This is a genomic window from Streptomyces sp. WG5, assembly GCF_049974565.1.
Classification (GTDB): domain Bacteria; phylum Actinomycetota; class Actinomycetes; order Streptomycetales; family Streptomycetaceae; genus Streptomyces.
Genome location: NZ_JBNGGC010000016.1, coordinates 1 through 112,907, shown reverse-complemented (window position 1 = coordinate 112,907; position 112,907 = coordinate 1). Strand labels below are relative to the sequence as shown.

99 protein-coding genes and 1 pseudogene (1 of these 100 running past the window's edge) are annotated in these 112,907 nt (G+C 72.7%); 69 read left to right on the top strand and 31 right to left on the bottom strand.

Annotated features, from left to right (window positions below; all coding sequences use genetic code 11):
* Together ACP4IX_RS18930 and ACP4IX_RS18925 are read right to left on the bottom strand one after the other, a co-directional pair.
* Positions 1-904 carry the 5' portion of an MBL fold metallo-hydrolase gene (locus tag ACP4IX_RS18930; protein WP_426556183.1) on the bottom strand. 461 nt of this gene lie to the left of the window's left edge, so the window shows 904 of its 1,365 coding nt (coding positions 1-904); it begins with the start codon at positions 902-904; its stop codon lies off the left edge, out of view.
* 413 nt (positions 905-1,317) lie between these two features.
* Positions 1,318-2,403 (bottom strand): alanine racemase, encoded by a 1,086-nt coding sequence (locus ACP4IX_RS18925; protein ID WP_426556182.1) that lies wholly within the window; start codon positions 2,401-2,403, stop codon positions 1,318-1,320.
* A 1,114-nt stretch (positions 2,404-3,517) separates the two neighbouring features.
* On the opposite strand from ACP4IX_RS18925, the gene ACP4IX_RS18920 reads away from it, so the two are divergent.
* Positions 3,518-4,234, top strand: a complete 717-nt coding sequence (locus ACP4IX_RS18920; protein WP_426556181.1) for a ricin-type beta-trefoil lectin domain protein — start codon at positions 3,518-3,520, stop codon at positions 4,232-4,234.
* Between the two features lie 342 nt (positions 4,235-4,576).
* A complete protein-coding gene (locus ACP4IX_RS18915) occupies positions 4,577-5,170 on the top strand; it encodes a TetR family transcriptional regulator (RefSeq protein ID WP_426556180.1) in 594 nt (197 codons plus the stop codon).
* 90 nt (positions 5,171-5,260) lie between these two features.
* On the opposite strand, the gene ACP4IX_RS18910 is transcribed toward ACP4IX_RS18915, so the two are convergent.
* Positions 5,261-6,283 (bottom strand): SMP-30/gluconolactonase/LRE family protein, encoded by a 1,023-nt coding sequence (locus ACP4IX_RS18910; protein ID WP_426556179.1) that lies wholly within the window; start codon positions 6,281-6,283, stop codon positions 5,261-5,263.
* A gap of 172 nt (positions 6,284-6,455) precedes the next feature.
* On the opposite strand from ACP4IX_RS18910, the gene ACP4IX_RS18905 reads away from it, so the two are divergent.
* Complete coding sequence (locus ACP4IX_RS18905) at positions 6,456-8,264, top strand: flavin-containing monooxygenase (protein WP_426556178.1); 1,809 nt, start codon at positions 6,456-6,458, stop codon at positions 8,262-8,264.
* Positions 8,265-8,414: 150 nt separating this feature from the next.
* Here ACP4IX_RS18905 and ACP4IX_RS18900 read toward each other — a convergent pair whose 3' ends face one another.
* Complete coding sequence (locus tag ACP4IX_RS18900; protein WP_426521752.1) at positions 8,415-8,855, bottom strand: MarR family winged helix-turn-helix transcriptional regulator; 441 nt, start codon at positions 8,853-8,855, stop codon at positions 8,415-8,417.
* A gap of 198 nt (positions 8,856-9,053) precedes the next feature.
* Between ACP4IX_RS18900 and ACP4IX_RS18895 the strand changes: the two genes are divergently transcribed.
* Together ACP4IX_RS18895 and ACP4IX_RS18890 are read left to right on the top strand one after the other, a co-directional pair.
* Positions 9,054-10,517 (top strand): MFS transporter, encoded by a 1,464-nt coding sequence (locus tag ACP4IX_RS18895; protein WP_426556177.1) that lies wholly within the window; start codon positions 9,054-9,056, stop codon positions 10,515-10,517.
* A gap of 283 nt (positions 10,518-10,800) precedes the next feature.
* Complete coding sequence (locus tag ACP4IX_RS18890; protein ID WP_426556176.1) at positions 10,801-11,694, top strand: IclR family transcriptional regulator; 894 nt, start codon at positions 10,801-10,803, stop codon at positions 11,692-11,694.
* 141 nt (positions 11,695-11,835) lie between these two features.
* On the opposite strand, the gene ACP4IX_RS18885 is transcribed toward ACP4IX_RS18890, so the two are convergent.
* The gene (locus ACP4IX_RS18885) at positions 11,836-12,432 is read right to left on the bottom strand and encodes a flavin reductase family protein (protein ID WP_426556175.1); all 597 of its coding nucleotides are present in this window, start codon (positions 12,430-12,432) and stop codon (positions 11,836-11,838) included.
* 237 nt (positions 12,433-12,669) lie between these two features.
* Here ACP4IX_RS18885 and ACP4IX_RS18880 point away from each other — a divergent pair, with 237 nt between their 5' ends.
* From ACP4IX_RS18880 to ACP4IX_RS18845, 8 genes are read left to right on the top strand one after another with little or no spacing between them, the layout of a single operon-like run.
* Positions 12,670-13,617 carry an alpha/beta fold hydrolase gene (locus tag ACP4IX_RS18880; RefSeq protein ID WP_426556174.1) on the top strand — a complete coding sequence of 316 codons (948 nt, stop codon included), beginning with the start codon at positions 12,670-12,672 and terminating at the stop codon, positions 13,615-13,617.
* Positions 13,614-15,323 carry an FAD-binding protein gene (locus ACP4IX_RS18875; protein WP_426556173.1) on the top strand — a complete coding sequence of 570 codons (1,710 nt, stop codon included), beginning with the start codon at positions 13,614-13,616 and terminating at the stop codon, positions 15,321-15,323. Before ACP4IX_RS18880 ends, ACP4IX_RS18875 begins: the two co-directional genes overlap by 4 nt.
* The gene (locus ACP4IX_RS18870) at positions 15,320-16,360 is read left to right on the top strand and encodes a 2Fe-2S iron-sulfur cluster-binding protein (protein WP_426556172.1); all 1,041 of its coding nucleotides are present in this window, start codon (positions 15,320-15,322) and stop codon (positions 16,358-16,360) included. Before ACP4IX_RS18875 ends, ACP4IX_RS18870 begins: the two co-directional genes overlap by 4 nt.
* A gap of 33 nt (positions 16,361-16,393) precedes the next feature.
* Positions 16,394-17,317 (top strand): acetaldehyde dehydrogenase (acetylating), encoded by a 924-nt coding sequence (locus ACP4IX_RS18865; protein ID WP_426556171.1) that lies wholly within the window; start codon positions 16,394-16,396, stop codon positions 17,315-17,317.
* Between the two features lie 28 nt (positions 17,318-17,345).
* Positions 17,346-18,398 (top strand): 4-hydroxy-2-oxovalerate aldolase, encoded by a 1,053-nt coding sequence (gene dmpG, locus ACP4IX_RS18860; RefSeq protein ID WP_426556170.1) that lies wholly within the window; start codon positions 17,346-17,348, stop codon positions 18,396-18,398.
* A gap of 8 nt (positions 18,399-18,406) precedes the next feature.
* On the top strand, positions 18,407-19,591 hold the full coding sequence (locus tag ACP4IX_RS18855) for an acyl-CoA dehydrogenase family protein (protein WP_426556169.1): 1,185 nt from the start codon (positions 18,407-18,409) through the stop codon (positions 19,589-19,591).
* 18 nt (positions 19,592-19,609) lie between these two features.
* Entirely contained in the window at positions 19,610-20,542 is a 933-nt protein-coding gene (locus tag ACP4IX_RS18850; RefSeq protein WP_426521667.1) for a VOC family protein, read from the top strand.
* A gap of 14 nt (positions 20,543-20,556) precedes the next feature.
* Positions 20,557-22,017 (top strand): FAD-dependent oxidoreductase, encoded by a 1,461-nt coding sequence (locus tag ACP4IX_RS18845; RefSeq protein WP_426556168.1) that lies wholly within the window; start codon positions 20,557-20,559, stop codon positions 22,015-22,017.
* A gap of 136 nt (positions 22,018-22,153) precedes the next feature.
* On the opposite strand, the gene ACP4IX_RS18840 is transcribed toward ACP4IX_RS18845, so the two are convergent.
* Together ACP4IX_RS18840 and ACP4IX_RS18835 are read right to left on the bottom strand one after the other, a co-directional pair.
* Positions 22,154-22,471: a ferredoxin gene (locus tag ACP4IX_RS18840; protein ID WP_426521665.1), complete on the bottom strand. Its 318-nt coding sequence runs from the start codon at positions 22,469-22,471 to the stop codon at positions 22,154-22,156.
* Positions 22,471-23,631 (bottom strand): Rieske 2Fe-2S domain-containing protein, encoded by a 1,161-nt coding sequence (locus ACP4IX_RS18835; protein WP_426556167.1) that lies wholly within the window; start codon positions 23,629-23,631, stop codon positions 22,471-22,473. The genes ACP4IX_RS18840 and ACP4IX_RS18835 overlap by 1 nt, the downstream gene beginning before the upstream one ends.
* Before the next feature lie 214 nt (positions 23,632-23,845).
* Here ACP4IX_RS18835 and ACP4IX_RS18830 point away from each other — a divergent pair, with 214 nt between their 5' ends.
* From ACP4IX_RS18830 to ACP4IX_RS18760, 15 genes are all read left to right on the top strand, one after another.
* A complete protein-coding gene (locus ACP4IX_RS18830; RefSeq protein WP_426556166.1) occupies positions 23,846-24,592 on the top strand; it encodes an SDR family NAD(P)-dependent oxidoreductase in 747 nt (248 codons plus the stop codon).
* 240 nt (positions 24,593-24,832) lie between these two features.
* Positions 24,833-25,993 (top strand): steroid 3-ketoacyl-CoA thiolase, encoded by a 1,161-nt coding sequence (locus ACP4IX_RS18825; RefSeq protein WP_426556165.1) that lies wholly within the window; start codon positions 24,833-24,835, stop codon positions 25,991-25,993.
* A gap of 9 nt (positions 25,994-26,002) precedes the next feature.
* A complete protein-coding gene (locus ACP4IX_RS18820) occupies positions 26,003-28,201 on the top strand; it encodes an acyl-CoA dehydrogenase (RefSeq protein ID WP_426556164.1) in 2,199 nt (732 codons plus the stop codon).
* 2 nt (positions 28,202-28,203) lie between these two features.
* Positions 28,204-29,121 (top strand): MaoC/PaaZ C-terminal domain-containing protein, encoded by a 918-nt coding sequence (locus tag ACP4IX_RS18815; RefSeq protein WP_426556163.1) that lies wholly within the window; start codon positions 28,204-28,206, stop codon positions 29,119-29,121.
* Positions 29,118-29,816, top strand: coding sequence for a PaaI family thioesterase (locus tag ACP4IX_RS18810; RefSeq protein ID WP_426556162.1), 699 nt, complete (start codon positions 29,118-29,120; stop codon positions 29,814-29,816). The genes ACP4IX_RS18815 and ACP4IX_RS18810 overlap by 4 nt, the downstream gene beginning before the upstream one ends.
* 10 nt (positions 29,817-29,826) lie before the next feature.
* Positions 29,827-30,600 (top strand): SDR family NAD(P)-dependent oxidoreductase, encoded by a 774-nt coding sequence (locus ACP4IX_RS18805; protein ID WP_426556161.1) that lies wholly within the window; start codon positions 29,827-29,829, stop codon positions 30,598-30,600.
* 272 nt (positions 30,601-30,872) lie between these two features.
* Positions 30,873-32,534: an AMP-binding protein gene (locus tag ACP4IX_RS18800; protein WP_426521657.1), complete on the top strand. Its 1,662-nt coding sequence runs from the start codon at positions 30,873-30,875 to the stop codon at positions 32,532-32,534.
* 58 nt (positions 32,535-32,592) lie between these two features.
* Positions 32,593-33,759 carry an acyl-CoA dehydrogenase family protein gene (locus ACP4IX_RS18795; protein WP_426521656.1) on the top strand — a complete coding sequence of 389 codons (1,167 nt, stop codon included), beginning with the start codon at positions 32,593-32,595 and terminating at the stop codon, positions 33,757-33,759.
* Complete coding sequence (locus tag ACP4IX_RS18790; protein ID WP_426556160.1) at positions 33,756-34,901, top strand: FAS1-like dehydratase domain-containing protein; 1,146 nt, start codon at positions 33,756-33,758, stop codon at positions 34,899-34,901. The genes ACP4IX_RS18795 and ACP4IX_RS18790 overlap by 4 nt, the downstream gene beginning before the upstream one ends.
* On the top strand, positions 34,901-36,055 hold the full coding sequence (locus tag ACP4IX_RS18785) for an acyl-CoA dehydrogenase family protein (RefSeq protein WP_426521654.1): 1,155 nt from the start codon (positions 34,901-34,903) through the stop codon (positions 36,053-36,055). The genes ACP4IX_RS18790 and ACP4IX_RS18785 overlap by 1 nt, the downstream gene beginning before the upstream one ends.
* Positions 36,052-36,504: a MaoC/PaaZ C-terminal domain-containing protein gene (locus ACP4IX_RS18780; RefSeq protein WP_426521653.1), complete on the top strand. Its 453-nt coding sequence runs from the start codon at positions 36,052-36,054 to the stop codon at positions 36,502-36,504. Before ACP4IX_RS18785 ends, ACP4IX_RS18780 begins: the two co-directional genes overlap by 4 nt.
* A complete protein-coding gene (locus tag ACP4IX_RS18775; RefSeq protein WP_426521652.1) occupies positions 36,501-37,682 on the top strand; it encodes a lipid-transfer protein in 1,182 nt (393 codons plus the stop codon). Before ACP4IX_RS18780 ends, ACP4IX_RS18775 begins: the two co-directional genes overlap by 4 nt.
* Positions 37,679-38,539, top strand: coding sequence for a MaoC/PaaZ C-terminal domain-containing protein (locus ACP4IX_RS18770; RefSeq protein WP_426556159.1), 861 nt, complete (start codon positions 37,679-37,681; stop codon positions 38,537-38,539). The genes ACP4IX_RS18775 and ACP4IX_RS18770 overlap by 4 nt, the downstream gene beginning before the upstream one ends.
* Entirely contained in the window at positions 38,532-39,320 is a 789-nt protein-coding gene (locus ACP4IX_RS18765) for a 2-keto-4-pentenoate hydratase (protein ID WP_426521650.1), read from the top strand. The genes ACP4IX_RS18770 and ACP4IX_RS18765 overlap by 8 nt, the downstream gene beginning before the upstream one ends.
* 158 nt (positions 39,321-39,478) lie before the next feature.
* On the top strand, positions 39,479-40,411 hold the full coding sequence (locus tag ACP4IX_RS18760; protein WP_426521649.1) for a 3-oxoacyl-ACP reductase: 933 nt from the start codon (positions 39,479-39,481) through the stop codon (positions 40,409-40,411).
* Positions 40,412-40,463: 52 nt separating this feature from the next.
* On the opposite strand, the gene ACP4IX_RS18755 is transcribed toward ACP4IX_RS18760, so the two are convergent.
* On the bottom strand, positions 40,464-41,075 hold the full coding sequence (locus ACP4IX_RS18755) for a TetR family transcriptional regulator (protein ID WP_426521648.1): 612 nt from the start codon (positions 41,073-41,075) through the stop codon (positions 40,464-40,466).
* Between the two features lie 175 nt (positions 41,076-41,250).
* On the opposite strand from ACP4IX_RS18755, the gene ACP4IX_RS18750 reads away from it, so the two are divergent.
* From ACP4IX_RS18750 to ACP4IX_RS18730, 5 genes and pseudogenes are all read left to right on the top strand, one after another.
* Positions 41,251-42,858: an FAD-dependent oxidoreductase gene (locus ACP4IX_RS18750; protein ID WP_426521647.1), complete on the top strand. Its 1,608-nt coding sequence runs from the start codon at positions 41,251-41,253 to the stop codon at positions 42,856-42,858.
* A gap of 12 nt (positions 42,859-42,870) precedes the next feature.
* Positions 42,871-43,683, top strand: coding sequence for an SDR family NAD(P)-dependent oxidoreductase (locus ACP4IX_RS18745; RefSeq protein ID WP_426521646.1), 813 nt, complete (start codon positions 42,871-42,873; stop codon positions 43,681-43,683).
* Positions 43,684-43,767: 84 nt separating this feature from the next.
* Positions 43,768-45,417 (top strand): AMP-binding protein, encoded by a 1,650-nt coding sequence (locus tag ACP4IX_RS18740; RefSeq protein ID WP_426556158.1) that lies wholly within the window; start codon positions 43,768-43,770, stop codon positions 45,415-45,417.
* Between the two features lie 88 nt (positions 45,418-45,505).
* On the top strand, positions 45,506-46,672 hold the full coding sequence (hsaA, locus tag ACP4IX_RS18735; RefSeq protein ID WP_426521644.1) for a 3-hydroxy-9,10-secoandrosta-1,3,5(10)-triene-9,17-dione monooxygenase oxygenase subunit: 1,167 nt from the start codon (positions 45,506-45,508) through the stop codon (positions 46,670-46,672).
* Between the two features lie 31 nt (positions 46,673-46,703).
* Positions 46,704-46,964: pseudogene (locus ACP4IX_RS18730) on the top strand (SDR family oxidoreductase); the annotation flags it as partial.
* A 125-nt stretch (positions 46,965-47,089) separates the two neighbouring features.
* Here ACP4IX_RS18730 and ACP4IX_RS18725 read toward each other — a convergent pair.
* From ACP4IX_RS18725 to ACP4IX_RS18705, 5 genes are read right to left on the bottom strand one after another with little or no spacing between them, the layout of a single operon-like run.
* Complete coding sequence (locus ACP4IX_RS18725; RefSeq protein ID WP_426556157.1) at positions 47,090-47,878, bottom strand: SDR family oxidoreductase; 789 nt, start codon at positions 47,876-47,878, stop codon at positions 47,090-47,092.
* A 30-nt stretch (positions 47,879-47,908) separates the two neighbouring features.
* Entirely contained in the window at positions 47,909-48,982 is a 1,074-nt protein-coding gene (locus ACP4IX_RS18720) for an acyl-CoA dehydrogenase family protein (protein WP_426521642.1), read from the bottom strand.
* A 40-nt stretch (positions 48,983-49,022) separates the two neighbouring features.
* Positions 49,023-50,036 (bottom strand): acyl-CoA dehydrogenase family protein, encoded by a 1,014-nt coding sequence (locus tag ACP4IX_RS18715; RefSeq protein ID WP_426521641.1) that lies wholly within the window; start codon positions 50,034-50,036, stop codon positions 49,023-49,025.
* Positions 50,036-51,211, bottom strand: a complete 1,176-nt coding sequence (locus ACP4IX_RS18710) for an acyl-CoA dehydrogenase family protein (protein WP_426556156.1) — start codon at positions 51,209-51,211, stop codon at positions 50,036-50,038. The genes ACP4IX_RS18715 and ACP4IX_RS18710 overlap by 1 nt, the downstream gene beginning before the upstream one ends.
* Positions 51,211-52,086 (bottom strand): enoyl-CoA hydratase, encoded by an 876-nt coding sequence (locus tag ACP4IX_RS18705; RefSeq protein WP_426556155.1) that lies wholly within the window; start codon positions 52,084-52,086, stop codon positions 51,211-51,213. The genes ACP4IX_RS18710 and ACP4IX_RS18705 overlap by 1 nt, the downstream gene beginning before the upstream one ends.
* A 45-nt stretch (positions 52,087-52,131) precedes the next feature.
* Here ACP4IX_RS18705 and ACP4IX_RS18700 point away from each other — a divergent pair, with 45 nt between their 5' ends.
* The 6 genes from ACP4IX_RS18700 (at position 52,132) to ACP4IX_RS18675 (ending at position 57,707) form a co-directional block, all read left to right on the top strand.
* Positions 52,132-53,298: an acyl-CoA dehydrogenase family protein gene (locus ACP4IX_RS18700; protein WP_426556154.1), complete on the top strand. Its 1,167-nt coding sequence runs from the start codon at positions 52,132-52,134 to the stop codon at positions 53,296-53,298.
* Positions 53,295-54,083 (top strand): SDR family oxidoreductase, encoded by a 789-nt coding sequence (locus ACP4IX_RS18695; RefSeq protein ID WP_426556153.1) that lies wholly within the window; start codon positions 53,295-53,297, stop codon positions 54,081-54,083. Before ACP4IX_RS18700 ends, ACP4IX_RS18695 begins: the two co-directional genes overlap by 4 nt.
* 4 nt (positions 54,084-54,087) lie before the next feature.
* Complete coding sequence (locus tag ACP4IX_RS18690) at positions 54,088-54,705, top strand: TetR/AcrR family transcriptional regulator (protein WP_426521636.1); 618 nt, start codon at positions 54,088-54,090, stop codon at positions 54,703-54,705.
* A 76-nt stretch (positions 54,706-54,781) separates the two neighbouring features.
* Entirely contained in the window at positions 54,782-55,939 is a 1,158-nt protein-coding gene (locus tag ACP4IX_RS18685; protein WP_426521635.1) for an acetyl-CoA C-acetyltransferase, read from the top strand.
* A gap of 88 nt (positions 55,940-56,027) precedes the next feature.
* The gene (locus ACP4IX_RS18680) at positions 56,028-56,696 is read left to right on the top strand and encodes a HEAT repeat domain-containing protein (protein WP_426556152.1); all 669 of its coding nucleotides are present in this window, start codon (positions 56,028-56,030) and stop codon (positions 56,694-56,696) included.
* 6 nt (positions 56,697-56,702) lie between these two features.
* Positions 56,703-57,707 (top strand): HEAT repeat domain-containing protein, encoded by a 1,005-nt coding sequence (locus ACP4IX_RS18675; protein ID WP_426556151.1) that lies wholly within the window; start codon positions 56,703-56,705, stop codon positions 57,705-57,707.
* 70 nt (positions 57,708-57,777) lie between these two features.
* Here ACP4IX_RS18675 and ACP4IX_RS18670 read toward each other — a convergent pair whose 3' ends face one another.
* The 4 genes from ACP4IX_RS18670 to ACP4IX_RS18655 are packed head-to-tail and all read right to left on the bottom strand — an operon-like array spanning position 57,778 to position 61,293.
* Positions 57,778-58,857 (bottom strand): NAD(P)H-dependent flavin oxidoreductase, encoded by a 1,080-nt coding sequence (locus tag ACP4IX_RS18670; RefSeq protein WP_426521632.1) that lies wholly within the window; start codon positions 58,855-58,857, stop codon positions 57,778-57,780.
* Positions 58,854-59,630, bottom strand: coding sequence for a CoA-transferase subunit beta (locus ACP4IX_RS18665; RefSeq protein ID WP_426521631.1), 777 nt, complete (start codon positions 59,628-59,630; stop codon positions 58,854-58,856). The genes ACP4IX_RS18670 and ACP4IX_RS18665 overlap by 4 nt, the downstream gene beginning before the upstream one ends.
* Positions 59,627-60,475 carry a CoA transferase subunit A gene (locus tag ACP4IX_RS18660; RefSeq protein ID WP_426556203.1) on the bottom strand — a complete coding sequence of 283 codons (849 nt, stop codon included), beginning with the start codon at positions 60,473-60,475 and terminating at the stop codon, positions 59,627-59,629. The genes ACP4IX_RS18665 and ACP4IX_RS18660 overlap by 4 nt, the downstream gene beginning before the upstream one ends.
* A 14-nt stretch (positions 60,476-60,489) precedes the next feature.
* Positions 60,490-61,293, bottom strand: a complete 804-nt coding sequence (locus tag ACP4IX_RS18655; RefSeq protein WP_426556150.1) for an enoyl-CoA hydratase family protein — start codon at positions 61,291-61,293, stop codon at positions 60,490-60,492.
* Positions 61,294-61,420: 127 nt separating this feature from the next.
* On the opposite strand from ACP4IX_RS18655, the gene ACP4IX_RS18650 reads away from it, so the two are divergent.
* On the top strand, positions 61,421-62,341 hold the full coding sequence (locus tag ACP4IX_RS18650; RefSeq protein WP_426556149.1) for an SDR family oxidoreductase: 921 nt from the start codon (positions 61,421-61,423) through the stop codon (positions 62,339-62,341).
* A 52-nt stretch (positions 62,342-62,393) separates the two neighbouring features.
* Here ACP4IX_RS18650 and ACP4IX_RS18645 read toward each other — a convergent pair whose 3' ends face one another.
* The gene (locus tag ACP4IX_RS18645; protein WP_426556148.1) at positions 62,394-62,909 is read right to left on the bottom strand and encodes a nuclear transport factor 2 family protein; all 516 of its coding nucleotides are present in this window, start codon (positions 62,907-62,909) and stop codon (positions 62,394-62,396) included.
* Positions 62,906-63,781, bottom strand: coding sequence for a TIGR03619 family F420-dependent LLM class oxidoreductase (locus tag ACP4IX_RS18640; protein ID WP_426556147.1), 876 nt, complete (start codon positions 63,779-63,781; stop codon positions 62,906-62,908). The genes ACP4IX_RS18645 and ACP4IX_RS18640 overlap by 4 nt, the downstream gene beginning before the upstream one ends.
* A gap of 209 nt (positions 63,782-63,990) precedes the next feature.
* Here ACP4IX_RS18640 and ACP4IX_RS18635 point away from each other — a divergent pair, with 209 nt between their 5' ends.
* Positions 63,991-64,632 carry a TetR family transcriptional regulator gene (locus ACP4IX_RS18635; RefSeq protein WP_426556146.1) on the top strand — a complete coding sequence of 214 codons (642 nt, stop codon included), beginning with the start codon at positions 63,991-63,993 and terminating at the stop codon, positions 64,630-64,632.
* Positions 64,633-64,670: 38 nt separating this feature from the next.
* Positions 64,671-65,447: an SDR family oxidoreductase gene (locus ACP4IX_RS18630; protein ID WP_426556145.1), complete on the top strand. Its 777-nt coding sequence runs from the start codon at positions 64,671-64,673 to the stop codon at positions 65,445-65,447.
* 130 nt (positions 65,448-65,577) lie between these two features.
* Here the strand turns inward: ACP4IX_RS18630 and ACP4IX_RS18625 are convergent, their stop codons facing one another.
* Positions 65,578-67,221 carry a class I adenylate-forming enzyme family protein gene (locus ACP4IX_RS18625; protein ID WP_426556144.1) on the bottom strand — a complete coding sequence of 548 codons (1,644 nt, stop codon included), beginning with the start codon at positions 67,219-67,221 and terminating at the stop codon, positions 65,578-65,580.
* A 336-nt stretch (positions 67,222-67,557) separates the two neighbouring features.
* Here ACP4IX_RS18625 and ACP4IX_RS18620 point away from each other — a divergent pair, with 336 nt between their 5' ends.
* Genes ACP4IX_RS18620 through ACP4IX_RS18595 form a run of 6 tightly spaced genes read left to right on the top strand, consistent with a single transcriptional unit; the run spans position 67,558 to position 74,547 of the window.
* Positions 67,558-69,177: an ABC transporter substrate-binding protein gene (locus tag ACP4IX_RS18620; protein ID WP_426556143.1), complete on the top strand. Its 1,620-nt coding sequence runs from the start codon at positions 67,558-67,560 to the stop codon at positions 69,175-69,177.
* A gap of 47 nt (positions 69,178-69,224) precedes the next feature.
* A complete protein-coding gene (locus ACP4IX_RS18615; protein WP_426556142.1) occupies positions 69,225-70,193 on the top strand; it encodes an ABC transporter permease in 969 nt (322 codons plus the stop codon).
* Positions 70,186-71,220 carry an ABC transporter permease gene (locus tag ACP4IX_RS18610; protein ID WP_426556141.1) on the top strand — a complete coding sequence of 345 codons (1,035 nt, stop codon included), beginning with the start codon at positions 70,186-70,188 and terminating at the stop codon, positions 71,218-71,220. Before ACP4IX_RS18615 ends, ACP4IX_RS18610 begins: the two co-directional genes overlap by 8 nt.
* Positions 71,217-72,278: an ABC transporter ATP-binding protein gene (locus tag ACP4IX_RS18605; RefSeq protein WP_426556140.1), complete on the top strand. Its 1,062-nt coding sequence runs from the start codon at positions 71,217-71,219 to the stop codon at positions 72,276-72,278. Before ACP4IX_RS18610 ends, ACP4IX_RS18605 begins: the two co-directional genes overlap by 4 nt.
* Positions 72,275-73,279, top strand: a complete 1,005-nt coding sequence (locus tag ACP4IX_RS18600) for an oligopeptide/dipeptide ABC transporter ATP-binding protein (RefSeq protein WP_426521619.1) — start codon at positions 72,275-72,277, stop codon at positions 73,277-73,279. The genes ACP4IX_RS18605 and ACP4IX_RS18600 overlap by 4 nt, the downstream gene beginning before the upstream one ends.
* The gene (locus ACP4IX_RS18595) at positions 73,276-74,547 is read left to right on the top strand and encodes an NADH:flavin oxidoreductase (protein WP_426556139.1); all 1,272 of its coding nucleotides are present in this window, start codon (positions 73,276-73,278) and stop codon (positions 74,545-74,547) included. The genes ACP4IX_RS18600 and ACP4IX_RS18595 overlap by 4 nt, the downstream gene beginning before the upstream one ends.
* Before the next feature lie 1,205 nt (positions 74,548-75,752).
* Here the strand turns inward: ACP4IX_RS18595 and ACP4IX_RS18590 are convergent.
* A complete protein-coding gene (locus ACP4IX_RS18590) occupies positions 75,753-76,235 on the bottom strand; it encodes a hypothetical protein (RefSeq protein WP_426556138.1) in 483 nt (160 codons plus the stop codon).
* Between the two features lie 497 nt (positions 76,236-76,732).
* Positions 76,733-77,278, bottom strand: coding sequence for an NUDIX hydrolase (locus tag ACP4IX_RS18585; protein ID WP_426556137.1), 546 nt, complete (start codon positions 77,276-77,278; stop codon positions 76,733-76,735).
* A gap of 51 nt (positions 77,279-77,329) precedes the next feature.
* On the opposite strand from ACP4IX_RS18585, the gene ACP4IX_RS18580 reads away from it, so the two are divergent.
* The 3 genes from ACP4IX_RS18580 (at position 77,330) to ACP4IX_RS18570 (ending at position 81,255) form a co-directional block, all read left to right on the top strand.
* Positions 77,330-77,824 (top strand): amidase family protein, encoded by a 495-nt coding sequence (locus ACP4IX_RS18580; protein WP_426556136.1) that lies wholly within the window; start codon positions 77,330-77,332, stop codon positions 77,822-77,824.
* Between the two features lie 141 nt (positions 77,825-77,965).
* A complete protein-coding gene (locus ACP4IX_RS18575) occupies positions 77,966-79,807 on the top strand; it encodes a glycoside hydrolase family 35 protein (RefSeq protein WP_426556135.1) in 1,842 nt (613 codons plus the stop codon).
* 416 nt (positions 79,808-80,223) lie between these two features.
* Positions 80,224-81,255 (top strand): LacI family DNA-binding transcriptional regulator, encoded by a 1,032-nt coding sequence (locus tag ACP4IX_RS18570; protein WP_426521747.1) that lies wholly within the window; start codon positions 80,224-80,226, stop codon positions 81,253-81,255.
* On the opposite strand, the gene ACP4IX_RS18565 is transcribed toward ACP4IX_RS18570, so the two are convergent.
* Positions 81,249-81,686, bottom strand: coding sequence for a DoxX family protein (locus ACP4IX_RS18565; protein WP_426521615.1), 438 nt, complete (start codon positions 81,684-81,686; stop codon positions 81,249-81,251). The two genes, ACP4IX_RS18570 and ACP4IX_RS18565, sit on opposite strands and share 7 nt — an antisense overlap.
* Positions 81,687-81,962: 276 nt before the next feature.
* On the opposite strand from ACP4IX_RS18565, the gene ACP4IX_RS18560 reads away from it, so the two are divergent.
* Positions 81,963-82,697: a lytic polysaccharide monooxygenase gene (locus tag ACP4IX_RS18560; protein WP_426556134.1), complete on the top strand. Its 735-nt coding sequence runs from the start codon at positions 81,963-81,965 to the stop codon at positions 82,695-82,697.
* 69 nt (positions 82,698-82,766) lie between these two features.
* On the opposite strand, the gene ACP4IX_RS18555 is transcribed toward ACP4IX_RS18560, so the two are convergent.
* The gene (locus ACP4IX_RS18555; protein ID WP_426556133.1) at positions 82,767-84,389 is read right to left on the bottom strand and encodes an amidase family protein; all 1,623 of its coding nucleotides are present in this window, start codon (positions 84,387-84,389) and stop codon (positions 82,767-82,769) included.
* Between the two features lie 391 nt (positions 84,390-84,780).
* Here ACP4IX_RS18555 and ACP4IX_RS18550 point away from each other — a divergent pair, with 391 nt between their 5' ends.
* The 7 genes from ACP4IX_RS18550 to ACP4IX_RS18520 all read left to right on the top strand — a co-directional run bounded on the left by ACP4IX_RS18550 (position 84,781) and on the right by ACP4IX_RS18520 (position 93,661).
* A complete protein-coding gene (locus ACP4IX_RS18550; protein ID WP_426521612.1) occupies positions 84,781-85,212 on the top strand; it encodes an NfeD family protein in 432 nt (143 codons plus the stop codon).
* A 2-nt stretch (positions 85,213-85,214) separates the two neighbouring features.
* Positions 85,215-86,261 carry an SPFH domain-containing protein gene (locus ACP4IX_RS18545; protein WP_426521611.1) on the top strand — a complete coding sequence of 349 codons (1,047 nt, stop codon included), beginning with the start codon at positions 85,215-85,217 and terminating at the stop codon, positions 86,259-86,261.
* A gap of 77 nt (positions 86,262-86,338) precedes the next feature.
* Positions 86,339-87,355, top strand: coding sequence for a TerC family protein (locus ACP4IX_RS18540; protein ID WP_426556132.1), 1,017 nt, complete (start codon positions 86,339-86,341; stop codon positions 87,353-87,355).
* Positions 87,356-87,453: 98 nt separating this feature from the next.
* Positions 87,454-87,663, top strand: a complete 210-nt coding sequence (locus tag ACP4IX_RS18535; RefSeq protein ID WP_426521609.1) for a hypothetical protein — start codon at positions 87,454-87,456, stop codon at positions 87,661-87,663.
* A 778-nt stretch (positions 87,664-88,441) separates the two neighbouring features.
* Positions 88,442-91,240 carry a hypothetical protein gene (locus ACP4IX_RS18530; protein WP_426556131.1) on the top strand — a complete coding sequence of 933 codons (2,799 nt, stop codon included), beginning with the start codon at positions 88,442-88,444 and terminating at the stop codon, positions 91,238-91,240.
* A 265-nt stretch (positions 91,241-91,505) separates the two neighbouring features.
* Positions 91,506-93,206, top strand: coding sequence for a cytochrome c oxidase subunit I (ctaD, locus tag ACP4IX_RS18525; RefSeq protein WP_426521607.1), 1,701 nt, complete (start codon positions 91,506-91,508; stop codon positions 93,204-93,206).
* Positions 93,203-93,661: a cytochrome c oxidase subunit 4 gene (locus tag ACP4IX_RS18520; RefSeq protein WP_426521606.1), complete on the top strand. Its 459-nt coding sequence runs from the start codon at positions 93,203-93,205 to the stop codon at positions 93,659-93,661. The genes ctaD and ACP4IX_RS18520 overlap by 4 nt, the downstream gene beginning before the upstream one ends.
* On the opposite strand, the gene ACP4IX_RS18515 is transcribed toward ACP4IX_RS18520, so the two are convergent.
* A complete protein-coding gene (locus ACP4IX_RS18515) occupies positions 93,589-95,202 on the bottom strand; it encodes a cytochrome b (RefSeq protein WP_426556130.1) in 1,614 nt (537 codons plus the stop codon). The two genes, ACP4IX_RS18520 and ACP4IX_RS18515, sit on opposite strands and share 73 nt — an antisense overlap.
* Positions 95,203-95,320: 118 nt before the next feature.
* On the opposite strand from ACP4IX_RS18515, the gene ACP4IX_RS18510 reads away from it, so the two are divergent.
* A complete protein-coding gene (locus ACP4IX_RS18510; protein ID WP_426521604.1) occupies positions 95,321-96,778 on the top strand; it encodes a hypothetical protein in 1,458 nt (485 codons plus the stop codon).
* Between the two features lie 4 nt (positions 96,779-96,782).
* Here ACP4IX_RS18510 and ACP4IX_RS18505 read toward each other — a convergent pair whose 3' ends face one another.
* The gene (locus ACP4IX_RS18505) at positions 96,783-97,814 is read right to left on the bottom strand and encodes a hypothetical protein (protein WP_426521603.1); all 1,032 of its coding nucleotides are present in this window, start codon (positions 97,812-97,814) and stop codon (positions 96,783-96,785) included.
* An 813-nt stretch (positions 97,815-98,627) separates the two neighbouring features.
* On the opposite strand from ACP4IX_RS18505, the gene ACP4IX_RS18500 reads away from it, so the two are divergent.
* A complete protein-coding gene (locus ACP4IX_RS18500; protein ID WP_426521602.1) occupies positions 98,628-99,473 on the top strand; it encodes a peptidoglycan-binding protein in 846 nt (281 codons plus the stop codon).
* Positions 99,474-99,498: 25 nt separating this feature from the next.
* On the opposite strand, the gene ACP4IX_RS18495 is transcribed toward ACP4IX_RS18500, so the two are convergent.
* The 4 genes from ACP4IX_RS18495 to ACP4IX_RS18480 all read right to left on the bottom strand — a co-directional run bounded on the left by ACP4IX_RS18495 (position 99,499) and on the right by ACP4IX_RS18480 (position 102,133).
* The gene (locus ACP4IX_RS18495) at positions 99,499-100,719 is read right to left on the bottom strand and encodes a DUF2235 domain-containing protein (protein WP_426556129.1); all 1,221 of its coding nucleotides are present in this window, start codon (positions 100,717-100,719) and stop codon (positions 99,499-99,501) included.
* 215 nt (positions 100,720-100,934) lie between these two features.
* On the bottom strand, positions 100,935-101,285 hold the full coding sequence (locus ACP4IX_RS18490; RefSeq protein WP_386589628.1) for a hypothetical protein: 351 nt from the start codon (positions 101,283-101,285) through the stop codon (positions 100,935-100,937).
* Between the two features lie 52 nt (positions 101,286-101,337).
* Positions 101,338-101,691: a DUF6479 family protein gene (locus ACP4IX_RS18485; RefSeq protein ID WP_426556128.1), complete on the bottom strand. Its 354-nt coding sequence runs from the start codon at positions 101,689-101,691 to the stop codon at positions 101,338-101,340.
* A gap of 37 nt (positions 101,692-101,728) precedes the next feature.
* The gene (locus tag ACP4IX_RS18480) at positions 101,729-102,133 is read right to left on the bottom strand and encodes a ChaB family protein (protein WP_426521599.1); all 405 of its coding nucleotides are present in this window, start codon (positions 102,131-102,133) and stop codon (positions 101,729-101,731) included.
* 153 nt (positions 102,134-102,286) lie between these two features.
* Here ACP4IX_RS18480 and ACP4IX_RS18475 point away from each other — a divergent pair, with 153 nt between their 5' ends.
* The 4 genes from ACP4IX_RS18475 (at position 102,287) to ACP4IX_RS18460 (ending at position 107,366) form a co-directional block, all read left to right on the top strand.
* Positions 102,287-102,664 (top strand): four-helix bundle copper-binding protein, encoded by a 378-nt coding sequence (locus ACP4IX_RS18475; RefSeq protein WP_426556127.1) that lies wholly within the window; start codon positions 102,287-102,289, stop codon positions 102,662-102,664.
* A gap of 463 nt (positions 102,665-103,127) precedes the next feature.
* Complete coding sequence (locus tag ACP4IX_RS18470) at positions 103,128-105,350, top strand: tetratricopeptide repeat protein (RefSeq protein ID WP_426521597.1); 2,223 nt, start codon at positions 103,128-103,130, stop codon at positions 105,348-105,350.
* A 165-nt stretch (positions 105,351-105,515) separates the two neighbouring features.
* Positions 105,516-107,093 carry a phytoene desaturase family protein gene (locus tag ACP4IX_RS18465; protein WP_426556126.1) on the top strand — a complete coding sequence of 526 codons (1,578 nt, stop codon included), beginning with the start codon at positions 105,516-105,518 and terminating at the stop codon, positions 107,091-107,093.
* A gap of 81 nt (positions 107,094-107,174) precedes the next feature.
* Positions 107,175-107,366 carry a DUF2795 domain-containing protein gene (locus ACP4IX_RS18460; RefSeq protein ID WP_426521595.1) on the top strand — a complete coding sequence of 64 codons (192 nt, stop codon included), beginning with the start codon at positions 107,175-107,177 and terminating at the stop codon, positions 107,364-107,366.
* A gap of 27 nt (positions 107,367-107,393) precedes the next feature.
* Here ACP4IX_RS18460 and ACP4IX_RS18455 read toward each other — a convergent pair whose 3' ends face one another.
* Entirely contained in the window at positions 107,394-109,169 is a 1,776-nt protein-coding gene (locus ACP4IX_RS18455) for a serine hydrolase (protein ID WP_426556125.1), read from the bottom strand.
* A 232-nt stretch (positions 109,170-109,401) separates the two neighbouring features.
* Between ACP4IX_RS18455 and ACP4IX_RS18450 the strand changes: the two genes are divergently transcribed.
* The 4 genes from ACP4IX_RS18450 to ACP4IX_RS18435 all read left to right on the top strand — a co-directional run bounded on the left by ACP4IX_RS18450 (position 109,402) and on the right by ACP4IX_RS18435 (position 112,648).
* Positions 109,402-110,907: an acyl-CoA synthetase gene (locus ACP4IX_RS18450; protein ID WP_426521593.1), complete on the top strand. Its 1,506-nt coding sequence runs from the start codon at positions 109,402-109,404 to the stop codon at positions 110,905-110,907.
* Positions 110,908-110,955: 48 nt separating this feature from the next.
* Positions 110,956-111,300 (top strand): alpha/beta fold hydrolase, encoded by a 345-nt coding sequence (locus tag ACP4IX_RS18445; RefSeq protein WP_426556124.1) that lies wholly within the window; start codon positions 110,956-110,958, stop codon positions 111,298-111,300.
* A 38-nt stretch (positions 111,301-111,338) separates the two neighbouring features.
* Positions 111,339-111,581 (top strand): DUF397 domain-containing protein, encoded by a 243-nt coding sequence (locus ACP4IX_RS18440; RefSeq protein WP_426521591.1) that lies wholly within the window; start codon positions 111,339-111,341, stop codon positions 111,579-111,581.
* Positions 111,582-111,742: 161 nt separating this feature from the next.
* Positions 111,743-112,648, top strand: a complete 906-nt coding sequence (locus tag ACP4IX_RS18435) for a universal stress protein (RefSeq protein ID WP_426521590.1) — start codon at positions 111,743-111,745, stop codon at positions 112,646-112,648.
* The last annotated feature ends 259 nt before the right edge of the window (positions 112,649-112,907 follow it).

Here is a 112,907-nt window from a genome sequence, read left to right as displayed (position 1 = left end):
GGATCAGCCAGGCCAGGTAGGTGGCGAGGTTGCCCTCGCCCTCGAAGTTGAACGCCCCGGCCACGTGTCCCTCGGCGAAGGCCGTACGGCTGCGCAGGTCCACCACCCACTCACCCGCGGCCAGCCGGGAGGCGATCTCCTCGGCGTCCGCACGCCCCGGCGGGGTGAGGTCGACCGGCGCGGGGCCCGCGGCGTTGGCCGGGCCCATGTGCGCGTAGTAGGCGGGCACGTCCTCCAGCCCGGCGAGCATCTGGGCGACGAAGGTGTCCACGTCCAGGTTCAGCGCGTCGTTGGTCTCGCGCTCCTTGCCGATCGTGCTCGCGCCGCCCCCGGCCCGGGAGGAGGAGCAGAAGCTGCCGAACCCGTGAGTGGGCAGCACCGGCACCTCGTCGTCCAGCGTGTCGGCCAGCCGGTGGGCGGAGGCGTGCTGGGCACGCGCCAGCCGCTCGGTCAGCCGCGGCTCCACCAGGTCCGGGCGGCCCACGGTGCCGATCAGCAGCGACCCGCCGGTGAACGCCGCCACGCCGCGCCCGTCCTCCTCCAGGACGTAGGAGGTGTGGTGGGGGGTGTGCCCGGGGGTGGTGAGCGCGCGCAGCACCAGGCCCTCGTCCACCGTCACCGTGTCGCCGTCGGCCACCGGGGTGCGGGCGAAGGACACGTGTGCCCCGGCCGGCACCAGGTACCGGGCGCCGGTGACGCGGGCCAGCTCCAGGCCGCCGGTGACGTAGTCGTTGTGCACATGGGTCTCGGCCACGGAAGCGATCCGCACACCGCGGCGGGCCGCCGCGGCGATGACCTGGTCGATGTCGCGCGGCGGGTCGACGACCACCGCGGCGTCGGGCCCGCCGGCCAGGTAGCTGCGGTTGCCCAGGCCCTCGAACTCCAGGGTGTCAACGAAGAACACGACTCACGACTCCATCTCCGAGCGATGTACCCAGGGGGGTATCTGACACCCACCCTAACAGCTATACCCAGGGGGGTATTCCGGAGGGTGAAAGGTGCCCTGTTCGAGGCGTCTCCTGACGCCTTGCGGATGCCCGGCGGGGCATGGAGGGGGGCAGATCGCCTTCGAGCGGCTGCTGACCCGCCTGCCCGATCTGTGCCTGCCCCGTACCGGAGTCGGAAGCCCCGTTCCGCACCGCTCGGGTCCGAACGGCTCATGCCGCCGGGGTCCGGGCGGGTCATCCGATGTTCCTGCGTGCGGCCTCGACGCGGCCCTCGCGCGGTGTCGAGGCCGCCCCGTGCGGTGTCGTGGAGGGGCGCGCCGGCGCGGCACCCGGGGCGGGAATCCCGCGCCGGCGTGACAGACGGCGCGGATCATCCCCGCTTCGGGGCGGAACCGGTGGCCAGGAGCGCGCCCGCTGGGACCTGCGGCTCCTCCACGACACGGTCGGGACGTGTAATGGTGTAGCGCAGCTGCACCGCGACCTCCTGGCCGATCTGGGGCGGCGCACCGTCCCCGGGCACCAGCAGGACGGATTCCTGCAGGTGGGGAGGGGTCGCGAACCTGCACCGCCTGCCGTCCCAGAGGAAGGGCGACAGGTGGCGGTTGAGGCAGGCGTGACCGATGCCCGCGACATGGCGGGCACGGTCCCGCAGACCGCTCAGCCTCCTGGGTGCCCTCAGCCCCACCCCGTGCGAGGTGCCGCCCGCCACGACCACGAGATGCGGGCCGGAGACCGGCTGCCGTCGTCCGGCACCGGAACGCCTCCCCCGCTCCGGGCGTACGAGGTCGATTATCCGGCTGTGGTACCGGGTGGCCTCCGGGGCTCCGAGCCACAGCTTCGTTCCCGTGCGCAGCCGGAAACGGGTCCGCGGGAACTCGTCGTGCAGCCTGGCCGTCTCCTCGGCCGACAGGTGGCTCACGAAGACCTGATGGAGCGGCATCCTCTCCGCGCGCAGTCGCCGTACCCAGCAGGCGACCTCTTCGGCCCCGCCGGCGCCGCCCACCCGGTTCAGCGGGAGGTGGATGGAGAAACCCTCGAACTCCCACCCGCTCATCACCGGGCGCAGGGCGGGCAGGTCGGCCTCCGTGATGCCGTGCCGCCTCATGGAGGACATGAGCTCCACCACGACCCGGCGTCCCGCCAGGCCGTCGCAGTGCCCGGGGGAGGAGACGACGCGAATGGTCCGGTCGGACAGTGCCGGGGACGCCTCCCCGTTGCGGTACGGGGTCAGCACCAGGAGGTCTCCGGGAAAGGAGTCCTGCACGAGGGCCGCTTCCTGGACGGTGCCGACGGCGGCGAGTCCTGTGCCGAGCCGAGTCGCCTCCCGTATCAGCCGGTGGTGGCCGAACCCGTAGCCGTTTCCCTTGCAGACCGGTACGAGCCCGGGGAACCGGTCGAGGACGCTGCGGTGGTGTTCCTGCCAGCGCGCGGTGTCGATGGTGAGGGTGAGGGTCATGGTGTGTCTCCTCGAAGAAGCCGCTCGCCGGGGCCGTTTCCGCCGGCGAGCGGCCAGGACGCCGGCCCCGCTCCCGCTCGCGGCGGTGGGCCGTGCAGGGGTCGTCTGACGGAGGTGCAGGAGGTCGGGTGGCTCCGTAGTGGTCCTTTCGCGGCATGGCCTCGTCCAGAGGGGCCCGTGAGACGAGCTCGCCCGTCCGCGAGGCGTGGATCACCTCGTCGTCCCCGCAGCAGAGGCCGACATGGTAGACGCGCGTGCCGTGGTGCCGGAAAACCGGATCGCCCGGCCAGTACGCGTAGCGCACCAGGGCGGAGCGGTGGAACCCCGGGGTGCCGGCGGCGCGGTGCCCACGGCGCCGTGCGGCCACCGCCCGGGGCCACCGCCCGGGGCCACCGCCCGGATGCAGTGCGGCATGAGGAGATGCCCGAGGTCGTGACGCGGAAGCGACCGGGGGCAACCGGGCCCGCGCGCAGCCCCGCGACCGGGTTCGTGCTCCGCCTCCGCGGATTCTGTTGGAGGACCGGCCGGCGGGCATCGGCCGATCGCGCCATGTCGCTGGTCTGCCTGCGTCGAACGGGGAACGGCGTGAACAGCGGTTGCGGGCCGGGCCCAAGGGGTGCAAGACCGCACCGTCGCTGCCTCCGTCGGACATGGGCCGGATTTAGTCGGCAGTGAGTCGAAGTGGACAGAATATGGTCAGAAAATGACCTGTTGCCTGCTCGTGTGACACACGAGAATGAAGGTCGGCCCGGAACGGGCCCGCGGTCCCCCACGGTGACAGCACAGCTCGCCCTCTCCCGGAATGTGACTTCCAGTCACCTTCCCCCTGTACAAGGAGCACGACAGAATGCCGGAACTGCCCAAACGGGACATAGGCCAAGGCCGACGCGTGGGCTCACCGCCGGACAGGCATTCCGGTATCAACGATGCGGCGAAGCTGGCAGCAGCCCGTGCCGCTCTCGCCCGTGCGGCCACGGCCCACCGGGCCGACACCGGGGGCGACAAGGAAGCCGCACCACCACAGCCGCCCCTCCGTGCCACCGGCCCTGACGAAGCCCCCACTGCCCCGGCGGCACCGGATGACAGTCCCCGGACCGGCCCGCGCCGCCCACCAGTGAAGTGGATCGTCATCGCCGCCGTCGTGGCCGTCGCGGTGACAGCCGCCGGAGTGGCTGTCATGCGCGGCGGGTCCCAGGAGGAGGCCGATCGGCAGTCCCACGCCGCGGGCGGGCCGCGCCAGTCCGACGCGACCGCACTTCAAAGCCCCGGCACGGAGCGGTCGCCGGACGCGTCAGCGAGCGCGGACGCGTCGTCCCGACCCGCTTCCAGCGGTTCCGCCACGCCCTCCGGCCAGGCCTCCGGCCAGGAGACCCAACCGGGCACGGACAAGGCGGCGGGGACCGACGCGAAGCCCACCGCGAGCAGGGCGCCGGACAAGGGCAAAACCGACGGAGGAGGCGACTCGGCCCCCGCCCCCGGGAAGGCGCTCGCGGTCGAAGCCTCCGGCGGCTGCCTCACAGGCGCCGGCCCGGGTTCCGAACTGGCGGTTGCGGCCTGCACCGGCGCGGCCTCCCAGTCGTGGAACATCGGATCCGGCACGGCACTCCAGCAAGGTGGCCTCTGCGCGACCGTCACCGGCACCGCGGACCGCACACCGGTGGTCCTCGCACCGTGCGACCGGTCGGCAGCGCAACGGTTCGGCCTGTCCGGACAATCGCTGCTGTCCGCGTCGAGCGGTAAGTGCCTGGACCTCTTCGGCGGAGCGTCCGGCACCCAGGTGGTGCTCTGGGAGTGCAACGGCCGTGACAACCAGCGGTGGAGCAGTACCTGACCCCGGATCACCTGGGCCGGCAGCCTGCCCGCCGGCCCGGGTGAGCGGGATGCCGGGGCCGGTGCGGCCGGCCTCGGCGACGGTGGCCAGGGCCTCGTTCCCGGACCCCGCGACCGCGAGTACCCGCGGATCCCCTCTTGAGCCCACGAGCCGTGGTCGCACCGAGAGGCGCGGTTGCGGATCCGTCGCTCCGGCGGAGAAGCCGGCCAGCCACCGCGGGAACGCCGAGGCGGCACTCCGAGGACTGACACTGACCCCGTGCGCGGTCCGGGCGCCGGACCGCGCCTGCTTCACCGGTATCCACCTGGTTCCGTCCGAGTACCTGCCCGATATTCTCCCGGAATGACGCAGCAACGCACGTCCGACGAGCGGCGGCCCGCCAGCGGTGGCCAGAAGGCCGCCGCCCGCAACCGGGCCGCCCTCATCGCCGCTGCCCGGGAGATCTACGCGGAGCACGGGCTGGACGCTCCGCTGTCCGCGATCGCGCGCCGGGCAGGCGTCGGTCAGGGCGTGCTCTACCGGCACTTCCCGGACCGGTCCGCCCTGGCCATGGCGGTGCTGGAGGAGAACGTCCGGCAGATCGAGCGGGCGGCCGCGTCGGACGGTGCGGACCTCGCCCAGGTGCTCGGTGTGGTGACCTGGCACCAGACGGAGTCGACCGCGTTCGTCGGAGTCCTGCACGCCGACGGCGCGGCCAGTCACTCCGGCACCCCCGCCTACGCGGTGGAGCTGTCCCAGCGGGTCGAACGCGCTCTGCGCCGGCTCCTGCCCGCCGGCCATCCGCTCGCCTCGCGGCAGGACGACCTGATGATCGCCGTCGGCATGGTCTCCGGAGCCGTCACCGGCCCCACCCGCGAGCACCGGGAACGCCGGGCACGGGCGGCGTGGCGATTGCTCGGTGTCGAGGTGGGGCCGGTGCGCCCCTACGAGGAGTGAGGCGCGTCCCCACGGGGAGCGAATCCCGGCGCGTCCCCACGGGGAGCGAATCCCGGCGCGTCCCTGCGGGTGCGAGCGCGGGCGGCGGCATCAGCCGCCGTTGGACTGCCGGACTCCATCCGCCAGCGCGTCGAAGGTGTACACGTAGCCTCCGTCCGGCCCGCTGACGGTCATGTAGGCCTTCCTCCCGCCGGGGACGATGGCGACGTTGGTCGCCGATTCGAGTCCTTCGGCGGCGCGCGCGGGCACCTCGACGGTCGCCAGGCGGTCGCCGTTCTTGCTGTAGACCGCCATCGCGGGCCGGCCGTGCAGCCCCTGGTAGAGATTGCCGTCCGCGTCCACCGCGATCGAGTCGGTCTGGGCGACCCCGCCGTCGACCCGGACGGCGGTGTGGCGCGACGCCACTGCGCCCTCGCCGTCGAGGAGCAGGTAGGAGATGCGGTTCTGCGTCAGTTCGCTGAACCACAGCCCGCGGTAGTCCGCGTCGAAGGAGATGCCGTTCGGGGAGGCCAGGCCGTCGGCGAGGACGGTGGCCTTCTTCCCCGAGCGGTCGATCCGCACCACGCGGCCCTTCGCCTCCCCCTCGGACAGGCCGCGGGAGTCGCTGACGTACAGGTTGCCCTCCCGGTCGAAGGCGAGGTCGTCGGGGTTCATCCGCGCGCCGTCGACCTCGCCGGAGAAGAACGTCCGCGGATCGCCGCCGTCGGGGGCCAGGCTCACGATGTCGCCGTGGGAGAAGTCGGTCAGGTAGATCCGTCCGTCGTACGGGCTGAACTGGGCCGAGGTGTAGGCGCCGCGGTCGTCGGTGTGCACCTGCTCGGAGGTCTTTTTCCGGACGTCGACGCGCAGCACCTTCGGCTCGCCGGCCGGCGCGGTGACGTCGACGACGAGCAGCCTGCCGTCCTCGTCGAAGACCGGACCCTCCAGCAGGGTCATCCCGGTCTGCTGGTGCACCTGCGTCAGCCGCATGACCTGCTGCGCGCGGATGGTCCGGTCCGCACGGGCGCCACCCGGGTCCGTCGTGGACCCGCTCGTCTGCGTACCGCAGCCCGCGAGGGCCAGCAGGCCGATCGCGGTGAGCACGGTGAGAGGCCGGATCGGGAGTCGTCGCATGCGAATCACTCTTCCTGTCCGAAAGTATGCGGAAGCAACCACGAGGCAACCGGACAGTAGTGTCCGGTTGTTGTTACGGTAGTGCATGGCTGCTCAAGTCCTGCGACTCCGTGCCGCGTTCATGGACGAGGTGCTTCCCCGGCAGCGAACCGGAAGGAACGAGGTCCCCCACATGGAACATTCACAGGCGCTCTCCGACGAGGCACTCGCCGAACTGCGGGAGCGTTACCGGATCGAACGGGAGCGCCGTGTGCGACCCGACGGCGTACGGCAGTACCTCGGCGCCGACGCCGAGTTCGGTTACTACGCCGCCGACCCGTACGCAGGAGAGGCCACCGAGCGCGAACCGGTGCGGGACCGGGTGGACGTCGTGGTCGTCGGCGGCGGATTCGGCGGCATCCTGGCGGGGGCGCGGCTGCGTCAGCGGGGTGTCGAGCGGGTCCGCGTCATGGAGAAGGGCGGTGACTTCGGCGGGACCTGGTACTGGAACCGGTACCCGGGGATCCACTGCGACATCGAGTCGCACGTGTACCTGCCGCTGCTCGACGAGACCGGGTACGTACCGGAGTGGAAGTACGCCCCGGGCGAGGAGATCCGCCGGCACGCGGTGCGGATCGCCGAGAAGTTCGACCTCTACGCCGACGCGCTGTTCTCCACGGCGGTCACCTCACTGACCTGGGACGAGACCACCGAGACGTGGATCGTCGCGACGGACCGGGGCGACAGGTTCCGGGCCACCTACGTCGTCACGGCCACCGGCACCCTCTCCGAGCTGAAGCTGCCCGGCATCCCCGGCATCGAGACGTACCGGGGCCACACCTTCCACACGTCACGCTGGGACTACGGCTACACCGGCGGTACCCCGGACGGCGGCCTGACCGGCCTCGCGGACAAGCGCGTGGGCGTGGTGGGCACCGGCGCCACCGGCGTCCAGGTCGTCCCGAAGCTCGCCGAGGACGCCGGGCACCTCTACGTCTTCCAGCGCACCCCCTCCACGGTGGACGTGCGCGACAACCGCCGCACCACCGCTCGGGACGTGGGCGCCGGCCGCCCGGGCTGGGCGGGCGCACGCCGTGACAACTTCCTGGGCCTCGTCTCGGGCGAACCGGTCGACGAGGACCTGGTGGGGGACGGCTGGACCTCGTCGGCGGGCCTGCTGGAGAAGCTCCTGCCGAGCTTCCGCCGCCAGGGCGACCGGGAGGCGTTCGAAGCGGCCTACGAGGCCATGGACGCCGCCAAGATGAACGAGATCCGCCACCGCGTCGACCAGGTCGTCACCGACCCGGACACGGCGGAGAAGCTCAAGCCCTGGTACCGGTACGCCTGCAAGCGCCCGACCTTCTCCGACCTGTACCTCCAGGCGTTCAACCGGGACAACGTCACCCTCGTCGACACCGCCGACACCCACGGCATCGAGCGGATGACCGAGCGCGGCGTCGTGGTCGGCGACACCGAGTACGCACTCGACTGCCTGATCTTCGCCACCGGGTTCTCGGTCGGCGTCTCCGGCGTCCACTCGGGCAGGCTGCCCGTCCGCGGCAGGGACGGCGTCCACCTCCAGGACGCGTGGCGGCAGCGGGGCCCGCGCACGCTGCACGGTTTCACCAGCAACGGTTTCCCGAACCTCATCCAGCTGGGCGGGGCACAGAGCGCCAGCAGCGTCAACTACACCCATGTCCTGGACGAACACGCCGTCCACGCCGCGGCGCTCGTCGCCGGTGCGGAAGCCGAGGGCGCGGTCATCGAACCGTCCCGCGAGGCCGAGGACGCCTGGACCGCCGTATGCGCCCAGGACGCCCCCGACCACGAGTGGTTCCACGCGGAGTGCACCCCCGGCTACTACAACGCCGAAGGGCGCGGCCGGCCCAACGGCCCGACCTCCTACCCGCACGGCGCTGCCGACTTCCACGAGCTGCTGAAGCGCTGGCGGGACGAGTCCCTGGGCGAGGCCCTCCGCGCCAGGACCGCCGCTCGCGACTGAGGGGGCGGCCCGGAAGGCCGACGGGTGTCGCTCGCCTTCCGGGGCATGCGACTCCCGCTCCCCGCGCCGGGGCCGGCCTCCGGGCGGGGCATCGACGCCTTCGGTGATGCCTGCGCGCGCCGCGAAGCGGCGCGGCGCTCGGGAGGCGGCTCAGCCGCTCCGTTCCGCTCCGTGCGCGCGTGGCCAGGGCATTCCGTGGAGGCGCTCGATGTCGGAGTTGAAACGGCGGAGGTAGTCGGCGAAGGCCGCGATGTCCTCCTCCGGCCAGTCGGCCATGATGCGGTCGAGGCTGGCGACAATGCCGGTGCGTTCCTCGTCGAGGCGCCGTTCACCTTCCTCGGTGATGCGGAACTTGCGGGCCATGCCGCCCTCGGGGTCGGGGATGCGCTCGACGAGACCGGCGCGCATGGCTGCCGCGGTCTGCCGGTTGAGGGTGGACGCGTCCAGCCCGAAGGCGTCACCCAGCTGTCCGATCGACATCGGGCCCTGTGTGCGGATGCGGCTGAGCAGGATGTAGGCGCTACGGTCCAGGACGCTGCCGGAGCGACGCCCCTTGCCCTTGTGCAGATGCATGTACCGGCCCAGCAGCATCTGCTCGAACTCGACCTGATCCGTGGCCCTGTCCGCCGTGTTCACGTGCCCTCTTCTCTGCGGTGCGACTCCTTCGAGCTCACTCGGTCCATCATATGCAGCCCGCATGGCATGTGCTAGATACACAAGGTATGTATGATGCATGAGGCGCCTGTTCGAGGCGCCGGTTCTCATTGACTCTCGTAGAGGAGCACCACCATGGACGGCCCCCAGCCGACCACTCGCCCAGGCGCTGTCGTCGCCACGCTCGCGCTGGCGGGCACCGTGGCCGCGATCATGCAGACCCTGGTCACCCCGCTCATCGCGGAGCTGCCGCAGATCCTGGACACCACGCCCTCGAACGCGGCCTGGGTGGTCACGGTCACGCTGCTCGTGGCAGGCGTCTGCGTCCCTGTCTCGGGACGCCTCGGCGACCTGCTGGGCAAGCGGCGGATGCTGCTCGTCTGCGCCGTCCCGCTGGTGATCGGCTCGGTGGTCTGCGCGCTTGCCTCGTCCGTCGTGCCGATGATCGTGGGCCGCGGTCTGCAGGGCATGGGCATGGGCATGGTCCCCCTGGGTATCGCGCTGCTGCGCGATGTCGTTCCGCAGGAGAAGCTGAGCGGCTCCATCGCCCTGGTCAGCGCCTCCATGGGCATCGGCGGCGCGATCGGCCTGCCGCTGGCGGCGGCCGTGGCGCAGTACGCGGACTGGCGTGTGCTGTTCTGGGGGGCGGCCGTGCTCGCCCTGCTGATCGGCACTCTGATCTTCGTCTTCGTTCCGGACGTGCCGGCCGGTGCGAAGGGGCAGCGCTTCGACGCCCCCGGCGCCGTCGGCCTCGCCGTCGGCCTGGTCTCGCTGCTGCTGGCGATCTCCAAGGGCGGCGACTGGGGCTGGACGTCCGGCGCCACCCTGGGCCTGCTCGCCCTGGCCGTCGTCGCCCTCGCCGTCTGGGGCTTCTACGAGCTGCGCACCCGCGACCCCCTGGTCGACCTGCGCACCACGGCCCGCCCCCGCGTCCTGTTCACCAACGCCTCGTCCGTTCTGATCGGCGTCGGCATGTACGCGTTCATGCTGATCGCGCCGCAGCTCCTCCAGTTCCCCGAGGCCACCGGCTACGGTCTCGGTCAGTCGATGCTGGCCGCCGGCCTGTACCTCGCGCCCGGCGGTGTGATGATGATGATCGTCTCCCCGCTCGGCGGAAAGCTGATCAATGCCCGGGGGCCCAAGTTCGCCCTCATCTGCGGCGCGCTGGTCATCGCCGTGGGGTACGGCATCGCACTGCCGCTCATGGGGACCGCCTGGGGCCTGATGATCGTCGGCATCGTCATCAACAGCGGCGTCGGCCTCGCCTACGGCGCGATGCCCGCCCTGATCATGAGCGCTGTCCCGGTCTCCGAGACGGCCGCGGCCAACGGCTTCAACACTCTGATGCGCTCACTCGGCACGACCATCGGGTCGGCGGTGATCGGCGTCGTCCTGGCGCAGATGACCGTCACCATGGGCGGTCACACCCTCGCCTCCGAGGACGGTTTCCGTACCGGGCTGCTGATCGGCTGCGGTGTGGCCGTGGTGGCGGCCGCCGTCGCGCTGCTGATCCCCGCCGTGCGTACCGGTACCGGTGACTCGGCGGCCGACAAGGCCCCGGCCGAGGCGCCGGGCGAGCAGGCGCCGATCCGCGCCTGAGCCGTCGGCGCCCGGCCGGCGGACCGCGTGGCTCCAAGGACGCGCCGGCCAGGAGCGGCACCCCCCGACCGGCCCCCGCGAGCACACCCGCGTGCCGGGCCGGGCGCACCGGGCGCCGCTCTGCGCCGCGGGTCGCTCGGCCGGGTGCTTCCGGGCGGGCGGCGATGCGCGCGGCGCGGCGGTCCGCTCGGAAAGAGCCGGCGCGCATGTCTTCTCCAGGTTCCGGAGCGCTGTTACATTCCGGAAAACGAGAATTCATTTCAGTCTGTGACTGGAGGCTCCCATGACGGTTGTCGATGGCCTTCCCACCGCCCACGCGCCGGCCCGTCGAGAGTTGCCGCCATCGATGGTCGAGCGGGTGACGCTCATCATGGACCTGTTCGAAGGCCGCACGGCCCGGCTGTCCCTGGAGGAGGTGGCCCGGTGCACCCGGCTGCCCAGGTCGACGGCGCACCGGATACTCGACCAGCTGGTGCGGCTGCGCTGGCTCGAACACACCGGTCTGGGCTACGGACTCGGGCGCCGCGCGCTCGGGTTCGGCGGGGGAGACGGGGCCCACAGCAGGATCCGCGAGGCCGCTGCCGCCCGGCTGCATCATCTGCAGATCAGGACCGGCCTCGTCGTTCACCTGGCGGTCCTGGACGGCGCGGAGGTCTACTACCTCGACAAGGTCGGAGGCCGGTTCGCCGCGACGGTCCCGTCACGCGTCGGTGGCCGGGCGCCGGCGCATTCGACGGCGCTCGGGAAGGCCATGCTGGCCTGGCTCGAGCCGGAGGACGTCGAGGCGAGGGCGGGCGAGTCCATCGGCCGCCTGACCCAGCACACCATCTGCGACATCGGCACCCTGCACCAGGAGCTCCATCGCATCAGGCGCCGGCACGGCCTCGCCTTCGAGCGCGGCGAGTGTTTCCCCGGCATCGCGTGCGTCGCCACGGCGGTCCGCGGCTCCGAGGGACCGGTTGCCGCGATCTCCCTGGCGGGTGACGCGTGGGCCCCGCTGGAGAAGGCCGCCCCTCTGGTGGTGGACGCGGCACGGCAGGTTTCCCGGGAGTTGTTCCCCTGTCCGGAGACACCGGTCAGGGGGGAGCACCGTGCCGCGGCCGTGCCGGAGGAGACGTGGTCTCCGCAGGCCATGGACCGCCTGCTCGCCACCGGACAGTACGGCGACTGGCAGTAGACCGCACCTCGCGGGGCGGCCCGCGGCGGGCGCGGCGGACGGCGCCGCAGGATCATCCCGCGGGCCCTGGCCGGGGCTCGCCGCGTCCGGTCGCCGGGGCATCCTGCGGACCCCGGCCGGAGCCGGCCGCCGGGACCCCGGTCACCCCCAGCGACCGCCCCAGTGGTCGCCCCATCCCCACACGTCGGGAGCCGTGACGGCGGTCGCCGGGCTGCCGACGCCGAAGCCGCCGCGGAAGAAGAGCATCGGTTCCCGGTCGGCCACGGGCTCCAGGGCGAGCACCCGGCCCACCACCACATCGTGGTCGCCCGCTGCGTGCACGTCGTGGACGTCGGCGTGCACCCGGGTCAGGACGCCGGGCAGGGACGGAGTTCCCCAACGGGACAGCTCCCAGCGCAGGCCCTCGTACTTGAGGCCCTTGCTCGACCCGAACCGGGCGCACATGTCCGTCTGTTCCGCGGCCAGGATGTTCACGGTGAACCGCCCCGACTCCCTGATTTTCGGCCATGCGCGCCCCCGGTGATCGGCGCAGAACAGGACCAGGGCCGGTTCGAGGGAGACGGACGCGAAGGACTGGCAGGCGAAACCGACCGGAGCGCCGTCCCAGCCGGTCCCCGTCACCACGGTCACCCCGGACGCGAAGGTCCCCATGGCGTGCCGCATCCGCTGGGGTGTCGGCACGGTCCCCTCGTCGGTCTCGGGCGGGGACAGGGACTGGGACCGGGACTCTGCGGTCATCGGTTTCACCTCGAGGGGGACGGTGCGGTGAGGTGCCCGGGAGCGGGCAGGAGGCCGAAGCTAGGTCAACGGCAGGCCGGGCCGGGTGCCCGTTCCCGATGAGTGGAACCGCCCTCGGACTCGCTCCCGCGGACCGCGCCGGCACTCCCGTCGCCGCACGCGTCCCGCTGACCGAGACGCCCACCGCCCGGCCCCGCGGGCCGTGACTACCGTCCAGGAACCGATCACACGGCACCCGTGGCCGCCCGCAACCGGGACCACCCGGAGGAGCCGGCCACCAGGACCACCGACCACCGAGGTCAACCGAGGGCAGGGATGATGACGGAGCTGAGTCACGACTCCACACTGCGCGAACTCGCGACCGACCAGGGCGTGTTGCGCTATCACGAGGCCGGCGACGGCCCGCCCCTGCTGCTGTTGCACGGTTCGGGGCCCGGAGTCACCGGCTGGCGCAACTACCGGGGGAACCTGGCCGCGTTCGCCGAGCACTTCCGCTGTCTGGTCCTGGAGTTCCCGGGGTTCGGGGTCAGCGATCCCGTCGACGGGCACCCCATGGCGACGGCGGCCTCGTCCGTGACCCGGTTCCTGGACGGGCTCGGACTCCAGCAGGTCGACGTCATAGGCAATTCGATGGGGGGCATCGTCGGCACCCGGTTCGCGCTCGACCACCCCGACCGGGTGCGCCGTCTCGTGACGATCGGCGGCATCGGCCGGAACCTGTTCAGCCCCGGGCCCGGCGAAGGCATCAACCTGCTCACCGAGTTCACCGACCGGCCCTCCCGGGAGGGTCTGGTGCGCTGGCTCGACTCCATGGTGTACGACCGGTCGCTGGTGACCGACGAGCTCGTCGAGGAGCGGTGGGCGCAGGCCACCGACCCGGAGACGCTCGCCGGCGCCCGCCTGATGTACGGCAGTGAGGCGTTCGCCGCCCGGGCCGCCACCGCGGCCGCCTCCACCGAGGCCCCGTACTGGGCGATGCTGCACCGGCTGAGGGCGAAGACGCTCCTCACCTGGGGCCGCGACGACCGGGTCAGCCCGGTCGACATGGCGATCCTGCCGATGCGCACCATCCCGGACGCGGAACTCCACGTCTTCCCCGACTGCGGGCACTGGGTGATGATCGAGCAGAAGGCCGCCTGGGAGAGCGCGGTCCTCGCCTTCCTCACCCGCAAGGACGCGGCGTGAGCGCCGGCGCCCGGCGAGCCGGGGCCGGGGAGGCCTGGGACGAGGAGTTCGACTTCGTCGTGGTCGGCAGCGGCGGCGGTGGCATGGCCGCCGCGCTGACCGCGGCCGACAGCGGCCTGGCCGCCGTCGTGGTCGAGAAGGGGAAGATGTACGGCGGCACGACCGGCATCTCCGGCGGCGGCATCTGGATCCCCAACAACCCCACCCTGCGCGCCAGGGGCCACGACGACAGCCGGGAATCCGTCCGCCGCTACCTGGACCGGCTCACCGAGGGCAGGGTCCCGGACGCCCGGCTCGACGCGTACGTCGACCAGGGACCGGCCGCCATGGAACTGCTCGGGCAAAGCCGCTGGATGCGCTTCTTCTGGGTCAGGGGATACGCCGACTACCACCCCGAGTACGAGGGCGGGCGCCCGCTCGGCCGGTCCGTGGAGGCGCTGCCCTTCGACACCCGCAAGCTCGGCGCGGACGAGAAGTACCAGCGGCCCAACAGTCTCAAGGGCCCGCTCGGCCTGTGGATCACCGCCAAGGACTACCGGGACCTCGCCATGGTCAAGCGGACCTGGCGCGGACGCTGGGCGTCGGTCGTCGCGGCCTGGCGGGTCTCGTCCAACGTGGTCCGCCGCCGCCACATGGCCACCGGCGGCCGGGCCCTGGTGGCCCGCATGCGCATGGCGCTGAAGGACGCGGGCGTACCGGTGTGGCTGCGCAGCCCGATGACCGGGCTCGTCGTCGACGACGGCGGAAAGGTCACCGGCGTCGTCGTCACCCGGGACGGCCGCACCGTACGCGTCGGCGCCCGGCACGGTGTGCTCCTCGCCACCGGCGGCTTCGACCACAACCGGGAGATGCGCGAGAAGTACCTGCCCGAGGGCGGCCGGGACAACCACAGCGCCGGAGCCGTCGAGAACGTCGGCGACGGCATCACGGCCGGACAGGCGCTCGGCGCCGCCCTCGACTTCATGGACGACGCCTGGTGGATGCCGTCCGTGCACCACCCCTCCGGGGCGACGATCCCCCTGGTCTCCGAGCGGTGCATCCCGCCGTCGGTGATCGTCTCCGCGGACGGCAGGCGCTTCACCAACGAGTCGTCCCCGTACGTCAACTTCGTCCACGACCAGCTCGCCGGCGGGCACGTCCCCGCCTGGTTCGTGATGGACGCCAAGGCCCGCGCCCGCTACCCCTTCGCCCAGGTCCTGCCCGGCCTGCCGTTCCCCAGGGCGTTCTACGACAACGGCACCGTGCACCGGGCGGACAGCATCGAGGAACTCGCGGGCAGGATCGGCGTTCCGCGCGACGCGCTGGCCGACACCGTGGCCCGCTTCAACGGCTTCGCCCGCGCCGGCAGGGACACCGACTTCGGGCGCGGCGACAGCGCCTACGACCGCTACTACGGCGACCCCACCCTGAAGAACCCCAACCTCGACGAGATCGACAAGGCCCCCTACTACGCCGTCCGCATCGAGGTCGGTGACCTCGGAACCAAGGGCGGCCTCGTCTGCGACGAGCACAGCCGCGTCCTGCGCGAGGACGGTTCGGCCATCGGCGGGCTGTACGCCACGGGCAACACCTCGGCGTCCGTCATGGCGAACGAGTACGCGGGACCGGGCGCCACCATCGGCCCGTCCATCGTGTTCGGCTACATCGCCGCCCGGCACGCGGCCGCCGCCCGCACCGAGTCCGTCGTCGCCGGCGACGCGCCATGATCCCCGGCCCGCTGACCGTACGCGTGGTCAAGGTGATCCGCGAGACGGCCGACGCGCACTCGCTGGTCCTGGAGCCCGCAGAGGAGGACCGGGAGCGGTTCACCTACCTGCCGGGCCAGTTCCTCACCGTCCGGGTGCCCACGGAGCGCCCCGGCGGCGCCGCCCGCTGCTACTCGCTGTGCAGCTCCCCGGTGCGCGACGAGCTGCTGAAGGTCACCGTCAAGCGCACCGCCGGAGGCTACGCCTCCCACTGGATCTGCGACCACGTCACCGAGGGCGACACCCTCCAGGTGCTGCGGCCCGCCGGCACCTTCACCCCCGACTCGCTCGACGGCGACTTCCTGCTGCTCGCCGCCGGGAGCGGCATCACCCCCGTGATGTCGATCCTCACCTCCGCCCTGCACGCCGGGAACGGCGCGGTCACCCTCGTCTACGCCAACCGCGACGAGCGGTCCGTGATCTTCCGCGACGAACTGACCGCGCTGGCACGGGAGTACGGGGAGCGGCTCACCGTGCTGCACTGGCTGGAGTCCGTCCAGGGCCGGCCCACCGCATCCGGTCTGCGCGCGCTCGCCGGGCCGTACGCCGGCCGACCCGCCTTCGTCTGCGGGCCCGGCCCCTTCATGGACCTGGCCACGGGCGCCCTCACCGACCTGGGCGTGCCCCCGCACCGCGTCACGGTCGAGCGGTTCACCTCGCTGACCGGCGACCCGTTCGCCCGGCCGGAGGACAGCGCGTGCGAACCGGACACCGCCGGTCCCGTCAGCACGGCCGAGGTGGAGCTGGACGGCGTCCGCCGCACCGTCGACTGGCCGCGGGGCGAACCCCTCCTCGACGTGCTGCTCCAGGCCGGGCTCGACGCGCCCTACTCCTGCCGGGAGGGCGCCTGCAGCGCCTGTGCCTGTGTCCTCGTGGAGGGCGAGGTGGTCATGGAGCGCAACGAGGTCCTCGACGCCCAGGACCTCGCCGACGGACTCGTCCTCGCCTGCCAGGCGCGCCCGGTCAGCGACCGGCTGAAGGTCACCTACGACGGCTGACCGCCCCGTCCCCCCGCCCCTTACTCGATTCGGATGAGGTTCGAAACAGTGACCAAGGCGACCGCCGCGATCGTCGGCTCCGGCAACATCGGCACCGACCTGATGTACAAGCTCCTGCGCTCCGGGGCCATCGAACCGCGCTGGATGATCGGCATCGACGCGCAGAGTCCCGGCCTCGAGCGCGCCGCCGACAACGGTCTGCACACCAGCGCCGACGGCGTGGACGCCCTGCTGGCCGGGCCCGAGCGGCCGGACCTGGTCTTCGAGGCCACCTCCGCCCACGTGCACCGGGCCAACGCGCCCAAGTACGCGGAACTCGGCATCCAGGCCATCGACCTGACCCCGGCCGCCCTCGGCCCCGCCGTCGTGCCCGCCGTCAACCTCGGCGACCACCTCGACGCGCCGAACGTCTCCCTCATCACCTGCGGCGGACAGGCCACCATCCCGATCGTGCACGCCGTCTCCAAGGTCACCGACGTCTCCTACGCGGAGATCGTCGCCAGTGTCGCCTCACCGTCCGCCGGGCCGGGCACCCGCGCCAACATCGACGAGTTCACCCTCACCACCGGCCGGGGCATCGAGACCATCGGGGGCGCCGCCAAGGGCAAGGCCATCATCATCCTCAACCCGGCCGAGCCGCCGATGCTCATGCGGGACACCGTCTTCTGCGCCATCCCCGCGGACGCCGACCGCGCCGCCGTCACCGCGTCGGTCCACGACACCGTCGCCCGCGTCGCCTCGTACGTGCCCGGCTACCGGCTGCGCACCGAGCCGCAGTTCGACGAGCCGACCGCGGTCAGCGGTGGACTCGCGCGCGTGGCGGTGTTCATCGAGGTGGAGGGCGCGGGCGACTTCCTGCCGCCGTACTCCGGAAACCTCGACATCATGACCGCCGCCGCCACCCGGGTCGGCGAGGGCTTCGCCCAGCGGATCACCGCCCGCCGCGCCGGCGCCTGAGACCCGCTCACCGAGGAGTACACGAGCCATGCCCTACAGCACCGACCTGGACATCCGCGTCACCGACTCGTCCCTCAGGGACGGATCGCACGCCAAGCAGCACCAGTTCACCGTCGACCACGTCACCTCGATCGTGGCCGCCCTCGACGACGCGGGCGTGCCGGTCATCGAGGTCACGCACGGGGACGGCCTCGGCGGGTCCTCCTTCAACTACGGCTTCAGCCACACCCCCGAGCAGGAACTCATCAAGGCGGCCGTGAAGACCGCCCGGCGGGCGAGGATCGCCTTCCTGATGCTGCCCGGCCTCGGCCTCCAGGACGACATCCGCGAGGCCGCCGACCACGGCGCCTCGATCTGCCGCATCGCCACCCACTGCACCGAGGCCGACATCGCCGTCCAGCACTTCGGCCTCGCCCGCGAACTGGGCCTGGAGACCGTCGGGTTCCTGATGATGTCGCACAGCCGGCCGCCCGAGGAACTGGCCCGGCAGGCCCGGATCATGGCCGACGCCGGCTGCCAGTGCGTCTACGTCGTCGACTCCGCCGGCGCCCTCGTCATGGAGGAGGCCGGCGACCGCGTCGCCGCCCTGGTCGCGGAACTCGGCGACGACGCCCAGGTGGGCTTCCACGGCCACGAGAACCTGGGTCTCGGCGTCGCCAACTCGGTGCTCGCCGTGCGCGCCGGCGCCACGCAGATCGACGGATCGACCCGTCGGTTCGGCGCGGGCGCCGGCAACACCCCCGTGGAGGCGTTCGCCGCGGTCGCCGAACGCCTGGGCATCCGCACCGGCATCGACGTACTGAAGATCATCGACGCGGCGGAGGACGTGGTGCGGCCCGTCATGGACGGCGAGTGCCTGCTCGACCGCATGTCGCTGACCATGGGTTACGCCGGTGTCTACTCCAGTTTCCTGAAGCACGCCGCCCGCCAGGCCGGCACGTACCGGGTGTCCGGCGCCGAGATCCTGCTGGAGGCGGGCCGTCGCAAGCTCGTCGGCGGCCAGGAGGACCAGCTCATCGAGATCGCGGTCGCCCTGGCCGAGAAGGGCCACACCACCGCACAGACCTCCCCGGGAAAGTGAGAAGGGCCATGTCCAATCCCGTACTCGCGGCCGTCGAGGCGCGCGCCGACGAGATCAGCGCGCTCGGCCCCGCCAACGAAGCGCTCGGCAGGCTCGACGACCAGGCCGTCAAGATCATGCGGGACGTCGGCGCCATCCGCATGCTCCAGCCGAAGACCCACGGCGGTCTCGAACTGCACCCGCGCGAGTTCGCCGAGACGGTGATGCGGATCGCCGCCTGCGACGGCGCCACCGGCTGGGTCGCGGGCGTCGTCGGCGTCCACCCGTGGGAGATGGCGATGGCCGACCCACGCGTGCAGGAGGAGGTCTGGGGCGAGGACCCCGACACCTGGATCGCCTCCCCGTACGCGCCGATGGGCCTGCTGCGCCCCGTCGACGGCGGCTACGTCTTCAACGGCCGCTGGCAGTTCTCCTCCGGCACCGACCACTGCGCGTGGATCTTCCTCGGCGGCTTCCTCACCGACCCCGACGGCGACCGGCTGAGCCCCCCTCAGTCGGTGCACGTCATCCTGCCGCGCGCCGACTACACGATCGTCGAGGACTCCTGGGACGTCGTCGGTCTGCGCGGCACCGGCAGCAAGGACGTCGTCGTCGAGGACGCCTTCGTGCCCGCCCACCGGGTCATCGAGTACGCGAAGGTCGTGGACGGCTCCCTGGCCGCCGAGTCCGGGCTGACCAACCCCGCCTACCGGCTGCCGTTCTCCGCCGCCTTCCCGCTCGGCATCACCTCCGCCGTGATCGGCATGTGCGAGGGCGCCCTCGCACACCACCTCGCCTACCAGCGCGACCGCGTACAGATCACCGGCCAGGCCGTACGGGACGACCCGTACGTCCTCTACGCCGTCGGTGACGCGGCGGCCGAGATCGCGGCCTCCCGCTCCGCGCTGCTGGACAACGTCTGCCAGATGTACGACATGGTCGCCGCCGGTCGGGAGATCACCTTCGAGCGGCGGGCGGTCGGCCGGCGCACCCAGGCCGCCGCCGCCTGGCGGGCGGTCCGCGCGGTCGACGAGATCGTCGCCCGCTCCGGCGGCAACGCGATGCGCCTGGACAACCCGATCCAGCGCTTCTGGCGCGACGTGCACACGGGCCTCGCGCACGCCATCCACGTGCCGGGCTCCGTCTTCCACGCCTCGGCCCTGACGGAGATCGGCGTCGAGCCGCCGCAGGGACCGATGCGTTCGATGATCTGAGACGAGGGAGAACGGCACATGACACAGATCCGAGGGCTCGGATACCTCCGGGTCCAGACCCGTGACGTCGACCGCTGGCGTGAACTCACCGTGGACGCCCTCGGCTTCGCCGAGGGGTCGGGGCCGGACCCCGACGGCCTCTACCTGCGGATGGACGAGCGCCGCGCCCGGCTCGTCGTCCTGCCCGGGGACGGCGACCGGGTGCTGTCCGTCGGCTGGGAGGTGCGCGACCAGTTCGCGCTGGCCGCGGTCGGCCGCGCCGTCGAGGCGTCCGGTACGGCCGTGAGGATGCTCGGCCAGGAGGAGGCCGACGACCGGGGCGTGGAGCAGGCCATCGCCTTCGAGGACCCGGCCGGCGTGCCCGTCGAGGTGTTCTTCGCCCCGGTCCTCGACCACAGCCCCGTACTCACCGGCCTCGGGCAGCGGTTCGTCACCGGCGGCCAGGGCATGGGGCACGTCGTGCTGCCCACCACCGCCATGGACGACACGGTCGCCTTCTACACCGAGGTGCTCGGCTTCCTGCCGCGCGGCGGCATCCGGCTCGGCGGCCGGGCGCCCGACGCCCCGCCCCGCCGGGTGCGCTTCATGGGCGTCAACGAACGCCACCACAGCCTCGCCGTCTGCCCCGCCCCGCACAGCGGGGAGCCCGGACTGGTCCACCTGATGGTCGAGGTGGACACCCTGGACGCGGTCGGCCGCGCCCTCGACAACGTGGGCAGGCGGGGCTTCTCCCTCTCCTCCACGCTGGGCCGGCACACCAACGACAGGATGGTGTCCTTCTACGTGCGCGCCCCCGGCGGCTGGGACATCGAGTACGGCTGCGAGGGCATGCGCGTCGACGAGCGGCACTACACCGCCGAGGAGATCACCGCCGACAGCTACTGGGGCCACGACTGGTCCGGTTCCGAGCCGCTGGCCGCCTTCGCCCCGCCGCCGGGGTCGGCCACGTGAGCGGATCCCGGCCGGTGGCACCCGTCCGCGCCCGGGACGTCACCCGCTACGCGGCCGAGACCGACGTGCTGGTCGTCGGCTTCGGCTGCGCGGGCGCCGCCGCCGCGTTCGAGGCCGCGTCGGCCGGCGCCGACGTGCTGGTCCTGGAACGGGCGGGCGGCCCCGGCGGGTCGTCGGCGCTGTCCGGCGGCGAACTGTACCTGGGCGGCGGGACCGAGGTGCAGAAGGCCTGCGGCTTCGAGGACAGCCCGGACGACATGTTCGGCTACCTCCGGGCGGCGCTCGGCCCGCACGCCGACGAGGAGAAGCTGCGCCTGTACTGCGACGGGAGCGCCGCGCACTTCCAGTGGTTCGTGGACCGGGGCCTGACCTTCGAGCCGACCCTGTGGGACGCGCCCACCTGGATGCCGACCACCCGGGACGGCCTGATGTGGCTGGGCGAGAACGCCTGGCCGTACAACGAGATCGCGCGGCCCGCACCGCGCGGCCACCGTTGCGCCACCGAGGGGTACGGCGGCTGGCTGGTGATGGAGAAGCTGGTCGCCGCCACCGAGGGCGCGGGAGCCGTGGCGCACGCCGACACCCTGGCCACGGCGCTGATCGTGGACGACGCGGGCCGGGTCGCCGGCGTCACCGCCCGCCGGCACGGCGAGGACCTGGCCTACCGGGCGCGCGGGGGAGTGGTGCTGACCACCGGCGGTTTCGCCGACAACGAGGAGATGCTCGCCGACCACGCCCCGCACCTGATCGCCCACGGCAGGGTCAGCGACGGACTCGACGACGGCAGCGGCATCCGGATGGCCGCCGCGCTCGGCGCCGCCACCCGCCGCATGGGCACGGTCGAGCTGGCCCTGACCGCGCTGCCCGCCCTGGCCGTCCGGGGCATGCTGGTCAACGGCCACGGGCAGCGCTTCATCAACGAGGACGTGTACCCGGGCCTGTTCAGCGTCGCCGCCGTGCTCACCCAGCCCGCCCCCTACTGGGTGATCGTCGACGAGGAGGGCTACGAGTCGGTCCCCGAGCGCGAACGCTGGGGCGTGGTCCCACGGTTCGTGTCGGAGACCCTGGGTGAACTGGAGGCCGAACTCGGCATGCCGCGGGGCGCCCTGGAGTCGGCCGTCGCCACCTACAACACGTACGCGGGGCGCGGGCAGGACCCGTACTTCCACAAGGACCCGCGCTGGCTCCGCCCGCTGAAGGGGCCGTTCGCGGCCGTCGACCCGCGGGCCGGCTTCCACCAGGGCGGGCGCCCCGGTGCCGGGGCCGGGACGGGCGTCGCCGGCTTCACCCTGGGCGGGCTGCGCACCACCGTGGACGGTGCCGTGCTCGACGTGTCCGGCGCCGTCCTGCCCGGCCTGTTCGCCGCGGGCCGGGCGGCCTCCGGCATCCACGGCGAGGGATACGTGAGCGGTACGTCACTCGGCGACGGCACGTTCTTCGGCCGCCGGGCGGGGGTCGCGGCGGCGCGCGGCTAGCGGGGCGGGGGAGCGGGGGAGTGGCGCACGGAAGGAGGCCGGGTACGCGATGGGCGTGTACCCGGCCTCCTTTCCGTCGTGTCCGCCGGGCCCGGGGGATGTGTCCCGGCGGACAGCTGTGGGGCCGGATGCGGCGCTACGGGATCCGGTCGGTGACGGCGGTGGGCTGCTCGCCGCCGTCCACGACCTCGATCGTGCCGCGCAGCGCGGCCTCGCGGATCGTGTCCCGCAGGGACCGGCAGCCCTCGAAGGCCCCGCCGGCCGGGTCGCGTTCCGCGCAGGCCGCCGTGGCCGGCGCGTTCCACTGCACGCTCGTCTGCTGCCAGCTGCTCTTGCGCACCAGGACCTCGGCGGCACACCGCCCGCAGGCCAGCGGCCGCATCGGCGCCCCGTCGGTGAGCCGGTTGTCGAGCGGGCCGCCGGGGCGGCCGGCGAGCTGGTTGGCGAGCCGCATCAGACCGGCCGGCTCTCGGTGGCGGCGGCCCTGCGGGCGAGGTTCGCCTCGACCTCCTTCTGCCACGCCTCGACGGGCCGGGTGGTGTCCAGTTCGAACTCGAAGCGGTCGGTCATCTCCGGCGTCACGTCGGCGGCGTCGACGTAGAACTGCTCGTACCAGCGGCGGAGCTGGTAGACCGGGCCGTCCTCCTCGCACAGCAGGGGGTTGTCGATCCGTGTCTTGTTCTTCCAGATCTCGATGTCCTGCTCGAAGCCGAGCTTGATGAACTGCGCCATTCCCGCCGCGAGTTCGTCGGCGGCCTCGGCCGGCAGGGACTCCGAGCGCCTGACGACGATGCCGTACTGCAGCACGAAGCGGTTCGCGTCCACCGGGTAGTGGCAGTTGATCAGGACCGACTGCACGTCACCGGTGTCGTAGTGGTAGGTGAGGTCGTCGATCATGAAGGACGGGCCGTGGTACGAGGCCACCGAGTTACTGCCGGTCGTCTTCGGCTTGCCGTCCTGCTCCTGGGGGCGGGCGTCGGGCCGGCCGGTGCCGCGCATGTACTGGGTGGCGGTGTGGCCCTCGAAGACGTTCTTGAAGTACGTCGGGAAGGAGTAGTGGACGTAGAAGAAGTGGGCCATGTCCACGACGTTGTCGACGACCTCGCGGCAGTTGGCGTCCACCACGGTCTCGTACCAGAGCCAGTCGGTCCACTCGTCGCTGGTGGCGCCCTCGATGCGGGGGACGGTCACGTCCGGGGGAGGGGGATTGCCCTCCGGGTCGTTCCAGACGAAGAGCATGCCGTCCTGGTCCAGGGTCGGCCAGGCCGCCGTACGGGCGCGCAGCGGGACCCGCTTGGAGTACGGGATCTGCTTGCAGCGGCCGTCGCCGCCCCAGCGCCAGTCGTGGAAGGGACAGGCGACCTGGTCGCCCTTGACCGTGCCCTGGGAGAGGTCGCCGCCCATGTGCCGGCAGTACGCGTCCAGGACGTTGAGGGTGCCGTCGCCCGCCTCGAACACCACGAGTTTCTGGCCGAAGGCCCGCACCGCGTGCGGCGTGCCGTCCCGGTACTTCTCGGCGAGGCCCAGGCAGTGCCAGCCGCGTGCGAAGCGGGTGGGTGCCGCGGCCGCCTCGATGGCCCTGACGTCGTCGTGTGCTGACTCGACTGCGCTCACGTTGCTCTCATCCCCTCAGGACGCGTGGTCTCCACGGTCCGGACGGTAGGCGCGGACACCGGTGGCCATCCGGGGGTGTCCCACTGACCGGAACCGGTGGCCGCGGGCGGTGCGAGGGCGGTCCCGGTCGGTGGGACGGCCCCTGCGGCGCCCGTCACGGCGGCGTACAGTCCGCCGCCCTGTCCATCGGTGCGCGTGATCGCGAGGAGTCGTCATGAACCGTTTCGAGGGTGCGAACGTCCTGCTCACCGGGGCGGGATCCGGCATCGGGCGGGCCACCGCGCTGCGGCTGGTGTCCGAGGGCGCGGCCGTGTTCGCCGTCGACCTGTCCGGCGAGGGCCTGGCCGGGACCGTCGCCGCCGCCTCCGGTCCCGGGCGGATCGCGGCCCACGTCGCCGACGTCGCCGACGAGGACGCGGTGGTGGCCGCCGTGCGGGCGGCCGCCGGGGAACTCGGCGGCATCGACGTCCTGGTGAACGTGGCCGGTATCCACCGCACGACGCCTATCGGCCGGCTGACCGTCGCCGACCTGCAACGGCTCTTCACGGTCAACGCGGTCGGCACCGCCCTGTTCTGCCGGGAGGCACTGCCCCTCCTGCCGGACCGCACCGGCGTCATCGTCAACGTGGCCTCCTCGGCCGCGTCGCACGGGAACCCGTACATGACCGCCTACGCCGCCTCCAAGGGGGCCGTCCTCGGCTTCTCGCTCTCCCTGGCCGCCGAGGTCGCGCACCGGGGGATCCGGGTCGTGCCCGTCTCGCCCGGCTCGGTCGCCACACCTCTGGCGGGGCCGCACGTGCTGCCGCCGGAGCTGGACGCCTCGTACTACGGGCGGATCCGTTCCCCCTTCGGTGCCGCCGAGCCGGACCAGATCGCGGGGGTGATCGCCTTCGCGGCGTCGCGGGACGCGGGGTACCTGACGGGGGCCGAGCTGCGGGTGGACGGCGGGTCGCACATCTGAGGCGCGCAAGGGAGGCCGCCCGGCTCCGAGCGGCCACGGGGGCGGCCGGGGCGGCGACAGTGACCACGACGGCGGGCGGCGACAGTGACCACGGCGACGGGCGGCGACAGTGGCCAGGCCACGGGCGGCGACGTGGCCACTGAGCGGGACTGGCCCTTGCCTGGTTTCGAGAACGAATTCTAGTTTTACCGACGTCAGTCAGTCCCGGGCCCCACCGCCCCTCACCCCCTACGGAGAGCCATGACCGAGGCCGTCATCGTCGAAGCCGCACGGACACCGGTCGGCCGGCGCCGCGGTGTCCTGTCCGGACTCCATCCGGCGGAACTCCTCGGGCTCGCCCAGAAGGGCCTCGTGGAGCGCGCCGGCATCGCCCCCGACACCGTGGAGCAGGTCATCGGGGGCTGTGTCACCCAGGCCGGTGAGCAGTCCAACAACGTCACCCGCACCGCCTGGCTGCACAGCGGGCTCCCGCACACCACCGCCTGCACCACCATCGACTGCGCCTGCGGTTCGTCCCAGCAGGCCGTGCACCTGGTCGCCGGCCTGATCGCCGCCGGGGCGATCGAGACCGGCATCGGCTGCGGCGTCGAGTCGATGAGCCGTGTCTTCCTCGGCAAGGCGCTCACCCCCGACACCGGCGTCCCCGTGCCGCGGAGCTGGTCCCTGGACATGCCCGACCAGTTCACCGCGGCCGAACGCATCGCACGGCACCGGGGCATCACCCGCGCCGACGCCGACTCCCTCGGCCTGGCATCGCAGCGAAAGGCGGCTCGGGCCTGGGCGGAGGGACGCTTCGACCAGCAGATCATCGGCGTCGAGGCCCCCGTCGTCGGCTCCGAGGGACCCACCGGCGAGACCGCCCTCGTCACCCGCGACCAGGGGCTGCGCGACACCACCCCACAGGCCCTCGCCGCCCTCGCACCGGTCCTCCCCGACGGCATCCACACCGCCGGCAACTCCTCCCAGATCAGCGACGGAGCCGCCGCGGTCCTGCTGATGAGCCGGGAGCGCGCCGCCCGCGAGGGGCTGCGCCCGCGCGCCCGGATCCTGGCCTCCACCATGGTCGGCTCCGACCCCTACTACCACCTCGACGGGCCCGTCGCCGCGACCGAACGGGTGCTCCGCACGGCCGGCATGACCCTCGACGACATCGACCTCGTCGAGATCAACGAGGCCTTCGCCTCCGTCGTCCTGTCCTGGGCACAGGTCCACAAGGCGGACCTGGACAAGGTCAACGTCAACGGCGGCGCCATCGCCCTCGGCCACGCCGTCGGCTCCACCGGGGCCCGGCTCGTCACCCAGGCCCTGCACGAACTGGAGCGCACCGGCAAGTCCACCGCGCTGATCACCATGTGCGCCGGCGGGGCGCACTCGACCGCCACCATCGTCGAACGCGTCTGAGGAGCCGTCATGACCATCGGGCTCACCCAGGAGCACCGCGACCTGCGAGACGCCGTACGCGCCTTCGCCACCCAGCACATCACCGAGACCACCCTCCACTCGGCGGCCGACGCCGACAAGGAGACCCTCCCCGACCACTGGAGCGGCCTCGCCCAGCAGGGGCTGCTCGGACTGCACCTGCCCGAGGAGGCGGGCGGCGCCGGGTACGGCCTCGTCGAACTCGCCGTCGTCACCGAGGAGCTGGGGCGCGCCATGGCCCCCGGACCCTTCCTGCCCACGACGCTTGCCTCCGCCGTCCTGCACACCGCCGGACACCACACCCATCTCGCCGCGCTCGCCGCGGGCACCGCCGTCGGCGCGGTCGGACTCGCCACCGGCACCCTCACGCTGACCCGCGCCGCAGACGGCACGGCCGCCCTCACGGGCACGTCCGAGCTCGTCGTCGGCGGTCACCTCGCTGACGTGTTCGTGCTCCCGGCCGCCGACGGGGGCCGCGTCACCTGGCTCGTGCTGCCCCGCGCCGCCGTGGACACCACCGACGTCCGCAGCCACGACCTCACCCGCCGCTCCTCCCGCGTGACCGCCCGCTCGGTGCCGGTCCCGGCCGCCGACCTCCTCGACCTCGACCCGCAGCACCCCCGGGACCTCGCGGCGACCCTGTTCGCCGCGGAGGCCTCCGGAATCGCCGACCGCTGTGTGACCACCGCCGCCGACCACGCCCGGGTACGCGAGCAGTTCGGCCGGCCCATCGGCCAGTTCCAGGGCGTCAAGCACCTCTGCGCCCGTATGCTCGCGCACGCCGAACAGGCCCGCGCCTGTGCCTGGGACGCCGCCCGCGCGGCCGACCCCGGAGGCGTCGGCGACGACCCCCGGGAGGCCGCGCTGGCCGCCGCCCTCGCCGGGGCGGTCGCCGTCAAGGCCGCGTTCGTCACCGCGAAGGACTGCGTACAGGTACTGGGCGGCATCGGCTTCACCTGGGAACACGACGCGCACCTCGCGCTGCGCCGCGCCCAGACCCTCCGCGTCACCCTCGGTCCGGACGCCGGCTGGCGCCGTCGCGTCGCCCGCCTCGCCCTGGACGGCACCCGCCGCAGGCTGGGCGTCGAACTGCCGCCGGAGGCCGAGGCGCTGCGCGAGGGCATCCGCGCCGAGCTGCGGGCAGCCGCCGCCCTGGACGGCACGGAGCGCCTCGCCCACCTCGCCGACCACGGCTACACCGCGCCCCACCTGCCCGCCCCCTGGGGCAAGGGCGCCGACCCGGTGACCCAGCTCGTCATCGCGGAGGAACTCCAGGCCGCCGGCCTCACCCCCGTCGACATGATCATCGGCGGCTGGGTGGTACCCACCCTCATCGCGCACGGCTCCCCGGCCCAGCAGGAGAGGTTCCTCGCCCCGAGCCTGCGCGGCGACATCGTCTGGTGCCAGCTGTTCAGCGAGCCGGGCGCGGGCTCGGATCTCGCCGGACTCGGCACCCGCGCGGAGAAGGTGGAGGGCGGCTGGCGGATCACCGGGCAGAAGGTGTGGACGTCCATGGCCCGCGACGCCCACTGGGGCGTCCTGCTCGCCCGCACCGACACCGCCGTGCCCAAGCACAAGGGCATCTCGTACTTCCTCCTCGACATGAACAGCCCCGGCCTCGACATCCGGCCACTGCGGCAGATCACCGGCGAGTCCGAGTTCAACGAGGTGTTCCTGGACGACGTGTTCGTCCCCGACGACCTGCTCGTCGGCACCCCCGGCGACGGCTGGAAACTGGCCCGCACCACCCTCGCCAACGAGCGGGTCGCCCTCTCCCACGACTCGGTCGGCTCCGGTGCCGAGACCCTGCTGGAGCTCGCCGCCGCCTTGGACGGCCTGGACGACGAACGCCTCACCACCCTCGGCGGCCACCTCTGCGACGCCCAGTCCGGCGCCCTCCTCGCCCTGCGCACCACGCTGCGCACCGTCTCCGGACAGCAGCCGGGAGCGGAGGCGTCCATCGCCAAACTGCTCGGTGTCGAACACCAGCAGCGGGTCTGGGAGACCTGTGTGGACTGGCAGGGCAGCGCGGCGCTGACCGGGGAGGGCGAGCGCCACGACGCCATGTGGATGTTCCTCAACTCCCGCTGCCTGTCCATCGCCGGCGGCACGACGGAGGTCCAGCTGAACATCATCGGCGAGCGCCTCCTCGGCCTGCCCCGCGACCCCGAGCCCACCCGGAAAGGCTGACCATGCCCATCGACCGCGACAAGGCGCTGCGCGCGGACCCGTCCGTCCGCGAGATCCGCTGGACCACGCGCGACGTCCTCCTGTACCACCTGAGCCTGGGCGCCGGTGCCGCCGCGGCCACCGACCCCGAGCCGCACCTGACCTACGAGAAGGGCCTCACCGTACTGCCCACCTTCGCCCTGGTGGCCGGCACCGGGATCTCCGCGGGCGAGGCACCGGCACCGGGCGTGGAGATGCCCGGCATCGACGTCGACCTGCGCGCCGTACTCCACGCGGGCCAGGGACTGGAGGTGCACCGCCCGCTGCCGGCCGCCGGCACCGCGACGCTCCGCTCCCGGGTCGCCGAGGTGTGGGACAAGGGCAAGGCAGCGCTCGTCGTGCTGGAGTCCGCGGCCACGGGCCCCGACGGCGCACCCGTGTGGACCACCACCACCCGCATCTGGGCCCGAGGCGAGGGCGGCTTCAGCCAGGACACCGGCCACGGCTCCGAGCCCGGCCCCGGCCCCGAGGAGCGGTGGGCGGCACCGGACCGCCCCGCCGACACCGTACTCACCACCGCGACCACACCCCAGCAGGCGCTGTGGTACCGGCTCAACGGCGACCTCAACCCCCTGCACGCCGACCCGGCGTTCGCCCGGGCCGCCGGCTTCGAGCGGCCGATCCTGCACGGACTCGCCTCCTACGGACTGGTCGCCAAGGCCCTGGTCGACGGAGTCCTCGACGGCGACGTCACCCGCCTGACCGGCCTCGCCGTGCGCTTCGCGGGCCCGCTCGTCCCCGGCGAGTCGATCACGACGTCCGTCTGGCGCGACGGACCACCGGCGGACGACGGCACCGAGCGGCTCCTGCTGCACGCCGCCTGCCCGGAACGCGACGGCGCGCCCGTGCTCACCCACGCGACGGCGACGGTGCGGTCATGAACGTCCCCGCCGCCCACGAGACCGGCGAACGAGCCACCGATCGAGCCACGGCACCGGCGGCCGAGCGGACCGTCGAACCGGCCGCCGGCCCCCGTCTGGTCGCCGAGCCGCGCCCGGACGGCGTGGACGCCGCGGTCGCCGCGGCCCGCCGCCTGGTCACCGCGCTGCTGCGCGCCGGTGACGGCACCGGCGCCGACATGACCGCCATCGCCGCGCGACTCGACGCCGTCACCGACCGACTCACCGAGGAGGCGCCCACCGTCCCGGAACGCCTCGCCGAGATGTGGCGCGGCGAGGGCGTCACCCGGCACGACCCCGTCACCGGACCGGAGAACGCCCTCGCACCGCCGCTGACCCTGCACGGCAGGGACGACCGCTCCGTCGAGGGCACCGTCACGCTGGACCTGCCCTACCAGGGGCCGCCCGGACACGTCCACGGCGGCGTCTCCGCCCTGCTCCTCGACCACACCCTGGGCGTGGCCAACCACTGGGCCGGCCCCTCCGGGATGACGGCCGAACTGACCCTGCGCTACCTGCGGCCCACCCCGCTGTTCGAGCCCCTCACCGTCACCGGACGGCAGGTCTCGGTGGACGGCTCGAGGATCCGTACGGCCGGTGAGATCTCGGCCGGTGGCCGGGTCTGTGTCACCGCGGAGGGCCTGTTCATCAACAAGCGGCTCCCGCGACCGAGTTGACAGGGAGATCATGATGAGCCGGTCGGCACGGAACCTCGACGGAAAGGCCGCGGTCATCAGCGGCGCCGGACAGGGCGTGGGGCAGGGCATCGCCCTCGCCCTGGCCTCCGAAGGCGCCTCGGTCGCCGTCCTCGGGCGGACCGCGGCCAAGCTGGAGACCACCTGCGAGATGCTGCGCGCCAGAGGAGCGAAGGCCGAGCCCTTCGTCCTGGACGTGCTCGACACGGACCGCATACCCGGTGTGGTCGAGGCCGTCGCCGAGCGCCTGGGCGGCATCGACATCCTGGTCAACAACGCCTACACCGGCTGTTACGGCCCGCTCCTGTCGCTGAGCGACGAGCAGTTCCGCAGGGGCTTCGAGAGCGGGCCGTTCGCGGCGTTCACCTTCATGAAGGCAGCGCACCCGTACCTGAAGCGGAACGGCGGGGTCGTCGTCAACCTGGTCACCTCGGCCATGGTCCGCTGGGACCTGAGCACCTACGGCGCCTACGCGGCGGCCAAGTCCGCGTTGCGCACCCTGACCCGGGCCGCCGCCAACGAGTGGGGCCGCGACGGGATCAGGGTCAACGCGATCGCCCCGCACGCCGTGTCGCCGGCCTACGCGAAGTGGCGGGAGCGCCACCCCGAGGAGGCCGCGGAGTTCTGCGCGTCCATCCCGCTCGGTTACGTCGGCGACTGCGAGCAGGACATCGGGCGTGCCGTGGCGATGCTCTGCGGCCCGGACGCCCGCTATCTGACCGGTGCCACGGTGCCGCTCGACGGCGGCCAGGCCAACTTCGACTAGACAGCAGCCGCAATCCGCAGCCGCAGCCGCAGCCGCAGCCGCAATCCGCAGCCGCGGCCTCCGCCACCGACGGCGCACGCGCCTGTCCCTCCCGGTCAGCGGGATCGCCCCGGTCAGGGGCAGCCCACCCGCGGCTAGCGTCGCCGACGGCAGGAGGGACCGGGTGCCGCCCGAAGGGCGCCTCACGACCACCACGGAACGCCGGGCGCGCCAGCGCCCCCGTCACCGTACCGACATCGGGAAACCCGTCCACCGGGTGAGAGGGACCGACGTTGCCACACCAGACGATTGCTGACCTGCTGCTCGCCCGCGCCGGGGACGACCACCCGGGCCTGCTGACCCGCGAACGGAACTGGACCTGGGACGAGGTGGTCACGCGGAGCGCCGCCCGCGCCGCCTGGGCCGGGGAACTGCGCACCGAGGGGCCCTTCCACATCGGCGTACTCCTGGACAACGTGCCCGAGTACGTCTTCTGGCTCGGCGCCGCCGCCCTCGCCGGCGCGACCGTGGTCGGCATCAACCCGACCCGCAGAGGGGCCGAACTCGAGCGGGAAGTGCGCCACACCGACTGCCAGTTGGTCGTCACCGACCGGGCGGGCCTCGGCCTGCTGGACGGCCTGGACATCGGCGTGAAGCGCGACCGCTTCCTCGTCGTCGACGACCCGGACTACGCGGGCCGCCTCGCCGAGCACACCGGGAGGGCACCCGTGCGTGCCGCACCGGACGTCACCGCCGCCACCCGGATGCTGCTCCTGCTGACCTCGGGCACGACCGGCACGTCGAAGGCGGCCATCTGCTCGCAGGGCAGGCTCGCCGGGCTCGGCGCCGCCAACAGCGCCAAGTACGACATCACCCGCGACGACACCTGCTACTGCCCGATGCCGCTGTTCCACGGCAACGCGCTGATGGCGCTGTGGGCGCCGGCCCTCGCCGCGGGCGCCACCATCGCCCTCACCCGCAAGTTCTCCGCTTCCGGGTTCCTCCCCGACGTCCGCCACTTCGGCGCCACCTACTTCACGTACGTCGGCAAGGCCATCGGTTACGTCCTGGCCCGCCCCGAGACGCCGGACGACGCCGACAACCCGCTCACCCACGCCTTCGGGACCGAGGCCTCGCCCGAGGACGCGGACCGCTTCCTCGGCCGGTTCGGCTGCCGTCTCGTCGAGGGGTACGGCTCCAGCGAGGGCGCCGGCATGCTCAGGCGCGTACCCGACGGACCGGTCGGCGCGCTCGGCGTGCCCGCCCGGGACGGTGTCCGCATCGTGCACCCCACGACCCGCCGGACCTGCCCGCCCGCGGTGCTCGACGCCTACGGACGGGTGCGCAACCCGGAGGAGGCCATCGGCGAGATCGTCGACACCCAGGGCGCGGCCCGTTTCGAGGGCTACTACAACAACGAGGCCGCGAACGCCGAACGCGTGAGGCACGGCTGGTACTGGACCGGCGACCTCGGCTACGTGGACGAGGCCGGCTACTTCTACTTCGCGGGCCGCTCCGGCGACTGGATCCGCGTCGACGGCGAGAACATCTCCGCCCTGCTCACCGAACGCGTGCTGCGCAGGCATCCGGGCGTGGTCGCCGCCGGCGTCTTCGGCGTACCCGACCCGCGCTCCGGCGACCAGGTCATGGCCGCCGTCGAGATCCCGGAAGGCACCCGCTTCGAAGACCTCGACCTGCCCGCGTTCCTCGCCCGCCAGGAGGATCTGGGCACCAAGGGCGTCCCCCGCTTCGTCCGCGTCTCGCACGCGCTGCCCACCACCGGCTCCAACAAGCTGCGCAAGAAGGAGATGCAGCTCGACGGCTGGCGCACCGACGACCCGGTGCACCGCTGGGAGGGCCGGGGCCGGCCCGTGTACGCGCCGATGACCGACGACGACAAGGCCGCGCTGCGCGCCGAGTTCCTCGCCAACGGGCGCGGTCGCTTCCTGCCCTGAGCGCCCACGCCCGTCCGGCCCCGGCCCGCCCGCCGGTGACAACCAAGGAGAACGACACATGCAACTGCGCGAGAGCGCCGCGCACCGAGAGCTGCGGCGGGAACTGCGGGCGTACTTCGCGGGCCTGATGCCCGAGGACGAACGCCGTCGCGTCGGCGAGGAGGGCGTCGGCGGGGACCGCTTCCGCGAGGTCGTCAAACGGCTCGGCGCGGACGGCTGGCTGGGCATCGGCTGGCCCACCGAGTACGGCGGCCAGGGCCGGCCGGTGGAGGACCAGTACGTGTTCTTCGACGAGGTCCAGCGGGCCGGCCTGCCCTTCCCGTTCGTCACCGTCAACACCGTCGGGCCGACCCTCATGGCCCACGGATCGGAGGAACACCGGCGGCGGTTCCTGCCCGGCATCCTCTCCGGCGACATCGTCTTCGCGATCGGCTACACCGAGCCCGAGGCCGGCACCGACCTCGCCTCGCTGACCACCCGGGCGGTCCGGGACGGCGACGCGTACGTCGTGGACGGGAGCAAGATCTTCACCAGCGGTGCCAACACGGCGGACTACGTGTGGCTCGCCGCCCGCACGAACCCCGACGCCCCCAAGCACAAGGGCATCTCCATCCTCATCGTGCCCACCACCGACGACGGCTTCTCCTGGAGCCCCATCCGCACGGTGGGCGGCATGGTCGTCACCGCCACGTACTACAGCGGGGTACGTGTCCCGGCCGGGGACGTGGTGGGTGAGGTGGACGGCGGATGGCGGCTGATCACGGCCCAGCTGAACCACGAACGCATCGGTCTCGCGGCCCTCGGCGGCCGCATGATCCAGCTGTGGGAACGGGTCCTCGAATGGGCGAAGGAGAACGGCACGGCCGACCTCCCCTGGGTGCGGCAGGAGTTCGCCCGGACCCACGCCCGGCTGGAGGCGATGCGGCTGATGAACTGGAAGATGACCGCGGCCGTCGCCGCCGGCGCCCTGACCGGCGCCGACGCGGGCGCCGCCAAGGCCTACGGCACCGAGACCCACATCGACGTCCAGCGCGGACTGACACAGATCCTCGGCGCCGCGGGACGCATCCGGCCCGAGTCACCGGGCGCGGTCCTCGCCGGACAGGTCGAGCAGCTCTCCCGGCAGGGCATCGTGAACACCTTCGGCGGTGGCGTCAACGAGATCCTGCGGGACATGGTCGCCACCCAGGGGCTCGGGCTGCCCCGCAAGGGGCGTGGCGCGTGACCGGGCAACAGCACGACACCACGCCCGGTCACGCGTACGAGGAACGGCTGCGGGCCTTCGCCGGGCGCGAACTGCGCGCCGTCACCCCGGCGCAGGACCCCGTCAACCAACCGATGATCCGGCACTGGGCGGAGGCGATGGGTGACACCAACCCCGTCTACACCGATGCCGAGGCCGCCCGTGCCACCGGACGGGCGGGGGTGGTGGCACCGGCATCGATGGTCCAGGCCTGGACGATGCGCGGCTACGCGGCCACCGTCGCCCCGACGGCCGGGCGGGACGGTGTCGACGAGCTGGTCGACCTGCTCGACGAGGGCGGCTACACCTCCGTGGTGGCGACCGACTCGGAGTTCACCTTCCTGCGGGAACTGTCGCCCGGGGACCACGTCGCCGTCTGCGAGACCGTGGAGTCGATCTCACCGGAGAAACGGACCGGCCTGGGCACGGGACGCTTCGTCACCACCCTCAAGACGTACACCGACCAGCACGGCGAGACCGTCGCCACGCAGCGTTGGCGGACCCTCCGTTTCCGCCCGGCCTCCGGGCCGGCCTGCAAGCCGGCCTCCGGGCCGGCCTGCAAGCCGGCCTCCGGGCCGACCGCGAAGCCCGAGCCCGCGCGGACCGCGAAGCCGCCCGTGAAAGAGGACCCCGGGCCGACCGCGAAGCCCGAGCCCGCGCGGACCGCGAAGCCCGCCCCCGAGCCCACCGCGGGGCCGGACCCCGCCCCGGCTCCGGTCCTGCGTCCGCGCCCCGCGGTCAACCGCGACAACGCCTTCTTCTTCGACGGCGCGAAGCGGCACCGGCTGCTCATCCAGCGCTGCGCCGCCTGCTCCGCCCTGCGCCACCCACCGGGCCCCTGCTGCCCGCAGTGCAACTCGCTGGAATGGGACACCGTCGAGTCCGTTGGCCTCGGCCACGTCTACAGCTTCGTCGTGAACCACCACCCCCGGCACCCGGCCTTCGACTTCCCACTCGTCGTCGCCGTCGTCGAACTTGCCGAGGGCACCCGCCTCATCACCAACCTGACCGGGGTCGCCCCCGAGGACGTCGCGATCGGCATGCCCGTGGTCCTCGACTGGCTCGACGCCGACCCCGATCTGACCCTGCCGGTGTTCCGGCCCGCCCCGACGGAGGCGCCCTGATGGATTTCTCCCTGGGAGAAGAGCTCGAAGCCGTCCGTGACCTGGCGCGGGAGATCTTCACCGACCGTGCGACGCCCGAGCGGCTGCGCGAGGTGGAGACCTCGACGACCCGGGTCGACGCGTCCCTGTGGCGTGATCTGGCCGCCGCCGGCCTGCTCGCCGCCGTACTGCCCGAGGAGGACGGCGGCGCCGGACTCGGCATGGCGGGGGTGGCCGTGCTGCTGGAGGAGCAGGGCCGGCGGGTGGCGCCGGTGCCGCTGTGGCCCGCGCTGGTCGGCGCGCTCACCGTCGCCGCGCACGGCACCGCGCGACAGCGGGCGCGACTGCTGCCCGTCCTCGCGGAGGGGAACGGCCGGGCGACCCTGGCCCTGGAGGAGTTCGGCCCCGCCGACCCGCTCGCACCACGGACGACGGCGGTGCCGGACGGCCCGGCGCGGGGCCCGTCCGACGGCCCGGACGACGGCGCGCGCTGGCTGCTGACCGGCACCAAGGCCGTGGTGCCGGCGCCGGCCGGTGCCCGGCACGTCCTGGTCACGGCCGCCACGGCGACGGGCCCCGGCCTGTTCCTGGTCGCGTCGGACGCCCCCGGAGTGACCTGGGAGCACGCCGAGACCACCAGCCACGACCTGAGTGCCCACCTCACCCTCGACGGCGCACCCGGCGAACCCGTCGGCGCACCCGGCGACGGCACCGTCGCCGCGCTGGTCCGCGACTCCTTCGTGGCGCTCGCCGCCGTCCAGGTGGGGGTGACCGCCGGCGCGTTGCGACACGCCGCCGACCACCTGCGTGAACGCCACCAGTTCGGCCGTCCGCTCGCCACCTTCCAGGCCGTCCAGCACCAGCTCGCCGACTGCTACGTCGACATCGAGGCGATGCGGGTCACGCTGTGGCAGGCGGTCGACGCGCGGACGGAGCCGTTCGACGCCGCGGACGCCGACCGCGCCGCGCTGGTCGCCAAGTGGTGGGCCGCCGAGGGCGGTCTGAACACCGTCCACCGTGTGCAGCACGTGCACGGCGGCATCGGCGTGGACACCGACTACCCGGTGCACCGCCACTTCCTGTGGGGCAAGCAGATCTCCACCACCCTGGGCGGCGCGGGCGCGGACCTGGAACGCCTCGGTGCCCTGCTGACGAGCGGGGCGGTGACCCCATGACGCGCCCGGACACTTCCGCGCCGCTCCCCACCACCCGTACGTACGGCGAGGTGTCGGTCGGCGACGTACTCCCCGACCTGCCCACCCCGGTGACCCGCACCCTGATCGTCGCCACGGCGCTCGCGAGCCGCGACTACCAGGACGTGCACCACGACCCCGAACTCGCCCGCGAGCGGGGCTCCGAGGACATCTTCATGAACATCCTGACCAGCAACGGCCTGGTCGACCGCTACGTCACCGGCTGGGCCGGCCCGGCCGCCGTCGTCACGGCCATCCGGATCCGGCTCGGCGCCCCCAACCACCCCGGCGACACCATGGTGCTCACCGGCACGGTCACGGCGAAGCACGACGAGAGCCGCCACGTCGACATCGCCGTCACTGGCACCAACAGCCGGGGCGCCCACGTCACCGGCACCGTGTCCGTACGACTGCCCGGGGAGGCCCGATGAGCCCCGGCCGGCTCTCCCGGACCGCCGCCGTGGCCGGCATCGGCGCCACCGAGTTCTCCAAGGACTCCGGCCGCAGCGAGCTCCAGCTCGCCTGCGAGGCCGTGCTGGCCGCCCTCGCCGACGCCGGGCTGACACCCGCCGACGTCGACGGCCTGGTCACCTTCACCGCCGAGACGAACTCCGAGATCCACGTCGCCCGCAACACCGGCATGGGCGACCTGACGTTCTTCTCCCGCGTCGGATACGGCGGCGGGGCCGGCTGCGGCACCGTCCAGCAGGCGGCGATGGCCGTCGCCACCGGAGTCGCCGACGTGGTGGTCTGCTACCGGGCGTTCAACGAGCGCTCCGGCGAGCGCTACGGACTCGGCCAGGCCGCCCGTCCCATGGACACCACCGCCGACCGGGCCGCCTACGCCTGGATGACCCCGTTCGGACTGAGCACCCCGGCCCAGTGGGTGGCCATGTTCGCCCGTCGCTACCTCCACGAGTACGGCGCCACCACCGACGACTTCGGCCGAGTGGCCGTCGTCGACCGCAAGCACGCCGCGAACAATCCGGCCGCCTGGTTCCACGGCCGCCCCATCACCCTGCAGGACCACCGGGACTCCCGCTGGATCGCCGAGCCGCTGCGGCTGCTCGACTGCTGCCAGGAGACCGACGGCGGCCAGGCCCTGGTGATCGTCTCCGCCGAGCGTGCCCGCGACCTGCCCCACCCGCCCGCGGTCGTCGACGCGGCCGCCCAGGGGCTCGGTGCCGACCAGCACATGATGACCAGCTACTACCGACCGAGGATCACCGGCCTTCCCGAGATGGGCCTCGTGGGACGGCAGTTGTACGGGCAGAGCGGTCTCGGCCCCGACGACATCGACGCGGCGGTGCTCTACGACCACTTCACCCCGCTGGTCCTGCCGCAACTGGAGGAACTGGGCTTCTGCGAGCCGGGTGAGGCGAAGGACTTCATCGCCGACGGCCACCTGGAGGTCGGCGGCAGGCTGCCCCTCAACACCCATGGCGGGCAGCTCGGCGAGGCCTACCTGCACGGCATGAACGGCATCGCCGAGGGCGTCCGGCTGATCCGCGGCACCTCCGTGAACCAGCCGGACGACGTCGGCCACGTCCTGGTCACCGCCGGCACCGGAGTCCCCACCAGCGGCCTGATCCTGGGAGCCGACCGATGACCGCCATGACCGCCATGACCGCCTCCCCGTGGCGGGGACACGACCTCGGCACCCGCACCGTCTCCTACACCGCGCGCGACGCGATCCTGTACGCCCTCGCGGTCGGCGCCCCCGCCGACCGGCTGGACCTCGTCCACGAGGAACGCCTGCGCGTGCTGCCCACCTTCGCGCTGACCCTGGCCCAGTGGGCGCCCGACGCACTCGGCGCACTCGGCGCCTTCGACGTCACCACCGCGGTGCACGGCAGTCAACGCCTCGCAGTGAAGGCCCCGTTGGAGCGGTCCGGTGAGCTGACGACCTCCGCGCGGGTCGCCGAGGTGTGGGACAAGGGCTCGGCAGCCGTCTTCGACGTCGAGGTGTCCTGCGACCGGTTCACGGCGACCTGGTCCCTCTTCGCCCCCGGCGGCGGCGGCTTCGGCGGCGACCGCGGCCCGTCCGCCCCGCGCAGACCGGACCGGCCGGCCGAGTACCGGCCGACCGTGGCCACGCACTCCCGGCAGGCGGCCCTCTACCGGCTGCTCGGCGACCGGCATGCCATGCACATCGACCCCGAGGCCGCGAAGGCGGCGGGCATGCCCCGGCCGTTCCTGCACGGACTGTGCACCCTCGCCGCCGCGCTGCTGCCCCTGGCCGACGCTGTCGGGGCGCACCCCGCCGAACTGCTGGAGCTGGGGGCCCGGTTCGCCGCGCCGGTCTTCCCGGGCGACCGGCTCGCCCTGCGCGGCTGGAACGACGACAGCGCCGGCGTCCGCTTCGAGGCGTCCGCCGGCGACGACCGCACGGTGCTCTCCGGCGGCCGTGCCCGCTTCGCCCCCGCCGACGCCGCGCACCACCGCGAGGAGACCCCCGATGCTTGACGCCGCACAGCGCGCCCAGGCCGCCGAACTGCTCCGCGGCGCACAGCGCGACCGGACCCCGGTCGACCCGCTGACCAGCACGTACCCGGAGATCGACGCCACCGACGCGTACGAGATCCAGCTGCTCAACGTCCGCCGGCAGTTGAAGGAGGGGAACGTCACGGTCCACGGGCACAAGGTCGGACTGTCCTCCGAGGTCATGCAGCGGATGATGGGCGTGGACGAACCCGACTACGGCCACCTGCTCTCGGACATGGTGCTGTCCGAGGGGACACCCGTCGACACGGGCCGTTACTGCCACCCGCGGATCGAGGTCGAGATCGGGTACGTACTGGGCCGGAGCCTGCCCGGCGAGGGCTGCACCACGGCGGACGTCCTGGCCGCCACCGAGTACGTCGTCCCGAGCATCGAGCTCATCGACAGCCGGATCCGGGACTGGAGGATCGGACTCGCCGACACCATCGCCGACAACGCGTCGTCCGCCGGAGTGGTCCTGGGCTCCGCCCGGGTGCGCCCGGGGGACCTGGACCCCGCCGACATCGCCGCCGTGCTGCACCGGGGCGGCGAGGAGATCGCCCGGGGCAACACCAGCGCGGTGCTGGGGGACCCGACCGAGGCCGTCGCCTGGCTGGCCCGCAAGGTGGCGTCCTACGGGGTGCGTCTGGAGGCCGGTCACGTGGTGCTGCCGGGTTCGTGCACCCGGGCGGTGGACGTGCGGCCGGGAGACGAGTTCCGGGCGGAGTTCGAGGGACTGGGCTCCGTGTCGGTCGGCTTCGTCTGAGGGCCGGCCCGCGCGTGTTCCCGCTTCGGGCGTCCACTCAACGGGACACGGCCGGTCGAAAACTAGAATGGGTACTAGTTTCGCGACGAGCGCTCCCGTCGGCAGAGACGGGGTGCGCGGGCCACCCATCTGCTCGACGGAACACGGAAAGAGGCAGCATGAGCTCGACGAACACCCTGGAGGGACGTACCGCCGTCGTCACCGGTGCCGGGGCGGGACTCGGCCGTGCCGAGGCGCTCGCGCTCGCGGGCCTCGGCGCCAACGTGGTGGTCAACGACGTCGGCCCGGCGGCCGACGACGTGGCCGCCGAGATCAAGGCCCTCGGCGCGCAGGCGGTCGCGGTGACCGGCGACATCGGGGACTGGGCCATGGGCGACCGCCTGGTGGGGGCCGCGGTGGAGTCCTTCGGCGGCCTCGACGTCGTCGTCAACAACGCGGGCGTGCTGCGCGACCGGATGCTGTTCAACCTCTCCGAGTCCGACTGGGACGACGTCATCCGCGTCCACCTCAAGGGCCACGCCGGGCTGTCCCGCGCCGCCGCCGTGCACTGGCGCGCGGCCTCCAAGGCCCTGGGCGGTCCCGTCTACGGCCGGGTCGTCAACACCTCCTCCGAAGCCTTCCTCTTCGGCGCCCCCGGCCAGCCGAACTACTCGGCGGCCAAGGCCGGCATCACCGCGCTCACCCTGGCCACCGCCCAGGGCATGGCCCGCTACGGGGTGCGCGCCAACGCCATCTGCCCCCGTGCCCGCACCGCCATGACCGCCGACTCCTTCGGCGAGGGCGTGAACGCGCCGGGCGGCCTCGACATCATGGCCCCCGAGCGGGTCGCCACCCTCGTGGCCCACCTGGCCTCACCGGCCGCCGACGAGATCAACGGGCAGGTCTTCGTCGTCTACGGCGACATGGTCGCCCTGCTCGCACCGCCCACCGTGGAACGGAAGTTCACCGCCGCCGACGGCACCTTCACACCTCAGGAGCTCGACGCCCAGCTGACGCCGTACTTCAGCGGCCGCGACCCGTACCGCACCTACGCGGCGTACAGCGTCGCCGGACTCGACACGACGGGCACGCAGCAGGCTCCCACGAGCTGACCACCTGCCCGAGCATCCGCCTGACCACCGGCCCGACCGCCGCGCGGGCCGGTCAGTCCGCGTCCGCCTCGGGGGCGAGGAGCAGCCGGCAGGCCATCCGCAGGTCGGCGTCGGCCTCCTCCGGCGTGATCCGCTCGTTGAGCCGGGACTGCAGCACGCCGTACCAGAGCAGGGTCAGCAACCGCAGCCGGGCGACATGGTGCTCCGTGGGCCGCTCGACGTCCCAGGCCCGCAGCAGCAGGTCGAGGAACCCCGTGTCGACCCGGGCGAGATCCGGGACGGCCGAGGCGCGGGCGGCGTTCGCCGACTGGATCATCGCGGTGGCGAGAGCCGGCCGGCGCAGCAGCTTGCGGGTGGCGCCGGCCAGCGTCTCGAACACGGCGTCCTCGGGCGAGGTGTCCGCCGCCCGGCCGGGCATCTTCGCCCCGAAGCCCTGGATCTGGTCGGCCATCACCGCGGTGAACAGGTGCGTCTTCGAGGGGAAGTACCGGTACAGGGTGCCGATCGCCACCCCCGCGGACCGGGCCACCTCGTGCATCTGCACCCGCTCGAGCCCCATCTGTGCGGCGATCTCCGCCGCCGCCTTCAGAATGCTCTGCCGGCGTGCGTGCTGCCGGGGCGAACTGGGCTCGGCCCCCGCCCTGGCCTCGGCGATTCTGGGCACGCTCTCCCCTCCAGGTGCTCGGATCCCGTCAACGGCCTCCGACAATACGCGCGGCGCGCCGCCACGTCAGGTGGCGGCCGGAACGCCGTACCGGTCAGTGGGACCGCTCCCGCCCCGGCCGCCCCCCGCTCGGTCTGCTGAGGCCCCACACCACCGAGCGGCAGGAGGAGCACCCATGCGGGACGGCCGACGAGAAGGGGACGCCATCCACGACGTGATCGTCGTCGGGTCCGGCGCGGGAGCGCTGACCGGGGCCCTGACGGCAGCCGCCGACGGCCTCGACACGGTCGTACTGGAACGGACCGCGCTGCTCGGCGGCACCTCCGCGTACTCCGGGGCCGCCTGCTGGCTGCCCGGCACCCAGGTGCAGGAACGGGCGGGTCTCGGCGACTCCACCGAGGCGGCCCGCGCCTATCTGCGGGCCCTCGTCGGCGACGCCGGCGCGGAACGCCGGGAGGCCTTCCTGCGGCACGCGCCCGAGCTGGTCGCCCGGCTCGAGGACGACCCGGCCGTGGAGTTCGAGTGGCGGGCCTTCCCCGACTACGTCGCCGCGCCCGGCCGGATGGACGCCGGGCGGTCCTTCGTCCCGCTCGACCTGCCGACGGAGCGCCTGGGCGACCTGCTGCCCCTGGTCCGCCCGGCGGTCGACCGGGACCGGTCCGGCCAAGGGCACCCCGACGCGCCGCTCACCGCGGGCCGCGCCCTGATCGGCCGCCTCCTGCTCGCCGCCACCCGCACCGGGAACGCGACGGTGCGCACCGAGCACCGCGTCACCGGGCTGCTCACCGAGGACGGCCGGGTGACCGGGGTCGAGGCGCGGACCCCGCACGGCACGGTCACCCTGCGGGCCCGGTCCGGCGTGCTGCTGGCCGCCGGGGGCTTCGAGGGCGACGACGCGCTGCGCGCCGAGCACGGGGTGCCGGGCGGGGCGGCGTGGACCATGGCGCCCCGTGCGACCAACACCGGTGACCTGCTCCGCGCCGCCGTCCGGATCGGGGCCGCCACCGAGCTCATGGACGAAGCCTGGTGGTGCCCCGGCACCGAACGGCCGGACGGCACGGCCGCGTTCACCCTGGGCCTGCGCGGGGGCCTCGTCGTCGACGCCTCCGGGCGGCGCTTCGCCGACGAGTCACTGCCGTACGACCGCATGGGCCGGGCCCTCGCCGCCGCCGACGCGCCCGCCCACCTCGTCTTCGACTCCCGCGAGGGCGGTGCCCTCCCCGCCATCACCGTGCCGCCCGCCGACCCTGCGGAACACCTCGCGGCCGGCACCTGGGTACGGGCCGACTCGCTGCCGGAACTCGCCCGGCACATCGGCGTCCCGGCCGACGCGCTGACCGACACCGTGGCCCGCTTCAACGGCTTCGCCGCCACCGGCACCGACACGGACCACCACCGCGGCGAGGACCCCTACGACCGGTTCTTCGCCGGTACCCGCGACGCCCCGGGCCCCAACCCCTGCCTGGTCCCGCTCGACCGGCCGCCCTACTACGCGGCCCGCCTCGTCCTCGCCGACCTCGGCACCAAGGGCGGGCTGCGCACCGACGCCCACGCCCGGGTCCTGGGCACCGACGGCGGCCCCGTACCGGGCCTGTACGCCGCGGGCAACACCAGCGCCTCCTTCACCGGCCGCGTCTATCCGGGACCCGGCGTCCCCATCGGCACCGCGATGGTCTTCGCCTCGCTGGCCGTGCGGCACATGGCGCTCCCGGCCAGTGGGATCTCCGGCGGCGCCGCCGGCGGGGAGCGTTCTACGGTCACGGCACCGCCGGGCCAGGACTGAGAGAGGTGCTTGATGATCGACAAGAGCGTGTACGGGCCGTGGGCGGTCGTCGCGGGCGGCTCCGAGGGGGTCGGCGCCTCCTTCGCCGAGCTGCTCGCGGACGCCGGGATCAACCTGGTCCTGATCGCCCGCAAGCCCGGCCCCCTGCACGAGACGGCCGGCCGGGCGCGGGCCAGGGGCGTCGAGGTGCGCACCCTCACCCTCGACCTGCTCGACCCCGGAGCCCTGCCGGCCCTCCGCACGGTCACCGACGGCCTGGAGGTCGGCCTGCTGGTCTTCAACGCGGGAGCCAACACCTACGGCCACGAGTTCGTCACCGGCGACCTCGACCGCGTCCAGGGCGTCCTGGACCTGAACATCACCGCGCAGCTCACCCTCACCCACCACTTCGGCGCCCTGATGAGGGAACGGCGCCGCGGCGGCATCCTGCTGGTCGGCTCGCTCTCCGGCTTCCTGGGCCAGGCGCAGATCAGCGTCTACTCCGCGGCCAAGGCCTTCGGCCGCGTCTTCGCCGAGGGCCTCTGGCTGGAACTCGGGCAGTACGACGTCCACGTCCTGGAACTGGTCCTGGGAGTGACCCGGACCCCCGCGATGGAACGCGCCGGACTGCGCATGGACCTGCCCGGTCTCCGGGTCGCGGAGCCGGAGGACGTCGCCAGGGAGGGCCTGGAGCACCTCGCCGACGGGCCGGTGTGGGTCGCCGGGGAGAACGCCGGGACGGCCGAGAAGCGCAGCGGCTTCCCCCGCGCCGAGCTGGTCCTGGCCGCGCACGAGGCGTCGCGGCGGCTACTGCCGCCCTCCGCCTCCTCTGCTGTGTCCTCCTGACGGCGTGCGGCGCACCGTATTTTCTGGCGCCGCCGGTCCGCATCCTCGTACCGACCGCGTACGCCGTCCCCTCCCGGAGAGCAGATGAGCGAGACCGAGCCCCCACTGACGATCCCCGACGCCCTCGACCTCGCCGCGGTCCGCTTGGCCGACCGGGAGGCCCTCGTGGACGGCGACGTGCGGCTGACCTGGGCGCGGTTGCGCGACGAGGTGCGGGCGGCCGTGAAGTCCCTGCTCGCGCTCGGTACCCGGCGCGGCGACCGCATCGCCGCGTGGGCACCCAACAGCCACCGTTGGGTGGTGGCCGCGCTCGCCGCCGTGTCGGCGGGCGCGGTGCTGGTCCCCGTCAACACCCGCTACAAGGGCGCCGAGGCACGCTGGCTCCTGGAACGCGGCGGAGCGCGGCTGCTGTTCGTCGAGAACGGCTTCCTCGGCAAGGACTACCTGGCCATGCTGGGTGAAGGTGAAGGTGAAGGCAGTGGCGATGGCGGGCGCAACGGCAACGGCGAGCGCGAGGACGAGAGGTCCGGCGACGGCACCCGGCCGGTGCCGGCCCTGCCCGGCCTGTCCCGGGTGGTCACGCTCGACGGCACCGAACGCCCCGGCACCCTGCCCTGGGACGACTTCCTCACCTACGGCGCCCACCTGCCGGACACGGAAGTCACCGTCCGTACCGCCTCCGTCCGGCCCGACGACCCGTCCGACCTGCTCTTCACCTCCGGTACGACCGGCCGGCCCAAGGGCGCCCTGACCACCCACCGGCAGAACCTCACCACCTACCGGGCCTGGTCAGGCCGGACCGGACTCACCGGCGAGGACCGTTACCTGATCATCAACCCGCTCTTCCACTGCTTCGGCTACAAGGCCGGCATCCTGGCCTGCCTGCTGAGGGGCGCCACGATGGTGCTGCAACCCGTCTTCGACGTCCAGCGGGCCCTGGCCGCCGTCGAGGCCGAGCGGATCAGTGTCCTGCCCGGCCCGCCCACGATCTACACCGAGCTCCTGGACGCGCCGGGCAGAGAGCTCTTCGACCTGTCGTCGCTGCGTCTCGCGGTGACCGGGGCCGCCGTCGTACCGGTCGCGCTGGTGCGGCGCATGCGGGCCGAACTCTTCCCCGAGGTGCTCACCGCCTACGGGCTCACCGAGTCCTGCGGCACGGTCACCGTCTGCTCCGCAGACGACGACGCGGAGACCGTGGCGCTGACCGCCGGCCGTCCCCTCGACGGCGTCGAGGTGCGGATCACCGACGGCGGCCGGCGTCCGCTGCCCGCCGGCCGGGACGGCGAGATCATGGTCCGCGGCTACAACGTGATGCTCGGCTACCTGGACGACCCGGCGGCGAGCGCGGCGGCCGTCGACCCGGACGGCTGGCTGGCCACCGGCGACACCGGCCACGTCGACGAGCGCGGCAACCTGGTCGTCACCGGGCGCTCGAAGGACATGTTCGTGGTCGGCGGGTTCAACGTGTACCCGGCGGAGGTCGAGCAGGTACTCGCCGGCCACGACACCGTCGCGGAGGCCGCCGTGGTCGGCGTACCCGACGTGCGGCTCGGGGAGGTCGGACGGGCGTACGTGACGGCCCGCCCGGGTGCCGGGGCCGACCCCGAGACCCTCCTCGGCCACTGCCGCGAACGGCTCGCCAACTTCAAGGTCCCCCGCGAGGTCGTCGTCCTCGGGACTTTCCCGCGCAACGCCTCCGGCAAGATCGACAAGGTCGCGCTGCGGACGGAGTGAGGTCCACCGCGGACGCACCGCGGACTGAGGAACACGGCGCCGCCGGACGCCGCACGGACACGGCTCGCGAAAGCATGGAGGACGGACGATGGGCAATCAGGTTCTGGAGTCGGTGCGTGCGCTGCTGCCGGCCATCGGGAAACGGGCCGTGGCCGCGGACGAGGCGCGGCGCATACCCGAGTCCACGGTCCGCGAGCTGACCGAGGCCGGCGTCTTCCGCATGCTGCAGCCCGCCCGGTACGGCGGCCTCGAAGGCGACCCGGTCGACTTCTACCAGGTGGTGCGGGCGATCTCCGCCGTCTGCTGCTCCACGGGCTGGGTGGCGTCCGTACTCGGCGTGCACCCCTGGCAGCTGGGCCTGTTCCCGCGCCGGGCGCAGGAGGACGTCTGGGGCGACGACCCCGACACCCGCGTCTCCTCGTCGTACGCGCCGGTCGGCCGGCTCACCCCCGCCGACGGCGGCTACCGGCTCACCGGCCGCTGGAGCTTCTCCTCGGGCTGCGAGCACGCCACGTGGGCGCTGCTCGGCGCCCTGGTCGTCGGCGCGCAGGGACGGCCGGTGGACTTCCTCACCGTCCTGGTGCCCCGGTGCGACTACACCATCGAGGACGCGTGGGACGTCGTCGGACTGCGCGGCACCGCGAGCAACGACATCCTCGTCGACTCCGCCTTCGTGCCCGGCCACCGGGTCCTTCGCAACTACGAGCAGGCCCAGCTGAAGGTGCCGGGGCAGCAGGTCAACAAGGGGCCGCTGTACCGGCTGCCGTTCGGGGCGATCTTCACCAGTGCCATCACGGCGCCGGTGATCGGGGCCGTGTCCGGCGGCTACGAGTCGTACGCGTCGCTGATGAAGGAGCGGGTGCGGCTCAGCCTGGGCGGCGGCAGGTTCACCGAGGACCCCTTCGCGCAGGTCGCCATCGCGCGCGCCGCCTCCGACATCGACGCGACCGTCCTGCAGATGGACCGCAACCTGCGCGAGCTGTCCGAACTGGCCGCCGCCGGGCAGGAGATCCCCATGGAGCTGAGGCTGCGCACCCGCCGGGACCAGGTCCGGGGCACCGAGCGGGCGGTCGCCGCGATCGACCTGCTCTTCAAGACCGCCGGCGGCAACGCGCTGCGCCGCGGCAACCCCATCGAGCGCGCCTGGCGCGACGCCCACGCGGGCAGCGTCCACGTGGCCAACGACGTGGAGCGGGCCCTCGCCATGTACGGCCGCGGGGTGTTCGGCCTGACGGTCGAGGACAACCTGGTCTGAGCGAAGCCGCCCCGGCGTCCGGGAGTGGGCCCCCACGGGCGTCGTGGTCAACGCCCTGTGCCCCGGCGCGAAGAGCGCGGCCTTCCGGAGGAGGATGCGCGAGAACCCCGGGCTGGAGAAGCAGGCCGGTGGCATGAACCCCATGGGGCGGATCGGTGATCCCGACCGGGACATCGCCCCGGCGGCGCTGTTCCTCGCGGGCGAGGGGGCGCGCTACGTCACCGGCAACACGCTCTTCGTCGACGGCGGTTCCCACATCAACGGCGTCGCCTGGGCCCCCGAACTGCCGTGACCTCGATCGTGCGGAGCCCGCCACCGGGAGTTCCCGGTGGGCCGCACCGGACGGCGACGCGGTGAGTGACCGGCACGGGAGCCCGGGAGAGGGCGCGGCACTCTCCCGGGCTCCGGCACGTCCCGTCACTCCGGCCCGTTCGCGGCCTTCGCGGCGAGGAAGCGCGCCGGGTACTCGCCGCCGCCGTGCACCGCGAGGTCGGCGCCGTTGACGTAGCCGGCCAGGTCGCTCGCGAGGAACAGGCAGGCACGGGCGACGTCCGCGGGCACGGCCATCCGCTGCATCGGGATGACGCCGGCCACCGACGCCCCGCCGTCCGCGCCGTAGACGGACGCCGCGCTCTCGGTGCGGATCAGCCCGGTGGTGACGTGGTTGACCCGCACCTCGGGCGCCCACTCCAGGGCCAGTGCCTTGGTGAGGGCCAGCAGTCCGGCCTTGGCGGCCGTGTAGGCGGCGGTGCCCGGCTGCGGGTCGTGGGCGGAGACGCTGCCGATGTTGACGACCGAACCGCCGCCGCGCTGGGTGCGCATGACGCGGTGGGCCGCCTGTGCCACGTAGAACGGCGCGAGCAGGTTGAGCGCGACGACCTTCTCCACGAACCTCGGTGAGACGGTGGCGGCGTCGGCGTCCGGGGAGCCGCCCGCGTTGTTGACGAGGACGTCGAGTCGGCCGGAACGCTCCACCGTGCTGTCGACGAGCCCGGCCGCCGCCCCGGCATCGCGCACGTCGGCGGCCACGAACACCGCCTCGCGGCCCTGTGCCGAGGGCAGGCTGTCCGGCGCGTTGCGTCCGCAGACGACGACGTCGGCCCCGGCGGCGAGGAACGCCTGCGCGATGGCGGCGCCGATGCCCTTGGTGCCGCCGGTGACGAGCACCACGCGTCCCGTGAAGTCCAACGGATTGCCGATGTCCATGGATCCGGCCTCTCTGCGTGTCGAGTCTGCTCAGTGGGAGGTCAGCCCGAGCCCGGCGGCGAGCCGGGCCCGGTGCCGCGCGGGCGCGCCGAACAGCTCGCCCGCTCCGTGCGCCCGCTTGAAGTAGCGGTGCGCGTCGTGCTCCCAGGTGATGCCGATCCCGCCGTGCAGCTGGATCGTCTCGCCGGCCACCGCCGAGAAGGCCTCGGAGCAGACCGACTTCGCGACGGCGGCGGCCCGCGGCAGCGCGGCCGGGTCCTCGTCGGCGGCGAAGGCCGCGCCGAGTGCCGCCGAACGCGCCGACTCGACCAGCACGTAGGCGTCCGCGAGCCGGTGCTTGACCGCCTGGAACGAGCCGATGGGACGGCCGAACTGCACCCGGTCCCGGGCGTAGGCGACGGTGAGTTCGAGGCAGCGCCCGGCGGCGCCCACCTGCTCCGCGGCGAGCGCCGCGCAGCCCAGGTCCCGCACGTGCGCGAGGGTCCGCTCCCCGTCGCCGTCCACACCGATCAGGCGCCCCTCGGCGCCGTCCAGGACCCACCGTGCCTGGCCGCGGGTGCCGTCCATGGTGACGGCGGGCGTGCGGTGCGCCCCGGGCGCGTCCACCGCCACTTCGAAGAGGGAGACACCGGCCGCCGTACGGGCCGCGACGAGCAGCAGGCCGACGCCGGGCCAGTCCAGTACGTACTCCTTGGTCCCGGTGACCCGCCACGCGCCGTCCGGTCCGGGCAGGGCCTCGGCACGCACGGCCGCCGCGTCCCAGGAGCCCCGCTCGGCCCAGGCCAGGGCGCCCACCGAGCGGCCCTCGGCGAGCGGCGGCAGCAGGCGCCCGCAGGCCTCCTTGTCACCGGAGGCCAGCAGCGCACCCGCCGTGAGCACCGCCGAGCCGAGCAGCGGCAACGGACTCAGGCCGCGGCCCAGTTCCTCCATCAGTACGTGGACGTCGCGGGCGCCGCCGCCCGCGCCCCCGTACTCCTCGGGCACGGCCAGCCCGGCCGCGCCGATCTGCTCGGCCAGCGGCTCCCAGGCCGCGGCCCCCTCGTGCCGGGTCAGCAACGACCGTACGGCCGACCGCAGCTCTTCCTGCTCCTCCGTCAGCCTCATCGGGCTGCTCCCCTCGGTGTGGCGCGCGCTGCCGCGCGCGTCAGGCGGCCAGTACGCGGGCCCGGCAGGCGGCCGGGGTGCCCCAGGCGTCGCGCAGCGGGCGGGTCTTGCGGATCCATAGGGACAGGTCCAGTTCGTCGGTGTAGCCCACCGCTCCGTGCAACTGGAGGGCCGTGCGCGCGGCCCGGTGGGCGGCCTCGCCGGCCGTGACCTTGGCGGCGGCGATCTCCCGGCCGGCCCGTGCGGAGCCGGCGGCGAGCGCGAGCGCGGCGCCGTGCACCAGGGGCTCGGCGAACTCCAGGGCGACGAGGGTGTCCGCCAGCCGGTGCTTGACGGCCTGGAAGGAGCCGACGGCCACGCCGAACTGGGTGCGCTGCTTGACGTATTCGACGGTACGGGTGAGCAGCGCGCGGCCGACGCCGAGGGCCTGGGCCGCGGTGGCGAGCGCCGCCACGTCGGCCGCGTGCGCGGCGGCGGCGGTCACGGCAGGCCCCTCGGCGAGGACCGTCCCGCCGGACACCCGGAACAGGCGCCGTCCCGGGTCTGCCGAGGGTTGGACGGGACCCGCCGTCCCGGCGACGCGCAGCACGTCGCCGTCCACGACGAAGACCGCGTCGGCGACGTCGGCGTCCAGGGCGTACGGGCCGAGACCGGTCAGGCGGAGGGAGGCGACGGTCTTGCCGGCGGCGATGCCGGGCAGGTGCGCGTCGGCCGCTCGGGCGTCGCCCTGGCCGTTCAGCCCGCCCGGCCCGTTCAGGCGGTCCAGCAGGGCAGCCGCCGCGACCGTCTCGACCAGGGGGCCGGGGACCGCGTGGCGGCCCAGCTCGGTGAAGGCGACGGTGAGTTCGAGGGGCAGGAAGCCGAAGCCGTCGTACCGCTCCGGCACGGCGAGCGCGAACACCCCCGCGCCCGCCAGCCGCCCCCAGACCGCCCGCCCGGGAGCGTGCTCACCGGCGGCCCAGGACCGGATCGCGGCCGGCGTGTCGCAGGAGGTGAGCAGTCCGTCGAGGGAACGGGCGAACTCCCGCTGCTCGGCGTCGAGGAGGAACCGCATCACCGGCGTCCCTTCGGCAGGCCGAGCAGGCGCTCGGCGATGATGTCGCGCTGGATCTCGTTGGTACCGGCGTAGATCGGACCGGCGAGGGCGAAGGTGTACCCCTCGGCCCAGGCGCCGTGGGCGGGTGACTCCTCGGCGTGGTCGGCGAGTTCGCCGGACGGGCCGAGCAGGTCCAGTGCCGTCTCGTGCAGGGCGATGTCCAGTTCGGACCAGTAGACCTTGTTGAGGCTGGAGGCGGCGCCGGCCGGTCCGTCCTCGTCGTGCAGGACGCGGGAGGCGCCCGCGTAGGAGAACAGCCGGTAGGCGCGGGCGCCGATCACCGCGTCGGCGACCCGGTCGCGCAGCGCGGTGTCCGCGGGGTCGGCGTGCTCGCGCCACAGCGCGGTCAGCCGGTCGGCGGCGGCCGTGAAGCGCCCCGGGCTGCGCAGGGTGAGCCCGCGCTCGTTGCCGGTGGTGCTCATCGCGACCCGCCAGCCCTGGCCGGGCTCCCCGATCACGTCCTCGTCCGGCACGAACACGTCGTCCAGGAAGAGTTCCGCGAAGGCCGGCCGGCCGTCGAGGCGCCCGATCGGCCGCACGGTGACACCCTCGGCGTCCAGCGGGAACATCAGGTACGTCAGCCCGTGGTGCGGCTTTCCGGCGTCCGGGTCGCTGCGGAAGAGGCCGAAGGCCCGGTCGGCGAAGGCGGCCCGGGACGACCAGGTCTTCTGGCCGCTCAGCAGCCAGCCGCCGTCGGTGCGCCGGGCCGTCGACCTCAGCGAGGCCAGGTCGGAACCGGACTCGGGCTCGGACCAGGCCTGCGCCCAGATGACCTCGCCGCGTGCCATCGCGGGCAGGATCCGGGCCCGCTGCTCGGCGGTGCCGTGTTCGAAGAGGGTGGGGGCGAGCAGGTTGATGCCGTTCTGGCTGACCCGCCCGGGGGCGCCGGCGGCGTAGTACTCCTCCTCGAAGACCAGCCAGCGCAGGATCGAGGCGCCCCGCCCGCCGTACTCCTCGGGCCAGGACACCACCGACCAGCGGTCGGCGGACAGCTCGGCCTCCCACTCCCGGTGGGCGGCGAAGCCCTCGGCACTCTCCAGGGACGGCAGGGGAGTGGCCGGCACGTGAGCCGTCAGCCACTCGCGGACCTCGGCGCGAAACGCCTCGTCCGCCTCGCTGAAGTCGAGGTCCATCAGCCGCCCGCCTTCTTCATCGCGCGGATGTCCATGCCGCCGAGCGCGTCCGGCGCGGTCTCGGCGTTGTGGGCGTGCGCCAGGTGGTGCAGGCCGAACACCGAGTCCAGGCCGGTGTGCAGGCCCTGGAGGTCCTCGGCCTGGTTGACGGCGCGCTTGGTCAGGGCCAGCCCGAGGCGGGGCATCTCGGCGATGCGCAGCGCCAACTCCTCGGTCTGCTGAGCCAGTTCCTCACGGGGGACGACCCGGTTGACCATGCCGACCTCGTACGCGCGCCGGGCGCTCATGCGGTCGCCGGTGAAGAGGAACTCCTTGGCGACGCGCGGTGGCATCACCCACGGGTGGGCGAAGTACTCGACACCCGGGATGCCCATCCGCACCACCGGGTCGGCGAAGAACGCGTCCTCGGAGGCGACGATCAGGTCGCACACCCAGGCGAGCATCAGCCCGCCCGCCACACACGCGCCCTGCACGGACGCGACGACCGGCTTGGGCAGCTCACGCCAGCGGCGGCACATGCCCAGGTACACCTCGGACTCGCGGGCGTAGCGGCTCTCCGCGCCCCCCTTGTCCGAGTGGTCCCACCACAGTCCCGCCCGGCGCTCGAACGGCAGGTGGGCGTCCCGCTCGGGGGTGCCTATGTCGTGGCCGGCGGAGAAGTGCTTGCCCGCCCCGGCCAGGACGACGGCCTTCACCTCGTCGTCGTCGGCCGCGCGGTAGAACGCCCGGTCCAGGGCGTAGGTCATCGCGGAGTTCTGGGCGTTGCGGTAGTCGGGCCGGTTCATGGTGACCGTCGCGACCGGGCCCCGCTTCTCGTAGCGCACGGGTGCGTCGAGTTCAGGGGGTGCGTCGGGTCCGTCGTGGGCAGCAGGCATCTGCCCTCCTTCCCTAACAAGTGTTTGGTAGATTAACGTAACGGCATGAGCAGCGTCGAGGAGTTCCGCGCCGAGATCCGCGGCTGGCTGGCCGCCAACCTCACCGGCGCCTTCGCGAGCCTGCGCGGCCGCGGCGGACCCGGTCGTGAGCACGAGGTCTTCGCCGAACGGCTGGAGTGGGAGCGGCACATGGCCGCCGCCGGCTGGACGTGCGTCGGCTGGCCCGAGGAGTACGGCGGCCGGGGCGCGACCATCGAGCAGCAGGTCGCCTTCCACGAGGAGTACGCCCTAGCCGACGCGCCCGCCCGGGTCAACCACATAGGCGAGCAGCTGCTCGGCCCGACCCTGGTGGCCTTCGGCACCTCCGGGCAGCGGGCCCGCTTCCTGCCGCCGATCGTCGCGGCGGAGGAACTGTGGTGCCAGGGCTACAGCGAGCCCGACGCGGGCTCCGACCTGGCGAACGTACGGACCCGGGCCGTGCGGGAGGGCGACGACTGGGTCGTCACCGGGCAGAAGACCTGGACGTCACTCGCTCACGAGTCGCAGTGGTGCTTCGTTCTCGCCCGCACCGAGCCCGGATCGTCCCGCCACCAGGGCCTGTCGTACCTCCTGGTCCCGCTTGATCAGCCGGGCGTCGAGATCCGGCCCATCACCCAGCTGACCGGCACGTCCGAGTTCAACGAGGTCTTCTTCGACGGCGCCCGCACCCGGGCCGAGCACATCGTCGGGGCCCCCGGCGACGGCTGGCGCGTGGCCATGGCCACCCTCGGTTTCGAGCGCGGCGTCTCCACCCTCGGCCAGCAGGTCGGCTTCCGGCGCGAACTGGAGACGCTGATCGAACTGGCCAGGCGCAACGGCGCGGCGGAGGACCCGCTGATCCGCGACCGGCTCGCCCGCGCGTGGACCGGCCTGGAGACCATCCGCTGCAACGCCCTGCGCATGCTCGACGGCGTCGCCGTCGGCGCGCCCGGCCCGGAGGCGTCCATCGGCAAGATCTTCTGGGCCACCTGGCACCGCGAACTCGGCGAACTCGCCATGGACGTCCGCGGCGCGGACGGCATGCTCGCGGCGGGGAAGCCCTACGACCTCGACGACGGGCAGCGGCTGTTCCTCTTCTCCCGCTCCGACACCATCTACGCCGGGTCCAACGAGATCCAGCGCACCATCATCGCCGAGCGCGTCCTCGGCCTGCCCAAGGAGGCCCGCCCGTGACCCCCCAGGCCCCGCCCCACGTACCGGGGCACTCCCTCCTGGCCGGACGCACCGCAGTGATCACCGCCGCCGCCGGCGCCGGGATCGGCGGCGCCACCGCCCGCAGATTCCTTCAGGAGGGCGCCCGGGTCGTCATCGGCGACGCCCACGAACGGCGCCTCCAGGAGAGTGCCGCCGCGCTCGCCGAGGAGTTCGGCGCCGGCAACGTCGCCGGGCTGCCCTGCGACGTCACCGACGAACAGCAGGTCGACGCCCTGTTCGCGCTCGCCGCCGAGCGCCACGGCGGCCTCGACGTCGTCGTCAACAACGCCGGCCTCGGCGGCACGGCCGACCTCGTCGACATGAGCGACGACCAGTGGTCCAAGGTCCTCGACGTCACCCTCACCGGCACCTTCCGCTGCACCCGCGCCGCCCTGCGCCGCCTCAGGGAACAGGACGGCGGGGGTGTCGTGGTCAACAACGCCTCCGTCATCGGCTGGCGGGCCCAGCGCGGCCAGGCCCACTACGCCGCGGCCAAGGCCGGGGTCATGGCCCTCACCCGCTGCGCCGCCCTGGAGGCCGCGGACTTCGGCGTACGGGTGAACGCCGTCGCCCCGAGCCTCGCCATGCACCCGCACCTGGCGAAGGTGACCACCCCCGAACTCCTCACCGAGCTCACCGAACGCGAGGCCTTCGGCCGCTACGCCGAGCCGTGGGAGATCGCCAACGTCATCGTCTTCCTGGCCAGCGACTACTCCTCGTACATGACCGGTGAGACCGTCTCCGTCAGCAGTCAGAGAGCATGACGGGATGAACAGCGACTCCTCCGCCTCCGCACCGTCCACGTCCTCCGCCGCGCGCCGCGCCGAGATCCTGGCCACCGCCGCCCAGGTCTTCGCCGACCAGGGCTACAACGCCACCACCGTCCGCCGCATCGCGGACGCCGCCGGGATGCTCGCGGGCAGCCTCTACTACCACTTCGACTCCAAGGAGTCGATGCTGGACGAGATCCTCTCCGCCTTCCTGGACGAACTGTGGGCGGGCTACGACACCGTCCTCGCCGCCGGACTCGGGCCGCGCGAGACCATCGAGGCCCTCGTCACCGAGTCCTTCCGGCAGATCGACCGGCACGGGCCCGCGGTCGCCATCTACCAGAAGGAGTCCAGGCACCTCTCCGCCCAGCCGCGCTTCGGCTACCTCGCCGATTCCCAGGCCAGGTTCGAGAACGCCTGGCTGCGCACCCTGGAACGCGGGGTCACCGAGAAGGTCTTCCGCGGCGACCTGGACGTCCGGCTCGTCTACCGGTTCGTGCGCGACACCGTGTGGGTGGCCGCCTCCTGGTACCGCCCCGACGGCACCCACAGCCCGGAGGAGATCGCCCGGCAGTACCTGTCCATGGTCCTGGAAGGCATCACCCCGCGCACCTGACACCCGTCATCCCGGCACCCGCCGTCCCGGCACCCGCCGTCCCGTTCACGGACATACCGTTCACGAAGGAGCAGTCATGGCCGAGGCCTACATAGTCGAAGCGGTCCGCACCCCGGTCGGCCGGCGCAACGGCGGACTCAGTGCCGTCCACCCCGCCGACCTCGGCGCCCATGTCATCAGGGCGCTCGTCGAACGCGCCGGCGTCGACCCGGCCGCCGTGGACGACGTCGTCCTCGGCTGCCTGGACACCGTCGGACCGCAGGCCGGGGACATCGCCCGCACCGCCTGGCTCGCGGCGGGCCTGCCCGAGGAGGTGCCCGGCACCACCGTCGACCGGCAGTGCGGCTCCTCCCAGCAGGCCGTCCACTTCGCCGCGCAGGGCGTGCTCTCCGGCACCCAGGACCTGGTCGTCGCGGGCGGCACGCAGAACATGTCGATGATCCCGATCGCCTTCGCCGGCCGCCAGGCCGCCGAACCCCTCGGCCTCACCGACGGCCCCTACGCGGGCTCGGCGGGCTGGCGCGCCCGCTACGGCGACGCGCCCGTCAACCAGTTCCACGGCGCCGAACTCATCGCCGAGACGTGGGACATCTCCCGCGAGGACATGGAGCACTTCGCGCTCCGCTCGCACCAGCGGGCCCTGCGCGCCATCGACGAGGGCCGCTTCGACCGCGAGACCGTCGCGTACGGCGACGTCACCACCGACGAGGGCCCGCGCCGCGACACCTCGCTGGAGAAGATGGCCGGCCTCAAGCCGGTGGTGGAGGGTGGCCGGCTCACCGCCGGGGTTTCCTCCCAGGTCTCCGACGGCGCCTCCGCGATGCTCATCGCCTCGGAGCGCGCCGTCGCCGAACACGGCCTCACCCCCCGGGCCCGCGTCCACCACCTGTCGGTGCGCGGTGAGGACCCGATCCGGATGCTGTCCGCGCCGATCCCGGCGACGGCGTACGCGCTGAAGAAGGCCGGGATGTCCATCGACGACATGGACCTGGTCGAGATCAACGAGGCGTTCGCCCCGGTCGTCCTGGCCTGGCTGAAGGAGACCGGCGCCGACCCGGACCGGGTCAACGTCAACGGCGGCGCCATCGCGCTCGGCCACCCGCTCGGCGCGACCGGCACCAAGCTGATGACGACCCTGCTGCACGAGTTGGAGCGCACCGGCGGCCGCTACGGCCTCCAGACCATGTGCGAAGGCGGCGGCCAGGCCAACGTCACCATCATCGAACGCCTCTGACCGGGCGCGGGTGCCGGGGGTCCCGTACGCGCTCCGCTTGACCTTGACACGGTGACAAGGCCTTCACTGGGTCGTGGAGGTGGTCCCGATGACCCTGCCGGAACAGGACACGAACACGCCGCGAGCCCTGCGCGGCCTGGAGGACGGCCGTGCGTCGGTGCGGCTGCGCACGGCGATGGCGGTCGGTACGTCCCCCGACCCGCGGTACGTCGGCGGGCTCGTCGAACGCTGCGCGACCGAGCCCGACTTCCAGGTACGGGAGATGCTGACGTGGGCGCTCACCCGGCACCCGGCGTCCACGACGGTCCCGAGGCTGATCGACGAGGTGCGGTCACAGCGCGCGCAGGCACGCGGCCAGGCCCTGCACACCCTGTCCAAGATCGGTGACCGCCGGGCGTGGCCGGCCCTCACCCCCTCGCTGCTCGCCGACACCGACGACGAGGTGGCCCGGAGCGCCTGGCGGGCGGCGGTCGTGCTCGTGCCCGACGGCGGGGAAGGCGAGCTGGCGGACACGCTGTCGACCCAGCTCGGGCGCGGTGAGCGGGAGACGCGGCTGAGCCTCAGCCGGGCACTGGTCGCGCTCGGTGAGGTGATCCTGCCGGTGCTGCGCGCGGCGATGACGGACGCGGACCCGGACGTGCGCGCGCACGCGATCGCCACGGAACGGCTGCTGCGCGACCCCGACGCCGGGTTCGGGTTCGCGCTCGACGAGGCGAAGCGCGTCGTCGCCCTCGGCCCGTACGGCCAGGAGGGGTGACGGGCGGTGCTGATCGGTGAGGTGGCACGGAAGTCGGGGGTCAGCGCCCGCATGCTCAGGCACTACGAGTCGCTGGGCCTGGTGCGGCCCACGGGACGGACCGGGGCCGGATACCGGGAGTACTCCGGCGAGGACTGCCGGCGTGTCTTCCACATCGAGAGCCTGCGATCCCTGGGGCTGTCCCTGCGCGAGGTCGGTCGCGCGCTCGACGACCCCGGTTTCCTGCCGTCCGAACTCGTCGAGGACCTGATCCGGCGGACGCGGGAACGCATCGCGGCCGAGACGGAGCTGCTCACCCGGCTCCGTCGGATCGGTACCGCGGAACCCGCCGACTGGGAGGACGTCCTCGAGGCCGCCGCGCTCCTGAAGGCACTGGGGTCGCCCAGCGCGGGCATGCGCCAGAGCGCGGCCCTGGCCTCGGCCGAAGAAGTTCCGGTGCCCACGGAGGCACTGGTCGAGGCGGTGCTCAACGAGACGGACCCGAACGTCGCCGGAGCCCTGCGCTGGGCTCTGGCGCGATCGGACGGGCGCGGGCTGGCCCTGCTGGCGGAGGGGCTCGGCTCCCCCGTGGCCGAGGTGCGGGGGCGCGCGGTCCGGTCCATCACCGAGTTCCCGGACGACGCGGCGACCGCACTGCTGCGGGACGCGCTCGCCCACCCGGACCTCGCGGTCCGCCGGTACGCGGCCCTGGAACTGGGGGCCCGCGGGGAGGCCGACGCGGTCCCCACCCTCGTCGACATGGTGGCCGAGGGCGCGAACGACGTCGACGCGGCGGACGTCCTGGGCACGCTGGCCGGTCGCCCCGAGTTGGCGGGCCGGATCGCCACCGGGCTCGTCGACCGCCTCACCCACGGCGCCGCGGAGCCGTCCGTGCGCCGACGGCTGACCCAGGCGCTCGCCGACGTCCCGGGAGCCACGACGTCACGCGCCCTCGCGGAGCTGACGCACGACGAGGACCGCGCCGTCGCGCTCACCGCGGCCTACCTGCTGGGCAGACGCGGCGCGCGGTGACGGGACCTTCCCGGGCCGGGACTTCCCGGCGACACGACCACCCCCGCCACCGTGTGCGGGCGTCGTGGCGTCAGCCCGCCCCCGGCAGGGTCCTCAGCGCCGCCCGGGCCTCCCCGATGACGCGCTCGACCAGTTCCGAGCAGGACGGCAGGTCCTCGATCAGGCCGGCGACCTGGCCCGAGGCCATCACCCCGATGTCGGTGCGTCCCTCGACCAGTGAGGCCTTGAGCAGCATGGGGGTGTTGGCGGCCAGCAGCACCTGACTCCACGACAGCTCCTTGCCGTGCTTCATCGCCATCCCGTCCCGCACGAGCCGGGGCCAGCTCGCACCGGACTCCTTCCGGAAGGCCGAGGCGTGCCGCGCCGCGCGCAGCAGCGAGGTGACGCGGCCGGAACGCTCCAGCGAGTCGACCATGGCGGTACGGAGCATGCGGTGCGGCAGCCCGTCCACGCGGGTGGTGACCGTGACGTCCTTGACGGTGGCGGCCAGGTACTTCGCCTTCACCGCCTCGGGGACGGTGCTGTCGGAGGTGAGCAGGAAGCGCGTGCCCATCCCGATCCCGGCCGCCCCGAAGGCGAGCGCGGCGAGCAGGCCGCGGCCGTCGTGGAAGCCGCCGGCGGCGATCACCGGGATGTCGACCGCGTCCACGACCTGGGGAAGCAGGACCGTGGTGGCCACCTCGCCCGTGTGACCGCCGCCCTCGCCGCCCTGGACCATCACCGCGTCCGCGCCCCACGCGGCCACCTTCTCCGCGTGCCGGCGGGCGCCGACGGAAGGGATGACGACGACGCCGGCGTCCTTGAGCCGGGCGATCAGGTCCTTGGAGGGGGCGAGGGCGAAGGACGCCACCCGCACCCCCTCCTCGACGATGATCCGCACCCGGTCCGCGGCGTCCCCGGCGTCCGCCCGGAGGTTGACCCCGAACGGCGCGTCCGTACGGGACCTGACCTCGCGGACCGCGGCACGCAGCTGCTCCACGGTCATCGTGGCGGAGGCGAGGACGCCGAGCGCCCCGGCGTTCGCGGAGGCGGACACGAGCCGAGGGCCTGCCACCCAGCCCATTCCGGTCTGCACGATCGGGTACCGGACCCCGGTCAGTTCGGTGAGCGCGGTGGGGAACGCGGCGGGGGACGGGGCGGGTCCGCTCATGCCGGCACCTCCCGCTCCCGCAGCCCCTTCGGGTCGATGACCTCGCGGATCAGCCGCAGCTCCGCCTCGGTGGGCTCGCGGGTGAAGGGCACCTCGTCAGGGATCGCGAGGGCGAATCCGGTGGCCCCGGTGACCTGCTCGACGGTGACCCCGGGGTGCAGGGAGCGCAGCCGCATCGTGCGGTCGGGGGTCTCGAAGTCGAAGACGCCCAGATCGGTGATCACGCCGGGCAGGCGGTGGTAGCGCGTCGCCGACGGGCCGGCCGCCGCGGCCCGGTCGTGACCGACGCCGCTGACCATGTCGACGCGTTCGACGAAGACCCGCGCCGAGTGCTTCGGCACCCAGTAACTGGTGGGGTTGTTCAGGGTGTTCACGGGTGCGCCGCGCACACCGAGCAACTGCCGGGTGGGCCTGGCCCAGTCGCCGATGCAGGAGATGTTCTGGTTGCCGTACCGGTCGAGCTGACTGGCGCCCATCATCACGTGCCGGCGGCCGGTGGCGGTCAGCGCGAGGTGCTGACGGAACGGCAGCCATCCCTCGACGGCTCCCGGCACCGAGCCGATCGCGGGCACGTCGGCCATGAGAAGCGCCTCCCCGTCGGTCAGCAGCAGTTCGGGCGAGAAGGTGAGCTTCGCCAGTCGCGCCCCGATGGCCGGGACGGTGCCCATCGGGCTGGCGAGGACCTCACCGGCGTCCCGCCAGGCCTCGGCGCAGGCCACCACGCAGTGCTCGGCGCGGGTCGCGGCGGGCAGGCCGGTCTCGGTGGCGCTCATGCTTCCTCCTGGTGGAACGCCGCCACGGCGGCCTGGTAGGCGGCTTCGTCCCCGGACAGGAACCGTTCGGTGAAGGCCTCCCACTCCCCGGGATCGCGGGCGGCGCGGACATAGGCGCGCTGGAAGGCCTCGTCGCGGTCGTGGTCGGGCACGCAGGAGGTGAAGTGCGCGCCGTTCGGTGTCTCCACGACCCCGTCCACGAACAGGCGCTTGACCAGCAGGGTCTGCGGCCCGTGCCCCTTGAGCAGGTCCGCCGTGTCGACGATCCGCTCGCAGGAGACGTACGCGTGGTCGGCGGCCTCGCAGAACAGGTCGTCGAAGTACGGGTCGGGGCCCAGGTACTGGCCGTTGCCGTGCCGGTCCGAGCGGTTCAGGTGGACCAGGGCGGCGTCCATGCGCAGGGCCGGCGCCGCGACCAGTTCCTCACCGTCCCCGTAGGGCGACCGGACCGTGCGCAGCGACGGGTTGACCTCCAGCACGTCCGAGCCGAGACCGGCCCGTACGGGAATGAAGGGCAGCCGCTGCGCGCCGGCGGTCAGGCCCCACATGAGCATCGCCTCGTCGAGTTCCACCATCTCGAACGCCCCGCGCTGCCGGGCCGCGGTGAAGTGCGGCTCCAGGGGTATCGAGTCGAGCGTGCCGAACGCCGCGACCAGCTTGCGGATCTTCCCCGCGGCGGCGAGCAGGCCCACGTCCGGCCCGCCGTACGAGATCACGGTCAGGTCGGTGAGGTCCGAGCGCAGCAGCGCCCGGACGAGGGCCATCGGCTTGCGGCGCGAGCCCCAGCCGCCGATGCCGATCGTCATGCCGCTGCGCAGCCGGCCGACCACGTCGTCGGCCGTCATCGTCTTGTCCTGGGTCACGCCCGCTGCTCCCTGCCTGTGTCCGTGTCCGTGTCCGTGTCCGTGTCCGTGTCCGTGTCCGTGTCCGTGCCGAAGGTGTCGCGCACCCGGTCGGCGACCCCGCTGAGGTTGGCCTCGAAGGTGAAGCCCTGCTCGAAGCGGTAGCTGCGGCGAACGTCGACCGGGTCGATGCCGTTGATGGCGGCCTTGGCCAGCCGGATCAGGTAGCCGTCCTTGGCGGCGATCTCGCCGGCCAGCCCGAGGGCCGACGCCCGCAGTTCGTCGCGCGGGACGACACGCCACACGGAACCGTGCCGGTGCAGTTCCCCGGCCGTCGCGGTGCGCGAGGTGTAGTACAGGGCCCGCATCAGGTGCTGGGGGACGAGCCGGGCGAGGTGCGTGGCCGCGCCGAGCGCGCCCCGGTCCAGCTCCGGCAGCCCGAAGGTGGCGTCCTCGCTCGCCACGATCGCGTCCGCGTTGCCCACCAGACCGATGCCGCCGCCCAGGCAGAAGCCGTGCACGGCGGCGACCACCGGGACCTCGCACTCGTAGACCGCGGCGAACGCCTCGGCGCAGCCGCGGTTGGCGCCGATCAGCGCCTCGTGCCCGTCGGCACGCTGCATCTCCTTGATGTCCACGCCCGCGTTGAAGCCACGGCCCTCGGCGGTGAGCACCACGCAGCGCACCCCCGGATCGGCGCCGGCGGCGCGCACCGCGGCGGCCAGCTCGTACCAGCCCCGCACGGGAAGGGCGTTGACCGGGGGGAAGTCCACGGTGACGACGGCGACGCCCTCTTGGGGGGCGGAGGTGGAGACACCCATGAGCAGATCAGCTACCTTTCCACCAAACGTTTGTTTGGCAGAAGGTAGCAGTGATGCGAACGCCGGGGGAGTGCCGTGCCACTGAGCGGTACGGCGACGCCCCCGGCCCTCCCGGAAGGACACCGCCATGACCTCACCGACCGCCCTGTGCGCCGGCCGTGTCGTCGCCGTCACCGGCGCCGGCCGCGGACTCGGCCGCGCACACGCCCTCGCGTTCGCCGCCGAGGGCGCGAACGTCGTCGTCAACGACCTCGGCGTGGGACTCGACGGCTCGGGAGCCGGCAGCGGCCCCGCACAGCAGGTCGTCGAGGAGATCCGCGCGGCCGGCGGTGAGGCCGTCGCGCACGGCGGTGACATCGCCACCACCGACGGCGCGGCCTCCCTCGTCGCCACCGCGCTCGACTCCTTCGGGCGGCTCGACACCCTCGTGAACAACGCCGGGTTCCTGCGCGACCGGATGCTCGTCAACCTGGACGAGGACGACTGGGACGCGGTGATGCGCGTCCACCTCAAGGGCCACTTCCTGCCGCTCAAGCACGCGGCGGCGCACTGGCGCGCCGAGGCCAGGGCGGGCCGCGTCCCGGCGGCACGGGTGATCAACACCAGCTCGGGCGCGGGCCTGCTGGGCAGCGTCGGCCAGGGCAACTACGCCGCCGCCAAGGCGGGCGTCGTCGGACTCACCCTGGTCGCCGCCGCCGAGATGGGCCGCTACGGAGTCCAGGTCAACGCGATCGCACCGGCCGCGCGCACCCGCATGACCGAGGAGACCTTCGCCGAGACCATGGCGGCGCCCGGAGAGGGCGGATTCGACGCGATGGCCCCCGAGAACGTCTCGCCGCTCGTCGTGTGGCTCGGCTCCGCGGCCTCGGCCGGGGTGACCGGCCGGGTCTTCGAGGCAGAGGCCGGACGGATCACCGTGATGGAGGGCTGGCGGCCCGGCCCCACCGCCGACCAGGGGGCACGCTGGAGCCCGGCGGAGGCCGGGGAGGCGGCGGCGAAGCTGCTCGCCGCGTCCGAGGCCCCGCAGCCGGTGTACGGCGCGCGCTGACGCGTGCGGCGGGGGTGGTGACGATGCGCCATCACCCCCGCCGCACGACCACTCAGCCCTCCGCCGGTTCTCCGCGCACCCCACCGGCCAGCAGCGCGGGTGACTCCGGGCGGCCGTCCAGGATCCGGTTGGTCCGCGTCACCACCTGCCAACCGCAGCCGGTACCGATACCGGCTCCGGAGTCCGCACGGCGCAGCAGCCAGTGGTTGGCGGTGGCCCGGCGCACCACGTACCGGCCCTCCTCGTGCACCACCATCAGCGAGTGGCACACCGCGACCGCCTCGTCACCGTCGACCGTGATGTGCGGCGGCCCCACGACATGCGCGCAGCCCTGCCGGATCCAGCCCCGGTGTGCGGCGGACCGCACCATCCCACCGATCTGCTCCCGGCCCGCGAGGAAGAGCTCGTCGATGTCGTAGACACCGTCGGTCGCCCACAGCGCGGCGACACCGTCCGCGTCGCCGCCGTCGACCAGCGGCCCGTAGGAGGCCATCATCCGGGCGATGTCCCGTTCGTCCTCCAGGCGCCGCAGCCGCGTCTCGAGGGCCGCCAGACGCTCCTCGCTCATGCCGTCCCCTCCTCGGCCGCCACGGCACCGGCGATCCGGGCCAGTGCCTCCAACTGCTCCGCGTAGTGGCTCGCGGACTCCGCGGCCAGTGACACGCTGACCAGGGTGGCGCCCGCCTCGGACACCCCGCGCAGCGCCTTCGCCGTACCGTCCGCGTCACCGGACGGGTCGAGCGGGCGGCCCGCGCTCAGCACCACCTCGAAGCCCTCCGGCAGCGGCGCGGCACCGACCATCTCGCGCAGCCGGTCCAGCGGCAGCCCGAACGGCACCCAGCCGTCGCCGTACGCCACCGCCCGGCGCAGCGAACGCGGTGTACGGCCGCCGATCCACAGCGGCACCCGCTCCTGCACCGCGTGCGGCTCCACCACGAACCCCTCGTAGCCGAAGTACTCGCCGTGATGGGCGGGTTCGCGCCGGGAGAGCGAGGCCCGCAGCGCGGCGAGGGCGTCGTCGGCGATCGCGCCGCGCCCCTCGAAGGCCGCGCCGAGCAGCCGGAACTCCTCCTCCAGACTGCCGACACCGAGCCCGAGGACGAGCCGCCCGCCCGAGATCCGGTCCAGCGTGCCGTAGCGCTTCGCGACGGCCAGCGGGTGGTGGTAGCCGAGCACCAGCACCTGGGTGGCGAACCGGATGTGCCGGGTGCGGGCGGCGAGGTATCCGAAGGTGGCGAGCGGGTCCCAGTAGGTCCCGCCTCGCTGCTCGGCGACGTCGGCGGGCACCGCCACATGTTCCGAGCAGGTCAGATGATGGAAACCGAGCCGGTCGGCGGCCTCGGCGACCGCCCCCAGCTCCTCGATGCCGGCGCCGCGCTCCCACGGGGAGTGGACGCCGGGCACGGCCGTGACGACGGGACTGGTGATGCCGATCCGCATGGGGGCACCTCTCTCGGATGCGACGCGACAGGACGGGGCGGGACACAGGACGGGACGGACGGCTGGAAGAAGCGACGGGACGGAGGGGGAGAGGCCATCCAAGTCCGGGCCCCGCGCCGGATGCGGCCGGGTCCCACTGACCGGAACCCTGTGCACCGCGCCCGCGCGGCACGCGACAACATCGGCGGCCGGCGGAAGGAAACCTGACCGTGCCCCGGACGACCGGCGAGAGAACCCCCGCGCGCCCCACCTCGGCCGAGCAGCGCCGGCGCCACGCCCGCATCCTGCGGTCCGCGGCGCGCCTCGGCGCGAAGCACGGCCTCGAAGGGATGCAGATGCACGACGTGGCCCGGGAGTCCGGCGTCGCGATCGCCACCCTGTACCGCTACTTCCCCTCCAAGACACACCTGTTCGCCGCCGTCATGCGCGCTCGGATACTCCGCCTCGACGCCGGCATCCCGGCGCCGCCGCCGGGCACCGGGCGGGTGGAGGCCGTGACCGACCTGCTCACCGGGGCGAGCAGGCAGCTCTTCGAACAGCCGCTGCTGGCGCTCGCGATGATGCACTCCCACCACGTCGCACCCGTCGGCGAGAGCGGCCCGGCCCGCCGCACGGACGAGATCCTCGCCGACCTGGTGCTGCGTACGGCGGGAGTGAGCGACCCCACCGAGCGGGACCGCCGCGTGGTCCGCATCCTGCAGCAGGCCTGGTACGGCCTCCTCACCACCATCCTGTACGAACGCTCCTCGGCCGAGGCGGCGCAGGACGGCATCAGGCTGGCCTGCCGGCTCCTGCTCGGCCCCGCCCGGTCACCGGGAGCGGACGGGCTCCACCAGGGCCTGGGTGACTAGGGTGCGAGCGGATCACCCACCGACCCGAGGAGTACCCCATGCCACGCAACGTCGTCGTCACCGGATCGGGCTCCGGGATCGGTGCCGCTCTCACCGCCCTGCTCCATGCCCGGGGAGACCGGGTGATCGGAGTCGACCTGCGCGGCGGCGACGTCGACGCCGACCTGTCCACCTCGGACGGCCGTGCGGCTGCCGCCGCGGCGGCGACCGAGGCCGCCGACGGTGTGGTGGACGCGGTCGTCACCTGCGCCGGCACCTCCCTACCGGGCACGGCGATGGTCACCGTCAACTACTTCGGCACCACCGAGTTCGTGACGGCGCTGCGCCCGGCGCTCGCCGCGGCCCCGCGGCCCCGCGTCGTCCTCATCGGCTCGGTCTCCGGCACCCGGCCCGCGGACCCGGACGTCGTCGCCGCCTGCCTGGCCGCCGACGAGGACAAGGCCCTGGCCCACGCCGAACGGGCCGTCGCCGACGGCCGCGCGCGGCAGCTCTACCCCTCGTCCAAGGCGGCGCTCGCGCAGTGGGCGCGGCGCACCGCGGTCGCCGAGGGCTGGGCCGACGCCGGAATCCCCGTGAACGTGGTCGCGCCCGGCATCGTGCTCACCCCGATGAGTGCGGGCCTCTTCGACGACCCGGAGACGAAGAAGGTCATGGACACGGCTGTCCCGATGCCGCTGAACGGCTACCTCCAGCCGGAGGACGTCGCACGGGCCGTCCTGTTCTTGGCCTCCGACGACAACAGCCACATCACCGGTCAGGTGCTCTACGTCGACGGAGGCGCCGAGGCGACGCTGCGCGGGCCGGAAGACTTCTGAGCCGCCCCAGGACTCCTGGACCACGAGGTGGTGTCCCTGAACCACAGGGTGGCGTCCACAAGGCTGTAGCCCTGGACCACAAGGGTGCCCCGGCCGCGTGCGGCGGCCGGGGCACCACCCGCCTGCGGACTCAGACCCGCACCGAGTGCCGGATCACCTTGCCGGTCGCGTTGCGCGGCAGCCCGTCGGTGGTCAGCCGCCAGCGCCCCGGCACCTTGAAGTACGCCAGTTCGTTCGCCGCGTACTCCCGCAGCGCCTCCTCGGTCACCGTCGCCCCCGGCCCGAGTACCACGACGGCGGCCACCTCCTGGCCGAGATCGGGATGCGGCACACCCAGGACCAGACACTCCGCGACGTCCGGATGCTCGGCCAGCACCGTCTCGATCTCGGCCGGGTAGACGTTCTCACCACCGCGGATGATCAGATCCGAGCGGCGGCTGACGAGGAACAGCCGGCCCTCGCGCAGGTACCCCAGGTCCCCGGTGCGCAGCCAGCGGTCCGTACCGATGGTGTTCTCGGTGGCTTCGGGATCACGCCAGTAGCCGAGCATGTTGTACATGCTCCGCACCCACACCTCGCCCTCCTCGCCCTCCCCGACGACCTCGCCGGCGGGGCCGCGGATCTCCAGCCGGACGCCGGTCACGGGCCGGCCGAGGGTGCCGGGCGCCACCGCCAGCTCCTGCGGGTTCGCGGCGGCGACGGCGGTGCACGACTCCGTCAGCCCGTAGCTGTCCACGAGCGAGTCCTTCGCGAACGGCAGCTCCCGCCGCAGCCGCTCCTTGAACTCGGTCGACGACGGCGCCGAGGCCAGCGCGAACGCCGTCAGCGACGACGTGTCGTACTGGTCGGCCCGGCCGTGTTCGAGCAGCCGGTGCGCCATCGTGGGCACCGCACCCCAGTTGGTGACGCGTTCCCGTTCGACCATGCCCAGCACCGCGTCGACGTCGAACGCCCCTTGGTGCAGGGCGATCCGGCTGCCCGTGGCGAGTCGCGGCACCGCCAGGTTGTGCAGGCTCGCGATGTGGAACAGCGGCAGGGTGAGCAGGTGGACGCGGTCCTCGGGGGCCAGCGGGTCGCCGAACTCCCGCAGCAGGGCGTCGTTCAGCCGGTGGTACTCCACGACGGCCAGCAGGTTGCGATGGGTGTGCACGGCACCCTTGGGGCGGCCCGAGGTGCCCGACGTGTAGAGGATGACGGCCGGATCGTCCTCCGCGACGTCCGCGGACGGCAGCGGCGCGTCCGGATGCTCGGTGAGGAAGCGGCGTACGTCGTCCTCCACGGACAGCACCGGCACCGTGCAGTCGGTCAGCTTCGCCGACTGCCTGGCGTCGGCCATCACCAGCGCGGGCTCCGCGTTCCCGAGGCCGTGGGCCATCTCGCGCGCCGACCACCAGGCGTTGAATCCGACGGCCACCGCGCCGATCGAGACCGTGGCCCAGAAGGTCTGGATCCACTCGGGGGAGTTGGCGGCGGCGATGGCCACCCGGTCGCCCTCGGCGACGCCGTACCGCTCGCGCAGCACCCGTGCCAGCGAGGAGACCTGGGCCGCGTGGTCGGCGAAGGTGATGCGGCGGTCCGCGGTGACGACGTAGTCGCGGTCGGCGTGCGCGACGGACGCGTGCAGCACCTCGTGCAGGGCCCGCTGCCGGTGGCGGAACACGGGCAGCGGGGTGCCCAGCACGTCGTCGTCGGCAAGCTCGAACGGACCGCCCGGGCCGGTGAGCGCGGCCACTCGGGCGGAGGCGGCGGTGCGGTGATCCGTGTCGCTGGGCATCGGGGACTCCTGGTGCGTCGGGAACTCCACTGGGATCGCGGTCGAGGCCAGTGTCGGCCCGGTACCGGGCATCACCGCCCGGGCGGTTCCGGTCACCGGGACACCGTGCCACGGCACGGACGGGTCCCGAAGGGCCGCCGCACCCTCCCCGGCCCCGTCCCCACGGGCTCCCGGTGAGTGGGATACGTCACGTCGGCCGGAATTCGCCGGCCGTAGCGTCCCCCCACCCGGCGCCCCCAGCCCGGCGTCCCTCACCCGGCGTCCCCCCACCTCGTCCGGCCCCGGACAGCCCTCCGCTCCCGCTCCCCGCCAGCCACCGGACATCTGGAGGAACACATGAAGCGAGCACCACGGGCGCGAGCCCGCCTCGCCGCAGCCCTGGCCGCCGCGGCGATGCTCACCTCCGCGTGCGTCCCGCCCGACGACGGGGACAGCGGCAGCGGCGAGCAGCAGAAGGCCGAACGCGGCCGCTACACCTTCGGGAGCGTCGGCGAGCAGCCCGACCCCGGCAAGCCGGTCCGCGGCGGCACCCTCCACTTCGCGGACTACGCCGAGGCCCGCAGCCTCAGCCCCGCCGTCACCTACGCCACGGGTGCCTCCGGCGGCTCCGCGCTCGCCGCCGTCTACGACGTGCTGATGCGCTACGACACCGCCGCCCAGACGTACGAACCGTGGCTGGCCGAATCCCTGCGCTCCACCGACGACGCCAAGACCTGGACCCTGGAACTCCGCGACGGCGTCGAGTTCTCCGACGGCACCCCGCTCGACGCGAAGGCCGTCATCGCCAGCATCGAGTGGTACCAGGAGAACAAGGGCGCCGACACGGCCCTGCTCGCCCCGAACCTCGCGACGATGGAAGCCCCCGACGACTCCACCGTCGTCTTCACCCTCCGCAACTCCTGGGCCACCTTCCCCGCCATGCTCGCCCAGGCGCCCGGCATGATCGTGGCGCCCGCCGCGTACGCCGGAAAGACGTTCAAGCCGATCGGGGCCGGCGCCTTCACCCTGGGCGAGTACGCCCCCCAGGAGGAGATGGTCCTCAAGGCCAACAAGAACTACTGGAAGGGCGAGCCCCACCTCGACGCGCTGCGTTTCACCTGGCCGCAGTCCGACCGCGCCAAGCTGGAGGCGCTGAACGACGGCACGGCCGACGTGGTGTACATGCGCGGCCCCGATGTCGTCGACGAGGCCGTCAAGGAGGGCCATCCCGGCGAACTGACCCTGACCGGCCTCGGCAACATGGTCACCATCAACACCCGCGACGGCCGGCCCGGCGCGGACCTCCGGGTCCGCAAGGCCATGGCCCTGGCCCTCGACCCCGCCCTCGACACCGAACGCGCCTACGACGGCAAGGGCCTGCCCGGCCAGGAGATCTTCCCGCCCGAGTCGCGCCGGCACTCCGACGTGAAGCCGGTCGGCATCGACCTCGACCAGGCCAGGAAGCTCCTCGCCGACGCCAAGAAGGACGGCTACGACGGCACCCTCACCTACATGGACGGCACCGACCCCGTCTCCCGGGCCAAGGCCGTCGTCACCAAGGCGATGCTGGAGCGGGTCGGATTCAAGGTCGAACTCGACCTGGTCTCCTCCATCGCCGACCGGGTCGCCAAGACCTACGTGGAGCACGACTTCGACATCAGCCGCGGCGCGGCGAGCGTCTCCGAGAGCGACCCCTACCACCGCCTGCAGAGCGTCCTGAACTCCAAGAGCCACGGCAACCCCGGCGGCTACGCCAACCCGAAGATGGACCAGCTGCTCGTGGAACTGCAGGGCGCGGCCGACGAGGCCGAGACCCAGCGGGTCCTGGACGACATCCAGACGCTGTTCAACGAGGACGTCCCGGTCGTCAACCTCGGTGCCAGCGCCGCCTTCACCGCCTGGGGCGAGAACGTGCACGGCATCGTGCCGACCGACGAGTACATGGCCCTCTTCGGCGAGGCCTGGATCAGCCAGTGACCCCCGCGGCCCCCGGCCCGGCCGCGCCGGGCAGATCTGGAGGAACCATGAGTCCCGCCGCGCTGCGCCGACTGGCCCTTCGGGTGCTGGAACTCGCCGGCGTGCTCCTCATCGCGAGCGTCGGGGTGTTCTCCCTGGTGATCCTGATGCCCGGCGACCCCGCGGTCGACATCCTCGGCGCCGGCCGGGCACCCGCCGAGTACGCCGCACTCCGCACCGAACTCGGCCTCGACGAGCCCCTGGTCACCCGCTACCTCGACTGGCTGGGCGGCGCGCTCACCGGCGACCTCGGCCGGTCCGTCGTACCACCGCGGAGCGACGTCATGGACCGGGTGCTGTCCGCGTTGCCCGTCAGCCTCGAGATCGCGGCGCTCGGCCTGCTCATCGCCCTGCTGATCGCGGTGCCGCTGGCCATGTGGTCGGCGTACCGGGAGGGCTCGGCCGCCGACCGGATCATCGGCGCCGGCACCTTCGGCGTGCTGTCCGTGCCCAGCTTCCTGGCCGGACTGCTGCTGATCCTCGTGCTGGTCAACTCGGCCGGCTGGTTCCCGCGTTCCGAATGGGTGCGGATCGGCGACGGCGACCTGCTGGGCAACCTGCACCACGCCTTCCTGCCGGCCCTGACCGTCGCCCTCGCCGAACTCGCCATGTTCACCCGGGTACTGCGCGGCGACCTCATCGTCACCCTGCGCGAGGACTACATCCTCGCCGCCCGCGCCAAGGGCATGAGCCCGCTGCGCATCCTGTTCACCGACGCCCTGCGCCCCTCGTCCTTCTCCCTGGTCACCCTGCTCGGCCTGAGCCTCGGCCGGCTGATCGGCTCCACCGTCGTCGTCGAGTACCTCTTCTCGCTGCCCGGCATGGGAACGCTGATCGTCAACGCCGCCGGCCAGGGCGACTACCCGATGGTCCAGGGCGCCGTGCTCACCATCGCCGTGATCTACGTGGTGATCAACGCCGGCATCGACCTCTCCTACGGCTACCTCGACCCGAGGACGCGACGTGTCCATGTCTGACCTCGCTCCGCGCACGCGGACCGCCTTCCCGCCGCCCCTGCTCACCGCCGCGACGCTGACCGTCGCCGGCCTCGTCCTGCTGGTGTTCGGCGCGACCACGCCCCACCTGGTCACGCCCGCCAAGGCCGCCGTCGCGCTGCTCGGCCTCGGCCTGCTGCTCGCCGGCGCCTCCCGGCTCGGCAAGCTGTGGGCGGGGCCCGGCTTCGACGTGGTCTTCTGGTGCGGCGCGGGCTGGCTCCTGCTGCTCGGCCTCGCCATCCTCTGCGCGCCGTGGCTGCCGCTCGCCGAGGACCGGGACGTCGCGAGCACCGTCGCGGCCCCCGTCCTCGCCACGCCGACGTTCACCGGCACCCACCCGCTGGGCACCAACGCCTTCGGCCTCGACCTGCTCGCCAGATGCCTGTACGGCGCCCGCTCCTCGCTGCTGATCTCCCTGTCCGCGGTCGCCCTCGGCACCGTGGCCGGCGGCGCGATCGGCATGGTCGCCGGCTACTTCCAGAAGAGCGTCGACCGGGCGGTGGGCATCGCCACCAACTCGCTGCTCGCCGTGCCCCCGCTCATCCTGCTCATCGCCCTCGCCACCGTGCTCCAGCCGCACCTGCGCAACGTCGCCCTCTCCCTGGCGCTGCTCACCGTCCCCGGCATGGTGCGCCTCGCCCGCGCCACCACCATGGCCTACGCCAACCGGGAGTTCGTCGTCGCCGCCCGCGCCATGGGCGCCACCCGCTCCCGCATCCTCCTGCGCGAACTGCTGCCCAACGTGCTGCTGCCCGTCTTGTCCCTCGCCGTCGTGATGATCTCGGTGCTGATCGTCGCGGAGGCCTCCCTCAGCTTCCTCGGCCTCGGCATCCAGCCGCCGGCACCCACCTGGGGAAACATGATCGCCGAGGGGGAGGGCCAGGTCTTCGAGGAACACCCGCACGTCGTGCTCGTCCCCGGCGCCTTCCTCTTCCTCACCGTGTTCGCCTTCAACATCGTCGGCGAGAAGGCTCGCGGACGCTGGGACTCCCGGAGCGTGAAACTGTGACCCCGGAGCGAGAGACCGTGTCCACCCCGCCGGTGTCCGCCCCGGGCACCGACGCATCCCCGCTGCTGAGCGCCACCGGCGTCCACACCGCCTTCCACACCCCGCGCGGCCCGGTGCAGGCCGTCGACGGCGTCTCCCTCACCGTGTCCGAGGGCGAGACCCTCGGCATCGTCGGCGAGTCGGGGTCGGGCAAGTCCGTGCTCGGCCGCACCCTCATGGGCCTGATCACCGACGGACCGCGCACCACCGTGTCCGGCACGGTCCTGATCGGCGGCAAGGACGTCCACGCCCTGAGCCCCGCCGGGCGGCGCGCCCTGTGGGGCACCGACGTCGCCATGGTCTTCCAGGACCCGATGACCTCCCTCAACCCGGTCAAGAAGGTCGGCGCCCACCTCACCGAGAGCCTCCGGCTCCACCTCGGCCTCGACCGCACCGAGGCGCGGGACCGAGCCGTCGGCCTGCTCCGCCAGGTCGGCATCCCCGAGCCGTCCCGGCGCGCCGGCCAGTACCCGCACGAACTGTCCGGCGGCATGCGCCAGCGCGTCGTCATCGCCATGGCCCTCGCCTGCGGCCCCCGGCTGCTCATCGCCGACGAACCGACCACCGCCCTCGACGTCACCGTGCAGAAGCAGATCCTGGACCTGCTGCGCTCGCTCGCCGGGGAACTGCGCATGGCGACCATCCTCATCAGCCACGACCTCGCCGCCGTCGCCGGCCGCACCGACCGCGTCGCGGTGATGTACGCGGGCCGCCTCGTCGAGTACGCGGACACGGCCGTCGTCTTCGACCGCCCCCGCCACCCCTACAGCCGGGCGCTGATCGCCTCGATCCCGCGTCTGGACCTGCCCCCGCACACCCTGCTGCCCACCATCGAGGGCCATCCGCCCAACCTGCTGCACCCACCCGCCGGATGCCGCTTCGCCCCGCGCTGCGCCACCGCCACCGACCGCTGCGCCACCGAGACCCCGCCGCTCACCGGATACGCCGGCGACCGCGACACCGGCGGCGTCGTCGCCTGCCACCACCCCCTCGGCGCCACCGAGGAGGCGGCCGTATGACCACCACCCGGGACGTCCCCGCGCTGACGGCGACCGACCTCGTCGTGGAGTTCCCCGCCGGACGAGGGCAGAAGGTGCACGCCGTCTCCGGCATCTCCCTCCAGGTCGCGGCGGGGGAGACCCTGGGCATCCTCGGCGAGTCCGGCTGCGGCAAGTCCACCGTCGGCCGCTCCCTGATCCAGCTGCCGCCGCCCGACTCCGGCACCGTCCGCCTCGGCGAGGTCACCCTCACCGGACTCGCCCCGCGGGAACTGCGCCGCGCCCGCGCCCGGATGCAGATCATCATGCAGGACCCGGTGTCCGCCCTGAACCCGCGCCGCAGGGTCAGGGACCTGGTGTGGGAGGGCCCCTCGATCTGGGGCGACGGCGGGGACCCCCGTGACAAGGACGCCCGCGTCGACGCCGCCCTGCACGACGTCGGCCTCGACCCCGCGACCGTGCGGGACCGCAGGCCGCACGAGCTCTCCGGCGGTCAGTGCCAGCGGGTCTGCGTCGCCCGTGCCCTCATGCTCGACCCCGAGGTGCTGATCTGCGACGAACCCGTCTCCAGCCTGGACGTGTCGGTCCAGGCGCAGATCCTCAACCTGCTGGAGACGGCGGCCCGACGGCGCTCACTGAGCATGGTCTTCATCGCGCACGACGTGTCCGTGGTGAAGAACATCAGCGACCGGGTGATGGTGATGTACCTCGGAAAGGTCTGCGAGGTGCTGCCCTCCGACGGGATGCAGCACGAGGCCGCCCACCCCTACACCCGGCTGCTGCTCGCCTCCCTCCCCGCGGCACAGCTCGGTCCGGCCGCACCCGCGGCCGGACGCACCGCCCCCGAGGGACCGGCCGCCGAACTGCCCTCACCCCTGAACCCGCCGTCGGGCTGCCGCTTCCGCACCCGCTGCCCGCTGGCCACCGAGCGGTGCGCCGCCGAGGAACCCGCCCAGCGGGAGATACGCCCCGGCCACCGGATCGCCTGCCACCACGCCGAACCGAGGAGGAACCACCCGTGACCACCCGCGAGACACCCCCCACCCCCGACGCCCCCCGCGCCCCCGACGCCGCCAAGGCCCCCGACGTCCTGGCCCCCGCCAAGCTGGGCCCCGTCGAGCTCCGCAACCGCGTCATCAAGGCCGCCACCTACGAGGGGCTCAGCCACAGGTCCCTGGTCACCAAGGACCTCGTCGACTTCCACGTCGCCTACGCCCGCGGCGGCGTCGGCATGACGACCGTCGCCTACTGCGCGGTCGCCAAGGAGGGACGCACCGACCGCCACCAGATCCACTGGACCGACGAGGCGATGCCCGGCCTGCGCGTCCTCACCGACGCCGTGCACGCCGAGGGCGCCGCCGTCGCGGCGCAGATCGGCCACGGCGGCCCCGTCGCCAACCCCAAGGGCAACGGCGCTCCCGCCCTCTCCCCGTCCAGGCACTTCCACGCCACCACCGTCAGCTGGGCCCAGGAGGCGTCCCTCGCGGACATCCGGCGCATCACCGGGGCACACGCCGAGGCCGCGCGCCGAGCCGTCGAGGCGGGCTTCGACGCCGTCGAGGTGCACCTGGGCCACAACTACCTGGCCAGCTCCTTCCTCAGCCCCCGGGTCAACCACCGCACCGACGCCTACGGCGGCAGCCTGGAGAACCGGGCCCGGTTCGCCCGGGAGATCATGCAGGCCGTGCGCGACGCGGTCGGCGGGCGCATCGCGGTCATCGCGAAGATGAACATGGACGACGGCGTGCCCGGCGGTTTCTGGCTCGACGAGGCCATCCCCGTGACCCAGTGGCTCGAACAGGACGGCACCGTCGACGCCCTGGAGATGACCGCGGGCAGCTCCCTGCTCAACCCGATGTACCTCTTCAAGGGCGAAGCACCGCTCAAGGAGTTCGCCGCGATCATGCCGCAGCCGATCAAGCTCGGCGTGCAGACGGTCGGCAAGCGGTTCCTGCGCAGCTACCCCTACCGGGACGCCTACCTGCTCGAGGACGCCCGGCAGATCCGCGCCGCCGTGAAGCTGCCGATGATCCTGCTCGGCGGCATCACCGGCAAGCCCGTCATGGACCTCGCGATGCGCGAGGGCTTCGAGTTCGTGGCCATGGCCCGGTCCCTGCTGCGGGAACCCGATCTGGTCAACCGCCTGCGGGACGACGCCGGCACGCCGTCGCTGTGCATCCACTGCAACAAGTGCATGCCGACCAACTTCACCGGCACCCGCTGCGTCCTGGTGGACCGCGGCACCACTCGCCGCGACACCTGGGGCACGCCCGCCGGGTACGTGGCGTGAAGGGTCCCGGCGGCGGTGTGGAGGGCCCCCACGGCCGCGCGACGATCCCCGACGGCGGTGCGGAGGCCGGGGCCATGAAGAAGCCCAAGAAGGCAGCCGTCGGCGGCACGGCCCCCGACACAGAAGGACTCGGCGGTCTGCGGCCAAAGCGGGCCCGGATCAAGAGTGTTGGCCGGCCGTGACCACCACCGGTTCTCTCGACCGCGCCGTCGCGGACCCGATCGGCCTGATCACGGACCTGGTCGCGGAGGCCGAGAGCGAACTCGGTTCCGAGACCATCCGGACCGTGGTCATCGCGGTGGCGGGCGGCCGCGCGAAGTCACGGAACCTGGCCAAGTTCCTGGCGACACGGCCCGCCGTCCTGACCGACGGCCGGTCCCCGGCGCCACGGGCCGTCGGCGACCTCCTCACCGCCCTTCGCAAGGCCGGCGCCACGGCGGTCTCGCCACCGGTCTGCGCGGACTGCGGGAAGGGGCTGCGAAGCCTCCAGCGGCAGGGCCAGGACTGGTACTGCTCGGTCTGCATCAAGGAGACCACCGAGTGCGCCGCCTGCGGCAACACCCGGCGCGTCACCTTCCGGGACCGCAAGGGCCTGCCACGCTGTTCGATGTGTCCCGCCCACGATGACCGTGACCCGGCCACGGTCGTCCACACGGTGATCAACACGATCGCCCCGGGCGCCGACCGTGACGTGGTCGCCGAGGCTCTGCACCGGTCGGCGCCCCACCGTCCCCACTATCGCCAGCGAGTGGTCTGGGCCTTGGAGGAGAACCCTCGCCTGCTGACCGGCGAGGCCCATCTCGCCCCGCACCGCGCCATCTTGAGGTTCATCGACCTTCTGCACGAGGCCGGTGTCGCCGGGATCGTCCGAAAGACCTGCCCCCGCTGCCACCGGGTGGTTCGCATCGACAAGCCGCTCGACGGTCAGCGGGTCTGCCGCAACTGCATCGCCAAGTCCCGCGTTGAAGAATGCGTACGCTGCGGAGCCCGCCGCGAGCCTGCCACCCGCGACGAGCAAGGGCGACCGCTGTGTCCGAACTGCCTGGTCACCGACCCCACGAACGCCGAGGTCTGCATCGGATGCAAGGAGCGGCGGCGAGTACACACCCGCACCGACGAGGGCCCGCTCTGCCCCAACTGCTGCCCCCTGCCAGTCCTGGTCTGCTCCATCTGCGGCCTCACCGCTCCCGGCAACCACTCGAAGCTCACCGGCCTGCCCCGCTGTCGCGGCTGCCACCGGCACGCTGTCCCAGCGCGACGAGCAGATGGTCCGCCTGGAACGGCACGTGAACGATCTCGTCACCTCCCACACCACCGCCGAGGGACGGAAAATCCTGCACCGGTACGCGACCTGGCACCTCCTGCGGCGGCTTCGCCGACGCAGCCGCGGCAACGACATCACACACACCCAGCTCACCGTCGTCCGCCAGCACCTGCGGGCAGCCGTCCACCTCCTCAACTGGATCGAGGCCCAGAGCCTGACACTGGCGACCTGCCGTCAGGCCGATCTTGAACGCTGGCTGACCAGCGACGACGTCCGTCACCGCCGAGAGGCGGGGCACTTCGTGCGCTGGGCTCTCGCCCAGAAGATTGCTCGCGATCTCAGCTTCCCGGCCGTCCGATGGAACGGCCCGTCCCAGGCGATGGACGACGAGGCCCGCTGGGCCACTGCCTGCCGTCTGCTGCACGACGACACCTCAAGTCCGAAGACTGCCTCGCCGGCCTGCTGTTGCTCCTCTATGCCCAGTGGCCTGCGGCGATCTCCCGGCTCACCGTCGACCACGTCGAGGAGACCGACGGAGCAGTCCGCCTCCGCCTCGGCGCCGTCCCCGTCGACTTGCCCAGTCCCGTCGCTGAGCTCGCCCTTCAGCAGGTTGCGGTTCGCCGGAACCATGCCGTCCTCGCCCGGACAGACTCACCCTGGCTCTTCCCCGGCGGCCAGCCTGGCCGCCCGATCAGCGTCTGGGCCATGGGCGAACGGCTCCGCAAACTCGGCATCCGGCTCGCCGAGACCCGGTCGACTGCCCTGTTCCAGCTCGCCACCGAGCTGCCCGCCGCGGTCCTCGCCCGCACGCTCGGCATCGACATCACGGTCGCCGTCAAATGGCAGCGAGCCGCCGCCGGCGACTGGGGCGCCTACGCAGCGAGATCAGCCGCCGGAACAGCTCCTGAGATCCGCCCCCGATCAGCTCCCGCTGACCAACCCGTTCCGGACGAAACCAAGGTCAACAGGCGTCGCCGGCGCACCGTCTTTCTGCACGTCGGCGAGCAACTCGGGCAGTTGCGGCGGCCACAACGGCTCACAACCACCGGACAGATCAGCTGGCGACCACCATCGCCACCGCAGGATCTTGTCTGCGGCATGCGAAGCAGCAAGGTCGCCGACTGGGTCCCGGCGGGGACCATGCGCGAGGAAGATGTGCTCGTGCTGGCGAACCGGCACCCCAGCCCTCGTGAAGTCGTGTTCCCACAGGCACAGCAGGGTGCCGTCGATCTCGATGTCGGTCCACCCGGTCTCCTCGCGCAACTCGCGCTCAGCGGCCTGCAGCGGCGATTCGCCCGGATCCAGCCCTCCGCCGGGCATCGCCCAGTGGACGCCGACTTCCTCGTTGTCATACCGGAGCATGAAAACCGACCCCGCCGGGTCCAGGACCGCGACTCTGGCTGCTCGTCTGGGTATCCGCATCGGGCCAGCCTGCCAGCGTTGAACACCACTGTCGATCAAAGCCATGGCCCGGCATTCGGAGAGTTCCCATACCCGAGCCCACCATTACCCGCCGACGTGGCCCGTACCTCGGGCGTCCTGATGGGCGCCGACCTCGTCGCCCGACTCGACGCCCGGCTCGCCCGCCTCGGCAGGCCCCTGGCCGACGACGACGTCGAGCCGTTCACCCGCGTCCTGTACGAGTACTACCGGGCCCTTCCCGCCGCCGATGTCAGCCGGGCGCTGCGCAGAGCCCAGGAGATCGGCTGGGAGGTGGGCGCCGCCTTCCACGAGTTCGACGTGCTGCTCGGCCCGACCCTCGCGCAGCCGGTCCCGCCCCTCGGCACCCTCGACACGGCCGACCCGGAGTCGGTCTACCGGCACGCCCCCGTCTACGCCGCCTTCACCAGCGTCCACAACGTCACGGGGATGCCGGCGATGTCCGTCCCCTTCGGCCATGACCGTGCGAACGGCCTGCCGCTCGGCGTCCAGTTCGCCGCGTGCCTGGGCGGGGAGGGAGTCCTGCTGGCCCTGGCGGCACAGCTGGAGGAGGCGGCGCCTTGGAGGAGCTGATGAGCTGAGGAGCTGATGGCATCGCGCTCACGAGGAGGAGGGAGCAGCGAGGCAGGAGCCGCTGACGAGCGGAAACCAAATGCATTGGCATCGATAACATTCTCTGCCATAGTTCCACCTTCCGACCGCCGGCGCCCTCGTATGTCCTCGCCCCCTCCCGACCGCTGGAGCCGTCACGTGAGCACGTCCCTTCCCGCCACCCTGACGTACGGCGACGGCGTCCTCCTGCGGGACGGGCGCCCGCACCGCGTCCTGGCGGGCTCGCTGCACTACTTCCGGGTCCGTCCCGAGCAGTGGGCCGACCGGCTCCGACGGCTGGCCGCCCTCGGCCTGAACACGGTGGACACCTACGTCCCGTGGAACTATCACGAACGCGCCGAGGGCGACATCCGCTTCGACGGCCCGCGCGACCTGGCCCGCTTCGCCCGGCTCGCCCAGGAGGAGGGGCTGGACGTCATCGTGCGGCCCGGCCCCTACATCTGCGCCGAGTGGGACAACGGCGGGTTGCCCGCGTGGCTGACCGGCACGCCAGGCATGCGGCTGCGCACCTCCCACGGCCCCTTCCTGGCAGCGGTCGACCGCTGGTTCGACGAGCTGATCCCGCGCGTCGCGGAGCTCCAGGCCGGCCGGGGCGGACCGGTCGTGGCCGTGCAGGTCGAGAACGAGTACGGCAGTTACGGCGACGACCAGGCCTATGTCCGCCGGGTGCGGGACGCCCTCGTCGAGCGGGGGGTCACCGAACTGCTCTACACGGCCGACGGACCGACCCCGCTGATGCAGGACGGCGGTGCGCTGCCCGGCCACCTGGCGACGGCGACCTTCGGTTCACGTCCCGACCGGGCAGCGGCGCTGCTGCGCTCGCGCCGGCCCGGGGAGCCGTTCTTCTGCGCCGAGTTCTGGAACGGCTGGTTCGACCACTGGGGCGAGAAGCACCACGTCCGTACGGCGGACAGCGCGGCCGAGACCGTCGGTGACATCCTCGACGAGGGCGGCTCCGTCAGCCTCTACATGGCGCACGGCGGCACCAACTTCGGCCTGTGGGCGGGCGCCAACCACGACGGCGACACGATCCAGCCGACCGTCACCAGCTACGACTCGGACGCCCCCATCGCCGAGAGCGGCGCCCTGACGGCGAAGTTCTTCGCCCTGAGGGAGAAACTGACCGCGCTCGACGGCACCGGAGCCGAACGAGCCGAGCGCCCGCTGCCCGCCGATCCGCCGCTGCTGGCACCCCGTGAGCTTCCGGTCATCCGGCACGCGGCCCTGCTGGACGGACTGCGCGCGGCAGCCGACCCGGTGCACGCGCCCCTGCCACTGAGCTTCGAGGAACTCTCCCTGGCCTCCGGCCTGGTGCTCTACGAGGCCGAGCCGCTGCTGCCACCGGGGAACCACCGACTGACCGTCACGGGTCTGCACGACCGCGCCCAGGTGTTCGTCGACGACACCCCGGTGGCCGTACTGGACCGCGAGAGCGCCTCGTTCACCGTTTCCGGCACCGGAGCACGCGTCCGGCTGGCGCTGCTGGTGGAGAACCAGGGGCGGATCAACTACGGCCCGCTGCTCGGCCAGGGCAAGGGCATCCTCGGCGGGGTGCGGGTGGAACGCCGGCTGGTGCACGGCTGGACGATCCGCCCGCTGCCGCTCGACGAGTGGACGCGGCAGGACACGGCCCGCGCCGCGGCGGCGGCCCCGCCGGACGGCCGGGCCGGCTTCACCGCGGCCACGCTGTCCGTGGACGAGCCGGCGGACACCTTCGTCGCCCTGCCCGGATTCGGCAAGGGCTTCCTCTGGGTCAACGACACCCTGCTGGGCCGCTACTGGGAGATCGGACCGCAGACCACGCTCTATCTGCCCGGCCCGCTGCTGCACCCCGGAGACAACACCCTGACCGTGTTGGAACTCGAACGGCTCGGCGACCGGATCACCCTGCACGACCGGCCCGACCTCGGACCGGCCGAGGAGTACGTCGAGACGTTCGACTGACCTCCTCGCACCCGCGCGCGTCGGCGGGGCGTTCGCCCGTGGGGCAGCCCGTCGGCCGGTCCACCGGCATGCCCCGCCACGGACGGGGGCCGCCACCGGGCGGGCCGGGTCGCGATGTCATCGCTGCCCTCCTGTTGCCCTTCGGCCTACTCGGCGTCGGCTACGGCTCACTACGGCTCGCCGCGCAGAATCGTGCGGCACGGATCTCCGCGCCGACGGGAACCATGGCAGAGGTGGTTATCGATGCCAAGGGCGTCTACGTGGCTACACTGCCGAGCGGGACCACCATCTGCGACGACGTGGCCGGGTCCGTGTCGTCTCGGGAGAGGCGAGCGATGTCATCGGAAACACCGGGTGCCGGCAAGAGGCCCGTGAGCAGGCGCACGGCCGACGACGGCGTCGCACGGCAACCCGGCATGGCCGACGTCGCCCGGCTCGCCGGGGTCTCCGCCCAGACGGTGTCCCGGACCCTGGCCGGCCACCCCAACGTCCAGCAGGGGACCCGCGCCAGGGTGCTGGCCGCCGTCGAACAGCTCGGCTACCGCAAGAACAACGCGGCGCGCGTGCTGTCGTCGGGGCGCAGCCGGACGATCGGGGTCGTGACGCTGCAGACCAACGTCCACTCGCGCACGAACCTGACGTTCGGCATCGAGTCCGCGGCGCGCCGGGCCGGGTACGCGGTCAGCACCGCGACCACCGCGTCGCTGGACACCGCGGCGATCGAGGAGGCGCTGTCCCGGCTGGCGGAGCAGGGCGTCGAGGGAGTCGTCCTCGCGGTGCCGCTGGTCCATGTGAGCCCGCGGGTCGAGCAGCTCACCCGCTCGGTGCCGACCGTCACCGTCGACGGATCGAGGACCGCCGCCACCGAGGTCGTCGCCGTCGACCAGGCCCTGGTGGCACGTCTGGCGACCCGTCACCTGATCGAACTCGGCCACGAGACCGTCTGGCACGTCGCGGGCCCCCGGGAGTGGCTCGACGCCGTCGGCCGCCGCGTCGGCTGGCGCGACACCCTCCAGGCGGCAGGACGGTCCGTGCCGCCGGTGCTGGAGGGCGATTGGACACCGGCCTCCGGGTATCGCAACGGGCTGGTCCTGGGCAGGATCCCCGACGTCACCGCGGTGTTCGTGGCGAGTGACGAGATGGCCTTCGGAGTGATCCGCGCCCTGCACGAACTCGGCCGGAGGGTGCCGCAGGACATCTCCGTGGTCGGTGTGGACGACATCGCGCTGGCCGAGTACTGCTCGCCCTCGCTGACCACGGTGGCCCAGCCCTTCACCGAGATGGGGAGCCTCGCGGTCGCCCACCTGCTGCGGCACATCACGGACTCGGGCGCGACGCCGGAACCCGCGTCCGTCGAACCCGCGCTGATCGTCCGTGCCAGCACGGCGCCGGTCGGACCGGCCGGCTCCAGCCGGGAGAGCACGTCGGGGAGCGCCCCCTCTCAGTGAAGTGACGGCGTCCCGATCCGCCGGGCGTCGGACCGTCGCAGGAGGCGGAGAAGGGAGGTGAGTGTCCAGCGGCCCGGGCCGATGGCGGCAATGAGAAGGAAGGACCAGCAGAACATGGCCGCCGGTTCACCGCCGTTCTCGAGAGGGAAGAGCGCGGCGGCCTGGTGCTCGGTGAAGTAGGCGTACGCCATGGAACCGGAGCACACGACGGCGGCGGCCCGGGTACCGAGACCGCACAGGACCAGGGCGCCGCCGAGCAGTTGGATGGCCGCGGCCCACCAGCCGGGCCACTCGGCGACCCCTGGCCCGGCTCCGCGCGGACCGCCCAGTACGTCGAACAGGGTCGCGGCTCCGTGACAGGCGAACAGCAGTCCTATGACCATGCGGAAGAGTCCGATCACGTACTCACGGCTTTTCTCCAGCGCTTCCATCGGTGGTGCTCCTCTCTCGTGGGCGACCTCGGGGGCCGGCCGCCGAAGGGGGGACGTCGGATCGGCCTCCGGTCCGAAGCCGGCGTCGGTGCTCGGCGGTTCACTTTTGCCCAAGCCCTTGACCGAATCCCGTCCACGGCTATGGTCTAGACCTAGTGCTGTTAGGTCTAGACCTTTATCGGCCTCCGTCCTCGGTCGCCGGCGCTTCCCGCGCCGGTGACGGCAAGCCCCGCGGGGCGGGCGGCGGCATGGACGCAACGGAAGAAAGGGCATGGCATGAACACGAAGAGACGGGCGGCTCTCGCGGTCGGAGCGTTGGTCGCCCCCCTGCTCGCCGTCAGCCTGCCGGCGAGCACGGCGAACGCCCACGGCTGGGTGACCTCGCCCGGAAGCCGGCAGGACCAGTGCGCCGCGGGCGTCGTCGACTGCGGCCAGATCAAGTACGAGCCGCAGAGCGTCGAGGGGCCGAAGGGCCTGAACAGCTGCAGCGGCGGCAACAGCCAGTTCGCCGAACTCGACGACGACAGCCTGGGCTGGCGGGTCACACCGGTCGGCGCGACGCACACCTTCACCTGGCACCACACGGCACGCCACGCCACCGACACCTGGCAGTACTTCATCGGGAACCAGAAGATCGCCGAGTTCGACGGCCACGGCGCCCAGCCCGCCCCTGACGTCAGTCACCAGGTGGACTTCGGCGGCCTCACCGGCCGTCAGAAGGTGCTCGCCGTCTGGAACGTGGCGGACACCGGCAACGCCTTCTACTCCTGCATCGACGTCAACATCGGTGGCGGAGGCGACGGCGGAGGTGACGGCGGAGGTGACGGCGGCGGTGAACCGGGCGACTGCGCCGCGGCGGCGTGGAACGCCGGGACCGTCTACAACGGCGGCGACACCGTCTCCTTCGACGGGCACAACTGGCGCGCCAAGTGGTGGGTGACGGGCGAGGAGCCCGGCAGCACCGGTGAGTGGGGCGTCTGGGAAGACCTCGGCGCCTGCGCGGCCGGATGACCGACGCCGGGTCGGCGCGCGTTCGGCGGAGCGCGTGCCGGCCCGGCCGAAGGCCCGCGGCCGGTTCGGTCAGCGACCGCTCGAACCGGCCGCGCCGGACGGCGACGTAGGCAGGTACCGGGGCGCTCGCCAGGCGTCCAGCCGGTGCTCGACCGCGGCCCCCAGGGACAGCAGTTCGGCGTCCTGGTGGTCACCGGCCATCAGGAGCAGGCCGACCGGCAGCTCGCCCACGAACCCGGCGGGCACGGACAACGACGGGTACCCGGCGACGGCCGCCGGGGTGGAGGACGGAATCACGTCGTTGTCGCCCCGCGCGCAGTCGGTCGTCCACGCGGGCGGATTCGCCGGGGAGGCGATGGCGTCCAGGTCGTGCGCGGCCATGGTCTCGTCGATGGACCGCCGGGAGAGATCCGTCAACTCGGCGCGCATCGCCCGGTATGCGGGGTCGGCCGTGGAAGGGGCGGTCAGCGCCTGCTCGAACAGTTCCTGGCCGGCGAAGCAGGCCTGCTCGGCGGGGTGGGCGCGGTTGAACTCGATCAGCTCGGCGAGGTTCCGGGGCCCGCCGCGGGTGGCGAGGTAGGCGTCGATGTCCCGGTGGAACTCGCTCAGCAGCGCCGGGAACTCGAGTGCGGCGAGGCGATCCTGGTACGGCGGGGACACCTCGACGACCCGGGCACCCGAGGCGCGCAGTCGTGCCGCAGTGCGGGTCATGAGGGCGTCCACCTCCGTGCCGAGCGAGGGAAGCCGCCACAGGCCGATGCGCTTGCCGCGCAGACCGCCGGGACGCGTGCCCGCCTCCGCGAGGCGGAGGGCGCTGCCGGCGCGCACGGTGTCACGGCCGCTGAGCACCGAGAGGGTGAGAGCCGTGTCGACCACGTTGCGCGCCATGGGGCCGGCCGTGTCCTGCTCGGCGGAGATCGGCACGACGCCCGACTGGCTGACCAGCCCGAGGCTGGGTTTGTGGCCGACCACCCCGTTCATCCCGGCCGGGCACACGATGGAGCCGTCCGTCTCGGTGCCGATCGCCACCTGGGCCAGTGACGCGGCGAGCGCGGCGGCCGAACCGGAGGACGATCCGCAGGGGTTCCGGTCCAGGACGTACGGGTTGTTCGTCTGTCCGCCCACCGCCGACCACCCCGACGTCGGTCTCGCCGCGCGGAAGTTGGCCCATTCGGACATGTTGGCCTTGCCGAGGATCACCGCGCCCGCCGCCCGCAGCCTTTCGACCAGGGCCGCGTCCTTGTCCGGCGGGTCACCGGCCAGCGCCAGCGACCCGGCGGTCGTCGGCATGTCGTGGGTGTTCACGTTGTCCTTGATCAGGACGGGGATGCCGTCCAACGGGCCACGGACCGTGCCGCGACGATGCCTGACATCGCTGGCAGCGGCCTGTCGCAGGGCCGTCGGGCTGGTGCGCAGCACCGCGTTGATCCGCGGGTCGACGGCCTTGATCCGCCGCAGATACGCCCGGGTCAACGCGGACGAGGTCAGCGACCCGCGCTTCATGCGCGCCTGCAACTCCGGGATCGTCACCGTGTCGAGGTCCACTCCGCGGACCAGCGGAGTGTCGACGGGCGGCGACGAACCGACGGCATCCGATCCGGAGGCTTCCGCACGCTGCCCCGGCGCACCCGCCGCCACAAGAGGGCCGAGGACCAGGGCAGCGGTCACCGCCGCGAGATTTCGCTTCTTCATGGGGCACAGCCCACTCCACGGCACCACGCGGCACAAGGGGCCGTCTCATACCACGTTGACCCCATGGCGGTGACCAGGGTGGCGGCCTGCTCGGGGCTGACGGTGCCGCGACCGAGCTGAACGGTCAGTGGGTCCAGCGAGGACAGGTCGCTGCCGCGCAGGTCGTTCCCGCCGGCCGTCGGCGACGCCGGGCAGTGGCCCCGCCTTGCTGCCGAAACAGCGCGAGGGCGGACCGGCGGCCACGCCCGCTCGGGCGGCCACCTCCCGTACTCCGGACGGACCCGTGGAAGCAACACCGTTCCGAACGGGTTCTGTTTTCCTGTAAGCAGGTAAAAATAGAGGTAAACGTCCAGCCAATGCACGCGCCCGCACCGTCCAGGAGGGGGTCGTCATGGATCCATGGCTGATCTGGTTGATCGTCGCGGCGGTTCTGATCGTGGCGGAGATCTTCACCCTCACCGCCGCGCTCGGAATGCTGGGTGCGGCCGCGCTGATCACCGCGGGAACCGCGGCGGCCGGACTCTCACCGCCTTTCCAGTTCCTCGTTTTCACCGTCGTCGCCACGGTCACCGTTCTCTTCGTGCGCCCCGTCGCGCTGCGCCACGTCCTCCAGCCGCAAAGGGAGCGGTTCGGTGTGGACGCCCTGGTCGGCCAGGCCGCCTACGTCGTCTCCGAGGTGACGGGCATGGAGGGCCGGGTCCGTATCGGCGGTGAGGAATGGACGGCCCGTTCCTACGACGAGACGCTGGTGATTCCTCGCGGAAAAACCGTCGACGTCATGGAGATCAGCGGATCCACCGCCCTCGTCTACCCCCGGGAGTGACCATGGAAGCCTCGGCGTTTCTCGTCGCCGGTGTGATCGTCGCGCTTCTCGCGGTTTTCACCGTGGTACGGGCGGTGCGCATCGTGCCCCAGGCCCGCGCCCGCAATGTCGAACGGCTCGGCCGCTACCTTCGCACACTGAAACCCGGCCTCAACCTCGTCATCCCGTACATCGACCGCGTCTACCCGATGATCGATCTGCGGGAACAGGTCGTCTCCTTCAAACCGCAACCGGTCATCACCGAGGACAACCTGGTGGTCGAGATCGACACCGTGCTGTATTTCCAGGTCACCGATCCGCGTGCGGCCTTCTACGAGATCGCGAACTTCCTCCAGGCGGTCGAGCAGCTCACCGTCACCACGTTGCGCAATGTCGTCGGGTCCATGGATCTGGAGAAGACCCTCACCTCGCGCGACACCATCAACAGCCAGCTCCGCGGTGTGCTCGACGAGGCCACCGGCAAGTGGGGGCTGCGAGTGAACCGGGTGGAGATCAAGGCCATCGACCCGCCGCAGTCCATCAAGGACGCGATGCAGAAGCAGATGCGGGCCGAGCGGGACAAGCGGGCCGCGATCCTGGGCGCGGAAGGGCAGCGTCAGTCGCAGATCCTCACCGCCGAGGGCGACAAGCAGGCCGCGGTCCTGCGCGCGGAGGGCAACCGAACCGCCGAGATCCTCAAGGCCGAGGGGCAGTCCCGGGCCATCGACGAGGTCTTCCAGGCCGTGCACCGCAACGACCCCGACCCCAAGCTCCTCGCCTACCAGTACCTCCAGGTGCTGCCTCAGCTCGCACAGGGTTCGGGCAGTACCTTCTGGGTCATCCCCAGCGAGGTCACCTCCGCGCTGCAGGGGGTGTCCCGCGCCTTCACCGAGGCGCTCCCGCAGTCACCCGCCACCCGGGAGAAGCCCTCCGACGAGGGCGTCGCCCAGGCCGCCAACGACACGGCGCAGGCCGCGGAGGCCGCCGCCCAGGCCCTCGCCGACGCGGCCAGGGCCAACGGCGTGACGGCCGAGGCGCTGCGCCCCCGCCCGGTGACCGACGACCGGTGAGGACCGAGCCGTCCGTCGTCGGGTAGGGCACACTCGAAGACACGGGTGTTCTGCCGGCGGATCATTGCGAGGCCCGCATGTTCGATGTGCCGTACTGGCTCTGGATAGCCTTCGTCGCGACCGTGGTCGTGTCGCTCGTCGTCGACCTGCTGGCCCACCGCAGTGCTCATGTCATCGGATTCAAGGAAGCGGCAGCCTGGAGCGGGCTGTGGGTGGGGCTCGCCCTCGTCTTCGGAGCGGTCGTCTTCCTCGTCCTCGGGGGGACGGCGGGCACGGAGTACACCACCGCGTGGCTGCTGGAGAAGAGCCTCTCGGTCGACAACCTCTTCGTCTTCGCCCTGATCTTCGCCTACTTCAAGGTGCCCCGCGCCTACCAGCACCGGGTCCTCTTCTTCGGCGTCATCGGCGCCCTGGTGTTCCGGGGCGTCTTCCTCGCCGCCGGCGTTGCCGTGGTCAGCCGGTTCACCGCTGTCCTGTTCGTCTTCGCGGCCATCCTCTTCTACAGCGTCTACAAGATCCTCAAGGGAGAGGAGGAGAGCTTCGACCCCGGCCGGAGCTTCGCCGTCCGGCTCCTGCGCAAAGTGGTTCCGGTGCGTGACACCTACGCGGGACCGAAGTTCTTCGTGAAGGAGGCGGGTAAGCGTGTGGCGACGCCGCTGCTCGCCGTCGTCGCCGCCATCGAGGCGGCCGACCTCATCTTCGCCGTGGACAGCGTGCCGGCCGTGCTCGCCGTCAGTGATGACACCTTCATCGTCTACACCAGCAACGCGTTCGCCATCCTCGGGCTGCGGGCCCTGTACTTCATGCTCTCCGGACTGCTGGACCGCTTCCACTACCTGAGCAAGGGCCTGGCGATCATCCTCGGGTTCATCGGCGTCAAGCTCATCCTCCAGGCGACGCACAAGATGGTCAGCCCGTCCGTGCCGGAGATCCCGTCCCTGGTGAGCCTGGCGGTCATAGTCGTGGTACTGGCGGCATCGGTGATCCTGAGCCTCCGGCGTGCTCCCGACGCGACGACGGGCGGGGATGCGGGCAGTCCCGAGGAGGAGGAGGCCCTCACGCCACCCCGAGGACGGCAGCAGGACTCCCGGTGAAAGGCGGACTCGGCATCGATTGTTCCTGGCGGACATATGAACGTAAAGTGGGAGCAAAACCTGTCCCGAAAACCCTTCCCGGCGTGGACGTGAGAACCATGAGCAGTCACACGCAGCAGACCAGAACGACGCAGACCGAAACGCGGCGGACCACCACGCGGCAGAGCGAGGTGCAGCGCGGGCACGTCTGCCCGTCCTGCGGCCACCACGTCCCCGCGGAGGTCAAACGGCACAAGACGCTCGGGATCTACGTTCCGGTCTGGTACCCGGGCACCTGCCGGAACCCGGACTGCGACGCCCGCACCTGACCGACACCGCTGACCCCGGTTCGGGTGCAAGACGCGGGCGCCGCCACGACCTCCCACCGGCCGCCGCCACGACCTCCCACCGGCGACGGGCCGGCCCGCCCCGCCGGCCGTCGCCGTACGCGGCACCGTGCCGCGCCGGGCACCTCGCCGGCACGGCACGGTGTCGCGCGACGTCCCGCGCCACCCCGGCACCGCTCGCTCCCGTGAGCGGTCCCCAGCCGACCCGGTCGCCGCCGCCGCTCGCGGTGACGAACGTCCCGGGCCCCGACGACGGAACCGGGCCGGGGTCCGGGCCCTGCTCCGTCTCCTCGTCCTTCCCGCCCCGGCCTCGGTCTCGGCCTCGGGCTCTTCCTCCCTGACCTCTTCCGTCCCGACGACGTCGCGTGAGGCGGGTCGCTCCGACGGCGAGGAGGCCCCTGCGGCATCGGTGGCCCCGCCGGAGTCGTGCGGCTGCCGCGGAGCGCCGGAAGCCTCAGTGACAGGGCCGTCGCCCGGTTGGTCTGCACGGTCGCCGTCGCCCGGTCGCGCCAGGACCCGGCGCTGGGGCGCGCGCAGGTGGCGGTGGACCGGCCCGGCGGCCGGCCGGCGGGCCGGTCCGGCGACGACCGCCCCGACGGGCCGGCCCCGTGCGGCCGACGGGACGGGCAGTGCCGACGGGATCGGCGGCACGGGCGGCGGATGACGTCCCACAGGCAACCCCAAGGATCTTCCTCACCTCCTCCAACGGGGGGCGTCCGCACGGGCGGAGCCCCGACCCGAGGTACTGAGGAGCGGATTCTTGATACGCGCTCGAAAGACATGGGCCGCCGCGTTAGCGGTGCTGACGGTGGTGGGAGTGGCGCCCGCCGCGGCCCAGGCCCGGCCGCAACCGTCCGGTGCCCCTTCCGTCCAGGCGGCACCGCTGGGCAACGCCGACCTGCCGCCCGGCTGGCGGATCACCGGCACCGACGAGGGGAGGTCCCTGGAGTGGCGCTCCCCGAGGGCCGTCCCGCCCGGCGACGCACGGGTGGAGTTCCGCACGGACGGCCGCCTGCTCGGCGTACCGGAACCGGACAAGGACGGCAGGACCTTCCGCCTGGCCCTGGACGACACGGCACCGGCTGCCCTGAACGGACTGACGGACCTGCACGTCGTGGCCGCCGGCCGCCGGCTGGACGAGGAACCCGGTGCCGCCGCCCGCGAACGCCGCCCCACCGACGCGCCGCCGGCGAAACTCCCTCCCCGGCTCCCCGCCGGCACCGTCGACCCGGGCAGATCCGGCCGGTTCGCCACGACCACCGGTGAGTACACCCTCGACCCGGTCCGACTGCCCGGCCTCCCGGCCCCGGTCGAGATGGAGGGCCTGGTCGTCGCGCCGAAGGGGGCGACCGGCAAGCGCCCGCTCGCCCTCTTCCTGCACGGCCGCCACGCCACCTGCTACGTCCCCGGGGAGGGCGACGAGGCCGTCACGATCGACTGGCCCTGCGCCGACGGCGCCCGGCCCATCCCCAGCCACCGCGGCTACCTGGAGGACCAGAAGCTGCTGGCCTCCCAGGGCTACGTGACCGTCTCGATCTCGGCCAACGGCATCAACGGTCAGGACGGAGACGTCGAGGACGGCGGCGCACAGGCCCGCTCCTCGCTGGTGCGCTCGCACCTGGCACGCTGGGCGGACTGGGCGGCCAAGCCCGGCACCGCGCCGACGTCCGTACGCCGGGGACCGAAGGCCGACCTGTCCCGCGTCCTGCTCGTCGGCCACTCACGCGGCGGCGAAGGCGTCGACCGGGCCGCCATGGACAGCCTCTACCCGCCGCCCGCGAGCCAGGACGGCCACCCGGCACGGGCCCGCTGGAACATCCGCGGCACCGTACTCATCGGCCCCACCGCCTTCGGCCAGAACCCGGTACCCGACGTGCCGTCACTGACGATCCTGCCGGGCTGCGACGGCGACGTCTCCGACCTCCAGGGGCAGCTCTACGTCGACGGCACCCGCGGCGTGAGCCGGGGCCGGGCGCTGCACAGCGCCGTCCACATCACCGGCGCCAACCACAACTACTTCAACAGCGAGTGGACGCCCGGCCAGGCCCAGGCACCCGCGAGCGACGACTTCTGGGACGACCCCGAGGACCCCGATCCGGTCTGTTCCGTGGGCAGCCCCACCCGGCTCACCGCCGAGCAGCAGCACCGGGCCGGCGCGACCTACATCGCCGCCGCCGCACGGCTGTTCGTCGCCGGTGACGACCGGGTGCGCGAGCTGATCGACGGCACCGGCCGCCGCGCCCTCTCGGCCGACCCCGCACGGGTGCTGACGCACGCGGTGGGCGCCGGCCGCGGCGCCGGATTCCTGCCGGACGGCGGGGTGAAGGTGACCGGCGGACGCCTGTGCGCCGCGATCGACCCCGACCCGGCCGCCGCCTGCCTCGGCGACGACGCGCGCGGCTCCTCACCGCACTTCGCACACTGGCAGCCGGAACGCGAGGCCGGCCGCGGCGCGATCGCCCTGGACTGGTCCGCACCGGGCACCGCGACCCGCATCCGGCCCGGCGCCCCCGTCTCCCTGAAGGGCGCGAAGAGCCTGGCCCTGCGCGTCATCGTGCCGCCGGGCAGCACCGGCACCCGGCTCGACGTCTCCGTCACCGACACCGAAGGCAGGCGTGCCACCCTCGGCCAGGTCCGCGCCGACGGACTGCCCGGCAGCGCACGCACCGCCTCCTACTGGGCGCAGGAACTGCGCGTACCACTCGCCGCCGCCGGCCGCGCCGGAGTCGACCTGCGCCGCGTCACCGCACTGGAACTGACGCCGCGTTCCCACTCGGGCCGGGCATGGCTGATGGACGCCTACGCGTGGCAGCCGGGCACGCCCCAGGCAGGGCCGGCCCCGCTGGCCCGTGTCGACATCGGCCGGACCAAGGTCGAGGAGGGCGACTCGGGCGTGCGTACCTACCAGGTGCCGGTGCGCGTCTCCGGTAAGGGCGGCGGCACGGTCAGGATGTACGTCGTGGACCCGGCCACCGGATCCGCCGAGGACCGCCTGGTCACCGTCCGCCCCGGCAGCCCCGGCATCGACGTGACCGTGCGGGTGGAGGGCAACGAACGGTACGCCTGGGACACCACCCACGACGTGCTGGTGAAGGCGGTACGGGGCGCGGTCGTCGGCTCGTACGCCGGCGGCGTCACGGTCGAGAACGACGACCCGATGCCGGAGGTCAGTGTGACGCCGGTCGCCGGCACGGTGACCGAGGGGCAGCCGCTGCGCTGGCGGGTCTCGCTGTCCGAGCCCGCCGACGTGGATCTGGGCACGACGCTGACGGCGGTGCCGGACGACGCCCGTCCCGAACTGTCCACCGAGGACGTCGACCGCGACTGGCTGCTGACGAACGCCTGGGACGTCCCCGACGGAGAGGTCCCGCTGTCCCGGCTGGAGTACTTCTCGCTGTGGGCCTCGGTCCCGCCCGGTGAGACGGGCGCCGAGGTGACGGTGCCCACGATCGGCGACGAGGTCACGGAGCCCACGGAGTACATCGGCTTCCAGAGCCTGGACGAAGAGGGCGAGCCGCAGGGCCCGGTACTGACCGGCGCCGTGCTCGACGCCTCGTAGCCCGCACCTCACCCCGCACGCGGGCCCGGACCCGGCGCCGCCCGGCCCGGGCCCGTGATCGGACGGGCCACCCGGCGGGGCGTCCCGACGTCCGCACCGCACGGGGGCACGCGGTCGGAACGGGTGCGGAACCGCTCGCCACCGGCCGACCCGGGCGCGCCGAGGACGGCTTCCGTACGGGGGAGGGGCCGGACGCCTGACGCCCGTCGCCGGCCGCGGCGTGGCCGGACGCCTGGGCGCGCGGCGCGTGGGTACCCTCCGCCGCATGGCGGTGGACAGGAGGACGGAGCCGCCGCGCCGGGCACCGGCGCGGCAGCGGACGAACCGCACGCTCGGGCGGGCCCTGGCCCGGTGGGCGACGACGACCGATCACAAGGTGATCGGCAACCTCTACATGGCGACGTCCTTCGGCTTCTTCCTCTTCGGCGGTGTCCTGGCCCTGCTGATGCGCGGTGAACTCGCCCGCCCGGGGCTCCAGCTGGTCACCGGTCACCAGTACAACCAGCTCTTCACCGTCCACGGCACCATCATGATGCTGCTGTTCGCGACCCCCCTGTTCGCGGGGTTCGCCAACGCGGTCATGCCGTTGCAGATCGGCGCCCCGGACGTGGCGTTCCCCCGGCTCAACGCGCTCTCGTACTGGCTGTACCTGTTCGGCGGCCTGATGGTGGTGGCCGGGTTCCTGACACCCCAGGGAGCGGCGGCCTTCGGCTGGTTCGCCTACGCGCCGCTGAACAGCGCGGTGTTCAGCCCCGGCACGGGCGGAGACCTGTGGACCATGGGCCTGGTGGTGACCGGTGTGTCCACCACACTCGGCGCGGTCAACTTCATCACCACCATCCTGTGCCTGCGCGCCCCCGGCATGACCATGTTCCGGATGCCGATCTTCACCTGGAACGTGCTGTTCACGTCGATCCTGGTGCTGCCCGCCTTTCCCGTGCTCACCGCCGCACTGCTCGCGCTGGAGGCCGACCGGAAGTTCGGCGCGCACATCTTCGACGCGGCGAACGGCGGGGCGCTGCTGTGGCAGCACCTGTTCTGGTTCTTCGGCCACCCCGAGGTGTACATCGTCGCGCTGCCGTTCTTCGGCATCGTCTCCGAGATCATCCCGGTGTTCAGCCGCAAACCGATCTTCGGCTACGTCAGCCTCGTCGGCGCCACCATCGCGATCACCATGCTGTCCGCCGTGGTGTGGGCCCACCACATGTTCGCCACCGGCGCGGTGCTGCTGCCGTTCTTCTCCCTGATGTCGTTCCTCATCGCGGTGCCGACGGGAGTGAAGTTCTTCAACTGGATCGGCACGATGAGGTACGGCTCGCTGTCCTTCGAGACACCGATGCTGTGGTCGACCGGATTCCTGGTGACGTTCCTGCTCGGCGGCATGAGCGGCGTCCTCATCGCCTCCCCGCCCCTGGACTTCCACCTGACGGACTCGTACTTCATCGTCGCCCATCTGCACTACGTGCTGTTCGGCACGGTCGTCTTCGCGATGTTCGCCGGCTTCTACTTCTGGTGGCCGAAGTTCACCGGCAAGCTGCTCGACGAACGCCTCGGCAAGATCCACTTCTGGACGCTCTTCGTCGGCTTCCAGACCACCTTCCTCGTCCAGCACTGGCTCGGTGAGCAGGGCATGCCGCGCCGCTACGCCGACTACCTGGCCGCGGACGGCTTCACCCTGCTGAACACGGTCAGCTCCGTCGGTGCCCTGCTGCTCGGCCTCTCCACGCTGCCCTTCCTCTACAACGTGTGGCGCACCCGCCAGTACGGCGAGCAGGCGGAGCACGACGATCCCTGGGGTTACGGGCGCTCCCTGGAATGGGCCACCACCTGTCCGCCCCCGCGGCATAACTTCACGTCGCTGCCACGGGTCCGCTCCGAGTCCCCGGCGTTCGACCTGCACCACCCCGACATCGGCCGGCACGACCAGCGGCACGAGCAGAGGAAAGAGCGGGGGAACGGGCAGTGAGGACCGAAGCCCGTCTGTTCACCGGCGTGGCGGCCTTCTTCGCCGTCACCGCGGCCGGCTACGGCTGGTTCTCCGAGGAGCCCGCCGGCACCGCCGCACTGACCGTCGCCTTCCTGATGGGCTCGCTCGTCGCGTTCTTCCTGCGCGTGCAGTACCGCAAGCGCGGGCTGCGGGCCCAGGACCGCGGTGACGCCGAGGTCCTGGACACCGCGGGCCCGCTGGACTTCTTCCCGCCGCACAGCCCCTGGCCCGTCACGGTCGCACTGGGCGCCGTCGTCCTCGCGCTCGGCATCGTGTACGGCCTGTGGCTCGCGCTGATCGGCGTCGGCGTGCTGGCCCTCGCCGTCCTCGGCCTCGTCCTCCAGTACGCCGGCCGGGAGGCTCAGCGTCCCACCTCGCCCGAGGAGGACTCCGGCTCCGGCGCCGCCTCGTCGACGTCGACCCGGTCCCCGTAGTACCACTCGCTGAGCGTGGCGCGCACTCTCCCCACGTGCGGAGCATCCCCGTCGGCGGCCGCGGGTGCGAGCGGCTCCGGTTCCCTGCGCGACCGCAGCACGTACCGCTCCTCGGCGTCGAGGGGCTCGTGGCTCTCCGCATAGCCGCCCGCGAGGGTCTGCCGCAGCTCCCCCGTCTCCCGGCCCTCGGCCAGCCGCTCGCGCTCGCGTTCCTGCAGTGCCAGGCAGACGCGCCTGGTCACCACGAAAGCGATCGGCGGCAGCAGCACCAGCAAGACCCGGAAGACCCAGGTCAGCAGGTTCAGCGAGACATCGAAGACGTGGGCCAGGATGTCGTTGCCGCCGGCCAGGAGCAGGACCGCGTAGAAACCGATCGCGGCGACACCCAGTCCGGTCCGCACGGGCTTGTCCCGGGGCCGGTCGCACAGATGGTGCTCCTCGTGGTCGCCCGTCACCCAGCGCTCGAAGAACGGGTACGCGTACAGCACCGCGAACAGGGCGCCCGGCAGCACCACGGCGGGCACCAGGACGTTCCACATGACGGTGTGACCGGCGACCGCCGTCTCGAACGGCGGCATCAGCCGCAGCGAACCCTCCAGGAAGCCGACGTACCAGTCCGGTTGCGAGCCGAAGGAGACGAGGTCGGGCCGATAGGGGCCGTACGCCCACACCGGATTGATCTGCGCCACCGCCGCGAGCACCGTCAGGACGCCGAAGACCATGAAGAACAGGCCCGCGGAGCCCGTCGCGAACTGCGGGAACATCGGCTTGCCCACCGCGTTGCGGTGGGTGCGGCCGGGCCCCGCCCACTGGGTGTGCTTGAGGTGGAAGACCAGGATCAGATGGAGCGTCACCAGTGCCAGCAGCAGCCCGGGGACCAGAAGGATGTGCAGCGGGTACAGCCGCCCGATCACGTCCTCACCGGGATACTCGCCGCCGAACACGAACATGCTGAGGTACGTGCCCACCACCGGTACGGACAGCATGATGCCCTGCGCGATGCGCAGGCCCGTCCCGGACAGCAGATCGTCGGGGAGCGAATAGCCGGCGAACCCCTCGACGAGGGCCAGCAGGAAGAGGGTCACGCCGATCAGCCAGTTGACCTCACGTGGCCGGCGGAACGCCCCGGTGAAGAAGACCCGCAGCAGATGCACTCCGATGGCCGACAGGAACACCAGGGCCGCCCAGTGGTGCAGCTGCCGCATCAGCAGCCCGCCACGCACGTCGAAACTGATGTCCAACGTCGAGCGGTACGCCTCCGACATGCTCACCCCGAGCAGCGGCTCGTAGGAGCCGTCGTAGACGACCTCCGTCATCGACGGTTCGAAGAACAGCGTCAGCCAGACACCGGTGAGCAGCAGTACGACGAAGCTGTAGAGGGCGATCTCGCCCAGGAGGAACGACCAGTGTTCGGGGAAGGCCTTGCGCAGCAGCCGCCCGCCCTCCGACACCGGGAGCCGCCCGTCGGCCCGGTCGACGGCGCGTTCGGCCCCGTGACGGGCCCGCACACCCGCGCGGGCCCTTCCTCTCTTCGCCAGCACGGCGCATGGGTTCCCCGGTGCCCGTGCCGGAAACTACGCCCGGACCGGGCTCGGTCCGCCGGAACCCATTGGGGTGGCTCCGCGTGCACGATGCCGGGGCGGGTTCGAGTCTGAGGGCATGAGCATCCGTCCATGGGTCATCGTGGAGACGCCGGACAGCCGCGGTCTTCGCCGTATCACCATCGACGGCGAGACGGTCGGCAGTGCCTGGTCGTCGTCGGAGCTGCGCAGAAGACTCGGCCGTCTCGGTTACCCGGAAAGCATGGATCTGGACGATCCGGCATCCATATGCTGGCGCGGGGGCGACAGCAGGACCTGGCCCGACCGTGCCTGGAGAAGGCGCTCGATCATGTCACTCATGACGGCCGGGCTGCTCGCTTCCATGGTTTTCAGCGTGGTCATCGGATGGCCGGATGCCTCGGGAGCTCTTACTTTCGCTCAACGGATCACCGGAGTGCTGTTCGTCCTCTCGGGTGTGGTACTGGGAATCGCGGCGATCGCGGCACTGGACTACTGGGGGAGGCGACATGTCAGGGCTTCCGGGGCGTTGGTGCTGCTGGGGGCGGTCATCGTGTTCGCCACCGACGGGCTCCTTCTCCTCCTCTGGTTCGAGGAGAGGGAGTACACGCGCTACCTGCTGGTCTACTTGCCTGCCTTTCTCTGGTCCATATGGGCGTTGCTCCTCCTTGTTCGTCACAAATCCTGGAAGGGGGTACCGCAACCCAAGAGATTCGCGGCCGGAGTGCTTGCCACGGCACTCCTGACGGCTGTCAGCCTTGCGTATTCCACCATGTACCAGCCTGCAGCCGCCCCCATGCACTTCACCCTGAAGGCAGAATTCGGAAAGGCCTGGGAGGACAATAACGATCTTCCCTTCGTGCATGTCCCGCTGACGCTCTACATGAAAAACACCGGAGGTATCCCGGTGTACATCATCAACGACATCTACACGGTCCGCGGCAGGGTCGCCCTGTACTCCCTGGAGGAAGAGGGCCTGGTGGCCGAGTGGAGAGAGAGCGTCGGGAAACAGGGGGCGGGCGAGGGGGAGGCGGAACTCTACGTCGACCAACTCGAGTACACCACCATAAGCAGTGGAAGATTCCAGCACCCCGGCAACTCGCTCGACGTCGGGCAGGAGTACTCCTTGAAGCGCGTATTCCAACTGCCCAAGGACGTCGGGTACGACACGGTGAGCGTCGATCTGCAGATCTCGTACATGAGAAAGGATCGGGGGAGGCTCGACGTGGAGGAGTTCAGGACCCCTCACCCTTCGTGGAGCGAACGCGACCCGCGCTATCACTGCGAACCGGCGGTGTGCGGGAGCCAGCTCGTGTACCGAGGAAGGGTGCGGCACAACAACAATCTCATCAACGTGACGCGCAAGCCGCGTTATGTGACGGCTGTCTGGTCCCCGGGGGGCAGCTTCATCTCATCGATCTCGTCCTTCCCCTTCAATTTCTCCGGGGTGGGTGACTACGCGGAAGAAAGGAGGGAGCTGGAGAGGTACGGAGCGGCGCGGGCGCGGGCTGACGCAGAGATATCCGTGGCCGAACTGTTGGCATCCGCCGGCGTCTGACCCGTCACCCGGCGGTCTTGGTGAGCCAGGTGTCCACCGCGACCCCGAACTTCTCGTCGAGGTAGGTGGCAGTCTGCTTGCAGGACAGGGCAGATCCTCCCAGGGTCCCGAACAGTTCCTTGTGCGGTACGAGCTCGGCGAGTTCGGTGATGAGCGGTACGACTTCGAACGGGCCGTGGGTGTGCTCGTTGTTCTGCAACTGGGCGAGGACGTCGACCACCTCGTCGCTCTTCTCCTTCGCCTTCCAGAAGTCCTTGACTCCTTCGTCCTCCCACTGCGCGGGAGTCAGCTTCTTCAGCCCCCGCACGAGGTCCGACTCGGGGGTGGACTCGAATATGGCGCTGGTGCAGAATGCGGCGGCCTTGCCGAGCGACTCCTCGGGGCGCTCCTGGGCGGAGGCGGACTGCTCCTGCTGGTCCTTCATCCGAGAGGTCTTCTCGTCCAGTTCCTTCCTGGCTTCCGACCGCTCCTCCTGCGACGTCCCGGGGTCGCTGATCTTCCTCAGCAGGGCGCTGACCTGCCCCGTGATCTCCGCGAGCCGTTCTCGTTCCTTCGCCGGTGTCCTGCGGTCGCCCATGATGTCCGCGGAGGAACTCACGGACACCAGAGCCCCCGGAGCGTCCTGCTCACGGTCCGTGCTCCGGAGCGCATCCGGAGAGTCGGCCTGTGCCCCGTCCTGACTCCTCTCCGCGGCATAGGCCGTATCCTTCAGCATGGTGATCATCCGGCTCCGCACGTCCTGCGGCGTCCGGGGATCGCAGATCAGCTCCAGGGTGGACGTGGTGCGTTTGATCACCAGGATGAGCGCGGACCGCTGTTCGGCCGGTACGCGGGAGTCGTTGACCACCTCGAGCGCCGAAGCCACCTGCTGCACGATCGCGCTCAGCTCTTTCCGCAGCTCGGGAGGTGTTTCCGGGTCATTGATGGCGGCCAGCGCGGTGGACAGGTTCTTCGCGCTCTCGATGACTCCCTGTCTGTCCTGCGGCATCGTCTCCGGATCGTCGACCGTGCCGATGACGGCGATCAACGTGTCCACGGCCGACTCGAGTTCTTCGGGGACTCGTTCCTTCTCCTCGTTCAGGGCCGTCGTCGCCTCGTCGATTTCCGTCTTCTGCTCCGGCGGGGGATCGGACGTCTGTCCGTCCGTGTCGTCGGGGTCTGCCGGTTCGGTGGTGTCGGACGTCCCGCCCGTCTCGGAGGAAGGGGACGTCGTGGGCCCCGTCGGATCGCTGGGTGGGGAGTCCGACGGAACGGAGGAGGGCGTCGTGGGTCCCGCCGGATCACTCGGCGTGGTGGGAGGGGACGGCGGAGGTTCGGTGGTCTGGGCCGGTGCTCCGGCGTGGCCCCCGTCCGAGCCCTGAGAATCCGCTGCGGCGATCGTCAGACCTGCCGGGAACGCGAGCACTGCGGCCAGAACCGATGCGTTGGCCGCGTGCAGGAGGTGTCGCCGGGAGATTCTGGCCATGATGGTTCCCTGTGCTGGGCGCCGTGCTGGTCCGTCCGTCGTGGATTCTTCCCGCCGAGCGCGGTCCAGGAAATTCCGGAGCTGGGAGAACGCACAGCCGATATGCATCCCACTCTTCACCCCTCCGGCGCATTCCGCAACGGGAACACCGGGGCGCGCAGTTGCGACCGGCTGACGTCGGGCCTCGTGCCGCCGCTCGACTTCGCGGCGGCATGCTCGCTGACGGCCGCGGCTTCCACGGTTTGCCGCAGCATCCCACCAGTCGCATCGTAGGAAGTGGGGGAGGGGGCCTGCCGCAGGGCCCGTCGTCCGTCGGCGTCTGCTCCCCTGTCGCCCCGCCGCACCCCGCCATCACGTGCGGTGCGAAGAGGGAAGGATTTCGCCATGCCCGATCCATGGATGCCCCAAGCTCTCAGGGCGGACGTCGGGGACCATGCGCCGTGCGACCCCGAGTTCCCGGCAAGGGCGATCGCGCACATCACGGCGGACAGGGAGGCCACGGCCGAAGCTCCCCTGAACCTGATCCCGTTCGCCAATCTCAAGAGCTTCTTCACCGGCAGCGGCAAAGGCCAGGCTCCGCAGATCCTCTGGGACCCCTTCACCGGAGCGTTCGCCCAGTTCTTCCCCGCCACCTCCCGCAGCAAAGCGCTGGCCGACGCGCCCGGCGGTACGCGTACCAACCGGGCCGGCAAGGTCGTCATCCAGGTCGAGGCCCTGTTCTTCCCGCACTGCCGCGTGAACGGCAAGGTGTTCGCGAGGCTGGTCGACACTCCGTGCAACGGCTGGGGCGTTCTCCACGCGTGGATCAGCTCGTGGGGCGTACCGGACGTCTGGCCCATGGGCCGCCCGACCTCCCTGACCCGCAACACGTGCCCGGCCGGCAAGTGGCGGACGCAGGGCGGGTGGTACGCCCATGCCCATGTCCCGGAGAACGACCACGTCGACCCCGGTTCCTGGCCGGATTTCGTGTCCCAGCCCCTGTTCGAGCCGTTCCCGGGTGCGTCGTTCTTCCAGGCGGGACGCCGGTCGCCCGTCATCGGGCGAATGCACGTGCGGCTCGTCGCCGAGGACTGCGACCGCTACACGTCCCACGCCAGTCCCGACGTGTGGGGAGCGGGCGACGTGAGGTCGTACGCCGCCTGGCAGCAGAAGCTGGGCTTCGAGGGAAGGGCTGCCGACGGCATCCCCGGCCGGTTCAGCTGGGACAGGCTCGAGGTCCCCAGAGCTTGACACGGCAGAGCCTGACACGGCGAGGTCACCTCGCGCGGTCGACTCCGTCGTGCGCGTCGGCCGACGCTTCGGGACCGGACGCATCGGAACCGGGCACCGGCGGCATGGGCGGCAGGCCCGCTGAGAGGCCCGGCAGCAGGACGGGCTCCAGCCGGACCCGCCCCTGTCCGGCCAGGTAGCGTTCCAGCTCCGGCGGCCGGTAGCCCGTGTCCCGGTCGTAGCGCTCCTTGGCGGGCACCGCCAGGAACTCGTTGCCGTCGGGCCGGCCGGCGTCGTCCACCGCTGCTTCGAGCCGCCGGTGCAGCGGCTTGGACAGCCGGTACATGCCCGTCCGTGAGACGTGCACCCTGCCCGAGACGTCCGGCCGTACGCGGAAGTCGATGCCTTCCTGAGGCCGCATCACCCGCGGCCCGTCCGTACTCAGCGCATGGGCGTCGAACTCCAGCCCGTACCTGCGGGCCTGGTCGACCATCCACAGCAGGGCGATGTCGGACAGCCCCGTCTCCTCGTAGCCGCCACCGACGTCGGAGTGGACCCCGGCGAACCACACCTGCTTGAGCTCCTGGCCCTGTGCGGCGGAGCCGGCCTGCTGATGCCACAGCGTCGGCCGGAACGCCGAACGCTGCTCGTCGGCGGCCAGCGCATGGAAGGCCGCCTTGACCCGGCTGCTCAGTTCGGTGTTGTGGAACGCCCAGCGGCGGTTGAACCGGTTCGCCGCCGGCTGCACCCACGGTGTGTCCGGAACCGGGATGCCCAGGGCGCCGACCGTGTCCCACACCCCGACGAACCTGATCTCCGTCTCGCGCGCGTACGAGCGGCGGAACAGGGTGGCGGCCGCGCCGTTCGGTCGCTCGACCCGGTTGCGGTACAGAGCCCAGGCGTCCGGGATCCGGTCGGCGTGTTCCCGGCTCAGGATGCCGCTGTTGCGTACCAGCCCCGCGAGGCTGCGGGCGGTGAACGCACCGCGGCTGAAGCCGAAGAGGAACAACTCGTCGCCGGGCTCGAACGTCTCGACGAGGAACCGGTAGGCGTTCACGATGTTCCGCGACAGCCCCACACCGAACGCGCCGCCGCGCAGGCGCTCCCGCCGGTGGGTACCGACACCGCTGTGGTAATAGACGCGCTGCTCCACCCCGGCGGCGGATTCGGGGCGCACGGACAGGGCGACCTTGGCGACGTTGGTCTTGCTCGGCTGGTCCGCGAAATTCCATGTGCCGTCGCAGCACACGACCAGACGCTTGGCCATGACCAACCCTCCTCGCGGGAGCGCGGAACGGCGCACAGCACCACTCCCAGGGTCGCACCGCCCGCCGCGCCCCGCCACGCGACATCCACTCGGCGGTGAGGTGGCCGCGCGCTGATCCGGCACCCGTCACGTGGACCAGGACCGCCGGCCAGATCCTCGACCGCGTCCGTCGCTCCTGCTCACTGCTCCTGCTCACGCATCTGCGAGCCACCTCACTAGGTGCGGTCACCCTTCGGCTTGCCCCGCTGGTCCGGCGTACCGTGCGGCGGCGGGGAGAACGGCTGCGGTGAGGTCGCGGGCGACACGGGAGAGCCCGTGCGGCCCTGCCCCTGCTCCGGACGAACCGCTCCCGGGTCGCCGGAGGACGGCTCCGCGCCGGACCTCAACTGCTCCAGCCGGGCCGTCAGCAGCTCCGTGGCGGGAAGCCGGTCGGCGTGCGACCGTTCGTACGCCAGCAGCTCCTCCACCTCCTCCGCTCCCAGCGACCGGATACGACTCTCCAGCCCGCCGATCGGCAGATGGTCGTAGTCCGGCAACGGCAGGGTGTTGCGAGCGGGGTCGGCCATGGTTCTCACATCCCTCAGTACGACATTCTCGCTGTACGACATTCTCGGAAGGTCAGCGTCCGCCCGGTCCGCCGCTGCCGAACGAGCCGCTGCTGCCCTCGTCCCAGCGGGGCCGATCCTGCCCGGAGGCGGTGTGGCTGCTCTGGTGCCCGAGGTCGTGCGGCAGCGTCCGGTCGTCGGTCCTGGGCATCTCGTCGGGCTCCCGCCGCTCCCGCGTCTCGTGGACGGGTCCCCCGTCAGGCATACGGGGCTGCTCCTCCGGACGCGGCGGTGGCGGCTCCCGGCGCTTTTGCCGACTGCCGAAGGCGAACGCGCCGATCAACAGGCCCACGACCACGACGGCCGCGACACCGATGCCGATACCGATCCCACCGGAAGCGGCCAGGTCCATCCATGCGTTGGTCATGCGGCGCGGGTACCCCCGGACCAGGTCACCAACCCGCTCAGCCCGACCGGGACGCTCGCGTCCGCGAACGGTTGGCCTTCCGGATGGCCGTGAGCAGATCCGCCTTCGACATCCGGGACCGGCCCTCGACGCCCAGTCGCTTCGCCACGTCGTACAGGTGCTGCTTCGAGGCCCTTTCGTCGACGCCCTCGCCGCTGCGCCCGCCCTGCCCGCGGGGCCGCCCGGACTGCGGATCGGAGGGGCCCTTGCGGCCACCCTCCTTGCGCTCCCAGTGGTCGCCGACCTTCTCGTACGTGTGTTTCAGAGCCCCGTACGCCACCCGGTGGGCCCGCTCGCCCTCGCCGTACTCCTCCACGGCCGAGTCGTGGGCCTTGATCCAGGTGCGCTGGGCCTCCCGGGGAGAGCGCTCCAGGGTCGACGGCAGTTCCTGTCGTCCCGGCATGTCGTGCACCTCCGTACGTCGTCCGCGTCATCGCCGTCACCAGCTCGGGCAGGCTCCACGAGTGCCCTGCGGACCACCCCGAAAACGGGCCGGATCCCTTGGGAGCACCGGGCCCGGCGGTTTGGCGCCGTCCGCAGCGGCAACCCGCGCGGTGTGACATCGACGACGACTTCCCAGCAGGAACTGTTCCGCTTCCTGGAGGACCGCTTCGCTTGCGCACAGGCGTGCACCGAGTGCGCACGGGCGTGCGCGCTGCGGGCGAGCCTCGTGGACCCGGACGGAACCGAGAACCAGGAGCTCGTACGACGCAAGGGCATCATGTGCGCGGAGGTCTGTGACGCGACCTGCCGGGTGCTGTCCGAACAGAACCAGGTGGACGAGTCCGCGATCCGCGTCCAGCTGGAATGGTGCCGGCAGGTGTGCCTGGAGAGCGCGCACGTCTTCGACGAGCACCCGGGCGCCGAGGAGAGCGCCGAGGCCTGCCGCGCCTGCGCACGTGCCTGCGGCGAGTTCCTCGACACCCTGCGCTGAGGGGCGCACCGGGCGACGGCACGGGCGCGTCCCGCAGGACGCCCACGCCGGTCGCCACCGCGCCGAACACCGGCACGGCTCCGCAGTCGGCCGCGGGCGCCGGGGCGCAGGAGGCGGACGGCTCCTGCGCCGCCGCCCACGCACCCCCGACCGGTCCCCACACGCACGCTGCTGCGGTGGCGGGCGGCACACCTGGCGTACGGCCTCCTACCGCCGTACGCGCACGAGCCCTACGGCAGACCGGCCACCGCACCCGCCACCCGCCACCCGGCGGCCGCGCGCCACCGGCCCCGCCGCGCGGGCTTCCCGCACGTCTGCGACGGCAGCTGCCGCCCAAACCCGGCCTGCGCGCCACGGCTCGGACCGGCCACGCGCCCGGCACCGTACAAACCTGGCCCATAAACCGCCATACTGGACCGGCCAGGGGAGGGCGGGGCGGACTGCTACGGGGGCGGGCAGCGAGATGGGGGACAGCACGCTGATCCAGGGCCGGTACCGGCTGCTGGAGCGAATCGGGCGCGGCGGCATGGGCGAGGTGTGGCGGGCGAAGGACGAGTCTCTGGGCCGTCGCGTCGCCGTCAAGTGCCTCAAACCGCTGGGCGCGCAGCACGACCACTCCTTCACCCGCGTCCTGCGGGAGAGGTTCCGGCGCGAGGCCCGGGTGGCCGCCGCGCTCCAGCACCGCGGGGTGACCGTCGTCCATGACTTCGGCGAGTGGGACGGTGTGCTGTTCCTGGTCATGGAGCTGCTGGAGGGCCGCGACCTGAGCCGGCTCCTGGAGGACAACAAGCATCATCCACTGCCGGTCCCCGACGTCGTCGACATCGCGGAACAGGTCGCCTCCGCGCTCGCCTACACCCACGAACAGGGCATCGTGCACCGCGACCTGAAGCCCGCCAACATCGTCCGGCTCACCGACGGCACCGTGAAGATCTGCGACTTCGGTATCGCCCGGCTCGGCCACGACGTCGGGTTCACCGCCCGCCTGACCGGCACCGGCATCGCCATGGGCACCCCGCACTACATGTCGCCGGAACAGATCGGCGGCGACGAGGTCGACCGGCGCAGCGACCTGTACTCGCTGGGCTGCGTGCTCTACGAGATCGCGACCGGCGTCCCGCCCTTCGACCTCGACGACGCCTGGGCGATCCTCGTCGGCCACCGGGACACCGATCCCGCGCCGCCCCGCAGTCACCGCGCCGAACTGCCCGGATACCTGGACCGGATCATCCTCGACCTGCTGGCCAAGCGGCCCGAGCAGCGCCCGGACGACGCCCGGGAACTGGGCCGCCGGATCACCGCCGGCCGCACGGTGCCGGCGTACGCGCCGGCCATGGTGGCGCCCCGGGCCAGGACGCCCCAGCCGGTCGGAGGGGGCCGGGCCGCGCTGCCGTCCTGGACCCACGGCATGACCACCGGGCACAAGGCGACGGGCACCGGTCTCGGCTCCACGCCCCCGGACCGTGCCGCCGGGCTGTCCGGCGAGTGGATCCCGCGGCCCGCCGGCGAGTCCGCGGCGCCCCTCCCCGCCGAGCGCCCCGACCCGCGGCCCGAGGCGGTCGCCGCGCTGGCCGGACGGCACAACGCGGGCCTGACCCTGGGGCGGCTCGGCCGCTGGGAGGAGGCGGGGGAGGTGCACCGGGCGGTGGCCGACGAGCGCGAGCGTCTGCTCGGCGCCGACCACCCCGACACGCTCGCCAGCCGCTACGAGGTCGCCTTCGCCCTCAGCCGCACGGGGCACGCGGCCGACGCGCTCCGCACCTACAAACGCGTGGCCGCGGCCAGGATCCGGGTGCTGGGCGCCGACCACGCGGACACGCTCGCCGTCCGCCAGGAGATGGCGTACGTCCTGGGCCGGCTGGGCCGGTACGCCGACGCCCACCAGGTCTACACGTCGGTCCTCGCCGCCCGTGAGCGCGTCATGGGCGCCGACCACCCCGACACGCTGCGCTGCCGGCACAACCTCGCCTTCAACCTCGGCCGGCTCGGTCGTCCCGAGGACGCCCATCGCATGGCGCGCGAGGTGGCCGCCGCCCGCGCCCGCGTACTCGGTCCCGACCACCCCGACACGCTGGTCACCCGCTACGAGGTGGCCTACGAACTCGGCCGGCTGGGCCGCTGGCAGGAGGCCCTCGCCACCTACCAGGAGGTCGCGAGGGCCCGCGAGAGGGCGCTCGGCCCCGACCACCCCGACACCCTCGCCGCCCGCTACGAGATAGGCATCAGCCTCGGCCGCCTCGGCCGCAGCGCCGAAGCACTGACGCTGTACGAGGAACTGATCGACGACCGCACCCGCGCGCAGGGCCCCGAACACGCCGAGACGCTGCGCGCCCGGCACGGCCTCGGTGTCAACCTCGGCCGGCTCGGCCGCTGGGAGGAGGCCCTCGCCGAGTCCCGCGAGGTGTGCGCGATCCGCGAACGCGTCCTCGGCCCCGACCACCCCGACACCCTCGTCAGCCGCCGTGAGGTCGCCGTCGGCCTGGGCTGGCTGGGCCGCTGGTCCGCAGCCCTCACCGAGTACCGCCGGGTCGCCGCCGCCCGCGAACGCCTCCTGGGCCCCGACCACCCCGACACCCTCGCCGGCCGCGACGACGAGGCCCACTGCCTCGAACAACTCGGCCGCGGTGCCGAGGCCGTGGAGCTGTACCGCAGGGTGGCGGTACAGCGCAGAGCGGGGGCGCGCTGAGCCGGGCCGGGGGCACGGCGGCCGTACGCGCACCACGGCGGGCCGGCCGGACGGCGGCCGGCCCTCGCCGCCGCCCGCCTGCCGGCCCGGGGCGCCGCCCGTGGCCCGGCCACCCGCCCCACCGCACCTCTGGCCGCTCCCCGCAGGCCCGTGTTACCAAGAGCCATGACGCCGCCCACCACGCCCCGCGCATCCCGTCACTACGACGCCGTCGTCGTCGGCGGTGGCCACAACGGTCTGGTTGCCGCCGCCTACCTGGCCCGCGCCGGCCGCTCCGTGCTGGTGCTGGAACGGCTGGACCACACCGGGGGCGCGGCCGTGTCCACGCGGCCGTTCGCCGGGGTCGACGCACGGCTGTCGCGGTACTCGTACCTGGTCAGCCTGTTGCCGAAGAAGATCGTGCGGGACCTGGAGCTGGACTTCCGGGTGCGCGGGCGCACCGTCTCCTCCTACACGCCCGTCGAACGGGACGGCCGGCCCACCGGGCTCCTCGTCGGCGGGGGCGAGCGGCGGACGCGTGAGTCGTTCGCCCGGCTCACCGGCTCGGAGCGGGAGTACACGGCCTGGCAGCGGTTCTACGCCATGACCGGCCACGTGGCGCGGCGGGTCTTCCCGACCCTCACCGAGCCGTTGCCCACCCGGGACGAACTGCGCCGCAGGGTCGACGACGAGGCGGCCTGGCGGGCTCTGTTCGAGGAGCCGATCGGCGTCGCCATCGAGGAGCACTTCGCGGACGACCTGGTACGGGGAGTGGCCCTCACCGACGCCCTGATCGGCACCTTCGCCGACGCCCACGAGCCCTCCCTGAGCCAGAACCGCTGCTTCCTCTACCACGTGATCGGCGGCGGCACCGGTGCCTGGGACGTGCCGGTCGGCGGCATGGGCGCCCTCACCGACGCACTGGCCGGCGCGGCGCGCACGGCGGGTGCCGTGCTCGCCACCGGGCACGAGGCGGTGCGGATCGACACGGACGGGCGAGCCGCCGAGGTCACCTACCGCTCGGCCGACGGCGAGGGCGTGGCCGCCGCGCACCACGTCCTGGTGAACGCCTCCCCGCAGGAACTGGCGGCGCTCACGGGGCAGGCACCGCCACCGCCCGCCGAGGGCGCCCAGCTCAAGGTCAACATGGTGCTGACGCGGCTGCCGGCGCTGCGCGATCCCGCGGCCGACCCGCGTGAGGCCTTCGCCGGGACCTTCCACGTCGCGGAGGGATACGAGCAGCTCGCCACCGCGCACGCCCGGGCCGCGGCCGGCGAACTGCCCGCCGCCCCGCCCTGCGAGATCTACTGCCACTCGCTGACCGACGCCACGATCCTCGGCCCGGACCTCGCCGCGAAGGGCATGCACACGCTCACCCTGTTCGGCCTGCACACGCCCGCCCGCCTCTTCGCCCGGGACAACGACGCCGTCCGCGAGGAACTGCTGAAGTCGACCCTCGCCCAGCTCGACGCCCACCTGGCCGAGCCCCTGGTGGACTGCCTGGCGACCGACGCCGACGGGCGGCCCTGCATCGAGGCCCGGTCGCCGCTCGACCTGGAACGCGACCTGCGCCTGCCCGGCGGCCACATCTTCCACCGCGAGACGGCCTGGCCCCACGCCCGGGCGGGCACCGGCCGCTGGGGAGTGGAGACCGGGCAGGCTAACGTGCTGCTGTGCGGCGCGGGCGCGGTGCGCGGGGGAGGGGTCAGCGGGGTGCCGGGGCACAACGCGGCGATGGCGGTGCTGGAACGGACGGCGAACTGACGGCGCATGCGTCGGACGGGGCTGGGTACCGCGACATAACGGAAATTCCGTACCTGTCACCCGCACGACAAGGAGCCTGCCATGGCGGACCTCAGCCCCATCGACCTGCAGAAGGCCCTCAGCGGCATGGACTACCCGGCCGACAAGAAGTCGCTCGTCGACTGCGCGCGCAAGAACAAGGCCGACGACAAGGTCGTGAGCCGTCTCGACGGCCTCAAGGAGAACAGCTTCGACGGACCGAACGAGGTGCAGAAAGCCGTCTTCAACGACTGACGCGCACCGGCGTACGACCGCCCGGTCCTAGTCGGCCGACGCCGTCCACCCCACCGCCTCGATCCGCGCCGCGTCCGCGGGGCGCGCGTCGTGGAACAGCACGTCGCCGGCCGCCTCGGCGCGCAGCCCGTCGACGTACGCCCCGCGTCCCACGTACAGCCGGTCGGTCGTGTACCGCCAGCGCAGGGTGAGTCCGCGGGTGGCCGGGAGGGCGGCGCTCAGCCGGTGCCAGACGCGGCCCGACCAGCCCGTGGCCGAACCCGCCGGATGCTCCCGGGGCGCCTCGCCGCGGCGCGTGGTGGTGAACGGGACGGGCCGCCAGGTGCCGCCGCCGTCGGTCGTGGCCTCCAGGAAGAGTGCGTCCGACCCGTTCTCGGTGTCCCACCACAGGGCGCAGCGCAGCCGGGCCTCGCCGGCGGACGTGTCCAGCGCGGGCAGCGTGAGCGTCGCCGTCGAGGAACCCGCCGTCCCGGAGAACCACGCCGTGCGCCCGTGCGCGGGTCGCACCGGCACGGCCCGTGCCAGGTGGGTGCCGGCCGCGACCCGGGGGGCCGACCCGGAGCGCCAACCGCGTACCGGGTGCACCGAGTTGCCCAGCACCACCAGGAACGAGTCGGTCGTCGGGTCGAGCACCAGCGACGTACCCGTGAAACCGGTGTGCCCGGCCGTGCGCGGCGTGGCCATGGCACCCATGTACCAGTGCTGGTACAGCTCGAAGCCGAGGCCGTGCTCGTCCCCCGGGAAGTCGGTGTTGAAGTCGGTGAACATCAGCTCCACCGACTCCGGCCGCAGGATGCGCGCCCGGCCGTAGGAGCCGCCGTTGAGCAGCGTGCGGCCGAGTACCGCCAGGTCCCACGTGCAGGAGAACACCCCCGCGTGGCCGGCGACGCCGCCGAGGCTGAAGGCGTTCTCGTCGTGCACCTCGCCCCACACCAGTCCCCGGTCGAGACCGGACCAGGGCTGCCGGGCGTCCTCCGTGGCCGCGATCCGCGGTCTCCAGGAGGCGGGCGGGTTGTAGCGGGTGCGGTGGAGCCCGAGCGGGGCGGTGATCTCGTCGCGCAGCAGGACGTCGAGGGTGCGGCCCGTGATCTCCTCCAGCACCAGCTGGAGCGAGATCATGTTCAGGTCCGAGTACAGGTACGCCGTGCCGGGCGCACTCACCGGTGCCTCGTCGTGGACGAGCCGGACCTTCTCCTCGTACGTGGGCGCGCTGTACAGCGGGATCCACGGCCGGAAGCCGGAGGTGTGCGTCAGCAGCTGCCGGACGGTCACGTCCTGCTTGCCGGCCCGCCCGAAGTCCGGCAGGTACGAGGCGACCGGCGCCTCCAGCTCCAGCGCGCCGCGTTCCAGCTGCTGCACGGCGAGGATCGAGGTGAACAGCTTGGAGATCGACGCGAGGTCGAACACCGTCTCCTCGGTCATGGGGATCTGCTGTCCGGCCGGGAACTCGACGCCGGTGTCGGTCTCCTCGTCGTAGGCCCGGTAGCGCACCGCCATGCCGATCGGCTCGTGCAGGGCCACCGTGCCGCCCCGGCCGGCGAGGAGCACGGCGCCCGCGTACCAAGGGTGCTCGGGCGAGGGGCCGAGAAACGTTTCGGCGTCCGTCACGAGCTGACGCAGGTGCCCGGGCAGCAACCCGGCGCGCTCGGCGGAGCCGCGCCGCAGCGTGGGGCGGCGGCCCTGGTCCGCGACGGCCTCGGCCGGCCCGGCCGCGAACGGGGCGATGGCCAGGGCGCCGCCCAGGGCCAGAGCCCCGGCGCCCACTTGACGCCGTGTGAATCCGCTCGCAGCCTGTCCGGCCATCGAAGAGCCTCCCGCGCCACCGAAGCTGAAAGTATCTTTCCTGGACCTCTGTGCGGAGTGAAACTTTCCTGTCAGTGACGGGTTCGTGTCAATGGGCCGGGCGGAGTCGGGCCGCCGGAGTCCGCCCGGCACGGGGCCGGGCGGGCTGTGCAGTGCCGCCATGTCACCCGACACTTCCGGCGCCGTGCGCGCATGTCTTGACCCGCCGGGCCGACCGGCCGAGGATCACGTCATGACGCTGACGTCCGGACACGGCAGCACGGTCGACGGAGTGCTGCGGCGCAGCGCCCGGCGCACCCCGGCGCGCGTCGCGGTGGAGTACCGCGACCGCACCTGGACCTACGCGGAACTCGACACCGCCGTCTCCCGCGCGGCGAGCGTCCTGAGGGAACAGGGACTGAGCCCCGGGGACCGGGTCGGCGCCTACGGGCACAACTCCGACGCCTACCTGATCGCCTTCCTGGCCTGCGCCCGCGCGGGCCTGGTCCACGTCCCGGTCAACCAGAACCTGACCGGCGGCGGCCTCGCCTACATCGTCCGCCAGTCCGGCAGCACGCTGGTCCTCGCCGACCCGGACCTCGCCGGCCGGCTCCCCGCCGGCGTACGCACACTGCCGCTGCGCGACGCCGCCGACTCGCTGCTCGCCCGGCTGGCCACGGCACCCGCGTACGACGGCCCCGAGCCGGGCGGTGAGGACCTGGTGCAACTGCTCTACACCTCGGGCACCACCGCCATGCCCAAGGGCGCGATGATGACCCACCGGGCGCTGGTGCACGAGTACCTGAGCGCCATCACCGCCCTGGACCTCGGCGCGGGCGACCGGCCCGTGCACGCCCTCCCCCTCTACCACTCGGCGCAGATGCACGTGTTCCTGCTGCCCTGCCTCGCGATCGGCGCGACGAACATCGTCCTCGACGCGCCCGACGGCGACCGGCTCTTCGACCTGATCGAGGCGGGCCGCGTGGACAGCCTGTTCGCGCCGCCCACCGTGTGGATCGGCCTCGCGAACCGCGCCGACTTCGCCACCCGCGACCTCGGCGGCCTGCGCAAGGCCTACTACGGAGCGTCGATCATGCCCGTGCCGGTCCTGGAGCGGCTGCGCGAACGCCTCCCGGACCTGGCCTTCTACAACTGCTTCGGGCAGAGCGAGATCGGCCCCCTCGCCACCGTCCTGGGCCCGGACGAGCACGAGGGCCGGATGGACTCCTGCGGCCGGCCCGTGCTGTTCGTCGACGCGCGGATCGTCGACGAGGACGGCAAGGACGTGCCCGACGGCACCCTGGGCGAGGTCGTCTACCGCTCCCCGCAGTTGTGCGACGGCTACTGGGACAAGCCCGAGGAAACCGAAGCGGCCTTCCGCGACGGCTGGTTCCGCTCCGGCGACCTCGCCGTGCGGGACGCGGACGGCTACTTCACGGTCGTCGACCGGGTGAAGGACGTCATCAACTCCGGTGGCGTCCTGGTCGCCTCCCGCCAGGTCGAGGACGCCCTCTACACCCACGAGGCCGTCGCCGAGGCCGCCGTGATCGGACTGCCCGACGAGCGGTGGATCGAGGCCGTCACGGCGGTCGTCGTCCCGCGCGACGAGGTCACGGAGGACGAACTGATCGCCCACGCCCGCGAGAGGCTCGCCGCGTTCCAGGCACCCAAGCGGGTCCGCTTCGTAGACGCGCTGCCGCGCAACGCCAGCGGGAAGATCCTCAAACGGGAGCTGCGGGACCGGTTCGCCGGTTCGTGACCCGGCAAACGCGTGCGGCCGAAGCGGCGAGCGCCGACGATCGGCGTCATGCCGACGATCACCACCCACGACGGGACCGAACTCGCCCGTCACGTCCGCGGCGCCCGCCCCCGCCGGTGGTCCTGCCGGGCGGGCGACGGCGCCCCCCGTCCGGAACTCGCCCGCCGCTGCGCCGACGTCTTCCCGCATGCCGAGGTGGCCGTCCAGCCGGGCACCGGGCACTACCCGTGGCTGGACGATCCGCGCTGGTTCGTACGGTGTGTCGCCGTGTTCCTCGCACACGGCAGAGGCCGCCGGGACACCACCGGCGCGTGCCACGCGTGGGAACGGCGGCACCGATCTCCCGAAAGGCGCCCGTCACGTGGCCTGTCGGCACTCGGACCCGGTCGCTAGGCTGACCCGCGGACGACGAGACCGGGAGGAGCACGGACGTGGCCGAGAGCACCACCCACCAGCGCCCGCTCATGGGCTGGGTCAAGCCGGAGCTGGATCTCAGCAACGCGCAGTGGCAGTCCAGCAGCAGGGGCCTGGGGGATGTCCAGATCGCCTTTGTCGAGGGGTTCATCGCCATGCGGAACAGTGGCAGCCCGGGCAACCCCTCCCTGATCTTCACCCCCGCGGAATGGGGCGCGTTCGTGTCGGGAGCGCGGGAAGGGGAGTTCGACCTCACGTGACACGCCTGCCGGGGAGGCGAGCCGGGTGGTTCCGTCCGGCCGATCCGGGGGTGTTGCACCCCTTTTTCCGGACACGCGACCGGGAGGACCCTTTCGGGCCGACGCCTGAGCGAGGCTGACGCCACGAGGGGGAACGGTCGTACTCCGGAGGCGAGGAACCCATGAGCACCACCCTGCCGGTCATCGCGGCGGTCGACGGTTCGGACGACAGCCTGCGCGCCCTGGACTGGGCCCTCGACACCGCTCACCGGCGCGAGGCACGCCTTCGGGTGGTGCATGTGCGCCAGTACGCCGCCTGGGCACAGACCGACGTCCTGGTCGCGGGCCCGCCGGACACCGGGGAGGACCCGGTGCTCGACCAGGCCCGCGCACACCTTCAGGGGCGGGCCTACGCGGTGGCGACGGAGTACGTGGGCATGGAGGGCGTACCGGGCGCCGTGGTGCCGGAACTGGGCGCCGACGCCCAGTTGCTGGTGCTGGGCTCCCGGGGCCGCGGCGGGTTCGCCAGCCTGCTGCTCGGCTCCAACGGCCTGGCCGCCGCCCGCGACGCCGAGTGCCCCGTCGTCGTGGTGCCCCGCCCCGGCCGCGAGGTCCACGGCGAGGCGCGGTCCGAAACCGGCCCCCGGGTGGTGGTCGGCCTGCACGTGGACAGCCCCGACGACGCCACGCTCTCCTTCGCCTTCGCCGAGGCCGCGCTGCGCGGCGCCCTCCTCCAGGTGGTCGCCGCCTACCCGTGGCCGGTGCAGACCTGGGCCGCCGCCGGCCAGATCATGCCCCCGGTGATCGACGAGGTCTCCATCGAGAGCGAGACCCGGGTCCTGGCCGACGGCTTCCTCGCCCCGTACCGGGAACGCCACCCCGACGTCCGCGCCGAACCGTACGTCGCGCCGGGCGACGCGGCCGGACACCTCGTCGCCGCCTCCCGCGACGCCGAGCTGGTCGTCGTCGGCCGCCACCGCAGACGCCTGCTGGCCCCGGCCCGCATGATGGGCTCGGTCACCCACGCCGTGCTGCTGCACGCGGCAGCCCCGGTCGCCGTGGTACCCCCGGCTCCGCCGGAGGAGTGAAGCGGGAGGAGCGAGGCCGGAGGAGCGAGGCCGGAGAAGGCAGGGTGCGGGCCCGCGCGGGCCGACGCCGTCGGTGGTGTCGGCGCCCGTCTCCGTACGGAGGTGAGGGCCCGCCACCGGCGGTACGGGCCCGCCTGCCACGGCCGCTGCCCGGGCCGGCCGGCGGCAGGGGCCGCGTCCCGGCTCGACCCGCCAGACCGGGCGCCGGCCGGCCGCGCCCCCATCAGCTACATCGCGCTGCGCCAGGAACGGGACCGGG

Coding starts and splice junctions, on each gene's coding strand:
- ACP4IX_RS18820 (WP_426556164.1), top strand. CDS start 26,003: ATGACCATCGGGCTCACCCAGGAGCACCGCGACCTGCGAGACGCCGTA.
- ACP4IX_RS18700 (WP_426556154.1), top strand. CDS start 52,132: ATGAGCAGCGTCGAGGAGTTCCGCGCCGAGATCCGCGGCTGGCTGGCC.
- ACP4IX_RS18715 (WP_426521641.1), bottom strand. CDS start 50,036: ATGCGGTTCCTCCTCGACGCCGAGCAGCGGGAGTTCGCCCGTTCCCTC.
- ACP4IX_RS18495 (WP_426556129.1), bottom strand. CDS start 100,719: ATGGCCAAGCGTCTGGTCGTGTGCTGCGACGGCACATGGAATTTCGCG.
- ACP4IX_RS18720 (WP_426521642.1), bottom strand. CDS start 48,982: ATGAGGCTGACGGAGGAGCAGGAAGAGCTGCGGTCGGCCGTACGGTCG.
- ACP4IX_RS18630 (WP_426556145.1), top strand. CDS start 64,671: ATGCCACGCAACGTCGTCGTCACCGGATCGGGCTCCGGGATCGGTGCC.
- ACP4IX_RS18480 (WP_426521599.1), bottom strand. CDS start 102,133: ATGCCGGGACGACAGGAACTGCCGTCGACCCTGGAGCGCTCTCCCCGG.
- ACP4IX_RS18895 (WP_426556177.1), top strand. CDS start 9,054: ATGGACGGCCCCCAGCCGACCACTCGCCCAGGCGCTGTCGTCGCCACG.
- ACP4IX_RS18490 (WP_386589628.1), bottom strand. CDS start 101,285: ATGGCCGACCCCGCTCGCAACACCCTGCCGTTGCCGGACTACGACCAT.
- ACP4IX_RS18535 (WP_426521609.1), top strand. CDS start 87,454: ATGAGCAGTCACACGCAGCAGACCAGAACGACGCAGACCGAAACGCGG.
- ACP4IX_RS18745 (WP_426521646.1), top strand. CDS start 42,871: ATGATCGACAAGAGCGTGTACGGGCCGTGGGCGGTCGTCGCGGGCGGC.
- ACP4IX_RS18815 (WP_426556163.1), top strand. CDS start 28,204: ATGCCCATCGACCGCGACAAGGCGCTGCGCGCGGACCCGTCCGTCCGC.
- ACP4IX_RS18550 (WP_426521612.1), top strand. CDS start 84,781: ATGGATCCATGGCTGATCTGGTTGATCGTCGCGGCGGTTCTGATCGTG.
- ACP4IX_RS18855 (WP_426556169.1), top strand. CDS start 18,407: ATGTCCAATCCCGTACTCGCGGCCGTCGAGGCGCGCGCCGACGAGATC.
- ACP4IX_RS18655 (WP_426556150.1), bottom strand. CDS start 61,293: ATGGGTGTCTCCACCTCCGCCCCCCAAGAGGGCGTCGCCGTCGTCACC.
- ACP4IX_RS18485 (WP_426556128.1), bottom strand. CDS start 101,691: ATGACCAACGCATGGATGGACCTGGCCGCTTCCGGTGGGATCGGTATC.
- ACP4IX_RS18685 (WP_426521635.1), top strand. CDS start 54,782: ATGGCCGAGGCCTACATAGTCGAAGCGGTCCGCACCCCGGTCGGCCGG.
- ACP4IX_RS18640 (WP_426556147.1), bottom strand. CDS start 63,781: ATGCGGATCGGCATCACCAGTCCCGTCGTCACGGCCGTGCCCGGCGTC.
- ACP4IX_RS18925 (WP_426556182.1), bottom strand. CDS start 2,403: ATGACCCTCACCCTCACCATCGACACCGCGCGCTGGCAGGAACACCAC.
- ACP4IX_RS18645 (WP_426556148.1), bottom strand. CDS start 62,909: ATGAGCGAGGAGCGTCTGGCGGCCCTCGAGACGCGGCTGCGGCGCCTG.
- ACP4IX_RS18450 (WP_426521593.1), top strand. CDS start 109,402: ATGACGCTGACGTCCGGACACGGCAGCACGGTCGACGGAGTGCTGCGG.
- ACP4IX_RS18910 (WP_426556179.1), bottom strand. CDS start 6,283: ATGCGACGACTCCCGATCCGGCCTCTCACCGTGCTCACCGCGATCGGC.
- ACP4IX_RS18585 (WP_426556137.1), bottom strand. CDS start 77,278: ATGGCTTTGATCGACAGTGGTGTTCAACGCTGGCAGGCTGGCCCGATG.
- ACP4IX_RS18890 (WP_426556176.1), top strand. CDS start 10,801: ATGACGGTTGTCGATGGCCTTCCCACCGCCCACGCGCCGGCCCGTCGA.
- ACP4IX_RS18680 (WP_426556152.1), top strand. CDS start 56,028: ATGACCCTGCCGGAACAGGACACGAACACGCCGCGAGCCCTGCGCGGC.
- ACP4IX_RS18660 (WP_426556203.1), bottom strand. CDS start 60,475: ATGACGGCCGACGACGTGGTCGGCCGGCTGCGCAGCGGCATGACGATC.
- ACP4IX_RS18780 (WP_426521653.1), top strand. CDS start 36,052: ATGACGCGCCCGGACACTTCCGCGCCGCTCCCCACCACCCGTACGTAC.
- ACP4IX_RS18710 (WP_426556156.1), bottom strand. CDS start 51,211: ATGGACCTCGACTTCAGCGAGGCGGACGAGGCGTTTCGCGCCGAGGTC.
- ACP4IX_RS18435 (WP_426521590.1), top strand. CDS start 111,743: ATGAGCACCACCCTGCCGGTCATCGCGGCGGTCGACGGTTCGGACGAC.
- ACP4IX_RS18810 (WP_426556162.1), top strand. CDS start 29,118: ATGAACGTCCCCGCCGCCCACGAGACCGGCGAACGAGCCACCGATCGA.
- ACP4IX_RS18540 (WP_426556132.1), top strand. CDS start 86,339: ATGTTCGATGTGCCGTACTGGCTCTGGATAGCCTTCGTCGCGACCGTG.
- ACP4IX_RS18625 (WP_426556144.1), bottom strand. CDS start 67,221: ATGCCCAGCGACACGGATCACCGCACCGCCGCCTCCGCCCGAGTGGCC.
- ACP4IX_RS18765 (WP_426521650.1), top strand. CDS start 38,532: ATGCTTGACGCCGCACAGCGCGCCCAGGCCGCCGAACTGCTCCGCGGC.
- ACP4IX_RS18690 (WP_426521636.1), top strand. CDS start 54,088: ATGAACAGCGACTCCTCCGCCTCCGCACCGTCCACGTCCTCCGCCGCG.
- hsaA (WP_426521644.1), top strand. CDS start 45,506: ATGGGCAATCAGGTTCTGGAGTCGGTGCGTGCGCTGCTGCCGGCCATC.
- ACP4IX_RS18840 (WP_426521665.1), bottom strand. CDS start 22,471: ATGCGGCTCGCCAACCAGCTCGCCGGCCGCCCCGGCGGCCCGCTCGAC.
- ACP4IX_RS18900 (WP_426521752.1), bottom strand. CDS start 8,855: ATGCTGCTGGGCCGGTACATGCATCTGCACAAGGGCAAGGGGCGTCGC.
- ACP4IX_RS18865 (WP_426556171.1), top strand. CDS start 16,394: ATGAGGTTCGAAACAGTGACCAAGGCGACCGCCGCGATCGTCGGCTCC.
- ACP4IX_RS18915 (WP_426556180.1), top strand. CDS start 4,577: ATGACGCAGCAACGCACGTCCGACGAGCGGCGGCCCGCCAGCGGTGGC.
- ACP4IX_RS18870 (WP_426556172.1), top strand. CDS start 15,320: ATGATCCCCGGCCCGCTGACCGTACGCGTGGTCAAGGTGATCCGCGAG.
- ACP4IX_RS18610 (WP_426556141.1), top strand. CDS start 70,186: ATGTCTGACCTCGCTCCGCGCACGCGGACCGCCTTCCCGCCGCCCCTG.
- ACP4IX_RS18705 (WP_426556155.1), bottom strand. CDS start 52,086: ATGCCTGCTGCCCACGACGGACCCGACGCACCCCCTGAACTCGACGCA.
- ACP4IX_RS18555 (WP_426556133.1), bottom strand. CDS start 84,389: ATGAAGAAGCGAAATCTCGCGGCGGTGACCGCTGCCCTGGTCCTCGGC.
- ACP4IX_RS18455 (WP_426556125.1), bottom strand. CDS start 109,169: ATGGCCGGACAGGCTGCGAGCGGATTCACACGGCGTCAAGTGGGCGCC.
- ACP4IX_RS18650 (WP_426556149.1), top strand. CDS start 61,421: ATGACCTCACCGACCGCCCTGTGCGCCGGCCGTGTCGTCGCCGTCACC.
- ACP4IX_RS18740 (WP_426556158.1), top strand. CDS start 43,768: ATGAGCGAGACCGAGCCCCCACTGACGATCCCCGACGCCCTCGACCTC.
- ACP4IX_RS18565 (WP_426521615.1), bottom strand. CDS start 81,686: ATGGAAGCGCTGGAGAAAAGCCGTGAGTACGTGATCGGACTCTTCCGC.
- ACP4IX_RS18760 (WP_426521649.1), top strand. CDS start 39,479: ATGAGCTCGACGAACACCCTGGAGGGACGTACCGCCGTCGTCACCGGT.
- ACP4IX_RS18795 (WP_426521656.1), top strand. CDS start 32,593: ATGCAACTGCGCGAGAGCGCCGCGCACCGAGAGCTGCGGCGGGAACTG.
- ACP4IX_RS18500 (WP_426521602.1), top strand. CDS start 98,628: ATGCCCGATCCATGGATGCCCCAAGCTCTCAGGGCGGACGTCGGGGAC.
- ACP4IX_RS18905 (WP_426556178.1), top strand. CDS start 6,456: ATGGAACATTCACAGGCGCTCTCCGACGAGGCACTCGCCGAACTGCGG.
- ACP4IX_RS18850 (WP_426521667.1), top strand. CDS start 19,610: ATGACACAGATCCGAGGGCTCGGATACCTCCGGGTCCAGACCCGTGAC.
- ACP4IX_RS18785 (WP_426521654.1), top strand. CDS start 34,901: ATGGATTTCTCCCTGGGAGAAGAGCTCGAAGCCGTCCGTGACCTGGCG.
- ACP4IX_RS18830 (WP_426556166.1), top strand. CDS start 23,846: ATGAACCGTTTCGAGGGTGCGAACGTCCTGCTCACCGGGGCGGGATCC.
- ACP4IX_RS18665 (WP_426521631.1), bottom strand. CDS start 59,630: ATGAGCGCCACCGAGACCGGCCTGCCCGCCGCGACCCGCGCCGAGCAC.
- ACP4IX_RS18460 (WP_426521595.1), top strand. CDS start 107,175: ATGGCGGACCTCAGCCCCATCGACCTGCAGAAGGCCCTCAGCGGCATG.
- ACP4IX_RS18805 (WP_426556161.1), top strand. CDS start 29,827: ATGATGAGCCGGTCGGCACGGAACCTCGACGGAAAGGCCGCGGTCATC.
- ACP4IX_RS18600 (WP_426521619.1), top strand. CDS start 72,275: ATGACCACCACCCGGGACGTCCCCGCGCTGACGGCGACCGACCTCGTC.
- ACP4IX_RS18560 (WP_426556134.1), top strand. CDS start 81,963: ATGAACACGAAGAGACGGGCGGCTCTCGCGGTCGGAGCGTTGGTCGCC.
- ACP4IX_RS18885 (WP_426556175.1), bottom strand. CDS start 12,432: ATGACCGCAGAGTCCCGGTCCCAGTCCCTGTCCCCGCCCGAGACCGAC.
- ACP4IX_RS18670 (WP_426521632.1), bottom strand. CDS start 58,857: ATGAGCGGACCCGCCCCGTCCCCCGCCGCGTTCCCCACCGCGCTCACC.
- ACP4IX_RS18445 (WP_426556124.1), top strand. CDS start 110,956: ATGCCGACGATCACCACCCACGACGGGACCGAACTCGCCCGTCACGTC.
- ACP4IX_RS18825 (WP_426556165.1), top strand. CDS start 24,833: ATGACCGAGGCCGTCATCGTCGAAGCCGCACGGACACCGGTCGGCCGG.
- ACP4IX_RS18510 (WP_426521604.1), top strand. CDS start 95,321: ATGAGCATCCGTCCATGGGTCATCGTGGAGACGCCGGACAGCCGCGGT.
- ACP4IX_RS18750 (WP_426521647.1), top strand. CDS start 41,251: ATGCGGGACGGCCGACGAGAAGGGGACGCCATCCACGACGTGATCGTC.
- ACP4IX_RS18545 (WP_426521611.1), top strand. CDS start 85,215: ATGGAAGCCTCGGCGTTTCTCGTCGCCGGTGTGATCGTCGCGCTTCTC.
- ACP4IX_RS18470 (WP_426521597.1), top strand. CDS start 103,128: ATGGGGGACAGCACGCTGATCCAGGGCCGGTACCGGCTGCTGGAGCGA.
- ACP4IX_RS18775 (WP_426521652.1), top strand. CDS start 36,501: ATGAGCCCCGGCCGGCTCTCCCGGACCGCCGCCGTGGCCGGCATCGGC.
- ACP4IX_RS18465 (WP_426556126.1), top strand. CDS start 105,516: ATGACGCCGCCCACCACGCCCCGCGCATCCCGTCACTACGACGCCGTC.
- ACP4IX_RS18570 (WP_426521747.1), top strand. CDS start 80,224: ATGGCCGACGTCGCCCGGCTCGCCGGGGTCTCCGCCCAGACGGTGTCC.
- ACP4IX_RS18575 (WP_426556135.1), top strand. CDS start 77,966: ATGTCCTCGCCCCCTCCCGACCGCTGGAGCCGTCACGTGAGCACGTCC.
- ACP4IX_RS18620 (WP_426556143.1), top strand. CDS start 67,558: ATGAAGCGAGCACCACGGGCGCGAGCCCGCCTCGCCGCAGCCCTGGCC.
- ctaD (WP_426521607.1), top strand. CDS start 91,506: ATGGCGGTGGACAGGAGGACGGAGCCGCCGCGCCGGGCACCGGCGCGG.
- ACP4IX_RS18770 (WP_426556159.1), top strand. CDS start 37,679: ATGACCGCCATGACCGCCATGACCGCCTCCCCGTGGCGGGGACACGAC.
- ACP4IX_RS18615 (WP_426556142.1), top strand. CDS start 69,225: ATGAGTCCCGCCGCGCTGCGCCGACTGGCCCTTCGGGTGCTGGAACTC.
- dmpG (WP_426556170.1), top strand. CDS start 17,346: ATGCCCTACAGCACCGACCTGGACATCCGCGTCACCGACTCGTCCCTC.
- ACP4IX_RS18725 (WP_426556157.1), bottom strand. CDS start 47,878: ATGGACATCGGCAATCCGTTGGACTTCACGGGACGCGTGGTGCTCGTC.